We start from the raw sequence: 113,039 nt of genomic DNA, 5'->3' as shown, positions 1-113,039 counted from the left end.
CAGCCACCATAGGGACACGCCGTACCACCTGGCCTTTTCCTGCTATGTCACGGATACGGACGGTCGCGTGCTGATCACTCAGCGCGCTCTCGGGAAGCGGACGTTCCCCGGCGTCTGGACGGGCAGCTGCTGCGGCCATCCGGGGCCCGGCGAGAAGCTCCGCGACGCCGTGCTCCGGCGCTTGCAGGACGAGCTCGGCATCCGGGAGGCGACGCTCACGTCCGTTCTGCCCCGGTTCCAGTACCGCGCCGTCGCCGACGACGGGACGGTCGAGCACGAGCGCTGCCCCGTCGTGCGCGCCGTCGTCCCGGCGGGCACGGCCGTCCGGGTCAACCCCGAGGAGGTCGAGCACGCGGAGTGGTGGACGTGGGAGCGCTGCCTGGAGCTGACCCGGCGCCCCGAGTCCTCGCTCTGGTACCGGCTCCAGCTGGCCGAGCTGGCACCGCTCGGCGCGCCGCTCGACTGGCCCGACGCCGGCCTCGCCGGCCTGCCGCCCGCCCTCGGCTGGTAGCCGCGCGCACCCGTGCCCGCCGCGGCCGCGGGCCGCCGCATCACCGAAAGATCACTATTCGGCGTCCGGTGTTGACCGTCCGTCCGTCCAAGCAGACGCTTGTTTTTCGGGGTAACCGAAGGGACGGACGATGCGAGTACGTGCTCCCGGGCGGCGCCTGAAGGCGGTCGCCGCCGTGACGATGACCGCCGCCCTCGCCGTGTCGGGCTGCGGCGGCAGCGACGACAAGGGCTCCGACGACAAATCCCAGGTCGAGGTCTTCTCCTGGTGGACCGGGCCCGGTGAGGCGGACGGGCTCGCCGCGATGCAGGCCGACTTCGAGAAGAAGAACCCCGGCACCAAGTTCGTCAACGCGGCCATCGCCGGCGGGTCGGGCACCCAGGCCCAGGCCGTCCTGGCGAGCCGGCTCCAGAACCGCAAGCCCCCGGACTCCTTCCAGGGCCACGCGGGCGCCGAGCTTCTCGACTACATCAAGGCCGGGCAGATCGAGCCGCTGGACTCCTTCTACGAGGAGAACAACCTGAAGGCGGCCTACCCGCAGCAGCTCCTCGACCAGATCAGCTACAAGGGGAAGATCTACTCGGTTCCGGTGAACATCCACCGGTCGAACATGCTCTGGTACAACCCGGGCATCCTGAAGGACGCCGGGATCTCCGGGCCGCCCGCGACGATCGCCGATTTCATCACCGCGCTGAAGGCCGTCAAGGACAGGACGAAGAAGGTCCCGCTGTCGCTCGGAGCGCAGTGGACGGCCGACCACCTGCTGGAGAACGTCCTGCTGGGCGACCTCGGCACCGACGCCTACAACGCGCTGTGGAAGCCGGGCGCCGACTGGAGCAGCCCGGCGGTGACCAAGGCGCTGACCGACTACGCCGAGATCATGAAGTACACGACGCTGGAGGCCGCGTCCACCGACTGGCAGGGCGCCGCCAAGGCCGTCGTGGACGGCAAGGCCGCGTTCAACATCATGGGCGACTGGGCGTACGGGTACTTCGTCGGCAGCGCGCCGAACGGCCTCGGCAAGAAGCTCGACACCGACTTCAAGTACGCGGCCTCCCCCGGCACGGACGGCACCTACCTGTGGCTGTCGGACAGCTTCACCCTCCCCAAGGGAGCGCCCCACCGCGGCGGCGCCCTCGCATGGCTGAAGGAGGTGTCCAGCAAGGAGGGGCAGGACCTGTTCAACCCGAAGAAGGGATCCGTCCCCGCCCGCAAGGACGCCGACAAGAGCCTCTACAAGGGCTACCTCCAGTACGCGTTCGAGCAGTGGAACAAGCCCGGCGTCAAGCTGGCGGGCTCGTTCTGGCACGGCGTCAACGCCAGTAAGAAGCAGCACACCGACATCGACACCGCGGTGGGCCTCTTCCTGCAGAACAAGGACGTCGCCAAACTCCAGCAGGGGCTGGTGAGCGCGGCCAAGAACAGCGGCCAGTGAGCTCCACCGGTTCCAGGTGGGCCCGTAGCCGCCGGTGGCTGCCCGGACTGCTGCTGGTCTCGCCGTCCATCGCGGCGATCGGCCTGTTCGTCTACGGGCTCATCTTCTGGAACACGCGGGTCGCGGTGAGCGGCAAGCACGACGAGGTCACCGAGTACGGGTTCGACAAGGGCAGGAACTTCGTCGACCTTTGGGACCAGCCCAGCTGGCCCGGCGCGGTGAAGCACGCGCTGCTGTTCACCGCGGTCTTCGTCGTCGGCGCCCTGGTGCTCGGCGCGTTCCTGGCGTTCCTGATGGACAAGGGCATCAGGGGCGAGGCGTCCTTCCGCGTCGTCTACCTGTTCCCCATGGCGGTGTCGTTCATCGCCAGCGGCGTCGTGTGGCGCTGGCTGATGAACCCGGCGCCGCCGGAGCGCGCGGTCGGCTTCAACCAGCTGTTCGACAAGTTGCACCTCGGCGCGCTGGCGAACAGCTGGTGGCAGGACCCGGACTGGGGCATGGCCGCCATGGCCCTGCCCGCGATCTGGCAGATGTCCGGCTACGTGATGGCGCTGTACCTCGCGGGGTTCCGCAGCGTCCCCGGAGAGCTGCGCGAGGCGGCGCGGGTGGACGGCGCGTCCGAGTGGAAGGTGTACCGGTACGTGGTCCTGCCCCAGCTCCGCCCGGTCACGCTGTCCGCGCTGATCATCCTCGGGCACATCTCGCTGAAGGTGTTCGACCTGATCATGGCGATCGCGGGCAAGCAGATCATCACCTATGTCCCGGCCGTCGCCACCTACGTCGAGATCTTCGACCGGCACGACCCGGCGAACGGCGCCACGATCGCCACCTACCTGCTGTTCGCGGTGGCCCTGCTGGTGATCCCCTATCTGGTCTGGTCGGTACGTTCGGAGCGGACGCGATGACGCACGTGGAGCCGGGCGGGTCGTCGCGCGCGTGGCAGGCCGCCAAGCTGGTCGTCCTGCTGGCGTTCGTCCTGCTCTTCCTGATCCCCGTCTACGTGCTGGTGGTCACGAGCTTCAAGCCGCTGGACGAGGCCGACCCGAGCAGCGCCTGGAACCTGCCGGCCAGCTGGAGCATGTCCGGCTGGAGCTCGGCGTGGGACGCGCTGCGGCCCGGCCTGGAGAACAGCGTCAAGATCGCCGTCTCCGGGTCGCTGATCTCGGCGGTGCTCGGCTCGCTGAACGGCTACGTGCTGTCCAAGTGGCGGTTCCCGGGCGCGGACGTGGTCTTCACGCTGTTCCTGTTCGGCATGTTCATCCCCTACCAGGCGGTGATGATCCCGCTGGCCGGCCTGCTCACCGACATGGAGCTGGTGGGGACGATCCGCGGCCTCGTCCTGGCCCACGTCGTGTACGGCATCCCGATCTGCACGCTGATCTTCCGGAACTACTACGTGACGATCCCGGACGAGCTGATCGAGGCGGCCCGGGTCGACGGCGCGGGGATGCTCCGCACCTACTGGTCGGTCGTCCTGCCGGTGTCGGCGCCCGCGTTCGCGGTGACGCTGATCTGGCAGTTCACCTCGATGTGGAACGACTTCCTGTTCGCGGTGTTCCTCGGCGCCCCCGACAGCTGGCCGGTCACGGTGATGCTGAACAACACGGCCGGTTCGGGCGCGGTGGCCGTCCAGTACAACCAGCAGATGGCCGAGGCGCTGCTCGCCTCCCTGCCGACATTGCTGGTCTACCTGCTGCTCGGACGGTTCTTCATGCGCGGCCTCATGGCGGGCGCGCTGAAGGGCTGAGAATCGCGCGGACGCGTCAACCACATTTCACCCTCAGGCGTCACATGTGTGATCAAACACCTCATGGGTTCGAACAACCCATGACGGACAACGACCCGTTCGCCTCGTACGTTGGCAATTCCTCCGGGATGCGCCTAGCCTCTCGGGCATCGTCGCGCGACCCCCGGCGTCCCGCCGCCGGGCGTCCCGCCGATACCCGGGGGCGCACGAACCGGGCGAATACTGGAGGTGACCGCGTGCAGGCGATGAGTGTTCAGCAGCCCTGGGCGTTCGCGATCGCGCGTGGTGGCAAGGCCGTGTCCAACCAGAGCTTCCCGACCGCCTACCGCGGTCCGCTGCTCATCCACGCCTCGATGCGCGTCGACCTGAAGGCGTGCGACTCCCCGCTGATCCAGGCGGCCGGGTGGGACCCCCGCGACCCGCTCGCCACGATCGGCGCGGTCATCGCGGTCGCCGAACTCGACGACGTCTGTTCGGCCGCCGTCCGCGGCGCCGCCTGCGACTGCGGCCCCTGGGCCGGCCCCGCCGCCCACCACTGGCGCCTTGCGGACATCCGCGCCCTCCCCCGCCCCATCGTCGCCCTGGGCCGCACCGACCTGTGGCAGCCGACCCCCACCCTGGTCAAAGAGGTCGAGACGATGTTCGCCACCGCCGCCCTCAACAACGCCAACTGAGCGTAAAGAACTCACTACTCTAGGTCGCGACAGTCGGGCGGGGTAACGTAGTGCCTGCATGGATTCGGCATGCCACCAGCGGGAGCGGAAACGTGAGCGTCGCGCACGATCATGGCGGGTTCGGCCCGTACACGGCGGAGGATCTGCACGCCCGAGAGGACGAAGGCCGCGGCCTTGAACTCGAAGACGGGTGGCTGGTCGAGTTGTCCCCGAGCGCGCCTCACAATTGGGCCGCGAGGCAAGTCCAGGACATCCTCCAAGAGGCGGCGACGGACGTGAAGGCCTCCGTCTTCATCGCCGGTGGAGGCGAATGGGAGATCAGCACTCCGGCGGGCATTCGCAAGCCCGACGTGTTCGTGGTGCCGAGGAATGTGGCCCGCGCCTCGATCGTCGACCGCAACCCTGTCGTGATTCCGGGCATCGAGGTCCTGCTCGTCGTCGAGGTCGTGTCTCCGGGCAGTGGCAGCGAACGCACCGACCGCGTGCGCAAGCTCAAGGAGTACGCGACGCTCGGTATTCCTCAGTACTGGCTCGCCGAGTTCGCTCCCAGCCCCAGCATCCAGATCTTCGCTCTGGACGACGTCGCTGCCACCTACCGTCGAGTCCGAACGGTCAGCGCGGGGAACCTGGCGGAGGCGACGGTGGAGGCGGACACCACCATCACCGTGCGGTTCGACCCGCGGGTTCTCACGGAGTTCTGAGGGCTTCGGCGGCCTCGCGGAGGCGGGCGAACTCGGCGGCGATGCGGTCGAGGGGCCAGCTCGCGTTGAGGCCGCTCGGGTTCGGCAGGACCCAGAGGCGTGCGGGGCCGAAGTCCTCGTCCTGCGGTCCGATCTGCGTCTTGGGGCGGCCGAAGGCCGTGCGGTAGGCGGTGACGCCCGCGACGGCCAGGTAGGCGGGGCGGTGGCGTTCGACGAGGGCGGCCAGGCGCCGTCCGCCCTCGCGGAGTTCGGCGTCGGTCAGCTCGTCGGCGCGGGCGGTGGTGCGCGGCGCCAGGTTGGTGATGCCGAGGCCGTACCCGGGCAGCAGGTCCTGCTCGGACGGGTGCAGCCTCCGGTCGGTGAAGCCGGACAGGTGCAGCGCGGGCCAGAAGCGGTTGCCGGGACGGGCGAAGTGGCGGCCGGTCGCGCCCGAGTACAGGCCCGGGTTGATGCCGCAGAACAGGACGCGGAGCGTCCCCGGGCCCTCGGGCAGGATGTCGGGGATGACGCGATCGCGAGCGGCCTCCAGATCGGCCTTGGTGGGACGCATCAGAACAGGCTAGGGGCGATCAGCACCACCGCGGACGGCTTCCAGCCGGGCTTCCTGGTGGGGCGCGTCAGAACAGGCTGCGGACGATCAGCACCGCCGCGGACGTCCCGACGACGGCGAGGAGCGCGGCCCGCAGGCGCCCGCCGTCAAGGTAGCGGCGCAGCGGGCCCGCCAGGAGGAAACCGGCGAACACGAACGGGACCAGCTCGGCGCCCGCGACGACCTGCCGGGCCGGGAGGCGCCCGGCGGCGGCGAGGGTGAGCAGCGACAGCAGGGCGCCGGCGATGAAGAACACCGCCAGGGTCGCGCGGACGCGGGGGCCGCTCTCGCGCTGGTAGAGCAGCGCGAGCGGCGGGCCGCCGATGCCGGACGCGGTGCCGGTCGTGCCGGAGATGACCCCGGCGGTGGCGAGCGTGCGGCGGTTGCGCGGCACGTCCGCCGCCCAGACCGTCGCGGCGAGCGCGGCGAGGACGACCACGCCGATCACGACGCCGAGGACGCGGTCCGGGGCGGCGGCCACCAGCCACACGCCGATCGGCGTGCCTGCGAGGCGGCCGACGAACGCCCAGCCGAGCCCGCGCAGGTCGGCGTGCCGCAGCTCCTGGGCGAGTGTCGCGAAGGGCAGGACGAGCGCGATGACGAGGATCGCTCCCGGCATCAGGGACGGGAACAGCATCGTGACGATCGGCGTCGCGACCAGCCCGACGCCGAGGCCGACGCTGCCCTGCACGATCGCGCCGGCGAGCGCGGCCAGGCCCCCGATGAGGACGAACTCGACAGGCGGCACGACACGCGATCTTAAGGCCCGCTCAGGACGACGCTTCGTCCAGGCGCCGGAGCTGATCGGGGGTCAGGGGCGTGTGGGCCGCTTCCACGAGGGGTGGGAGCTGGGCGAGGGTCCGGGCGCTCGCGATGGGCGCGGCGACGGTCGGCTGGGCGGCGAGCCAGGCGAGCGCGACGGTCGCGACCGGCACGTCCTGCTCCTCTGCAACGATGTCGAGCGCGGCCAGGACGGCGCGCCCGCGCTCGCTCTCCAGGTGCCGCGCCGCGCTCCCGGCGCGCGCGCTGTCCACCGTGGAGCCGGGACGGTACTTGCCGGTGAGGAAGCCGGCCGCGAGGCCGTAGTAGGGGACGGCGGCCAGCCCGTACCGTTCGGCGAGGTCGCGGCGGGGGCCCTCGTAGGAGTCGCGGGAGACGAGGTTGTACTGCGGCTGGACGGCCACGTAGCGGGCCGTCCCCTCGCGCTCGCTGAACTCCAGGGACGCCTGGAGCCGGTCGAGTTCGATGTTGGACACCCCGATCTGCCGGATCTTGCCGGAGGCGACCAGCCCGTCCAGCGTCGTCATGATCTCCTCGACGGGCACCGAGGGGTCGTCGAAGTGGGTGAAGTACAGGTCGATGCGGTCGGTGCGCAGCCGCCGCAGCGAGTCGTCCACGGCCGCCCTCATCGTCGCGGCGGCCAGGCCCTGGTGCTCGGGGTGGCGGCCGCCCTTGGTCGCGATCACGAGGTCGTCGCGGTTGCCGCGCGCCTCCGCCCACTCCCCGATGATCGACTCGGACTCGCCGCCGCGGTTGCCCTCCACCCAGGCCGAGTAGGAGTCGGCGGTGTCGAGGAAGTTGCCGCCCGCCGCGGCGTAGGCGTCCAGGATCTGGAAGGAGCGGTCCCGGTCCGCGGTCCAGCCGAAGACGTTGCCGCCCAGGCAGAGCGGGAAGACGTCGAGTTCACCGATCTTGTGCATGGTGATATCCAGCTTTCTCCTAGTTCGTGATGCCGTTTTCGGGGGATGATTTACCCCGTGTTAGCCGCATGTCTCGCATTTGCCGCCGTGGCCGCCCTGCTGACCATCACGCCCGGCGTGGACACGATGCTCGTCGTGCGCAACACGGTGGCCGGGGGCCGCCGGACGGGCCTGCTGTCGTCGTCGGGGGTGGTGACCGGCGTGCTGTGCTGGGCCCTGATGAGCGCGATCGGGCTGACCGCGGTGCTGGCGGCGTCCCGTGTCGCGTTCGACGCGGTGCGCCTCGCGGGCGCCTGCTACCTGCTGTGGCTCGGCGCCCGGGCCCTCTGGACGGCGCGCCGCCGCACGCCCAGCGCCCCCGACGAGGCGCCGCCGTCCCCCGCGTCCGGCCGCACGGCCTTCCGCACCGGGCTCACGACGAACCTGCTCAACCCCAAGGTCGGCGTCTTCTACATGAGCCTGCTCCCCCAGTTCGTCCCGGACGGCGCCTCGGTGTTCTGGACGAGCATGCTGTTCGCCGCCATCCACGCCGCCGAGGGCCTGCTGTGGCTGGCCGTCATCGTCATCGCCGCCGGCGCCGCCCGCCGCGCCCTCACCCGTCCCGCGGTGAAGCGCCGCCTCCAGCAGGTCACGGGGCTGGCGTTCATCGGCTTCGGCGTCCGGCTGGCCGTCGAGCGCTAGCCGCGGGCCTGGCCGGCGAGCGCGCGGGCCAGCGCTTCCGCGGTGTCGCCGGAGAGCGGCGCGTGCCCGTTGAGGATGCGGTACCAGAGCACCCCGTACGCCTGGTCGACGACGAGGTCGAGATCGGTTCCGGGTGAGACCTCGCCGCGGTCGCGGGCCCGCTCCAGCAGCCCGCGCAGCACCCCGCGCCGCCCGTCGACGAAGGCGCGCATGTGCTCGCGGGCGTGCGGGTCGCGCTGCGCCTCGGCCATCGCGAGCCGCAGGACGGCCACGGTCCGCTCGTGGCCGGCGGCCCGGAACGTCGCGCGCAGGAAGGCCTCGAGGTCGCCGTGCAGCGAGCCGGTGTCCGGGACGGGGATGTGCTCGCCGGCGCGCTCGGCCACCGCCTCCAGCAGCACGGCGCCCTTGGACGGCCACCAGCGGTAGATCGTCTGCTTCCCCACACCGGCCGCCGCGGCGATCGTGTCGATCGTGACGGGGGTGTCGCTCGTCCCGCCGAGGAGCTCGACGGCGACGTCCAGGATCGCCTGGCGCGCGGCCTCGTTGCGTCGCCGGCCCGTGTGCGGTCGGCGGGTCTCACCGGTCATGGGCCGAGCATATCCGTTTGACGAGACCGCCCGTCTCGGCAAACAATTGTCGAGACGGCAAGTCTCGACAACGAAAGGCCACGCATCATGACGCTCAACGGGCAGCGGGTCCTCGTCTGCGGCGGCACCTCCGGGATCGGCGCGGCCACCGCCCGGCTCTTCGCCGGCCAGGGCGCCGACACCGTCGTCACCGGACGCGACGCGGAGCGCCTCGCCAAGGCCGCCGCCGACGGCCTCACCGCACGGCGGCTGGACGCCGCCTCGGCGGAGGAGGTCGCCGCGTTCTTCGCCGAGGACACGGTCTACGACCACCTCGTCCTCACGCTGAGCGGCGGGGCGGGCGCGGGCCCCATCGCCACCCTCGACCTGGACGACCTGCGCTCCGGTTTCGAGGCCAAGTTCTGGCTCCACCTGCGGCTCGTCCAGGCCGCGCTCCCCCGGCTGGCGGAGGGCGGCTCGATCACGTTCGTCACCGCGTCCTCGGCGCGGGCCGCCCTGCCCGGCACGGCCGGCCTCGCGGCGATCAACGGCGCGCTGGAGGCGGTGGTGCCGCCCCTGGCCACGGAGCTGGCTCCGCTGCGGGTGAACGCCGTGTCCCCGGGCGTCATCGAGACGCCGTGGTGGGACGGCATGCCCGGCGAGCAGCGCGCCGCCATGTTCGCCGAGCACGCCGCGGCCCTGCCGGTCGGCCGCGTCGGGCGTCCCGAGGACGTGGCGCAGGCGATCCTGCTGACCGCGACGAACGGCTTCATGACCGGCAGCGTCGTGGAGTGCAACGGGGGCCTGAGCCTGCCCACCGGCCGCTGACCGAACGGGAACGGGCCGCCCCCCGCTGAGGGGAGGCGGCCCGTTTCGGCGCGCTGCCTACTTGCGCAGCAGGTTGCGCAGGACGTACTGGAGGATGCCGCCGTTGCGGTAGTAGTCGGCCTCGCCCGGGGTGTCGATGCGGACGACGGCGGAGAACTCCTTGCCGTCGGCCTTGACGGTGACCTCCTCCGGGATGCCGCCCTCGTTGAGGGCGGTGACGCCGGTGATGTCGAACGTCTCGGTGCCGGTGAGGCCGAGGGACTCGGCGGACTCGCCCTCCCTGAACTGCAGCGGCAGGACGCCGAGGCCGATCAGGTTGGAGCGGTGGATGCGCTCGTAGGACTGCGCGATGACGGCGCGGACGCCGAGCAGCGCGGTGCCCTTGGCCGCCCAGTCGCGCGAGGAGCCGGAGCCGTACTCCTTGCCCGCGATGACCACGAGCGGGGTGCCCTGCGAGGCGTAGTTCTGCGCGGCGTCGTAGATGAACGCCTGCGGCGCGCCGTCCTCTGTGAAGTCGCGGGTGTAGCCGCCCTCGACGCCGTCCAGGAGCTGGTTGCGCAGCCGGATGTTGGCGAACGTCCCGCGGATCATGACCTCGTGGTTGCCGCGGCGCGAGCCGTAGGAGTTGAAGTCCTTGACCGCGACGCCGTGGTCCTGCAGGTACTGCGCGGCGGGCGTGCCGGCCTTGATGGACCCGGCCGGGGAGATGTGGTCGGTGGTGACCGAGTCGCCGAGCTTGGCGAGGACGCGGGCGCCGTGGATGTCGGCGACCGGCTCCGGCTCGGCGCCCATGCCGTCGAAGTACGGCGCCTTGCGGACGTAGGTGGACTGCTCGTCCCACTCGAACAGGTCGCCGGTCGGGATGTCGAGGCCGCGCCAGCGGTCGTCGCCCTTGAAGACGTCCGCGTAGCTCTCGGTGAACATCTCCTGCCCGATGGACGACTCGACGATCGAGGCGACCTCCTCCGGCGCGGGCCAGATGTCGGCCAGGCGGACCGGGCCGTCCGCGCCCTCGGCGATCGGGTCGTTCAGGATGTCGATGTCCATCGTCCCGGCGAGCGCGTAGGCGATGACCAGCGGCGGCGAGGCCAGGTAGTTCATCTTCACGTCGGGGCTGATGCGGCCCTCGAAGTTGCGGTTGCCGGACAGCACCGCGGTGACCGCGAGGTCGTTGTCGTTGACGGCCTTGGAGATCTCCGGCTGGAGCGGGCCGGTGTTGCCGATGCAGGTGGTGCAGCCGTACCCGACGAGGTTGAAGCCGATCTTGTCGAGGTAGGGGGTGAGGCCGGCGCGCTCGAGGTAGTCGGTGACGACCTGGGAGCCCGGCGCGAGGGAGGTCTTCACCCACGGCTTGCGGGTCAGGCCCTTCTCCACCGCGTTCTTCGCCAGCAGCGCCGCGCCGATCATCACGTACGGGTTGGACGTGTTGGTGCAGGAGGTGATCGCGGCGACGGCGACGTGCCCGTGGTCGAGCTCGAACTCCGTCCCGTCCTCCAGGGTGACCGGGACGGGGTTGTTCGGGCGCCCGGAGCCGTCGGTGCCGTGCCGGCGCGGCTTGTCGCCGTTGGAGTCGTGGCTGATCGCCGGAGCGTCCGACGCCGGGAACGACTCGCTGGAGGCCTCGTCCGCCGCGCCCTGGATGCTCTCGACGTAGTTCTGCACGTCGCGCCGCCAGGTCGGCTTGGCGTCGGCCAGGGAGATGCGGTCCTGCGGACGCTTCGGGCCGGCGAGCGACGGGACGACCGTCGCGAGGTCGAGCTCCATGTACTCGGAGAAGTCCGGCTCGACCGACGGGTCGAGCCAGAGGCCCTGCTCCTTGGCGTAGGCCTCGACGAGCGCGATCTGCTCCTCGTCCCGGCCGGTGAGGCGCAGGTACTTCAGCGTCTCGTCGTCGATCGGGAAGATGGCGCAGGTGGAGCCGAACTCGGGGCTCATGTTGCCGATCGTGGCGCGGTTCGCCAGCGGCAGCGCGTGCACGCCCTCGCCGTAGAACTCCACGAACTTGCCGACGACGCCGTGCTCGCGCAGCATCTCGGTGATGGTGAGCACGAGGTCGGTCGCGGTCGTCCCGGCGGGCAGCTCACCGGTCAGCTTGAAGCCGACGACGCGCGGGATGAGCATCGAGATCGGCTGGCCGAGCATCGCGGCCTCCGCCTCGATGCCGCCGACGCCCCAGCCGAGCACGCCGATGCCGTTCTCCATCGTCGTGTGCGAGTCGGTGCCGACGCACGTGTCGGGGTAGGCGACGCCGTTCCGGTCGAACACCACGCGGGCCAGGTGCTCGATGTTCACCTGGTGGACGATGCCGGTGCCGGGCGGGACGACCTTGAACTCGTCGAACGCCGTCTGCCCCCACCGCAGGAACTGGTAGCGCTCCTTGTTGCGCTCGTACTCGCGCTGCACGTTGCGCTCGAACGCGTCGGGCGAGCCGAAGTAGTCGACGATCACCGAGTGGTCGATCACCATCTCGGCCGGCGCCAGCGGGTTGATCCGGGTCGGGTCACCGCCGAGGTCGCGCACCGCCTCGCGCATCGTGGCGAGGTCCACCACGCACGGCACACCGGTGAAGTCCTGCATGATCACCCGCGCGGGTGTGAACTGGATCTCCTTGCTCGGCTTGGCCTTCGCGTCCCACTGCGCGAGCGCGCGGATGTGCTCGGCGGTGACGTTCGCGCCGTCCTCGGTGCGCAGCAGGTTCTCCAGCAGCACCTTCAGGCTGTACGGGAGACGGGCCGCGCCCTCGACGGCGTCCAGCCGATAGATGTCGTACGACTTGTCGCCAACCTGCAGCTTGTCAAGGCTGCCGAAGCTGTTCGCGGACACGGACTCCTCCTCCGTCGCCACCGCGCGTCGGGTCCGGGACATGAGCGCGCGGCGCTGGTGTTGATCTTCAGTAGGCCCGTCCCCGAGGCCGACGCGGGACGGCGCGCGGCGGGACGGGAGCTTCGTCTCCCTTGATCCTGCCTTAGTCGGACTCCTGACCCACAATCAGGGGCGCCTAACTTCTGCCACTTTTCTCTCGACGTCAAGCTATCTTCAATTTATCTCGACATCAAGCTACTTGCACCCCGCCGCGCGCCAGGGCTCGACGAGCCTTCCGGTCGGGCAGGTGCGAGCCGGTCGTTCGCGGCCGATGAGTTCCGCCGCTCCGCGCGGTCTCATTCACCACCCGTCAGCATGGGTGATACGAGGCCCGGAGAGGACGCACCATGACCGCGCAGACGAAGAGCACACCGCTCGACAAGAAGTTCACCGAGACCCTGCGGAAGAGCCCCGCCAAGGGCGGCTGGACCTACGTCGTCTGGCCGGAGTCGGCGGACTTCTTCGGCACCCGCGGCCTGGTGAAGGTCAAGGGAACCGTCGACGGGCACCCGTTCCGGGGCTCCTTCATGGCGCTGGGCGACGGCAACCACAAACTCGCCGTGAAGGCGGAACTCCTCAAGGCTCTCGACAAAGAGGCGGGCGACACCGTGACCGTCAACCTCACTGAGCGCCTCGGTTAGGTCGGCATGTGCCCAGCGACAGGGCCGGTGGCGGCCGGAGCTCCCACCGACCGCACCCGTCCCGGACTCCCGCAGGCCGAGCTCGCCGACCGGGTCAACTGCTAGCCGACACTCCACCCGTCCGAGATCGGCGTCGACCGCGGGCCGCTCGGCGATCCGTGTCCCTGATCTCCGGCGCCGAGACAGGCCAGGTCCCGGCGCCGGACCAGTTCGCGGAGGCGTGAAGCCCCGCCGCTTCCCCAGCGGGTTCGCCGAGTACCTGGTGGTCGAGCGGAAGACCAGCATGATCCGCTGGGGCGGGGGCTGCGGATCCCCGGCACCCGCCCGCGCGCTCGGTGGGGCATCGAGGACGAACGTGTGGGCTCCTGGAGGGAAGCGCGGCGGTGGACACAGGCGGCGCACTCCTGGGGGCGCTCGACTTCGAGGGCGCCTTCCGGGTCTCCTCAGCTCAGCTGTCCGCGCTGGCTATGCGTTCTCTGCGGTGAAGGGGTAGCCGATGGTGTCGAGCGTTTCGGTCAGGGAGGTGAGATCGGTTCGCGGGTTGAGTCGCCGGACGAGGTCGCCGGTCACAGGCCGGTGTTCGAAGATCTCCCTGACGGCGGCGGGGTCGAGGGAGACCTCGAAGTAGTCGGTGGCGTAGGCGCGGTAGGCCTCGGGAGTGCCCTTGGCCAGGAGGTCGAAAAGCCAGTCCGATCCGTCGGGGTCCAGGCTCTGCTCCGGTGGCGGGAACTCGATGTCGCCGGTCCTCCAGGCCGGATCGCCGTCCAGGCGCCAGAGGCAGACGGTCGCCGTCAGAAACGGTCCTGCGCCCCCTTCATGGCAGAAAGCCGGTTCGGTGACTTGGGCGGCGAACTGCTCCGGGATCGACTCGACCAGGCCAGGCCAGAGCGCGTAGTCGTCGTCGGCGTACGGGCTCATCGGGGACTCGTGGTCGAACCCGCGGATGAAGGCGCCGGCGGGGGTGAAGACGATCGAGTACTCGTCGCCGCTGCCGTTGTCCATCGCAGCGAGCTCCTGGTTCTCGGCCCACCGGCCGTCGAAGGTGTAGGTGGCGTAGCCGTCCGGGCTCAGAATCGCGTCCAAGACGGCGAAGGACTGGCTCAGCGCCCGGACGGTCGCGATGGACGGGAGACGCTGGGCGAGATCAACGGCGGTCATGGCCGCATCCAAACAGTTGCCCCCGACACACGACCTTGGCCCTTCCCATCTTCGTCTGGCCTGGTGGTGAAGGGCGAGGACGGCCCGGACGATGGCGGTTGGGTGAGCAGCGGGCCGTGCGCACCGCACCCCTGAATCGGGTCCGGAGCTGTCTCATCGCTGGGTCGCGGCGGCTTACTGCCGATCGGGGCGGACGATGCGCCAAGCGCCGGAGGGGGTGACCCAGATCAGCAAGCCGGGCCAGATCTGGAACAGCTTCCAGTCGTGACGCTGCTTGAGCCTGTGGTGGCGTCTACAGAGCGGGGCCAGGTTGCAGCGGCAGGTGATGCCGGGCCGCCACGGCACCGTGTGGTCGAGGTCGCAGCGGTGCGACGGCTGGTTGCAGGTGGGGAACACGCAGGTCGCGTGCCGGGCTTCGACCTCTCGACGTATCCCGGCGGGCGGACGGTAACCGGGCCGTCCGTGGGTGGGTTGTTCCCCTTGGCAGGCCATGTCCCGGGCCCCAGCCAGCCGTTGCTGAAGGCGTTGTGCGGCCCTTCCGACAGCGATGTGTCTGTCCCCGGGCCGAGCACGCTCACTTGCATCACCCAGAAGCCCACCGACAACGTCAGCCAGCGACGCGACCTCTGGGTCGACATCCCCGTCATCTAGATGAGCGCCGAGGCCGCGACCGCCGCGACCAGAACCTGGCCAGGCGCCGACGACCGCCGCCCCGCTGACCTCAGAACCGCTGAACTCAACGCCGCTTGTCTCGTCCCCCTCGGGCTCGGCACCGGCGGGCGCGACGCCCGTGACCTCAACGCCAACGTGCTCGAAGCTGGCGAGCTCGGAGCCGGTGGGTCCGCGGCCCGTGGATTGGGAGCCCGTGGACTCACTACCGGGCGCCTCACGGCCGGGCGCCTCACGGCCGGGCGCCTCACGGCCGGGCGCCTCACGGCCGGGCGCCTCACGGCCGGGCGCCTCACGGCCGGGCGCCTCACGGTCAGGCGTCCCAATACCGGGCGGCTCGAAACCGGTAGGGCCCGAGCCAGTGTGACCTGAGCCGGTGGACTCGCGGTCGATGCCTCCCGAGCCAATGCGGCCAGGGCCGGTGAGCTCGGAGCCCGTGCGGCCGGAGTCGGTGCGGCCTGAGCAGGTGGACTCGTGGCCGATGCGCCCCGAGCCAATGCGCCCCGAACCAATGCGCCCCGAACCAATGCGCCCCGAACCAGTGCGGCCGGAGACGGTGGGGCCGGAGACGGCGCGGACCGAAGCCATGGGGCCGGAGGCGGCCGGACCGGAGACGGCGCGGACCGAAGCCATGGGGCCAGAGTCGGTGGGGCCGGAGACGGCGCGGACCGAAGCCATGGGGCCGGAGACGGTGGGGCCGGAGTCGGTGCAGGCTTGAGATAGGACGGCTCGGGTGGCGTCGGGGAGTTCGGTGCCGTGAAGGAGTTGGAGGGCCAGATCGGCGCGGATGGTGCTGACCGGGCGGGTGTCGCCCTCGGCCCTCAGTCCGTGGGCGGCAGCGGTGATCTTGTTGTAGACGGCGTGGGCGTCTTCGACTGCGAGATCGCACAGTGCCAGATCGGCCGTGCCGGACGGGGTCTCCCACAGCTCCATCCGTCGCCTGCGCACTGCCTCTCGCTTGCGCTCCTCGATCGACTCGGGAGCCAGGCGTTGGGCGATGCGCTTGATGCGGCGGCGCAACTGCCCGGTGGTCTGGTCGGACGCCTTCTCCAGCGCGGCGGCTTCGACCAGCGCGGCGGCCTGAACGGGAAGGCCGTCGGTGGTGTCGCAGATGACGCGGGCTCTGGCCAGGTCGATCCGTCCGGCTTCAAGTGCCGCCCCGGTCGCGGCCAAGGGACCAGTGAGGCGTTCTGCCAGGTGCACAAGGGTGGCGGCGGCGTTGCCAGTGACCATCAACGCCACGGCGACTTCTTCGGTGACCGACTCGTGCGCGGACAGGAAGCGTTGGTCAAGCGGCTCGCCATTTTCCGCTACCGTGCGGCGCCGGTGGAGTTCGGCGATGGCGGCCAGTTCCCGCGCCTGTGCCCACGATGCATGGCGCCGAGCGGCCTTGGCGACTTCGAGGAGCTCGTCATCGGCGAGATCCGCCAGCCGCTCTTTCCGGCCGGAGAGCCGGACGACGGGAGTGAAACTCTCCCGCTCGTCCCATTCCCACTCACGATCAACCGTTGCGCTGGACGACAACACGAAGCTCACCCCCCCTCAATCCCAAAGCAATTTTACGCCAAGTCAACGCCAATAGATTGCGGCAACTCGGGCATGGCTCGCCATCGTCACATCTTTTCTTCGATTTTCTTTAAGCAATGACCTGCGCCGCAGTCACCCCCAAAGAGAACGATTCCGCACCCGACAGCGCCGGCGACCACGGCGGCGTCCACGGCCGTCGACCGAGTCAACGGTGAAGATTCTGCACCGCGAACCAGAGTAGAACTCCGCACCAAGTGTCCATGCCGCGCGTAGCGCGGCAAGAACAGAACCATGCACAAGCCGCCACAAAAATCACGACCTCAACCCACCGACCGCAACCAACATGACAGCAACCGGCAGCAAGAGAAACAAACGGGACAGCCTCCGGAAGGCACCTCAGCCGACCACCCACCAGCACCACACCGAACCGATAGAAAAAGAGACCTCAGCCACGCGCCCAGCATGAAGGGCCACGCCACAGAGAGCCCGAGAGAAAAGGACGCACCACACCAAAACCCACAAGCCCTGACTGACCAAGACCAAGTCCAACCAAGATGGGCCGATCAAGAACAGGAAGGATCAGGGTGAAACCCAGCGTCGCGCGCGGCGCCGCCACCCGGCAAAGTGGTCGTCTCCAGAGATCGAGGTGAGACATGGGTGTTGACTGGGTGCGGATGCGGCCACGCCCAGGGATCTCAGCGACATCCCTCGATGCGGCGATCCGCGCACAGGCCGCTGCGTTCCTGGCGTCCGGCCACTGGTTCGCCGACGAGTTCGGCCACCTCCCCCACCCCACGGCTCCCGAACACGGAGCGCAGATCATCAGGATGGTCGAAGTCGCCCCTCCACCCGGCAACTCGCATCGAGTGAACGCACTGGTCCTCACACCGTTGCTGCCGGCCGAATGGCGCTTCGCCATGTACCGGAGCTTCCATCCGGGAGAGCTTGGCCGCCATGTACGGCGGTGGCGGACCCACATCGAAGAGGTGCGGGACGGCGACCACCAGGCGTACCTGAACGCCTGGTACGCCTATGCGGTGAGCCAGCGGATCGCCGAGCCGTGGGCCGTACTCCGGCGACGAGCCGCGGACGCCGGGACACGTACGAACGCCTGGGCCGTCCGTCCAGCATTGGTCGACGTCCGCGAGCGCATCCTGGCACTGGCGGAACCGGCCGTCAGGCCGCCGCCGAGATGGAGCGCCCCGGCACGGGCATCGAGGCCTCCGGCGGCACGCCCTATCGACCCGTCGCCTTTCGTCGAGCTGGCACGCGAATGGAACAGGCGCGTGCCAGCCAACCAGAAGGTGCACGTCGCACAGCCGCTTGCGTTCGAAGCTTTCCTGGAGGAGACCTCACCGGACGAAACGTTGCAGTGGTTGGAAGAGGCGGCCGCGCAAGGGTACGGCCTTCTCCTCGATTGGTGAGCCAACCCGCGGGGAGCCCACGAACCCGAACCGAACCCGCGGGCTCAGCCTCACCGACCGCCACAACCGGGAAAGCCGTTCCCGGCAACAAAACGGGTGCGGCCAGAATGGGCTCCGGCCGCACCCGCCATCATGATGCTTTGCTCTACTTGAGCCAAAGGATCCACGGCGGGTAGCCGAGGTCCTCCGTACACTTGTAGGAGTTGAAACCCTCACGCACGTACTGCTGCCCGGCGTCGATGCACTTCGACTTGCTGGTGTAGCGGCCGTAGGCCTTCCAGTCGGCGGCGTGCGCGGGCACACTCATGCCGCAGACCGCCGCTATGGCGATCCCGACGCCGATCACTGCCCTGCGAAGGCGCATACGCGTCCTCCTCCCTCTGGGGCGCCCCGAAATGATCTTCGGCGCGATAGGTCCAAGATGCGGCCGAGATCCATTCCTTGCAAGAGGTCCAAGGCACCCCGTTGCGGATCATGGTTTCCTGCCGGCAGCCAGCACGCCCCGTGGTCATCTTCTGACAGAACTCCCCGCCTGCGCGCGCTCGGCGGCCGGCGGGGCCGTCCAGGACGTCGGGTCAGACCAGTTCGTTGGAGGCCGTCCGCAACGCGGCCAGCGCGAGCCTGGGTTCCGGGTACTTCACCGCCGGGAAGCGGGGCAAAGCCCGCCGTCGGGCTCGGAAGCCCGATGCAGTCCGCATCCGGCAGCTCACCAGCGCTGGCGGGCCTCCTCCGCCCAGCCGGTGAGGCCGTCGAAGTCGATCCACGCGCCGTCGTCGGTCTGGACGCGTCCGCTGAAGTGCCCGAAGCACTGATGGGTCTCGGTGCCGACGACGCCGAGCTCGGTGCGCGCGACCTTCTCGTGGAAGGGGCGGAACTCGGCCTGGACGCGCGGGCCGCGGATCGTCCAGGGGCGCAGCCAGTCGGAACGGTCGTACGACCACTCCAGCTCCTCGCCGATCTTGTGGAGACGGCCGTCCACGAACACCGCGTTCTCCGTCATGCCGGTGCCGTCGCTCCATTTGCCGCCGAGTTGCAGCGCGAGGCCGGGCCCGCACGCCGCCGCCCAGTTCCACGTCATCCGGTAGGGCCACTTGCCGCGCCCGTGGTCCAGGACGGCGAAGGCGCCCTCCCCGATCTCGTGGTCGCCGGACGGGAGCCGCAGCCGCCCCCGCACGGGGCGCCCGAGGTCCTTGACCGTGTACTGGAACCGCCGGGCGCTCCAGGGGACGACCACGCCGAGCGACTCGTGGCCGTCCGGCAGCGGGATCCGGACGTCGAGGTCCACCTCACCGGGGACCAGCGCCCGCACCCGCGAGCCGGACGGGTCCTGCCGGACCCCGACCGCGAAGCCGGCCCCGTGCACCGACGCCTCCCCCGTGCCGCTGCGGTCGGGGAACATCGCGCCGCGCGCGAACGGGACCACGCCGTCCCTGGAGGTCTCCTCGCCGGTCTCGCGGTCCAGCACGTACACGCCATGGACGGCGGCGTAGTCGAGGGACGACGCGACCACTCCGACGATGTGCCGGGGCGTGACGATGCCCCAGTACTCCCAGCGCTTGGCACGCCCCCAGCCGCGCAGGTTCGCGCGGTGCAGGGGACGGCGGGTCCAGCCGACCGCGGCGGGATCGAGGCGCCCGTCCGGCGTGCACAGGTCGACGGGCTCGGTGATCTCACGCTCGCGGGTCGGCATGCCCCGAGGCTATCCAGCGCCCCGCACGCGACCCCGCCGCCCCGCAAGCCGCCCCGCCACCCCGCCACCTCGCACGCGGCCCCGCCGCCCAACACGAGACCCCGCCGCCCCACACGCAGCCCGCCGCCCCGCACGCAGCCCCCGACCCCGCACGCGGCCCCGCCACCCCGCCGCCCCGCCGCCCCGCCGCCCATGGCCCATGCCCCCGGAACCGTTCTGTCCCGGCCACGCGGCGCTTAAATAAGTCCATACCTCGGCCGGAGTTTCTCTCGTGCCGGACCTGTCGATCTCCAGTAGGTGATCACTGAACCGCCCTGGAGCGCCGAGGAGCACGACCGCGCGCTGGATCGGCTCGCCGCCCGGGAGAACTTCCCGGTGGCGGCGCGGATCCTGCCCGTGCGGCACCGCGCCGCCCTGCGGGCCGTCTACGGCTTCGCGCGCCTCGTCGACGACATCGGCGACGAGGCGCCGCCCGAGCAGCGGTCCAAGCTGCTCGGCCTCGTGGACGACGACCTGGACCGCGTCTTCGCCGGGCGGACGCCGGCCCTGCCGCAACTGCGGAGGCTGGCGCGGACGGTGCACGCGCACCGGCTCCCGGAGGAGCCGTTCCGCGACCTCGTGCAGGCCAACCGGCAGGACCAGACCGTCCACCGGTACGAGACGTTCGCCGACCTGAAGGGGTACTGCGCCCTGTCCGCCGCGCCGGTGGGACGGATCGTCCTGCACCTGTTCGGCGCGTACACGCCGCGCCTGGCCGCCGCGTCCGACGACGTCTGCGCGGCGCTGCAGGTCATCGAGCACTGCCAGGACGCCGGGGAGGACTTCCGCGCCGGCCGGATCTACCTGCCCGGCGAGGACCTGCGCCGGTTCGGCTGCACCGAGGACGACCTCGCCCGCCCGTTGACGCCGACCCGGCTGCGCGGCGTCGTGGCACTGCAGGCGGACCGCGCCCGCGAACTGCTGGACGGCGGCACGGCGCCGCTGATGGCGGGCCTGACGGGATGGTCGCGCATCGCCGTGGCGGGCTACGTGGCCGGCGGGCGCGCGGCGCTGTCGGCTCTGGAACGCGGGCGGTACGACGTGCTCGCGCATGCGCTGCGTCCACGGCGGGCCGTGCTGGCGGCCGGCTGGGCGCGCGCCCTTGGAAGGAGGGGGCGATGACGGTTTCGGAGGCGTGCGAGCGTTCCGAGCAGGTTGTCGAGGCGTACCGGCACTGCGAGCGGGTGGTGCGCGAGGAGGCCCGCAACTTCTCCTACGGGATCCGGCTGATGCCGGCCCCGAAGCGGCGGGCGATGAGCGCGGTCTACGCGTTCGCGCGCGGCATCGACGACATCGGCGACGGCCCCGAGCCGGCGTGCGTCCGGCTCGACCTGCTGGACCGGTCTCGGCAGCGGCTGACGACCGTCCAGGAGGTGCTGCGGGGCCGCGTGGACGTCCGGGCGCTGGAGGGGCATCCGGTGCTGACCGCCCTGGCGGACGCGGCGAGCCGCTTCCCGATCCCCCTGGAGGCGTTCGAGGAGCTGATCGACGGCTGCGAGGACGACGTGCGCGGCGCCGACTACGAGACCTTCGACGACCTGCTGCGCTACTGCCAGCGGGTCGCGGGCTCGGTCGGGCGGCTGTCGCTCGGGGTGTTCGGGTCCGACGGGCGGCAGCGGGCCGAGGGCCTCGCCGACTCGCTCGGCGTCGCGCTGCAGCTCACCAACATCCTGCGCGACCTGCGCGAGGACCGGCTCGCAGGGCGGATCTACATCCCGGCCGAGGACCTCGCCCAGTTCGGCTGCACGCTGAAGCTGGACGAGTCGGGCGCGTTCGTCGACCCGCCGTGGCGGCTGGGCGAGCTGATCGGCTTCCAGGCGGAGCGGGCGCGGGCCTGGTACGCCGAGGGGATGCGGCTGCTGCCGCTGCTGGACCGGCGCAGCGCGGCGTGCACGGCGGCGATGGCCGGCATCTACCGGCGCCTCCTGGAGAGCATCGCCGCGCGCCCGCAGATCGCGCTCAACGCGCGGATGTCGCTGCCGACCTGGCAGAAGGCCGTGGTGGCGGCGCGCGCGCTGTCGGGGGTGGAGCGGTGAGCGTCGTGGTCGTGGGCGGCGGGCTCGCGGGCATCAGCGCGGCGATCGCGCTCCAGGAGGCGGGCGTTCCGGTCACGCTCCTGGAGTCCCGGCCGTGGCTCGGCGGCGCCACCCACTCGTTCGGACGGGGCGAGCTGAGCGTCGACAACGGCCAGCACGTCTTCCTGCGGTGCTGCACCGCCTACCAGGGGCTGCTGCACCGGCTGCGCGCCGACCACCTCGTCGACGTCCAGGACCGGTTCGACGTCCCCGTCCTGCGCGCGGACGCGCCGCCGGCGCGGCTGCGCAGATCGGGCCTGCCGAGCCCGCTGCACCTGCTGCCGGCGCTGGCCCGGTACGCGCCGCTGTCGGCCGCCGACCGGCTGAGGGCCGTGCGCGCCGCGGCCGGCCTGCGGCGCCTCGACCCCGACGACCCGGCGCTCGACCAGGTCTCCGCCGGGGCGTGGCTGGCGCTGCGCGGGCAGCGGCCGTGGGCGCGCGAGGCGCTGTGGGGGCTGTTCCTCACGTCGGCTCTGAACGCCGAGGTGGACGACGCCGCGCTCGGCCTGTCGGCGATGGTGTGCCGCCGGGCCCTGTTCGGACGTCCCGACGCGGCCGACATCGGGTTGCCGCTCGTCCCGCTGGAGGAGCTGCACGGCGGCCCGGCTCTGCGGCGCATCGCCGAGATGGGCGGGACCGTCCGGCTGAAGGCCCGGGTGGAGGCCGTCACCGCCGACCCGAAGGTGGTCGTGGACGGGGCGCCGATCGCCGCGGACGCGGTGATCATGGCGGTGCCGCACGAGGCGGCGGCGCGGCTGCTGCCGATCGAGGCGCTGCCCGACCCGCTGCGCTGGCCCGAACTGGACGCCAGCCCGATCGTGAACGTGCACGTCGTCTACGACCGCAGGGTCATGGACGCGCCGTTCGCCGCCGCCGTCGGCTCGCCCGTCCAGTGGGTGTTCGACCGGACTGCGGTCAGCGGGCTGCGCGGCGGCCAGTACCTCGCGGTCTCGCTGTCGGCCGCCGACCGGTGGATCGACATGCCGACCGCCGAGCTGCGCTCCCGGTTCGTCCCGGAGCTGCGGCGGCTGCTGCCGGCCGCGTGGGGGGCGCAGGTCCGCGAGGTGTTCGTGACGCGGGAGCGGCGCGCGACGTTCCGGCAGCGCCCCGGCAGCGGGGCCGCCCGCCCGGGCGCGGCGACGCGCGCGCCGGGCCTCTACCTGGCCGGCGCGTGGACCGACACGGGCTGGCCCGACACCATGGAGGGAGCAGTGCGCAGCGGTCTCACCGCCGCCCGCCTGGTCCGCCGCCACCTGGAGAAGGTGAAGGACCGATGACGGCCGTGCCCGTTTCGCTGACCGATGTCCGTGAGCTGGTCGACGGGGCGCTGCGCGCCGCGGTCGGGCGGCTCGACCCGCGCACCTACCGGGTCGCGGCCTACCACCTCGGCTGGACGGACGAGGAGGGCCGCCCGCGCAAGGCGCCGGCCGGCAAGGCGCTGCGCCCGGCGCTGGCGCTGCTGTCCGCGCGGGCCGCCCTGGCCCCCGCCGAGAGCGGGCTGCCGGGCGCCGTCGCCGTCGAGCTGGCCCACGCGTTCTCGCTCCTGCACGACGACATCATGGACCGCGACCGGACGCGCAGGCACCGCCCGGCGGCGTGGACCGTCTTCGGGGAGCCGTCCGCGATCCTCGCGGGCGACGCGCTCCTCACGCTCGCGGGCGAGATCCTGCTGGAGGCGCCGGGCCAGGGCTCGGCCCGCGCCGCCCGCTCGCTGGCGGCCGCCGTCCGGCGCCTGGTCGCCGGCCAGTCCCTCGACATGGACTTCGAGACGCGCAGGCAGATCAGCGTGGACGAGTGCGTGACGATGGCGTCCGGCAAGACCGCCGCGCTGCTCGCGTGCTCCTGCTCGATCGGGGCCGTCCTGGACGGGGCGTCGGAGCGGCTGTGCACCGCGCTGGAGGCGTTCGGCGAGGACCTCGGCCTCGCGTTCCAGCTCGTGGACGACCTGCTGGGGATCTGGGGCGACCCGGCGACCACCGGCAAGCCCGCCCTGTCGGACCTGCGGTCCCGCAAGATGTCGCTGCCGGTCGTCGCCGCGCTGAACTCCGGGACGCCGGAGGCGTCGCGGCTCGCCGAGCTGTACGCGCGGCCCCTTCCCGCCGAGGAGGAGGCCGCCGAGGAGGAGCTGGCCGAGGCCGCGGCGCTGGTGGAGGAGTCGGGCGGGCGCGCCTGGGCCGAGATGGAGGCCGAGAGCCGCATCCAGCGCGCCGCCGAGCACCTGCTCACCGCGCGGCTGCCGGAGCCCGTCCGCGCCGAGTTCCTGCACATCGCCGACTTCGTCACCTGCCGGGACCACTGATGACCACCACGGAACCCACCACGGAACCGGCGCCCACCACGGAACCGGTGCCCGCCGCGAAGAACCCGCCCGCAGCGGACGCGATGCCCGCCGTCCAGGCGGTGCCCGCCGTCGAGCCGGTGCCCGCCGTCGAGGAGATGCTTGCCGCAGAGCCCGTGGCCGCGACGGAACCGCCGCTCGCCGCGGAGCCCGCGCTCGCGCCCGAGCCGCCGCCCGTCTCGGAGCAGGCCGCCGTCACCGGGCCGGTCCGGATCAGGACGGCCGCCGAGGCCCTCGCGGCCGCGCGCGACCACCTGCTCCTGCTCCAGTCGCCGGAGGGCTGGTGGAAGGGGGAGCTGCAGACCAACGTGACGATGGACGCCGAGGACCTGCTGCTGCGCGAGTTCCTCGGCATCCGCGGCGAGGAGGACACCCGCGAGACCGCCCGCTGGATCAGGTCCCAGCAGGCCGCCGACGGGACCTGGGCGAACTTCCACGGCGGCCCGCCGGACCTGTCCACGACCGTCGAGGCCTACGTCGCGCTCCGGCTCGCGGGAGACCGGCCCGAGGAAGGCCACATGGTCCGCGCCGCCGCCTTCGTACGGAGCGGGGGCGGTGTCCCGGCGACGCGCGTCTTCACGCGGTTCTGGCTGGCGATGTTCGGCCGCTGGCCGTGGGAGAAGCTGCCGGTGGTCCCGCCGGAGATGGTGCTCCTGCCGCACTGGTTCCCGCTGAACGTCTACGACTGGGCGTGCTGGGCGCGGCAGACGATCGTCCCGCTGACGGTGGTGGCGGCGCTGCGCCCCGTCCGGCCGCTGCCGTTCGCGCTGGACGAGCTGTACCCCGACTACGACGTCTCCCCCGCCGGCGAGCGGGGCGTCTCCGGGTGGGACGCGGCCTTCGGGGCGCTCGACAGGGCCCTGCACGTGTACGAGCGGCGCCCGGTGAAGGGGCTGCGGAGGGCCGCCCTGCGCCGCGCCGCCGAGTGGATCATCGCGCGGCAGGAGCGGGACGGCTCCTGGGGCGGGATCCAGCCGCCCTGGGTGTACTCGCTGCTCGCGCTGCACCTGCTGGGCTACGGCCTCGACCACCCGATCGTCCGGCGGGGTCTGGACGGGCTGGAGCGGTTCACGATCCGGGACGGCGAGGGGCGGCGCCTGGAGGCCTGCCAGTCCCCCGTCTGGGACACCGCGCTCGCGATGAACGCCCTGGCCGACGCGGGGCTGCCCGCCGGGCACCCGGCCCTGGAGCGGGCCGCCGAATGGCTGGTCGGCGAGGAGGTCAGGGGGCCCGGCGACTGGTCGGTGCGGCGTCCCGACCTGCCCCCGGGCGGCTGGGCGTTCGAGTTCGACAACGACTGCTACCCCGACACCGACGACACCGCCGAGGTGATCCTCGCGCTCGGCCGCGTCCGGCACCTGGAGGCCGGGCCGGCGATCGAGCGGGGACTGCGCTGGATGGCGGGGATGGCCTCGCGGGACGGCGGGTTCGGCGCGTTCGACGCCGACAACACCCGCGACCTGTGCCGCAGGCTGCCGTTCTGCGACTTCGGCGAGGTCATCGACCCTCCGTCCGCCGACGTCACCGCGCACGTCGTGGAGGCGATGTCGCACCGCGGCATGGCCGACTCGCCGGTGGTCAAGCGGGCCGTCGTGTGGCTGCTGAAGGCGCAGGAGCCGGACGGGTCGTGGTTCGGCCGCTGGGGCGCCAACCACGTGTACGGGACGGGCTGCGTCGTGCCCGCCCTCGTCGCGGCGGGCGTCCGGCCGGGCAAGCGGGTGATCCGCGACGCGGTCGGCTGGCTGGAGCGCCACCAGCGCGACGACGGCGGCTGGGGCGAGGACCTGCGCTCCTACCGGGACCGGACGTGGATCGGGCACGGCGTCTCCACGCCGTCGCAGACCGCGTGGGCGCTGATCGCCCTGCTAGCCGCCGGGGAGCGCGGACCGGCCGTCGAGCGCGGGATCCGCTGGCTCGTGGAGCACCAGCGCCCGGACGGGACGTGGGACGAGGACCACTTCACCGGCACCGGCTTCCCGGGCGACTTCTACATCAACTACCACCTGTACCGGATCGTGTTCCCGCTCTCGGCGCTCGGCCGGTACCTGAAGGAGATCTCCTAAATGGCGATGCCACTGCGCCAGAGCCTGCGCGTCGGCGGCTACGTGCTGCGCAACCGGCTCGCGGGGCGGACGAAGTATCCCCTGATCATGGAGCTGGAGCCGCTGTTCGCGTGCAACCTGGCGTGCGCGGGATGCGGGAAGATCCAGCATCCGGCGGACGTGCTCAAGCAGCGGATGCCGGTCGAGCAGGCGGTCGCGGCGGTCCGCGAGTGCGGCGCGCCGATGGTGTCGATCGCGGGCGGCGAGCCGCTGATGCACCCGCGGATCGGCGAACTGGTCGCCGAGCTGGTCCGGATGAAGCGGTACGTGTTCCTGTGCACGAACGCCGCGCTGATCCCGAAGAAGATCGACCAGTTCGAGCCGTCCCGCTTCTTCGCCTGGGCGGTGCACGTCGACGGGCTCCGCGAGCGGCACGACGCGTCGGTCTGCAAGGAGGGCGTGTTCGACCAGGCGGTGGACGCGATCAGAATGTGCCAGGAGCGCGGGTTCCGGGTCACCACGAACACGACGGTGTTCAACACCGACACCCCGCAGACCGTCATCGAGGTGCTCGACTACCTCAACGACGAGCTGCGCGTCGACCAGATGATGATCTCGCCCGCGTACGCCTACGAGAAGGCGCCCGACCAGGAGCACTTCCTCGGCGTTCAGGAGACCCGGAACCTGTTCCGCAAGGCGTTCGCGGACGGCCGGCGCAAGCGGTGGCGGTTCAACCACTCGCCGCTGTTCCTGGACTTCCTCGAAGGGAAGGTCGACTTCCCGTGCACGGCGTGGGCCATCCCGTCGTACTCGCTTAAGGGCTGGCAACGGCCCTGCTACCTGATGGACGACGGCTACACCGCGACCTACCAGGAGCTCCTCGACACCACCGACTGGGACGCCTACGGGCGTGGGCGCGACGACCGGTGCGCGAACTGCATGGCGCACTGCGGCTACGAGCCGACCGCCGTGTTCGCGACGATGGGCTCGCTCAAGGAGTCGCTGCGCGCCGTGCGGAGCGTGTGACCGACCGGGCCTTGGATCACGCGGACGCCTGATCAGGCGTCCTCTCGCAGTTCCTCTATGACGTCGTGGACGGCGTCCATCAGCGCGTCGGCGTCGTCCGCGAGGCCGGGGTCGACCGACAGGCCGAAGCACAGCTCGGTGTGGACGCCGAGCCCGGCGATCGCGAGGGCGGTGCCGGGCGCGAGCGGGACGATCGGGTACACGGCGGTGAGCGGAGCCCCGCAGAGCCGCAGCCGGCTGTCCGGCCCGGGAAGGCTGGACACGGTCCCCTGGAGGAACCGGCCGCTGTAGGACATGCGCGCGAAGCGGGCGTGCAGGGGGGGCGGCATCAGCCGTCCGGCCTGCCACATCACGAACCACGCCGCCTGGGCGCGGGTCCCGGAGCGCAGCACCCGGCCGCGCTTGGCGATGAGGGCGAGCCGCTCGGTCTCGGTCATCTTCCCGATCGGCAGGTCGACCATCACGGCGGTGGTGTGGTTGCCCACCATCGCGCTGCCCGGCGGCCGCATCATCAGCGGGACCGCGACGCGGCACGTTCCGGGCCGGCCGTCCTCCTCGCTGACCGTGCGGTTCAGGGCGCCCGCGACCGCGCACAGCACGACGTCGGTGACCCGGGTGCCGTGCCGGCGGGCCACGTCCCGCACGGTGGCGAGCGGCAGGTCCATGGTGCCGAACCGGCGCTCGCGCGTCCCGGAGGCGGGCAGCGGCTCCGGCCTGCCGACGGCGGTGGCGAGCTGGGCGAGCCCGACCACGGTGGCGAGCGCCTTGCGGAACGGCGCCCGGGGAGGTGCGGGCACCGGCTCGGGCGGCGGCTCCATGAGGTGGACGGCCTGCGCCACGATGCCGACGCCGTCGGCGACCACGTGATGCATCATGTAGACGACCGCCGTGCGGCCGGGCTCGGCGCCCTTCAGCACGACCATCCGCCAGGGCGGGCGGTCGAGCGGCAGCCCCTCGGACTGGAGCCGCGCCACCTCGGCGCGCAGCCCGCCCATGCCGTCGACCTGCTTCTCCGCGACGTGCCACTCCCAGTCGACGCGGTCCTGGTCGTGCCAGACGGGGCGGCGCCAGCGGCCCCGCCGGACGAGCCGCTGCCGGAAGCGGGGAAGCCCGTCGAGGCGCTCCCCGATCACCCGGACGAGGTCGGCACGGCCGACACCGGTCTTCGAGGTGTCGAGCATGATGACGCCGCCGGCCTGCTGCGGCGCCTCGGGGGTCTCCACCGCGAGGAAGAACGCGTCCGGCCCCTGGACGCGCGGCGGGCGCGGGCCCGCGAGGCGCTCGGCGAGGTAGACGGGCACGACGACGAACGGGACGGCGGCCAGGGCGTCCAGGAGGTAGTGGTTGGCGGTCGCCAGGATGACGTAGAGGGTGACCAGGATGTGCACGGTGTTGAGGCCCTGCACCCAGCGTTTGGCGTTCACGCGTGCGAGCTCGACGCCGACCCACAGCGTCCAGGCCATGTGCAGGGACGGGACGGCCGCGAACTCGTCGGCGTGCTTCACCATCGGGGACCCCCACGACCCCCAGGTGCGGCCGTTGGCGACGGTGTCGACGAAACCGAGCTCGGTGGGCATCAGCCTGGGCGGCATCACGGGGTACAGCGCGAAGCACGCCAGGCCGGCGAGGTTGAGCATGACGAAGGCGTTGCGGGCCGTGCGGTACCGCTCGGGGTGGCGCAGGAACAGCCAGACCAGCAGGGCGAGGGCGCTGGCGACGTAGGTGATGGCGTACTCGTAGTTCGCGAGGACGCGCAGGACCGGCTGGCCGGCCAGCCAGCCGTTGAGAGCGGGCTCCACATCGAGGTGGAGGGCCCGCTCCAGCGCGTAGAGCGACTCTCCGTGCCTGTGCGCCGCCGCCGCCCTCGGCTGCTCGGGAAGCATCGCCACCACCGCGTACACCGCGAAGAGCGCCAGGCCGAGCACGAGCTCGTTCCTGGCGCGGAGCCTGGTGCCCGTGGCGCCCGGGGCTAGGACCGCGTCCTGCGCGGCGACCGCTTCCTGTGTGCCCATCGTCCCCCTCGCCTCGGTGGTACCCACAGAGGCGCGCGATCAGACGGCGTTGACCGCATTCGGAGACGATGCCCGGTTTATCCCCTGACCCCGTCCGCGCCCGGATTCCGGATGCGGGGAACCATCTGGCCGATCCGTACGTCTTCGATATATCGTTGGCGTATCGCGAGGGGTCATAGAGAGCTCTCAGAAGGTGGTGTAGAACATGGGGCACATGCACGGTCGCGGTCCCTGGGGCCGCGGCGACCTCCCGAACCTCGGCGCGCTGTTCGGCGGACCCGGCCCCTGGGGTCCGCCCGGCGGGTTCGGCCACGGGCCGGGGCCGCGCCCGCCGTGGGCGCGGGGGCGCGGCGGGCCGTGGGGCCGGGGCGCCAAGGCGCGCAAGGGGAACGTCCGGGCGGCGATCCTCGTGCTGCTGGCCGAGGAGCCGCGCAACGGCTACCAGATCATCCAGGAGATCAACGAGCGCAGCGACGGGGCCTGGAAGCCGAGCCCCGGCGCCGTCTACCCGGCGCTCCAGCAGCTCGCGGACGAGGGCCTGATCGTCGGCGACGAAGCGGGCGGCCGCCGCACCTTCCACCTCACCGACGAGGGCCGCGCCCACGTCGAGGAGAACGCCGACCGGCTGGCCGAGCCGTGGGCGGAGATGGCGCCCGAGTTCGGCGAGGGCGTCCCGGAGCTGTTCAGGCAGGCCGCGCAGACGGGGGCCGCGGTGATGCAGATCGTCCATTCCGGCTCGCCGGAGCAGGTCGCCCAAGCCGGGGACGTCCTGTCGGAGGCCCGCCGCAGCCTGTACCGCATCCTGGCCGACGACCTCGGGGACCCGGGGCCGACGGCCGACGAAACCGAGGAGTGACCATGCCCCGGCACGACGAGACGGCCCGCCACGAGGGGACGGCCCCGCACGACCAGATCCGCATCGGCGACGCCGAGCGGGACGCCGTCATGGTCGCCCTGCACGACCACTTCGCCGAGGGCCGGCTGGACCGCGCCGAGCTCGACGAGCGGCTGGAGGCCGTGCTGAGCTCCAAGACCCGCGGGGAGCTGCGCGCCCTGGTCCGGGACCTGCCGTCCCCGACGGGGCTGCCCGACCCCCCGAGGGAAGCCCGGCCCGAGGCCCCGTTCGGCGAGGCGTGGGGGCCCGGTATGGCGGTCATGTTCGGCGGGCCGGGCCACCCCGCCTGGCACCGCCATCAGCGGCACATGGCCCGCCACCACCGGCACATGGCCCACCGCCGCCGGCCCGGGCCGCTCTTCCCCGCGTTCCCGGTCCTGTTCGCGGTGTTCATGGTGCTCGCCTTCACGGCCGGGCCCGGCACGGGGCTCCTCGTCGCCCTGCAGCTCGCGCTGGCCGTCTGGATCGTCCGCGCGGTCCTGCTGGCCTTCGGCGTCCGCCGCGCCCGCCGCCACGCCCCCGGCGCCTGACCCCGGCGGGGTCAGGCGGCCGCCGGGAGGCAGGGGGTGGGGACGGCTTCGCGGAGGGCCCGCAGGCCGCGTGCGATCAGAGGATGGGCGCGGCCGCCGCGCCGCACGCAGGTCAGCACGCGCCGCTTCGGGATGCCGTCCCCGCCCAGCGGCACCCGCACGACCTGCTGGCCCGCCGGATCGCCGGCCAGCCGCGGCACCAGGGACACCCCGAGCCCGTTGGCGACCAGCGCCCAGATGACCGACCAGGTGGTCGCGTGGTGGGCGATCCGCGGCGTGAAGCCGGCGGCGCCGCAGTAGGCCATGACCTGCTGGTGGTGGGCGCAGCCGTGGACGCTGATCCACGGCTCGCCCGCCGCGTCCTCCATCTGGACGCCGGTGCGGAGCGCGAGCGGGTGCCCCGCCGGGACGATGAGGTCGAGCGCCTCCTCGAGGAGCGGCTCCCGGTCGAAGCGCGGATCGCCGGGCGGCGGCGCGTCGGGCGTCGGCTCGATCACCGCGATGTCGGTCTCCCCCGCCGCGAGCAGCCCCACCGCCTCGTCGGTGTCGCACTCGCGGACCTCGATCGCGAGGTCCGGGTCATCGCGCAGCAGGGCGCCCGCGGCGGGCGCGACGAGCCCGGAGACCGCCGTGGTGAACCCGCACATGCGCAGCGGCCCGACCTCTCCGGCGCGGTGCGACGCCAGGTCGGCGAGGGCCTCCTCCCAGCGGGCGAGGAGGCCGTCGGCGTGCCCGATGAGCAGGTGCGCCGCCGGGGTGAGCCGCACCTTGCGGCCCTGCGGCTCCAGCAGCGGGACCCTCAGCTCCCGCGCCAGCTCGCGCAGGTGGTGGGAGACCGCCGACGGCGTGAGGTGCATCGCCTCCGCCGCGGCCGTGACCGTCCCGTACTGGTGGACGAGCCTCAGCATGTGCAGCCTGCGCAGGTCGATCATGCAACTATATTGCACGATCCACTGAGGAAATCTGAAATAGACGGCAACGTTGGATCGGTCGCAGACTGCCGGTATGAGCGAACACACCACTCTCGTGTCCCGGCACCTCACCAGCGACGGAGTCGTCACGTGGACGCGCTGCGCCTGCGGGCGGCTGCGGATGGACCTCGTCCCGAGCGGCGGCGGCCAGGGGCTCGCCGCCGGGCCGTGCCCGCATCGCGCCGTCAGTCCCCGTCGAGCGTGAGTTCGTAGTGCAGCGTCCGGTACCGCTTCAGCTTGTGGGCCAGCGGCACCGCGAACCCCTGGAGCAGCGGGTACTTGCGGGCCAGCAGCCTGCGGATGGGCCGCGCCTCCTCCTCGGTGAGCAGCCGGACGCGGCCGCGGGCCTCCGGCCCGGTGGCCTCGCCCCGGAAGGTGCTCGGCGCGATCCTCACCTCGGGGTTGCGCGCCAGCCGCTTCGCCTTGAACGCCTTGTCATAGGTGCGGAAGTAGGCGCGGTCGCCTCGCACGACCACGCTCACGGGCGTCCCGACCGGCGTCCCGTCCTTGCGGTAGCTCGTCAGCTGGACGGTTCGCTGCTTCTTCAGGCTCTCGAGCGTCGATGTGGTGTCCATACCCGGGAGACGTGAGACCCGGTCCGGGATGTGACATCGCGCCCGGCGGCGTCACCGCGAGCGGAGGGCCGCCGCCTCGGAGGCGAGCTTGCGGACGCGGTCCCAGTCCCCGTCCCGGACGGCGTCCTTCGGGGTGAGCCAGGTGCCGCCGACGCAGCCGACGTTGCCGAGCGCGAGGTAGTCGGGGGCGTTCCCCAGGGTGACCCCGCCCGTCGGGCAGAACCGGATCCGCGGCAGCGGCCCGCCGAGCGCCTTCAGGTACGCGGCGCCGCCCGCGGCCTCGGCCGGGAAGAACTTCATCGCCGTGACCCCGGCCTCCAGCAGCGCGATCGCCTCGGAGGCGGTCGCGACGCCCGGCAGGAACGGCAGCCCGGTCGCGACCATCGCCGCCCGGAGGCGGGACGTGCAGCCGGGGCTGACCAGGAACCTCGCCCCGGCCGCGGCCGAGCGCTCGGCGTCCTCGGGAAGCACGACCGTCCCCGCGCCCACCACCGCGTCCGGGACCTCGGCGGCGATCCGCTCGATCGCGTCCAGCGCGGACGGGGTGCGCAGCGTCACCTCGATCACCGGGAGGCCGCCCTCCACCAGGGCGCGGGCCAGCGGGACGGCGGCCTCGGCGTCGTCCAGCACCACGACGGGGATGACGGGCGCGAGGTCGAACAGGTCTTCGGCGATCATGCGGGCTCCAGGTGGGGCAGGCTCTGCGCGAGCCGGACTGCGGCGCCGACCAGGGCCGGGCCGGGGTGGACGATGAGGGCGGTCGGGATGGCGCGCATGTACTCCTCGACCGGGGGCTTCCGCTCGAAACGGGCGCGGAAGGCGCTGCCCTGGAGCACGTCCACTATCCGCGGCAGGATCCCCCCGCCGAGATAGACGCCGCCGCGGGCGCCGAGCGTGAGGGCGACGTTGCCCGCGAGCGACCCGAGCAGCGCGCAGAACATCTCCACGGCCTCGCGGGACAGGGGGTCGCCCAGGTCCTCGCAGACCTGCCGGGGGGTCAGGTCCCGCGCGGGCCCGCCGTCGAGCATGGCGAGGTAGCGGCGGATGCGGGCGAGGCCCGCGCCCGACAGCAGGAACTCCGCGGTGGCCGCGCCCGTCTCGGCGCGCAGCAGCCGCGCCACCTCGACCTCCCGGTCGGTGGCGGCGGGGATGTCGACCTGACCGCCCTCACCCGGCAGCGGCACCCAGCCCGACGGCGTCGCGACGAGTCCGGCGACGCCGAGGCCCGTGCCCGGCCCGACCACCGCCAGCGGGGCGCCGGGGTCCGCGCGCCCCGCCCCGACGGAGACCAGGTCGTCGTCGCCGAGGCGCGGCAGGGCCAGGGCGAGCGCCTCGAAGTCGTTGAGGACCTCCAGGTGCGCCAGGCCGAGATGGTCGCGCACCGCTTCCGGGGTGCCCTTGGGCCAGCCCGCGTTCGTCAGGTGGAAGGTGCCGTCCGTGACGGGCCCCGCCACCGCGAGGCACGCGGCCGCCGGGCGCGCGCCCACCATGCCGAGGTAGGCGGCCGCGGCCTCCGCCAGGCCCGGATACTCGCGGGTCGGCAGCGACCTGACCTCGGACGGGACGCCGTTCGGACCGTCCACCAGCGCGAACCGCGCATTGGTCCCGCCCACGTCCGCGACCAGCCACACCCCCCGCTTCGCTTCGCTCTCTGTTTCCTGTGGGGAGACGACCCCCCACTCCCCCCGCTTCGCTTCGCTCTCTGTTTCCTGTGGGGAGACGACCCCCCACTCCCCCCGCTTCGCTTCGCTCTCTGTTTCCTGTGAGGGGACGACCCCCCACTCCCCCCGCTTCGCTTCGCTCTCTGTTTCCTGTGAGGGGACGACCCCCCACTCCCCCCGCTTCGCTTCGCTCTCTGTTTCCTGTGAGGGGACGACCCCCCACTCCCCCCGCTTCGCTTCGCTCGTCATGTGAGCACCCCTGCGCCACGCTCAGTCGGCCCCACGGCCTGGCGGAACACCTGGAACAGCTCCCGTCCGGTGCCGTACGCCTGGTCAGGCGGCCCCTCGGCGGGCTCGCGGGCCGCGAACTCCTCCCCGTCGACGAGGACCTCCAGCACGCCCGCGTCGGCGTCGAGCCGGACGAGGTCGCCGTCGCGGACACGGGCGAGCGGCCCGCCCGCCGCGGCCTCCGGCGACACGTGGATCGCGGCGGGCACCGCGCCGGAGGCACCCGACATGCGTCCGTCGGTCACCAGCGCGACGCGGTGCCCCCGGTCCTGGAGGACCGAGAGCGGCGGGGTGAGCCGGTGCAGTTCCGGCATCCCGTTGGCGCGCGGCCCCTGGTTGCGGACGACCGCCACCACGTCCCGGTCCAGCTCGCCGGCGGCGAACGCCTCCTGGAGGCCCTCCTGCGAGTCGAAGACGCGGGCGGGTGCCTCGATCGTCCGGTGCTCCGGCCGGACCGCCGACACCTTGACGACCGCCCGGCCCAGGTTGCCGCGCACGGTGTGCAGGCCGCCGTGCGAGTCGAACGGCTCGGCCACCGGCCGCAGCACCCCGGTGTCACCGGACTCGCCGGGCGCCGGGCGCCATTCGACCTTGCCGCCGGCGAGCTCCGGAACGTTCCGGTACGCCGCGAGCGTGTCGCCGCCGACCGTCCGCGCGTCCTCGTGCAGGAGCCCGGCGTCGATCAGCTCCCCGATGAGGAACGCGGTGCCGCCCGCCGCGTGGAAGTGGTTCACGTCGGCGGTCCCGTTGGGGTAGAGGCTGGTGAGCAGCGGCGTGGCCTTGGACAGCTCGTCGAAGTCGTCCCAGGTCAGCTCGATGCCCGCCGCCGCGGCCATCGCCACCAGGTGCAGCGTGTGGTTGGTCGAGCCGCCGGTCGCCAGCAGCGCCACGACCCCGTTGACGAACGCGCGCTCGTCGAGCAGCTCCCCGATCGGGGTGTAGCCGTCACCGAGGTCCGTGAGCTTCAGGACGCGCCTGGCCGCCGCCTCTGTGAGGCCGTCGCGCAGCTTCGTGCCGGGCGGGACGAAGCTGGCCCCCGGCAGGTGCAGCCCCATGACCTCCATGAGCAGCTGGTTGGAGTTGGCCGTCCCGTAGAAGGTGCAGGTTCCGGGCGAGTGGTAGGACGCGGCCTCGGCGGCGAGCAGCTGCTCGCGCCCGATCTCCCCCGCCGCGAACCGCTTGCGGACCTTCGCCTTCTCGCCGTTGGGCAGCCCCGATGCCATCGGCCCGGCCGGCACCAGGATCGCCGGCAGGTGCCCGAACGACAGCGCCCCGATCACCAGGCCGGGGACGATCTTGTCGCACACGCCGAGCAGCAGCGCGCCGTCGAACATGTCGTGCGACAGCGCCACGGCCGTCGCCATCGCCACCACGTCCCGGCTGAACAGGGAGAGCTCCATGCCGGCGCGGCCCTGGGTGATGCCGTCGCACATGGCGGGGACGCCTCCGGCGAACTGCGCCGTCCCGCCCCCCGCGCGGATCGCGGCCTTCAGGATGTCGGGGTAGTCCTGCAGCGGCTGGTGCGCGGACAGCATGTCGTTGTAGGCCGACACGATCGCGATGTTGGGCGTCACGTCGCCGCGCAGCCACAGCTTGTCCTGGACGCCGCAGGCGGCGAAGCCGTGCGCGAGGTTCGCGCACCCCATCCCGCCGCGCGCCGGGCCCTGCGACCGGGCCGCCCGGATCCGGTCCAGGTAGGCGCCGCGGGATGCGGCGCTCCGCTCGACGACGCGCCGGGTCACTGCCGCCAGCACGGGATGCACAGCCATCAGACGCTCCAAGCCCAGGGGTATCGCCAGGGCAACAAGCTACCGAGACATTGGTCATTCGTTCAACACCCCTTATGAACTTTGGATGACAAAAGTCTGGATGTTCTTCCAACTGGACGTACCGAAGCCCCGGCTGCTTGACTGGCCGGATGCCCCGCCCCGTCACCCGTCCGGCCACCGGCGGCGACATGCTGCGCCTGATCCGCGAGGAGGGCGTCGCCACCCGCGCGGAGCTGGGCCGCCTCACCGGGCTGTCGCGTCCCGCCGTGGCCTCGCGCCTGGCGGCGCTGATCTCGCGCGGGCTGGTGGTCGAGCGCGCGGACGGGCCGTCCACCGGCGGGCGCCCCCCGGCCAGGCTGGAGTTCAACGCCGCGGGCGGCGCCGTCCTCGTCGCGAACCTCGGCCAGTCCCGCGGGCAGCTCGCCGTGTGCGACCTCGCCGGCAAGGTGCTGGCGCGCGCCGACGGCCCCCCGGCGGAGGTGAGCCCGGGCAAGACGCTGCCGCGCCTGTTCGACCAGTGGGCGTCCCTCCTCGACGTGTCCGGCACCGACCCGTCGACCGTCCGCGGCGTCGGCCTCGGCGTCCCCGACGCCGTCGAGCACGTCGCGGGGCGCTGGGACGCGGTCGAGATCGGCGGCCCGGTCGCCGAGCGCTTCGGCGTCCCCGCCCACCTCGACAACGAGGTCAACGCCGCCGCGGTCGGCGAGCACCAGGCCCACCCCGGCGTCGGCGACCTGCTGTTCGTCAAGGTCTCGACCGGGATCGGCGCGGGCATCATCGCGGGCGGCCGGATCCAGCGCGGCGCGCTCGGCGCGGCCGGGGAGATCGGGCACGTGCCCGTCCCCTTCCCCGGCGAGGCGCCCTGCCGCTGCGGCAACGTGAACTGCGTCGAGGCCGTCGCCGGCGGGACGGCCCTGCTGGCCCGCTCCCCCGCGGACGACCTGCCCGCCCTCGCCGCCCTCGCCCGCGCCGGCGACCCCGCGACCGTCGCCCTGCTGCGCGACGCCGGCCGCCGCATCGGCGAGGTCGTGGCCACCGCGGTCAACCTGCTCAACCCCGCGGTCGTCGTCCTCGGCGGCGACCTCGCGGGCGCCGACGAGCCGCTGATCGCCGGCCTGCGCGAGATCGTCTACCGGCGCTCCACGGCGCTGGCGACCCGCGACCTGCGGATCGAGCCGAGCCGCCTCGGCGAGAGCGCGGGCCTGGCCGGCTGCGCCGCGATGGTCCTGGACAACATCCTGTCCCCCGGCGCCGTCGACGCGGCCGCCGCCGGCGCCTGAAAGCCGGCGCCTGAGAGCCCGGGCCTGAGAAGGCCCGGTCCGAAAGCCGGCGGCTGAGAAGCCGCAGCTCGGGAAGCCGCGGTCCGAGAAGCCGGAGCCGTGGGCGCGGGAAGCCCGCCGTTTCGCGCGCGATGCGCTGTTAGCACAACCGCGCCGCGGGTCGCCACCGGCCGCGGTGGCAGTCATCGGCCATGATGCGGTCGCGAACCGGGCCGCAACTCAATGGGAAAACGCGATCATCAATCCCGGTGATGACAAACTCGACATTTCCCCCCATTGCGGAAACGTCGCCGCCCCAGATCGTCACTCTCTGCACACGTGGCACGAGACATATCCCCTGTCAGGTAAGTCTTTTCTACCGACAGGGTGGATGCCGGACAGAACTCACGGACTAGCGTTTCCGGATGATTCGTGGTTACCGTGTCCTTGCTCAGCGAAAGTGACATCCCAGCCGCTTTCCTGACTTTTGAACCCAAAAGATAAAATGATCAATACCAAGCGCCGGCGACCTTGGCGGTCGAGCGGAAAAGGAGAGGACGAGCGGAGATGGCGGACTTCCATTTCAGTGTCTTGTCCGGGGCGGTCGCCGCGGACGGCGGCGACACCCGCCTGCTCGACGTCCTCGACCGGGCGCTCACCGCTGCGGACGGCCCGGCCCGCTGGACGACGGCCCGCAGCGGCATGTGGGCCCAGGTGCGCCCGGAGGGCGGCGAGTGCCCCGCGCAGGGCTGGAAGCTGCACGTCTCCGCCACGCCGGCGTCGGCCGAGCAGGTGCTCGCCCGCTCGCTGCCGGTGCTGCTGGCGGGCCGCTCCCTGTTCAAGTTCGCCGCCACCCGCGACCACGTCGCGGCGATGAACGCGCGCAACACCTCGCGCGGCCATTCCGGGAAGTTCATCACCGTCTATCCGGTCAACGACGACGAAGCCGTCCGGCTCGCGGCGGAACTGCACGTGGCGACCGCCGGCCTCCCCGGCCCGCGCATCCTGTCCGACCGCCCCTACGGGCCCGGCAGCCTCGTGCACTACCGCTATGGGGCGTTCGTCGAGGTGCGCCGGATCACCAACGACGGGTTCTACGCCTGGGTCATTCTCGACCCCGACGGCAATCCCGTGGAAGACCGCCGCGGCGCGACTTACACGCCCCCTTCCTGGGCCGTCTGCCCATTTCCCAAGGACGTCCCGCCGGCGGAGGCCGAGAACGGCGCGGACGCTTCGGGCGGGACCGAAAACGGGCAAAAGATCGCACCCGCCCAGAATGGCGCGGAGAACCGGAAAGGGGTCCTGATCGGATCGCGGTTCACCGTGCACGAGGCGATCCGCCACACCAACAAGGGCGGCGTGTACCGGGCGACGGACACCAGGACCGGCGAGGCGATCGTCATCAAGGAGGCGCGCCCGCACGTGGACGTCGACGCGAGCGGCAGGGACACCCGCGACCGGCTGCGGACCGAGGCCCGCGTGCTCGGTGCGGTCGAGACCCTGGGGTTCGCGCCGCGCCCCGTCGAGCTCTTCACCCAGAGCGGGCACCTCTTCCTGGCGCAGGAGATGATCCCGGGCACCTCGCTGCGGCAGTGGATCGCCGACCAGATCGGCGACGCGGGCTGGGGTCCGCACGTGGGCCCGGCCCTGGAGATGGGCCGGCGCCTGGCCGAGCTGATGGCGAAGGCGCACGAGGCCGGGCTCATCGTGCGCGACTTCAACCCGAGCAACATCATGGTCCGCCCGGACGGCGGCCCGGTGATGATCGACCTGGAGCTGGCCCTCACCGCGGAGGACACCGAGGCCGAGGGCATGCGGGTGGGCACCCCCGGATACAGCGCGCCGGAGCAGATGGCCGGTGCGGCACCGGACCGGACGGCCGACCACTTCGCCCTCGGCGCGACCCTGTGCCACGTCCTCACCGGCGGGCCCCCCTACTTCCTGGACGAGAGCCCGCCTGCCAGGTCCCTGAGCGAGCGCCTTGCGGAGTGGCTCGCCGCCCGCACCCCGGACCTCGACCTGCCCGAGTCGCTGACCCCGCTGCTGCTCGGCCTGATGGCCGACGACCCGGGCCACCGCTGGACCCCGCGAAGGGCACTGGTGGAACTGGCCCGGATGAGGCCGGGGCGCGGAGCCGGTGGCGGCAAGACTGGCGGAGCCGGTGGCGACAGGGCCGGTGGCGCCGCGGCGGGCCGGCGCGGGGACGCGCCGCGGACTGTCCGGACCCCTGCGCTTCAAAGGCAGCTCGGGCTGTCGGTCGCCGGGATCGTCGACCAGCTCGTCGCCACCATGACCCCGGAGTCGGCCGAGACGCTGTGGCCCGCGTCGTGCGTCCACGGCGCCCCCGACCCGTGCAGCCTCCAGCACGGCGCGGCGGGAGGCCTGGGCGCCCTGACCCGGTGCTACGAGGTCGACGCCGACCCGCGACTGGCCGAGGCCGTCAGCGACGCGGGCCACTGGATCCTGCGGCGGCTGGACAGGGAGAGCGACCGGCCTCCCGGGCTGTACTTCGGCACGGCGGGCGCCGCGTGGGCGGTGCTGGACGCCGGGCTGGCCCTGGACGACGGCGAGCTGGTCGACGGCGCGCTCGCCGTCGCGGAGCGGCTCCCGGAGGCGGTCCCCAGCCCGGACGTGACGCACGGGACGGCCGGCCTCGGCTTCGCGGCCCTGCACCTGTGGGCCCGGACGGGACGCGCGGAGTTCGCCGAGCGCGCCGTCGCGGCCGCCGACGCGCTCGCCGGGACCGTCGAGGAGGAGGACGGCGGGGTCGACTGGAGCACGCCCGCCGAGATCGAGTCCAAGCTCGCCGGGCGGCGCTACTACGGCTTCGCGCACGGCGTCTCGGGCGTCGGCGGGTTCCTGCTCGCCTGCGCGGAGTCGGTCGGCGGCGACGCCCACCGGGCGCTCGCGACCCGCGTCGGGGAGACGCTGCTAGACACGATGATCGACACGGGGCGGTCGGCGATGTGGCCGGCGAACTCGGGCGACATCGCCACCGCGCCATACTGGTGCCACGGCTCGGCCGGCATCGGCGGCTTCCTCGGGCGCCTCGGCCGCGCCACCGGCGAGCGGCGCTTCCGGCGGGCCGCCGAGATGGCCGCCCGCGCGGTGATGGACAACCGCTGGCGCGCGACGCTCGGGCAGTGCCACGGCCTGTCCGGCAACGGCGACTTCCTGCTCGACCTGGCGGACCTCACCGGCGACGAGCGCTTCCGGGCGGACGCGTGGCGCCTGGCTCACATGATCCTCGCCAACCGGGCGCACCGCGGCGGGCGGATGGTCTTCCCGGACGAGCAGGGCAACGTCTCGGCCACCTGGGGGGACGGCCTCAGCGGTGTCCTCGGCTTCCTGGTGCGCCTCCAGCACGGCACGCCGCGCCAGTGGACGGCCGACGAGGCCACCGACGGCGCCGCCCCCGAGCCGACGACCGCCGGGAGCGCGTCATGACCGGCGCCCTTCCGGACCTCCCGCCCGTGCCGAGCCGCTTCGGCTTCGCCTTCTCGGCCGACGGCCGCTGGGCCGCCTGCCTGCGGTCCGTGCAGGACAGCGTCGTCCTGGAGCGCTGGGACCTGACGTGGCCGCAGCCGTCCCTGCGGACGCTCGACGGCGCCCTCCCGGGCGAGCCCGAGGACCGGATCATCGACCGGCGCAGCGGGGCGCTGCCACTGAACGACGGCCGCGTGCTGGTCGTCCGGCCGGCGGCCGGCGAGGACGGCGGACCGGCGGGCCACGGGACGCTCGTCGCCGCCGAGCCGACCCCCACCGGGCTGAAGGCCGCCCGGTCGTGGCCGGTGCCGGAGATGCTCGCCGGGTTCCTGCTGGCCGCTCCGGGGCAGGCGCAGACCGTGGTCCTCGTGGCCGTCGAGAACGAACGGCACTCGCGCATCTGGCGGGTGTCCCCCTCCTCGGCCACGCTGGAGCCGGTCGTGCGGATCCCCGGCGTGCTGTCGGGCGGCGTCTGGGTGGACGAGGGCCGCACCCTCGCCCTCGACCACGACGAGGCCGGGCACCGCACCGACGGGATCCTTGTCGACCTGCGGGAACGCAGCTGGCAGCGCTTCTGGTCGGTCTCCGACACCACCAGCGACCGGATCGCGGCCTACAGCCCGCGCTCGGGCGCCCTCGCGGTGACCACCACCTCGCCGGGCGTCCAGCAGCGCGGCGCGCCGCAGATCGGGCTGCGCCTGCCCGGCGGCGGCCCCGTCCGGTTCCCCGAGAACCTCAACCGGTCGGCCGCGCACCGGACCCCGCTGGCCTTCGACGCCTCCGGCGAGCGGCTGCTCGTCCGGGAGATCGCCGGCGCCGCCGCGCGCCTGGCCGTCTACGCCACCGGGGAGGACCGGATCACCCGGGTCCCCGGCCCGGAGGGCATGCTCTGGCCGCCCGCCCTCTGGGGCGGGGACGGACGGATCCACGTCCGCTTCGCGGCCCCGCACCAGCCGCCGACCCTCGCGACGGTGCGGCCTCCCGCGCGCACCGGCTGGGACCTGGCCGCGCACCCCTCGGGCGGCGCGTCGGCCTGGCGGCGCGCCGAACTCGTCGAGCTCGCCGGCCCGGCGGGGCCCATCGAGGCGATCGTCTACGGCGGCGCCGGCTGGCGCGCCCGGCCCCGGCTCGTCCTCGCCCTGCACGGCGGTCCGCTGTCGGCGTGGCGGTACGAGTTCGAACCGCTCTTCCAGTACCTGGCCGCCGCCGGCGCCTCCGTCGTGGCCCCCAACTACCGGGGCAGCACCGGGTACGGCGACGCGCACCTGCGGCCGGTCATCGGCGACTGGGGAGGCCCGGACCTGGACGACGTCGTCCACATCGCCGACGCGATCACGCAGAGCCGCGGCACCGCGCTGCCGCGCCCCGTCGTGCTCGGCGGCAGCTACGGCGCCTTCCTGGCCCTGCTCGCGGCCTGCCACCGGCCCGACCTGTGGTCCGGATGCGTCGCGCTCGCGCCCTTCACCTCGGCGGCCGGGCTGCACCGCACGGCGAACGGCGCGGTCCGGGACCGCGTGTCGCGGCTCAGCCGCCTGGACGCCCGCGACGGGCAGGACCCCCGGCGCGACGCCCTGCGGGTGTGCGACGCGCTGGCGGCGCCCCTGCTGGTGGCGCACGGCGTCCGGGACGAGGCCGTCCCGGTCGAGCAGTCCAGGGCGCTGCGGCGCCGCCTCCTAGAACTCGGCAGGACCGAAGGAGTCGACTTCGACTACCTGGAGACCGCCGGCGACCATCACGAGGTCGTCCAGGCCTGGTCCCCGGTCCTGCGCAAAGCGGTGGTCCGCTTCTGCCTCACGGCGGGGCGGGCCTTGGCCCTCGACAAGGAAGGGAGGTGAATCGCATGAACACGTTCGACGGCGACCTCGTGGCCGCTCTGCAGGAGCTGCCCGAGACCGACCCCGTGGAGATCGACGGCATCCAGCTCGGCGGCACCTGCGCGTGTGTCGGCCTGCTGACGCTGCTCAACACGATCTGCATCGGCATCTCCTGCGCCTGATCAGCGCAGGCCCATGCGGAACCCGGGACCCCTGAATGAACCCCGGCCCGCAGAACCCCGGTCACGGACCGGCCACGAGCCGGTCCGTGACCGGACCCACTTACGAGTGTAGAAGGCATCCCCCGAATGTGAACGGAGTCGTGGCACGTGGTCCTCACCGGTGCACCGGGCGACTCCGCGGTGCTGCGCGCCGGCGGCAGGCGGCTGCTGCGCGGCGCCATGGCCCGCTTCCGGCCCGCCATGGGCGGGCTGGCCCTCCTCGTGATCGTCCGCGTCGCCGCGACGCTGGCGACCCCGGTCATGCTGGCCCGTGCGGTCGACGCGGCCCGCGCCCAGCACGACGTCGGCACCTCCACGGCATGGCTCGCGCTCGTCCTGGCGGCGGCGGCCGTCGCCACCACCGGCGAGGACGTGCTCGGCTCCTACTGCGGCAGCGACATCACCGCCTGGCTCCGGCACCGGCTGCTCGGGCACGTGCTCGCGCTCGGGCCGCAGGGGCGGCGGCGCTTCCCCGCCGGGGACGTGCTGTCCCGGCTCACCGAGTCCGCGTCGGGACCGGCGGCGTTCCCCGTCCTGCTGCTGTCGGCCGCCGCCGCGCTCGCCACCACCCTGGGCGCGCTGGCCGGCCTCGCGCTGATCGACTGGTGGCTCGCCGCCGCGTTCGCGGCCGGCGTGCCGCCGCTGCTGGTCGCGCTGCGCGTGTTCGTCGTCCGGGCCACCGAGCCGTTCGCCCGGTACCAGGCGTGCCAGGCGGCGATCGCGACGCGGCTGCTCGACGCCCGGCAGGGCATCCGGACCATCCGGGCGAGCGGCACCGCCGCCGCCGAGGCGCGGCGGATCCTCGCGCCGCTTCCCGGCCTCGGCCGTGCGGGCCGGGAGACATGGACGGTGCAGGGCGCGGTCGGCCGGCGGCTCGCGCTGCTGGCCCCGCTCACCCAGGTCCTGGTGGTCGGCGTCGCGGGCGTGCGCCTGGCCACCGGCGACATCACCACCGGGCAGCTCGTGGGCGCCATGTCCTACGCGGCCCTGGCCGTCGCGGCGGCGTCGGTGTTCGACACGGTCGTCGCGCTGCTGAACTGCCAGGTCGGCGCCGGGCGGATCAACGAGATCCTGTCGGCCGTCCCGGCCGTGCGGGCGCCCGCACGGCCGGTGCGGCTGCCGGACGGGCCCGGCCGGCTGCGGCTGCGCGGCGTCACCGTCCGGCTGGGCGGCCGCGCCGTCCTCGACGGGCTCGACCTCGACGTGCCGCCGGGGACGACCGTCGCGGTGGTCGGCACGTCCGGGACGGGCAAGAGCGTGCTGATGTCGACCATCGGGCGGCTCCTCGACCCGGACGAGGGGGCCGTCGAACTCGACGGCGTCCCCGTCACCGCCGTACCGCTCGCGGAGCTGCGGCGCGCCGTCGCCTACGCCTTCGAACGCCCCGCGCTGCTCGGCGCGACCGTCCGCGACACGATCGCCTACGCCCGCCCCGCCGCGACCCGCGCCGAGGTGCACCGCGCCGCGCGCGACGCCGTCGCCGACGCCTTCATCCGGGCGCTGCCCGACGGATACGACACGCCGCTCGACCGCGCCCCGATGTCCGGCGGCGAGCTGCAGCGGCTCGGGCTGGCCCGCGCCGCGCTCGCCGACGCCCGCATCGTCCTCCTCGACGACGCCACCAGCAGCCTCGACACCGCCACGGAGATGAAGGTGACCCAGGCGCTCCGCCAGATCCTGGCCGGCCGGACCAGCCTGGTCGTGGCGCGCCGCCCGGCGACCGCCGCCCGCGCCGACCTCGTCGCCTGGCTGGACGCGGGGCGCGTGCGGGCCCTCGCCCCCCACTCGGAGTTGTGGGCCGACGCCGACTACCGCGCCGTGTTCTCCACCCGGGCGGCTTCATGACGGCCCCGCCCTCCGCGCGCCTCCTGCACCGCCACCTGCGGGGGCAGTGGCCCGCGGTGCGCCGCCTCGCCGCCTGGTCGGCCGTGGAGTCCCTGCCGATGTTCGCGTCCGGCCTGCTCCTGGCCCGCGCCGTCGACCAGGGGTTCCTCGCGGGGCGCACCCTGACCGGCCTCGGCTGGCTGGCCGTCCTCGCGGCCCTGTACGCGGTCGGCGCGTTCGCGACCGGGCGGGTCTACCCGTGGCTCGCCGCGACCGTCGAGCCGCTGCGCGACTCCCTGGTCACCGAGGTCGTCGCGGCCGCGCTCCGCCGGATGTCCGACCGGGCGCCGGACGCGGCGGGCGCGGGGGTCTCCCAGGTCACCGAGCAGGCCGAGGCCGTCCGGGCGCTGATGGGGACCGCGCTGCGCAACGTCCGCCAGCTGCTGTCGGCGGGGGCCGCCGCGCTCGTCGGCCTGGCTCTGCTGTCCCCGCCGCTGGCCCTCGTCATCTGCCTGTCGGTGGCGCTGTCCCTGGCGGTGTACGCGGCGTTCGTGGGTGTGCAAATCCGCCGGTACCGGGCGGTCATCCGCCAGGCCGAGCGGATCGGCGAGGCCGCCGCCACGGTCGTGCACGGCGTCCGGGACGTCGCCGCCTGCGCCGCCGAGGACCGCGCCGCCACCGCGGTCGGCGAGGTCGTGGACGCGCAGGCCGAGGCCCTGCGCGCCTACGCCCGCACCCGCTGGGTCCGCCTTCCCGTCCTGGCCCTCGGGGTGCACCTGCCGCTGCTCGCCCTGCTCGTCCTGTCGCCCTACCTGACCGCGCACCACGGGCTCACCGCCGGGCAGATCGCAGGCGGCGCGGGATACCTGGTGACGGGACTCCAGCCGGGAATCACCGTCCTGGTAGACGCGGGCGGCACCCTCCTGCTCAGCCTCGCGGTGGTCCTGGGCCGCCTCGCCGAGGTCTGCGCCGTCCCCGGGGCACCCCCGCCGGGCACGGCGACGTCCGAATCGTCCGGGATCGAAGCCGACCACGTGACCTTCGCCTACTCCCCGCACGCGGCGCCCGTCGTGGAGGACCTCTCACTGCACGTCCCCGAGGGGACCCACCTGGCGGTCGTCGGCCCCAGCGGCACCGGCAAGTCCACCCTGGCGAACCTGCTCACCGGCCTCCTGGAACCCCAGAAGGGCAAGATCACCCTGGGCAAGGTCCCCCTCCCCCGCCTGGCCCCGGCACACCTGCGCTCAAAGATCACGCTGATCCCGCAGGAGAGCTACGTCTTCGCAGGCACCCTCCGCGACAACCTCACCTACCTGCGCCCCGACGCCTCCACCCCGTCCCTGGACGAGGCGGTGAAGGCCGTGGGCCTCCTCGAAACGGTCGAGCGCCTGGGCGGCTACGAGGCCGAGATCCCGCCCGGCGGCGGGGGCCTCTCCCAGGGCGAACGCCAGCTCATCACCCTGGCCCGCGCCTACCTGTCCCCGGCGTCGGTCATCGTCCTGGACGAGGCGACCAGCCACCTGGACCCGGCGACGGAGGCCCGCGCCGAACTGGCCCTGGCGTCCCGCGGCGGCACCCTGATCGTCATAGCCCACCGCATAACGTCCGCCGAACGAGCCCACCAGGTCCTACTGATGGACGGCCCGGTCCCCACCCTGGGCACCCACGAAACCCTCCTGACCCGCAACCAGACCTACGCAGAACTCGTAGGCCACTGGCTGACCTGAGAGGGATGTCTCCGTCATGCCATATCGTTCGGCGGATGAGCGCGGAAACTGCGATCCGGTCAGGCCTGGCCATGTTGTCCGATCAAGCCACCGGCGTCGTGGATCCCGAAACCGTGCTGCCGCCCGGCCGCCTGATCAAGGCCGACGAGGGTGAGGGGGAGGCGAGCCTCTGGCTGTCCTCGACCACGCCCTCGGCGGAGCTGTGGACGAGCCTCTACCGGCTCCGCGATCGAACGGGGCTGTGGCCGCTGCTGCTGGAACCTCTCGCGCGTGACAGCGGCTTCCGGCCCTGGGAATCGGGTGAGCTCTTCCCGGGAAATTCAGCTCTCCCGACCGTCATGACCACGAGAATCTGCTGAAAGAGTGGTGGCGGGACTACACCGAGACGAGCTCGGACGACGATGTGCTGTCCGAGGAGGAACGGATCGCTGTGACCGCGCCATACGGCCGGCAGTGGCCCGGCCTGGCGCCGAGCATGGAGTCCCAAGGAGAGCCGGACTCCTTCGCCGCCGGGTACGCGGAGCACCTGCTCGACCGGCTTTCGTCCCTGCGGCTCGGCCTGGCCGCCGCCGAGCGTGGCTCGGACGCGCTTGTCTCCATGGGGTGGAGCGGGCCGCTTAACTACACCAACGACACCGGAGAGATCGCGTCGGTAGTCCGCAGCTGGGAGGATCGCTTCGGCGCCCGGGTCGTCGGCGCCGGCTTCTCGGAGCTCTACCTGAGCGTCGCGGCTCCACCGTCGACCCACGAGGAAGCGCTCCGAGTCGCCGCCGAGCATTTCGCGTTCTGCCCGGACAACATCTGGCAGAACACCACCCCCGCCACACTCGCCTCATACGCCGAGCACCTCGTCGACCTCAACGCATGGGTGTTCTGGTGGGACTGAACCCCACCCGTCGTCAGTGAGCGCGTCCCCAGCGCGCGGACAGCGCCTTACGAAGCCCCTGTACGCAGACCCCTGACCGGCACCGCGCTCCAACCGGCCCCACGAAAGATCAGGGCTAAAGATCCAGTTCCCCGCGCCGGATCCGGGCGACCAAACCGCCAAAGTCCTGCGGACTGAGGTCGAGACGCGGACCTGCCGGATCCTTCGAATCCCGCACGCCGACCCGATCAGCGAGCCTGGCCAGCTCAACGCAGGCGTTGTCGTTGACCCCACCACTCCGGGAGCTCTTGCGCCATTCGATCACAGGTAACTCTCCCGCACCTTCTCGATCAACTTGCGCGAATCGTCACGAGACAGGGCCAATGCCCCAAGTTGGTCGAAGTGTATCGCGAGAGAGGCAACTTCGTCACCGGCCTCAATGAGGCGTCCTGCGAGTTGTGCACCGGCGTAAGAGATCTGCCGCCCTCCCAAGTCGAGGATCTGGAAGGCGCCATCCAAACCTGGATGCGCCCCAGCCGACCTCAGAATGCACCGCACGGACACATGCGGCAGCTCGTCCACCTGCAATAGATATCCTAGCTGCGCCTCCATGGTCGACCGCGTTCCCACCGGACGCTCTAGCACGTCCTCATCGAGGATGATCCAAATATAGGGCGGGTCGCGCTTCGTCAGGATCTCCTGGCGCCTTTGACGCACTCCCACTTCCCGGTCACTCTCTCGGGCTTGTCCTCCCGACAGCAGTAGCGCCTTTCCATACTCGGGCGTCTGCACAGGAACCGGAACCGATTTGCCATGGTAGATCTTGAGAACCTTCGCGGACGATTCATACTGAATGTACTGCGCAAACCAGTCAGGGTCGTGTCCACTGCGAGCATAATGCAAAAGCCGCTGAAAATGCCCTCCAGTATCCCACGCCTTGTCCAAAATAGCCATATACGGGTCACTTGGGCGAAGTCGGCCCGCCTCCCAGTTCGAGACAGTGCCGCGCGCCACCCGGACGATTTGGGCGGTCTGCGCCAGCGAGAGACTCCGTCGGGTCCGGTAGAACCACAGGTCGAAGGCCAGCCAGGACCACAGTGAGGAGTCCGGGTCGATGCTCTCACGAACACTCATGTCGACCTCCGGTGTATTTCCTGGATTCCAATCCATCACACGTTAATCCTTCGCCGCCGACCATGTAGCCAAATCCAGGGAAGACAAGGTGGCGGGTATGAACGACCAGAGACCGGTCCTGCAGATTCCCGAACCGGGAGAAATCCAGATGACCGTCCAGGGAGAGGAGGCTTCGGTCAGGCTCGTCCGGGAACTCGTCCGTTACGCGCTGATTAATTGGAGTTACGGCCGCGTTCTGGTCGACGATTCAGCCGTCGTCATGAGCGAGATCATCACTAATGCCGTCAACGCGGCGAAAGGACACGAACTCAGCATCCGGATCGCCGTCCACGAGGGGGCGCCGCTGCTGGAGTGCTGGGACCCGTCGCCCGAACTCCCCCGCGCCTGCGAAGCGGGCCTGGACGCCCTGAGCGGCCGCGGTATGGCGATCATCGCCGCCTACGCCAAGGACACCGGCGTCCGCCCCTCCCCCACGGGCCAGGGCAAGGTCGTCTGGGCCCTCATGCCCACCAACGACCCGGGTCCGGCCGAGCCGTCCCAGCACCCCACCCCGCCCTGACTCCGGGCCCGAATGGCCGAAAGAGGACGGACATTGCGGAGAGACCTTCCTACAACGGCCGAAACCAACGGCCGGCGAGAGCCAAGTTGTCCGGGCCGTCGTGCCAGCACAGGGCGGTGGTCTCAACCGCGTGACATCAGATGCCTCGCCACCCGATTCTTCCCTCAAAGCTCTTTGGTCCTCACCGAATGGACGATTTGGACAATGCTTGGCGCGACTGGGCAGCGGTGAGAGAATTCGTTCTATCACCGGCTACCGGAAGCGAGTGGGCATCATGACCAGGCCATGGGAAGCCGACCACGGCGCGGGGTTCCAGCGAAGGTTAGGCAAGACGGCCGCAGACGTGGGCGACAGCCGTACGACGCAGGACTGCCCCGAGATCTGGGAACTGGACAACGGCGACATCGCCGTCATCGGCCGTGACGCCACCGCCGCTTACCGCGACCGCCTGCCGCCGGGCGTGAGCATCGGTTCCGACGAGCGCCTTGTGATCATCTCCGGTCGCCTGCTGTCCGCCGCCAAACCGGACATCCGAGATGCTTGAGCGCATCGCCCGCTTCGAGGGGAAGTTGCTCGACCACTCCGCCTACCACCGGGACTTCGCCCGGCAGGTCGAAGACCTGCGCGGGACCATCTGGAAACTCGAACGGTCCCAGGTGTTCCGCGAGCTGGACGACCCCAGTTGGCTGGCGTTCAGTTCCGGAGACTGGCGTCGCTCCCTCGAACTACTGGAGGAGGATCGCAAGGCCGTCCGGGCGGAGGCCGACGGCAACCGGCGCCAAGGGCTGAAGATCAAGCGTGTTCGCGTGGTCGAGCGTCCACTGAGCCCGTACGTCCAATGGGAACTCCACGCGCTCAGGATGCTGGCGGAGGAAGGCTTCGAACTGAGCGTTCTCCCCGCCGAACACCTCTCCGAGCTGGAGGACCAGGGCCAACTGCCCGAAGTGGTCGTCGTCGGCTCGCGCGTCCTCTATGAAGTCCGATATCAGCCGGATTGGACTCCATGCGGCGCCCGGCGCATCGAAACGCCGGAGGTTATCCGCACCGCCGCGTCCGAGATCGGCCGTCTGCACCGCAAAGGCGAGCCCCTGCTTCGGTTCTTCGAGCGGGAAGTGGCCCGGTTACCAGCACCGGCGGTCTGATCTATCGTTTCGTAGATGCCGTCCGCTCGCCTGCGCCGAGGCAGGGTGAGAACGTTCTCCCTCTGCCTCATCACGCTTGTCGTCATCGCCCTTATCGGCGCCTCGCCATGGGCCTTACGCGCATTCGGCGGCCCGACCGGCCGGTGGGAGCGGCTGAGCTTCATCGGTCAGACCTACGGCGCCGCGTCGGCGCTCCTGGCCGCCCTCGCGCTGATCGGCATCGCGGCCACCCTCATCTTCCAGGCGCACGACACGAGGATCGCCCGCGAGGAGGCCAGGCGCATCGCGATCGCGGATCTGCTCAAGATGGCGATGGATGACCCCGCCCTCGACGAGGCGTGGGGGCCGGTGCCGGCGGACGCGGACCGCAGGGCCAGGCGGCAGCTCATGTACATCAACATGATCATCTCCGAGTGGCAGATGTCCTTCGAGACCAAGGCCCTTCCCGAGAAGCGGCTGCGCGCCGTCTCGAGAGAGATGTTCTCGGGGCGTCCTGGGCGAGCATTCTGGGAAGAGGCGCGCCAGGTTCGCATGGGCACGGCCGGGAGCAAGCGGGGGCGACGCTTCCACGAGATTCTGGACGAGGAGTACAGGCTGGCGCCCGTTCCGCCGGTCGAGCCGAGGCGGACACGGCGGCGCTGGGTGGTGCTTGGAGGCTCGGTGGCGGGGGTTGCGGCGATGGGCCCTCTCCTGCGCTGGGTCCTCGCGCGTCGTCGGTCCGCTCGGCAGGGGAATCGCCGAAGACGTTCCCGATGATCGCGGGAGTGGGAAAGGTTCTGAGAATCCGTCGCCGCGGGTGTCGAGAACGTCGGGGTGGCTCCGTCCCAGGGGTGCGGGTGGTCGAGAACGGCCGCTCGGCTACTGGAGACGGGAGCGTCGAGCATGGAACAGCGTGAGATCAACGAGGTCCTCGACCGGCCTTACAGCAGGGAGCTGCTGGCTCGGGATCTGACCCGGCTGGCCTACGTCGCCGAGGACGGGACGCCGCGCAACGTGCCGATCGCGTTCACCTGGAACGGCTCCGAGGTCGTCATGTGCACCAGCAAGAACGCGCCGAAGCTGCGGTACCTGCGGCAGCGTCCCGAGGTGGCGCTGACGATCGACACGGAGGTGCATCCGCCGAAGATCCTGCTCATCCGGGGGCGCGCCGAACTCGATGTCGTCGACGGCATCCCGGAGGAGTACCTCCAGATGAACGGCAGTTACGAGATGACGGCCGAGCAGCGCGTCGAGTGGGAGGCCGAGGTCCGCTCGCTGTACGACGGCATGGTCCGGATCGTCGTCACCCCGACCTGGGTGAAGCTCATCGACTTCGAGACCACGCTGCCCACCGCCGTCGAGGAACTGGTCCGGCAGCGGGCCGAGCGCCAGGACGTCTGAGAGCCGCGCGCCAGAATGGGGCCTAGCAGTCCAGGGAGAAGATGATGGCCAAGTATCTGCTGCTCAAGCACTATCGGGGCGGGCCCGCGCCGGTCAACGACGTGCCGATGGACCAGTGGACGCCGGAGGAGTTCACGGCCCACATCCAGTACATGGAGGACTTTGCCGAGCGTCTCAAGGCCACCGGCGAGTTCGTCGAGCATCAGGCGCTCTCGTCGCAGGGGACGTTCGTCCGCTCGGACGGCGAGGGCCGCCCGCCGGTCACCGACGGGCCGTTCGCCGAGACCAAGGACCTGATCGCCGGCTGGATGGTGATCGACGTCGAGTCCTACGAGCGCGCGCTCGAGCTGGCCGCCGAGCTGTCCGCGGCGCCCGGCGCGGGCGGGAGGCCGATCCAGGAGTGGCTGGAGCTGCGGCCGTTCTTCGCCGCGCTGCCCACGATGGCGGAATGAACGAGGCGCTGCTGCGGGAGCTCGTGCCCGCGGTGATCGGTGTCATGGTGCGCCGCGGCGCGGACTTCGCGGCGGCCGAGGACGCCGTGCAGGAGGCGCTGATCCGCGCGTTGCAGACATGGCCGGACGACCCGCCGCGCGACCCGAAGGCCTGGCTCGTCGCGGCGGCGTGGCGCAAGTTCCTCGACGCCGCCCGGGCCGAGGCCTCGCGGTCGGGGAGGGAGCTGGCCGTCGAGGTCGAGCCGCCGGCGGGCCCGGTGCCCGGCGCGGACGACTCGCTGTGGCTCTACTTCCTGTGCGCGCACCCGTCCCTGTCCCCCGGTTCGGCCGTCGCGTTGACGCTGCGCGCGGTCGGCGGCCTGACGACGCGGCAGATCGCGACGGCGTACCTCGTCCCCGAGGCGACCATGGCGCAGCGGATCAGCCGGGCCAAGCGGCGCATCGCGGGACTGCCGCTCGACCGGCCCGGGGATCTGGCGACGGTCCTGCGGGTCCTCTACCTCGTCTTCAACGAGGGCTACGGCGGGGACGTCGATCTGGCGGCCGAGGCGATCCGCCTGACCCGCCAGCTCGCCGCCTCCACCGGCGATCCCGAGGTCGCGGGCCTGCTGGCGCTCATGCTGCTGCACCACGCCCGGCGCGCCTCCCGCCTGGTGGACGGGCGGCTGGTGCCGCTCGCCCGGCAGGACCGGTCCCGCTGGGACACCGGCCTCATCTCCGAAGGAGTCGCGATCCTGCAGGCGGCGCTGGCTCACGACCGGCTGGGCGAGTACCAGGCGCAGGCCGCGATCGCCGCCTTGCACGCGGACGCCCCCAGCACCGCCGAGACCGACTGGGTGCAGATCGTGGAGTGGTACGACGAACTGCTGGAACTCACGGGCAACCCGGTGGTCCGGCTCAACCGCGCGGTCGCGGTCGGGGAGGCCGACGGACCGCAGGCCGGCCTGGCGGAGCTGAGCAAGGTCGATCCCGATCTCCCCCGGTTCGCCGCGGTCCGCGCCTATCTCCTCGAACGCGCCGGAGACCTCGATCAAGCCGCCGAGCTCTACGCCGAGGCGGCCCACGCGGCCACCAGCCTCCCGGAGCACGAACATCTCACCCGCGAGGCGGCCAGGGTCCGGCAGCTACCGCGCCCGTAGCCGGGCCCCGCAAAATCAGGGCGGGTCGGTCAGGGGGTGGGGGGTGGTGGCGTGGTCGCCGAGGCTTAGTAGGAGGGTGCGGAGGGTTGTGGCCAGGGCGTCCTGTTGGGGGTGGTCCAGGGCGGCCAGTAGGCGGCGTTCGTTTTCCAGGTGGGCGGTTACGGCGCGGTCGATGAGGTCTCGGCCGGCGGGGGTGAGGGCTACGAGGACGGCGCGGCGGTTGGCGGGGTCGACGTCGCGCGTGACGTAGCCCTTGGCGACCAGGCGGTCGAGGCGGTTGGTGACGGCGCCCGAGGTCACCATGGACGAGCGGGCCAGCATGCCCGCGGTGATGCCGTCGGGTGAGTCGGCGCGGCGGAGGGTCGCGAGGACGTCGAACTCGCCCCGTTCCAGCCCGAACTCGGCGAAGAGCGCCTTGAGCTCGCGCTCGGCGATCCTCGTCAGCCGGGAGAGGCGGCCGAGGATCCGCATGGGGGACGGATCGAGGTCGGGCCGGGCACGGGTCCACTGCTCCACGACGAGGTCTACGGCGTCACGCTCCAACGAGCACCTCTCAACGTTGAACTGTTTGACATCAAGCTAGCAGCAGATCTACGGTCTTCAGCGTTGAACATTTCAGCGTTGAAAGGTTGGTCTCATGCGACGTCGAACGTTCTCCCTCGTCCTGGTGTTCGGGCTGGCCGCCGCTACGAGCGCGCCGGCGCAGGCTGCCGGGCACGGCGGCGGTGCCGCGGTGTACCCGAGCACGATCCGGCTGCCGAACGGGTTCCAGCCCGAGGGCATCGCGATCGGGCCCGGACCGGTCGCCTATGTCGGTTCCATGGCGGATGGGTCGGTCTATCGCGCCGACCTGCGCACCGGGGCCGGCGCGGTCCTCAGCCGGGGGCCCGGCACGCCCGCCCTCGGGTTGAAGAGCGACGCGCGCGGGCGGCTGTTCGTGGCCGGGGGCCCGGGCGGCGACGCCCGCGTCCTCGATGCCCGTTCGGGGCGGGTTCTGGCCACCTACCGGCTGGCCACCGGGGCGTCTTTCGTCAACGACGTCATCCTCACGCAGGGCGCCGCGTGGTTCACCGACTCGACCAAGCCGGTGCTCTACAAACTGCCGCTCACCGGCGGAAGGCTGCCCGCCGAGGCGGTCCGGGTGCCGCTCACCGGCGATCTCGTCTACCAGGGCGGTCCTGACAGCCCCGGCAGCGGCGGGTTCAACGCCAACGGCATCACGCCGACACCGGACGGACGGGGTCTGATCGTCGTCCAGTCGAACACCGGCGGCCTGTTCCGCGTCGACCCGGCGTCCGGCGAGACCCGCCGCGTGGACCTGCACGGCGAGTCGCTGCCGGAGGGCGACGGCCTGCTGCTGCGAGGCCGGACGCTGTACGCGGTGCAGAACCGGCTCGACACCGTGGCCGTCCTGCGGCTGAACGCGGCGGGAACCGAGGGCCGGGTCGTCCGGCGGGTGACGGATGCCCGGTTCGCCCTGCCGACGACCGTGGCCGCGTTCGGCTCCCGGTTGTACCTCCCCAACATCCGGTTCTTCGCCACAGGCCCGACACCGGACATCTCGTACAACGCCGTCGCCATCCCCCGCCCCTAGGCGGGAGGGATTGGAATCAGGCGGACAATTCTTGAACAACACCGCACGCGGCATCCGACATGGCGGCGCGTGACCAGGGCAGATCGAGCGGGGTCGGGCGGCCGATTCCGGGGCGTCTGATTAGTCCATTTTTCTTGATCTGATGGGATACCTGGTTAATGCCGCGAATAACTTGGGCGGTGGTGGCCGCGTTGGGACTGCTCGTCGTCGCTTTGTCCGGGTTCGCGCAGTCTGCTCCGGGCCCGTCCGCGCCGCCCTCGCCGCCGGGGGTGGGGAAGAACGGCGAGGCGTGGGCCTGGACGCAGTTGGTGAACGGTACGAGCCACACGACCGAGGTCCGGTTCGCCAGCACCGAGAAACCCGCCGGGCACTGTCCCACCGTGCAGTACAGCCTGGCGGGCAAGGTGCAGACGGCCGTCCTGCGGAAGGTCAGCGACCCCTATATCACCGGTGGCGGGCTCCAGCAGTTCCCGACGACCTTCTGCCTGGCTCCGGTCCCCGACGGGGCGAAGAACGCGCTGATCGAGCCGACCACGACCAACGCGGCCACCGTGTATCCGGGGAACCTCCAGCTTCCGCTGCCGGAGTGGCCGGTGAACGGGCGTCCGAAGAGCGTCGCCGTCATCGGGGACGCGGGGTGCGAGGTCACCTCGCCCACGGTCGGCGCTCCGCAGAACCAGGACTGCCAGAAGGAGTGGCCGCTGGAGCCGCTCTCCGCGCACGCGGCCGCGCAGTCCCGGCCGGACCTCGTCGTCCATGTCGGCGACTACGTGTACCGGGAGGCGCCGGCAGGGGCGAACGACGCCACCCCGGGCTGCGGCGCGCAGGGGCAGGCGGCCGACTGGGGGTGCCTCATCAAGGACTTCCTCCGGCCGGCCCAGGCCCTGCTCGCCGAGGCGCCCTTCATCTTCGCGCGGGGCAACCACGAGGTATGCACGCCGCCGAAGGTGGGACGGGGCGCCGAGTGGTTCCGCTATTTCGCGACGGTGCCCCAGAAGAACAACGAATGCTTCTCCCTGCCGCAGGCCCAGGTCGAACCGGTCCAGATCAATGCGGGAAGGCTGCATTTCATCCTGTTCGACTCCAGTTCGGCGAGCGAGAGCAGCCAGCCGAACAAGTCGCAGGCCGCCCAGTACGCGAAATGGTTCGACGAAGTGAACGCCCTGGCCGCCAACCACCCGACGCACGACTACTTCCTCATCACCCACAAGCCGCTGTGGATGGTCAAGCAGGCCTCGTCCACGGCCGTGACCTGGATCAACCCGACCCTTGCGAGCGCGGTCAAGCAGACGGCCAACGGGGCCCTGGCCGACAACATCGACCTGGTGCTGTCGGGGCACGTGCACCTCTATCAGATGCTCGACTTCCTCAACAGTTCGCGTCCCCCGCAGGTGACCGTGGGCTCGTCCGGGACGACGCTCGACACCCCGCCGGACGACTCGAAGGTGGTCGGCAAGACCGTGGACGGTGAGACCGTCCAGCACTCGGTCTCACGGGGCGTCCACGGCTACGCGCTCCTGAACGACACGGGCGGCCAGTGGAATCTCACCTTCCACGGGGTCTCCGGGCAGGCGTGGCCGCTGGACTGCCTTCTGAGCACCGGCGCCATCAAGGAGTTCAGCTGCAAGTGACCCTCAGGGGTGCAGGGCCGCGTCGGGCGGGGTCTCGGCGACGCGGGTGAAGCGGACGGTGAGGCCGTCGCGTTCGGGCGCGCAGCAGTAGGGGCCCGCGGCGGCGGTGACGCCTGGCGGGAAGGGCGCCAGGCGGATCATCTGCCACGGGTCCTCGCCCGCGCGGGCGCGGATCGTCACCGCGTCGCCCGAGCGGCTGGCGCGGACGGTCACCTCGCGGCCGTGCCACGGGACGGGGGCCGAGGACCAGTCCGAGGCTCCGTGGGTGACGACCGCGCCCAGTTGGAGGGCACCGTCGCAGTACTCGGCGCCGGCCTTGATCCAGGTGGACTCGGAGAGGCGGACGAGCAGGCCGGCCTGGTCGAACTGGTGGTCGTAGTCGGCGACGAAGGAGACCTCGATCGCGGCCTCGGGGTCGAAGGGCGACAGCAGGGCGTGGCCGCTGTCGCGGTCGTAGCCGTAGGAGGTCGTCCGCCAGAAGTCGCTGCCCTTGGCCGCGGTGACGAGGAGGGCCTGGCCGTCGGGGGTCGCGGACGGGGGCGGGTTGAGCCATTCGCCGGTGGTCATAAGCCGGAATCTACGCCAGGGGTGGAGTTGACCCCACCACCTGGGATGGGTTTTACCTCCCATGATCGGGTAGCTGAACCCAGTGTCTCCGGAAATGTCAGACGCAAGGGTTGTCATTGGACGGGGACGACCGGGGCTGGGAGGGCACGATGGTGAGCGGTGCGGCAGTGGGCGGGGCGGTGGGGAGCCGGATGCGGCCGCTGCTCACCGAGGTGGGGCTGCTGGCGGTCCTGTTCGCCTTCTACAAGTGGGGGCGGACGCTGATCGAGGCGGGCCCGGGGCAGGCGATGGCGAACGCGCACCTGCTGTGGCGGTTCGAGCGGGAATGGCTGCCGAGCGAGGTCGGATTCCAGCATTGGGCCCTCGGCTGGGACCACATGGCGTTCCTCGCCAATGTCTATTACGTGAGCGTCCATTTCCCGGGAACGGCACTGCTGCTGATCTGGCTTTATGTGCGGCACAGGGAGTCCTACGCGCGGGTGCGCAACGAGCTGGTGGCGCTGACCGCGGCCGGTCTCGTGGTGCACACGATGTTCCCGCTGGCGCCGCCCCGGCTCGCGGGGATCGGGGCCGTGGACACGATGCTGACCGTGGGGCCGTCGGCCTACCCGGCGGCGGCCGACGGGATCGCCAACCAGTACGCGGCCATGCCGTCCCTCCACATCGGCTGGGCGATCCTGGTGGCCGTCGCGGTGCTGCGGGTGTCGCGGAGCCCGTGGCGGTGGGTCGTCGCGCTGCACGCGCCGCTGACGGTCCTCGTGGTGGTCGTGACGGCCAACCACTACTGGACCGACGGGATCGTCGCCGCGCTCCTGCTGGCGGGCGCCATGGCGCTGGTTTCGCTGGCGGGGCGGATGCGGCAGGCTGGGGGACATGCTTCCAACGCACACGAGCTCCGAGGTCCCGGACGTCCCGGTCGCGGTCCTGCCGATCGGGAGCCACGAGCAGCACGGCCCGTACCTGCCGCTCGCGACGGACACGGTGATCGCGTGCACGATCGCGGCGGAGATCGCGAAGGCGCACCCGGTGCGCCTGCTCCCGCCGGTGACGATCTCGTGCTCGCATGAGCACGCCGACTGGCCCGGGACGGTGAGCATCTCGGCGACGACCCTCTACGCGGTGGTGAGGGACGTCGCCGAGTCCCTGCGCCGGGCGGGGGTCCCGAAGCTCGTCCTGGTCAACGGGCACGGCGGCAACTACGTGCTCGGCAACGTCGTCCAGGAGGCGCACGGCGACATGGCGCTGTTCCCCACCCTGGAGCACTGGGAGGCGGCGGAGAGGGCGTCCGGCGCCGAGACGCCCGCCGTCAGCGACATGCACGCCGGGGAGCTGGAGACGTCCATCCTGCTGCACGCCCACCCGGAGCTGGTGCGCGACGGCTACGAGGGCGCCGACCACCTCGCCGACGACCGGCGGCACCTCCTGACCACCGGGATGGCCGCCTACACCGGGTCCGGCGTCGTCGGGCGGCCGTCACTGGCCCGCGCCGACAAGGGCCGGGAGACGCTGCGGAGCCTCGTCGCGGCGTTCGGGGACGTCCTCGCGGTGCTTCAGCAGCAGGGCGGCCGCGCCGGGCAGGGACGCGACGAAGGTCAGCACCCCGTACACGACGGAGACGGTCAGGCCCTGCGCTGAGCCGAGCCCCGCCGCGCCGAACGCCAGCGCGAGGACGGCTTCGCGCGGCCCCCAGCCGCCGACGTTCACCGGCAGCACCATCACCAGCAGCGCCAGCAGGAGCAGCGGCAGGAGCGTGCGCAGCGGCGCCGTCGCGCCGACGAGGCGGGCCGCGACGACGAACAGGGCCAGGTGCCCGGCCAGGGCCGCGACCGACAGCCCCGCGATCGCGGGCCAGGCGCGCAGGGCGGCGCGCACGTCCGCGAGCGCCGGGGCCAGCGCGCGGCGCCGCCACCGGGCGAGGACCAGCACCACCGCGACGACCCCGGCCGCCGGGACCAGCGCGGGCGCCATCGCCGACACCAGCGCGGGATGCGCGAGCAGCGCGGCGACGCCCGCGACGATCGCGACGCCCTGGCCCGCGACGCGTTCGAGGAAGACGGCCCGCACCCCGCGCGCCACGTCGCCCGACCGGTGCCCGTGGCTCACCGCGCGGTGGACGTCCCCGAGCACGCCCGCCGGGAGGACCGCGTTGAGGAACTGGGCCCGGTAGTAGTCCGCCACGGCTCCGCCCAGGGGCAGGTGCAGGCCGAGGCGCCGGGCGACCAGCTGCCAGCGGGCGGCGCTGAGCACGGTCGTCAGCAGGCCCAGGGCGAGTGCGGTGGCGACGGCCCCCGCGTCGACGGCGTGGAGCGCGTCCACGAACGCGTCGGTGCTGTGCCACCACAGCAGCGCGGTGAGGATGCCGAGCCCGGCGAGCAGGCGCAGCCAGGGCCAGATCTTCGTCACGATGCGCTCCCGGGGAGGACGAGGAGGTCGACGTGGTGGACCTCGGCGGTGAGGCGCCCGGCGGCGCACTCGGCGAGGCGGCGGCCGAGGTAGTCCTCGGCGAAGGGGGCGAGGCCCGGGTCGTGCTCGACGGCGGCGGCGACCCAGCCGCGCAGCCACTCGGCGGTCAGCGCGGCCTGGCCGGGGCCGAGCCGCCACGGGCTCGGGCGCGCCTGGACGGACGCGCCGCGCCGCCCGAACGCCTCGGTGGCGGCGGCGACGGCGTCCGGGCCGAGGAGCCCGCCGCGCCGCTGGTGGGCGTCGAAGGCGGCGGCGAAACCGGCGTCGAGCGGCTCGGACGGGGAGAGCCGGACGCGGCCGACGACCGACAGCGTGAGCAGCACGGGGCACGCGGCCGCGGCGGCGATCGCCTCGACCTCGGCGGCGGTGAGCACGTCCAGCAGCGCGGACGCGGAGACGAGCGACGCGCCCACCAGGTCGGACGCGCGGAGCTCGGCGATGCCGCCCGCGCGCGTCTCGACCGTCGCGGGCGTGCCGTCGGCGGTGGTGTAGGAGCTCGCGCGTGCCCGGTCGAGCAGGCGCGGGTCCTCGTCGTGCAGGATCCAGTGCTGGGGGCCCCGCAACCGCCCCGCCAGCCAGCGTCCCTGGGAACCGGTGCCGCAGCCGAGGTCCCAGATGACCAGCGGCCCGTCGGGCGGGAGCGCGGCCCGGAGCGGGTCGAGCAGCTCCGCGGCGCGCGCCGTGGCGTCCGCGCCCTCGCGCAGCTCCAGCCAGGAGGGGTCGAACCCCGTCACGGCGTCGTCCGGCGGCGGGCCGTCCTGCGGCCGACCTCCGGCATCGCGTGCGTCAGCCCCGGTCATTCGTGCCTCCTTGAGGGGGCGCCCCCGCGCCCGCCGGAAATGCCTGGTCCCGCCGAAGCCGGGACAGGACGGTGGCCATGCGGCGGGCCGTGTCGTCCCAGCCGGGCAGCGCGCCGCGCCGCAGCCGCGCCGAGGCGCGCAGGCGGTCGCGCAGCTCCGGTTCGACGAGCCACCGCCGCAGCGCGGCCCCGAGCGCGGCCGGGTCGTCCGGCGGGACGAGCATGCCGGGCACGGCGCCGGAGGAGTCCCAGCCGAGCGCGTCGGGCACCCCGTCCACCGAGGTCGCGAGCACCGGGACGCCGCGCGCCAGCGCCTCGGTCACGACCATCCCGTACGTCTCCGCGCGGGACGCCAGGACGAGCAGGTCGGCGCCGGCGTAGGCGTCCTCCAGGCGCTTGCCGGTGAGCGGCCCGACCAGCTCGACCCGCCCTTGGAGGCCGTGCTCGCCGATCAGGCCGCGCAGCCGCTCGACGTGGCGGGCGTCGCGCCCCAGCGGCCCGGCGCACTCGCAGCGCCAGGACAGGTGCGCGACGGTCGCGAGCGCCTCGACGAGGACGTCGTGCCCCTTGCGCGGGGTCACCGACGCCACGCACAGCAGGCGGGTCGACCCGTCGCCGCCTGACGCGAGGGGCGCGGGGTCGGTGCCCGGGGTGACGGCGTGGACGCGGGACGCCTCCAGGCCGTGGTGGGCGATCAGGTGGTCCCTCGCCCACGGGCTGGTCGCGATGACGGCCCCGGCCGCCTCCAGCACCTTGCGTTCGCCCGCGTTCAGATCGGCCTGTCCGGGTTCGTCCGCCAGCGGGAGGTGGACGAGCACGGCGAGCCGCAGCCGCCCCGCCTCCGGGACGACGACCTCGGGCACGCCGCATGCCACCAGGCCGTCGATCAGGACGACCGAGCCGTCCGGCCGCGCGGCGAGGGTGCGGCCGAGCTCGGCCCGCGCCGCCTCGCCGGGGCGCGGCCACGACCCGGGCACCGGCAGCTCCCGGACGGTGCGCCCGGACGCCGCGAGCTCCTCGCAGAGCCGCCGGTCGTAGCGGTTCCCGCCGCTCGGGACGCCGGCGTCGTCGATGTCGCCCGGGACGACCACGCACACCTCGAGGGACGTCACAGGTCACGCTCGTAGCTGGCCCACGCGACGTGCGACTCGTGCAGCGTCACCGTGAGGCCCGAGAGGCCGGCGGCGTTCGCGCCGAGCGCCCCGGCGCGCACCCGGTCCGCGAGCCGGTCGGCGATGACCTTGGCGAGGAACTCCGTCGAGGTGTTGACCCCGGCGAACTCCGGCTCCTCGTCCAGGTTGCGGTAGTTCAGCCCGCCCAGGACCTCGCCCAGCTCGCTGGTGGCGAGGCCGATGTCGACGACGATGCCGTCCGGGTCGAGCTCGGCCCGGCGGAACGTCGCGTCGACCACGTAGGTGGCGCCGTGCAGCCGCTGGGCGGGCCCGAAGACCTCGCCGCTGAAGCTGTGGGCGATCATGACGTGGTCGCGGACGGTGATGGCGAACAACGGAAATCCTCCTCGGTAGGCGGTACGGATCGGCGGGCGACCCGGCTCAGTAGGCGATCCGGTGGCACAGGGCGGGCAGCTCGCCGCCCGCGAGGCGCGGCATCAGCCGCGGCAGCTCGCCGAACGGGCTCTCCCCGGTGATCAGCTCGCCGAAGGCGGGGCTCGCGAGCAGCCGCAGCGCGAGCGAGATCCGGTCGGCGAAGCCGCGGCTCGCCCGGCGGGCCGGCGGGATCGCGCCGACCTGGCTGCCCCGGATGGTCAGCCGCCGCGAGTGGAAGAACTCGCCCAGCGGGACGCTGACCCGGCGGTCGCCGTACCAGCTCAGCTCGACCACCTGCCCGTCGGGCGCGAGCAGCTCCAGCGACCGCGCGAGCCCGGCCTCGGTCGCGCTCGCGTGGACGACCAGGTCGCAGCCGCCCTCGGCCCGGTCGGGATGGGCGAAGCCGACGCCGAGCGCCCGCGCGACGTCCGCGCGGGACGGGTCGGTGTCGACCAGCTGGACGCGGCACCCCGGGAACCCCGCGAGGACGCCCGCGACCGAGCAGCCGACCATCCCGGCGCCGACCACGGCGATGCGGTCCCCGACGAGCGGCGCCGCGTCCCACAGCGCGTTCACGGCCGTCTCGACCGTCCCGGCGAGGATCGCCCGCTCCGGGGGCACCTCGTCCGGGACCACGCTGACCGCGCTCGCGGGGACGACGTAGCGGGTCTGGTGCGGGTAGAGGCAGAAGACCGTGCGCCCGGCCAGCTCGGCGGGTCCGTGCTCGACCACGCCGACGTTCAGGTACCCGTACTTGACCGGCCCGGGGAACGCCCCGTCCTGGAACGGCGCCCGCATGATCGCGTGCTGGTTCGGCGGGACGGCTCCGCGGAAGACGATCGCCTCGGTACCGCGGCTCACCCCCGAGTACAGCGTGCGGACGAGCACCTCCCCCGCGCCCGGCTCCGGCAGGACGACATCGCGGATCTCCCCCTCACCGGGCGATCGGATCCAGAAGGCGCGCGCGTCGCGCTCCATCCGTGCACCTCCCCCGAGTACCCGGCGTCGCCTGCGGCTCCTGCGGCCCTGGCAGCTCCTTCGCGACCTGCGCGTCCTGCACGGCCCGCGCGTCCTTCGGCTCCGGGATCCGCGGTGTCCCGACTCGGGACGCGTGGCGCCGCTTCGCCAGCCACACCACGTCCCGTCCGAAGGACCACACCAGCAGCGCCAGCGCCGCCGCCGCGAGCAGCCCCGGATGCGGGACGGCCCCCGACGCCGCGACGACCAGCGCCACGCCCTGCACGACGGCGACGGCCTTGCGCGCGACGCTCGGCGGCAGGTCCGCGCGCAGCCACGGCGCCGCCCAGGCCGCCGCGCCGAACACGTACCGCATCGCGCCGATCGCCAGGACCCACGCCCCCGCCGACGAGGCGACCTCGATGCTCAGCACCAGCACCAGGGCGGCGTCGGTCTCCATGTCGAACCGCGCCCCGAGCCGGGACACCGTCCCGGTGCGCCGGGCGACCTGCCCGTCCACGCCGTCCAGGACGAGCGCCGCCGAGGCGGCCGCGACGAGCGGCCAGGCGCGGCCGTCACCGGTGAGATGCCCCGCGACCAGCGCCGCGACACCCCCGGTGAGCACGACGCGCGCCAGCGTCACGTGATCGGCCGGCCCCAGCGCCCGGCGGCGGCGGAACGCGGCGGTCAGCAGCGCCCACGACGCCAGCGCGTACCCGATGCCCACGGCCAGGCCCGCGTGGCCGGGGCGGAGCAGCGCCAGCAGTCCGAGTTGGGCGGCGACGGCGGCGGCCAGCTCCGGGCCCCTGGTCAGCCGCGGCCCGCGCGGTGCCGGGAGGCGTACCGGGGCCGGGCGCGTCAGCGTCATCGGCCGCGTCATCGGCGGACCTCGCTCACCGGCGCCTCGCCGAGCGGCCCGGCGGAGCCGTCGAGCTGCGGGAGGTCGTGGCCGAGCCGGTCGCGCTTGGCGGTGAGGTAGCGGACGTTGTCGTCGCTGACCGGGACGAGCAGCGGCACGCGCGCCGCGACGGCGACCCCGTAGGACTCCAGCGAGCTGAGCTTGACCGGGTTGTTCGACATCAACCGCACCGACCGGACACCGAGATACCGCAGGATCCGGGCGGCCGGGCCGTAGTCGCGCACGTCCACCGGCAGGCCGATGGCGGTGGCGGAGTCGACGGTGTCGAGGCCCTGGTCGTCCTGGAGGATGTGGGTGCGGACCTTGGCCACCAGCCCGATCCCGCGCCCCTCGTGGCCGCGCAGGTAGACCAGGACGCCGGCGCCCTCGCGGGCGATGGCGTCCAGGGCGGCGCCGAGCTGGTCCCCGCACTCGCAGCGCGTCGCGGCGAAGATGTCGCCCGTCATGCACTCGGAGTGCATCCGGACGAGGACGTCCTCGCGGTCCCGCACCTCCCCCCGCACCAGCGCCATGTGCTCGTGCCCGTCGACCGGGTCCCGGAACGCGACGGCGCGGAAGACGCCCCGCCGGGTCCTGAGGTCCGCCTCCGCGATGTCCTTCTGGTCGATGCCCTCGTCCATCGCTCCCCTTCCCTGGCTACACAACCACCCCTGAATACGTGGCGAACGTACGAGGTGGTTGTGTCCCAAAACGGTCCGTACAACCGATGGCACGCAGGGGAGGCGCCCGAGGGTTCAGCCCAGTCGCGTCCGGACCGCCGACTCCTGAAGGGCTCGGCGGTCCACGGGGACTTCGCGGAAATCCACCGGGGTCACACGCTCCTGCGCCGGACGGAGACGAGCAGCTCCTCGACCGCGGCGCGGTCGGGTTCGGGCGGCAGCGGGCTGCGGTCCAGGGCCGTCTCCATCGAATCGGTGAGGGCGGCGCGCCACGCGCCGATCTCCTCCCAGCCGACCTCGCCGCGGCGGACGGCGAGGAGCCGCTCGCGCAGGTCTCCGACGTCCACCCTGAGCTCGCCGTGCCGGACGAGGTGCGTGCCGCTCTCCAGCAGCCGCAGCATGTGCATGGCGTGCTTCCAGCGCGGCACGCCGCCGTCGCGCAAGTCGCCTTCCAGTTTGCGGAACTGGGCCTCGGAGTAGCCGAGGAACGTGCGGTGCGCGCGCCGCGACAGGAAAGCCGACCGCACGGCCAGCAGCTCCTCCCCGACCGGCGTGACGCGCTCGACGAGCGGCGACCAGAGGCACTCCAGGACGGTCGGGTTCGCGTCGAGCGCCAGCCCGCAGAAGCGCTCCAGCTCCCAGGAGAACTGCTCGGGCAGCGGGCCGTCCACATGCGTGGGCGGCTTGGTGAATCGCCAGTACAGGGGAGCCGGAGCCGCGTACACACCGCGCCGGTCGACGTCGCTGGCGTCCGTCGCCAGTCCGTAGGCTCGCGACCCGACGACGACGGCCAGGATCGTGTGCTCCCGGACGAGGTCGAGTGCGCCGGAGGGGTCGGGTTTCGTCACGCGGGCAGCGTGGCGCAGGGCCCGCGGGCGTGTCGACCGGTTTGTCTCGTTTGTGCAAGACGGTTACAGATCGGCCACGGACTTGCTGAAAGTTTCTGCAAGAGCTTTACGCGACTGAAACGCGTTGCTAACGTCCCGACCCAGCCACCCCCATCTCTTGACCTGCGGGACGGCGGCCCGGCGAAGGGACGTCCCGCGAAGGAGGACACCATGCGGCGCACCCCCCTGATCGGCGGCACCGTCGTCTGCGCCGCCCTCGCGCTCTCGCTCAGCGCCTGCGGCGGCGATGACGACGGCGGCTCGAAGGGCGGCGCGGGCGCGGCGAGCCTGCAGGGCCGCGGCCCGATCACCTTCGTTACCGGCAAGGACCGCTCGGGCTACCTGCAGAAGCAGATCGACGGCTGGAACTCCGAGCACCCGAAGGAGCAGGTCCGCATCATCGAGCTGCCGGACGAGCCGAACGACCAGCGGCAGCAGATGATCCAGAACGCCACGACCAGGTCCGACGCCTACTCGGTGCTGAACCTCGACGTGGTGTGGACGGCCGAGTTCGCCGCCAACCGGTGGCTGGCGCAGCTGCCCAAGGACCAGATCGACCTGTCCAGGATGCTGCCTGCGACCATCACCACCGGGCAGTACCGCGGCAAGCTGTACGCGGTGCCCTCCACGTCCGACGCCGGGATGCTCTACTACCGCAAGGACCTGCTGGAGAAGGCGGGCGTCTCCGAGCCGCCGAAGACCTACGCCGAGATGTGGGCCGCCTGCGACAAGGTGAAGAAGCTGCCCGAGGCGAAGGACGCCGACTGCTTCTTCACCGAGGTCAACAAGACCGAGAGCATGACGATCAGCGCGGTCGAGGCGATCGAGAGCGCCGGCGGCTCGATCATCGGCCCGGACGGCAAGCCCTCGCTGAGCACCCCGCAGGCCAAGCAGGGCGTCGAGTTCCTCGTCGGCGCCAAGAAGGACCACATGCCGAAGGAGGCCGTCACCCTCGACACCGAGGGCGGGCGCCGCTACTTCCAGTCCGGCAGGCTGGTCTTCCAGCGCCAGTGGCCGTACCAGTACGGGCTGGCGAACTCCAAGGACGGCTCGTCCAAGGTGGCGGGCAAGTTCGCGGTCGCGCCGCTGCCCGGACCGAACGGCCCCGGCGTCGCCAACCTCGGCGGCCACAACCTCGCGATCTCCGAGTTCGCCAAGAACAAGGCGACCTCGCTCGACTTCATCCGGTACCTGACCGGTGAGCAGGCCCAGCGCGCCAACCTCCTCGCGACCTCGCAGGCGCCCACCGTCGCGGCGCTGTACGACGACCCCGAGATGGTGAAGAAGTTCCCGTACCTGCCCGTCCTCAAGCAGGCCATCGCGAACGCCAAGCCGCGCCCGGTCGCGGTGAAGTACGGCGACGTGACCGCCGCCGTCCAGGGCGAGATGTACGACGCGGTGACCGGGAAGAAGCCGGCCGACCAGGCCCTGGCCGACCTGCAGTCCAAGCTCCAGCCGCTGACCGCGCAGTGAGCGGCGTGACCACCACCGAGAGCGCGCCCGCCGCCGGCACCGCCGCGGCGGGCGCGCCCCGCGACCGCGGGAAGGGCGACGTCCAGGGGACGCGGCGCCTCGCGGCGCTGCTGCTGTCGCCCACCCTGCTCGTGCTCGCGCTCGTCATCGGCTACCCGGTCCTCGCCGGGTTCCGCGAGTCGCTGTACGCGCGCGGCGAAGGGCTGGACGCGGACGGGTTCGTCGTGCAGGGCGACCGCTTCGTCGGCCTCGACAACTACACCGCCATCTTCCAGGGCGACCGCGCCGACGCGTTCTGGAACGCCTTCTCCAACACGACGTTCTTCACCCTCACCACGGTCGTGCTGGAGACGGTGATCGGCGTCGCGATGGCGCTGATCATGCAGCAGGCGTTCCGCGGCCGGGCGCTGGTGCGCGCGAGCATCCTCGTCCCGTGGGCGATCCCGACCGCCATCTCCGGGCTGCTGTGGCGGTGGATCTTCCAGGCCGACGGCGCCGCGAACGCGGTGCTGCGCCAGGAGATCCTGTGGACCGCCGACGGCTTCCCCGCCAAGATGGCCGTCGTCATCGCCGAGGTGTGGAAGACCTCCCCGTTCATCGGGCTGCTGGTCCTCGCCGGGCTCCAGATGATCCCCCGGGACGTCTACGAGGCGGCCCGGGTGGACGGCGCCGGCGCGTTCCAGCAGTTCTTCCGCATCACCCTGCCGCTGGTCAAGCCGGCGCTGCTGGTCGCCGTGCTCTTCCGGATGCTGGACGTGCTGCGGATGTTCGACCTGCCCGCCGTGCTGATCGGCGTCAACCAGAAGTCGGTGGAGACGCTGACGATGATCGCCTGGTTCGAGGCGTCCAACCTGCGGTACGGCTCGGCGGCGGCGTACGCGACCGTCCTGTTCCTGTACATCGCGCTGATCGCGTACCTGTTCGTGAAGCTGCTCGGGGCCGACATCATCGGCGAGGCCCGCCAGAAGACCGGCCGCCAGAAGACCCGGCGCCCGCGCGCCGTCCGGCCGGCCCGCGGCGCGAGGAAGGCGGCGGCATGACCGGCTCACCCCTGAAGCGCACCCTGTCCTACCTCGGCTTCGCCCTCGTGGCGGTGTACTGCCTCGCGCCGTTCTACTGGATGGTGGTCTCGGCGTTCCGCCGCCCGCAGGACCAGTTCGACAACTCGGTCCTCCCGGCGCAGTGGTCGTCGGAGAACTTCTCCGCGGTGTTCTCCGGCGACAACGGCTTCGGCCGCGCCCTGCTGAACAGCGTCGTCGTGGCGGGCACCACCACCGTGCTCACCCTGCTGATCGGCACGTTCACCGCCTACGCGCTGGCCCGGCTGGACTTCCGGTTCAAGAACGCGGTACTCGGGCTGATCGTGGCGACCACGATGTTCCCGGGAATCTCGCAGCTGGTCCCGTTGCTGAAGCTCTTCACCGACATCAAGTGGATCAACACCTACCAGGCGATGGTGCTGCCCAGCCTCGGGTTCGCGCTGCCGCTGTCGGTCTGGCTGCTCACCGCGTTCTTCCGGCAGCTGCCGTTCGAGCTGGAGCAGGCGGCGATGGTGGACGGCTGCACCCGCGGCCAGGCGTTCCGCAAGATCATCGTTCCGCTCGCGGCGCCGGGGGTGTTCACCACGGCGATCCTCACCTTCATCGCCGCGTGGAACGAGTTCCTCATCGCGCTGTCCATGGTCAACAAGAAGGAGATGCAGACGGCCACGGTCGCGATCTCCAAGTTCACCGGCGTCTCCGGGTTCGACCAGCCGTTCGGCACCCAGATGGCCGCCGGGGTGATCGTGACCGTCCCGCTCATCGCCGTGGTGCTGGTCTTCCAGCGCCGGATCGTCGCCGGGCTCACCGCCGGCGGCGTCAAGTAGCACCTGAAAGCTCCCCGACAAAAGGATGTTCATGACCCAGGACACCCTGCTCGTCCCCGCCTCCGGCGACCCCGCCTCCGGTGACGGCGGAGGCGCCCGCTGGTGGCGCGACGCCGTCATCTACCAGGTGTACGTGCGCAGCTTCGCCGACTCCGACGGCGACGGCGTCGGCGACCTGCCGGGCATCCGCTCCCGGCTGCCGTACCTGGCCGGCCTCGGCGTCGACGCGCTGTGGCTGACCCCGTTCTACGTCTCCCCGATGGCCGACTTCGGCTACGACGTGGCGGACTACCGCGACGTCGACCCGCTGTTCGGCACGCTCGCCGACGCCCGCGACCTGATCGCGGACGCGCACGCGCACGGGCTGCGGATCATCGTGGACGTGGTGCCGAACCACACCTCCGACCGGCACGCCTGGTTCCGGGCGGCGCTCGCCGCGGCCCCCGGCTCGGCCGAGCGCGCCCGCTACGTGTTCCGGGACGGGCGGGGCCCCGGCGGCACCGAGCCCCCGAACGACTGGGAGTCGGTGTTCGGCGGCCCCGCCTGGACCCGGGTACCGGACGGCCAGTGGTACCTGCACCTGTTCGCGCCCGAGCAGCCCGACCTGGACTGGGAGAACCCCGAGGTCCACACCGAGTTCGCCGACATCCTGCGGTTCTGGCTCGACCTCGGCGTGGACGGATTCCGGGTGGACGTCGCGCACGGCATGGCCAAGGCGCCCGGCCTCCCCGACGTGGGCCACCCGAACCAGGTGGAGATGCTCGGCACGGCCGTCCTGCCGTACTTCGACCAGGACCCCGTCCACGACATCCACCGCGAGTGGCGCCGCCTGCTCGACTCCTACGACGGGGAGCGGATCGCCGTCGCCGAGGCGTGGGCTCCCACGCCGCAGCGGCTCGCCGACTACACCCGTCCCGACGAGCTGCACCAGGCGTTCAACTTCCACTACCTGACCGCGCCCTGGGAGGCCGACGGGATGCGGGCGGTGATCGAGGAGTCGCTGCGCACCGCCGGGGCGGTCGGCGCGCCCGCGACCTGGGTGCTGTCCAACCACGACGTGAAACGGCACGTCACCCGCTACGGCGACGGCGAGACCGGCCTGCGGCGCGCCCGCGCCGCCGCGCTGCTGACGCTCGCGCTGCCGGGCTCGTCCTACGTCTACCAGGGCGAGGAACTGGGCCTGCCGGAGGTGCTCGACCTGCCGGAGGAGTTCCAGCAGGACCCGCAGCGGCTGCGCGGCGCGGGCGCCGGCCGCGACGGCTGCCGCGTCCCGCTGCCCTGGGAGGGCGAGGAGCCCCCGTTCGGCTTCGGCGCGGGCGCCGCGTCCTGGCTGCCGATGCCCACCGGGTGGCGCGACCTGAGCGTCGCGGCGCAGGACGGCGACCCCGGCTCCATGCTGGCGCTCTACCGCGAGGCGCTGCGGATCCGCCGCGAGCATCCGGCGCTCGGCGACGGTGATTTGTACTGGATCGCGAGCCCACCCGGCACACTGGTGTTCGTGCGGGACGCCGGGGGCGGTGACGGGCGGCTCGCATGCGCGGTCAACATGGGCGGCACCACCGAGCGCGTCAGTGTGCGGGGCACCCCGCTCCTCGCGAGCGGACCGGTCCACACCGGCGGCACCGCGAGCGGCGGAGTCGTCGACCTGCCCCCGGACACCGCGCTGTGGTGGGAAATCGAGGAGGGATAACTTGAAACCCATGACGACACGCCTGGCGGACATCGCGGCACACGCCGGGGTGAGCGAGGCGACGGTGAGCCGAGTGCTCAACGGCAAGCCGGGCGTGTCCCCGACCACGCGCCAGGCGGTGCTGACCGCCCTGGACGTGCTCGGCTACGAGCGCCCGGCCCGGCTGCGCCAGCAGCGTGCCGGGCTGATCGGGCTGATCATCCCCGAGCTGACCAACCCGATCTTCCCGGCGTTCGCCGAGGTCATCGAGAGCGCGCTCGCCCGGCACGGGTACATGGCGGTGCTGTGCTCGCAGGCGCCGGGCGGCGTCGCCGAGGACGACTACATCGAGATGCTGCTGGAGCGCGGCGTCTCGGGGATCATCTTCGTCAACGGCCTGCACGCCAACGCCAACTCCGACCGCGCACGGTACGCGCGGCTGATCGAGCAGGCCCTCCCGGTCGTCCTCATCAACGGCTACCGGCCCGACATCGACGCGCCGTACATCTCCAATGACGACGTGGCCTCCATGGAGGCCGTCGTCGCGCATCTGGCCGCAATGGGCCACCGCCGGATCGGCCTCGCGATCGGCCAGGACGTGTACGTGCCGACGCGGCGCAAGACCGAGGGGTTCCGGCGCGGCATGGCCGCGCACACCGGGCTCTCCGCGGACGAGGTCGACGAGCTGGTCGTCAACACCATGTACACGGTCGAGGGCGGGCAGGCGGCGGCCGCCAGGCTGCTCGACGCGGGCTGCACGGCGATCTGCGGCGGCAACGACATCATGGCGCTCGGGGCGATCCGGGCCGCCCGCGCCCGCGGCCTCCAGGTCCCCGAGGACGTGTCGGTGACCGGCATGGACGACTCGCTCCTCACGGCCTACCTCGACCCCCCGCTGACCACGGTCCGGCAGTCGGTCCGGGAGATGTCGATGGCCGCGGTGAGCACCGTCCTGGACGAGATCCGCGGGGCCCGCGCGCCCCGCACGGAGCTGCTCTACCGGCCGGAACTGGTCGTCCGGCGGTCCACGGCGCCGGCCCCGGCGGCGGCCCGGCTGTCCCCCGTCAAGGAGGGCTGACCGGGGCCTGACCGGGTGTCGGACCAGGCCTGACCGGGGTGCCGCGGGAGACAGCTTCTTGTAACGGTTGTGTTTCGACACATTGACAGTGAGCCGCGTCACGGTCTTTCATCCGTGGGAGCGCTCCCACACGATGTACGACACCTGCACCACGACAACCTGAGAGGGGTCCGCCATGAGGGCCATCATGCGGCGCGGACTGAGTACGGCGATGGCGGCCGTGCTCGTCGGCGGCCTCGCCGTCGCGTGCGGCGGCGACGGCGACGACGACAAGGGAGGCTCCGACAGCGGGCCGGTCGAACTCACCGTCGACGTCTTCGGCGAGCCGGGCTACGACGCGCTCTACAAGCAGTACGAGCAGTCCCACCCCAACGTGAAGATCAAGCAGCGCAAGGTCTCCACGCTGGACGAGTACAAGCCGCGCATCCAGCAGTGGATGGCGACCGGCAGCGGTGCCGGCGACGTCGTCATGCTGGAGGAGGGCATCCTGCCGCTCTACATGCAGCAGAAGGCCAAGTTCCTCAACCTGTTCGACTACGGCGGCAAGGACCTGGAGAAGAACTTCCTGCCGTGGAAGTGGCAGATGGGCCTCAGCCCGGACGGCAAGCAGCTCGTCGGCCTCGGCACCGACGTCGGCCCCCTCGCCATGTGCTACCGCTCGGACCTGTTCAAGAAGGCGGGCCTGCCCACCGATCGCGCCGAGGTCGGCAAGCTCTGGCCGACGTGGGACGCCTTCCTGTCCACGGGACAGAAGTTCCAGGAGAAGGTGCCCGGCACCAAGTGGCTGGACGGCCCCACCGCCGTGTTCCGCGCCACCGTCCTGCAGAACGCCGGGGCGGGCCCTGGCTACAGCTTCTTCGACAAGAGCAACAACCTCGTCTTCGACAGCAACCCGGCGGTCAAGCAGGCCTTCGACACGTCGCTGAAGTTCGAGCAGAGCAAGCTCACCTCGGACATGTCGATCTTCACGCCGCCGTGGCAGACCGCCCTCAAGCGGGACACCTTCGCGACCCTGCCGTGCCCCTCCTGGATGCTCGGCGGCATCGAGGAGTTCGCAGGCAAGGCGGGTAAGGGCAAGTGGGACGTGGCCACCACGCCCGGCGGCGCCGGCTACTGGGGCGGGTCGTGGCTCGCGGTGCCCAAGCAGACCAAGCACGGCAAGGCCGCGGCCGAGCTCGCCAAGTTCCTGACCTCCCCCGAGGGCCAGGTCGGCGCGTACAAGGCCTCGAACGTGTTCCCGTCCTCGCCGCAGGCCGCGCAGGACCCGGCGGTCGCGGGCGCCAAGAGCGCCTACTTCAACGACGCCCCCGTCGGGCAGATCTTCGGCCAGCTCGTGGCCGGGGTGAAGCCGGTCTACCTCGGACCGAAGCACGAGGACGTCCGGGCCGCGGTGGAGAACGTCCTGGTCTCCGTGGGCCAGGGCAGGCAGAAGCCCGACCAGGCCTGGACCAAGTCCGTCGACGAGGCGAAGAAGGCCGCCCGCTAGCCGGCGGTCCCCGACCACGGCGGCGGCGCCGGGCGTCACCTCCCCGCCGGCGCCGCCGCCGTTCCCAACTTCCCGCTCCGTCCGTCCTCGGAAAGGAGGCGCACGGCATGACCACCGAACTGCGCCCCAGCCGGAACGGCCCGCCGCCGGCCTCACCGGCCCCGGCGCGGCCGGGCCCGCCAAGCACCTGGCGGGCCCGGCTGGCCCGGCTCGACGTGAAGGGGGCGCCCTACGCCTTCATCTCGCCGTTCTATCTCGTCTTCCTGGTCTTCGGCGCCTTCCCGCTCGTCTACACGCTCTGGGTCTCCCTGCACGACTGGGAGCTGGCGTCCGGGACGCGCAAGTTCGTCGGCCTCGACAACTACGACTACCTGCTGGGCGACGCCGACTTCTGGCACGCCACGGTCAACACTCTCGGCATCTTCGTCCTGTCGACCATCCCGCAGCTGCTGATCGCGCTGCTCATCGCCAACACCCTGAACCGGCGGATGCGGCTGCCGACCCTGTTCCGGATCGGGATGGTCGCCCCGCTGGTCACCTCGACCGCCGCCGTCGCGATCGTGTTCACCCAGATGTTCGACCGGGACTGGGGCATGGTCAACTGGGCGATCGGGCTGGTCGGCATCGACCCGATCAGCTGGTCGAGCAGCCGCGGCTGGTCCTGGGCCGCCATCGCGATGATGGTCGACTGGCGCTGGACCGGCTACAACGCGCTCATCTACCTCGCCGCCATGCAGGCGATCCCGAAGGACCTCTACGAGGCCGCCGCGATCGACGGGGCGTCCCGGATCCGGCAGTTCTGGCAGATCACGGTCCCGATGCTGCGCCCGACCATCATCTTCACAGTGATCATCTCGACGATCGGCGGGCTCCAGCTGTTCACCGAGCCCGTCCTGTTCAGCGTCGGCACGCCCAACAAGATGGACGGCGGCCCGAGCCACCAGTTCCAGACGATCACGATGTACATGTACGACAACGCGTTCGGCCATGACCGGTACGGCTACGGCGCGACCGTCGCCTGGGCGCTGTTCGTGATGATCATCGTGTTCTCCCTGATCAACTTCCTGGCCGTGCGGCGCACGGGAGGCACCAAGTGACCACGCTCCTCGCCGGCCCCGACGGCCGGCCCCAGGGCGGCCGTCGCGCCGCCGCGCACCCCGGCCGCCACCGCGGCCTGTGGAACGCCAGCCCGCTGACCTACCTCACGCTGATCGTGGCGCTGGCACTGTCGATCTTCCCGATCTACTGGATGATCATCGTGGCGACCCGCACGAACAGCGTGGTCGCCGACGTCCCGCCGCCGCTGCTGCCGGGCGGCCAGGGCGGCGACAACGTCGGCCGGCTGTTCGACAACCCCGAGGCCTACTTCGCCAAGGGCCTGCTGAACTCGGCCATCGCCTCCGCCGCGGTGACGGTCTCCACGGTCTTCTTCGCCTCGCTGGCCGGGTTCGCGTTCGCCAAGCTGCGCTTCCGCGGCAAGAACGGCCTGCTGCTCACCATCATCGCGACGATGATGATCCCGGTGCAGATGGGCATCATCCCGCTCTACATGATCATGGTGAAGCTGGGCTGGCAGAACCACCTGCAGGCGGTCATCGTCCCGTTCCTGGTCACCGGGTTCGGGGTGTTCATGATGCGGCAGTACGCCGACCAGGCCGTCCCGGACGAGCTGATCGAGGCGGCCCGCGTCGACGGGTGCACCACGTTCGGCATCTACTGGCGGGTCGTGCTCCCCGCGCTGCGCCCCGCCGCGGGCGTTCTCGGCCTGTTCACGTTCATGCAGACCTGGAACGAGTTCATGTGGCCGCTCGCGGTGCTGAGCCCGGACAACCCGACGGTGCAGTTGTCCATCAACAACCTGGCGAACGCCTACTTCAAGGACTACACGCTCATGTTCGCCGGCACCAGCGTGGCGATCCTGCCGCTGCTCATCGTGTTCATCATTTTCGGCCGCCAGATCATCGGCGGGATCATGGAAGGTGCTGTGAAGGCGTGACCTCCCTCAAGGACGACACCAGCGCGGCTCCCGCCGCACCTTTCCCGACCGGGTTCCGCTGGGGGGCCGCCACCGCGGCCTACCAGATCGAGGGCGCGGCGGGCGAGGGCGGGCGCGGGCCGTCCATCTGGGACACCTTCTCCCGCACGCCGGGCAAGGTCCTCGGCGGCGACACCGGCGACGTCGCGGTGGACCACTACCACCGGTTCCCCGAGGACGTGGCGCTCATGGCCGACCTCGGCCTCACCGCGTACCGGTTCTCCATCTCCTGGCCCCGCGTGCAGCCGGCCGGGGCGGGGGCCTTCAACCCCGAGGGCCTCGACTTCTACCGGCGGCTGGTCGACACGCTGCTGGAGGCGGGCATCGAGCCGTGGCCGACGCTCTACCACTGGGACCTCCCGCAGCCGCTGGAGGACGGGGGCGGGTGGCCCGAGCGGGAGACCGCCCACCGGTTCGCCGAGTACGCCGACCACGTGCACGCGGCGCTCGGCGACCGCGTCGCGCACTGGATGACGGTGAACGAGCCGTGGTGCGCGGCCTTCCTGGGCTACGCCTCGGGCGACCACGCGCCCGGACGCGTCGACCCCTCGGCGTCCCTGCTGGCCGCGCACCACCTCCTGCTCGGCCACGGCCTGGCCGTCGACGCGATGCGCGCCCGCCGCCCGGACAACCTCTTCGGCGCGGCCGTCAACCTCTACGCGGTCTCCCCCGCGACCGACGACCCCGACGACCTGGACGCGGCGCGCCGCATCGACGGGCTGCAGAACCGGCTGTTCCTCGACCCGCTGCTGCTGGGGCGCTACCCCGAGGACGTCCTCAACGACACCTCCCGCTACGGGTTCACCCCCTCGGACGCGGACCTGGCGGTCATCAGCCGGCCGATCGACCAGCTCGGCATCAACTACTACTCGCGGCACACCGTCGCCGGCACGCCCGGCGAGGCGGCGCAGACCGCGTCGTCGCCGTTCGCGACGAACTCCCCCTGGCCCGGCAGCGCCCACGTCCGGTTCGTCTCGGCCGGCCGCCCCGTCACCGGGATGGGCTGGGAGATCGACGAGAGCGGCCTGCACGAGGTGCTGACCCGGCTGCACCGCGAGTACCCGTCCGTCCCGCTGTACATCACCGAGAACGGGGCCGGCTACGACGAGGTCCCGGACGGCAATGGCACGGTCCAAGACGCGGGCCGCATCGCCTACCTCGACGCGCACCTGCGGGCGTGCCACGACGCCATCTCCGAGGGCGTCCCGCTGCAGGGCTATTTCACGTGGTCGCTGCTGGATAATTTCGAATGGGCTTGGGGCTACTCCAAGCGCTTCGGGCTGGTCCACGTCGATTACGCCTCGCAGCGCCGGGTGCCCAAGGACAGCGCACGGTGGTACGCCGGGGTGATCCGGCGGGGCGGGCTCCCCGAGCGGGGCTGACCCGAGGGGGCGACGGTACGGACGAAGGGGGCCAGATGACGGGCAGGAGCACGCGCCCGACCCTGGAGGAGGTCGCGGCGCGGGCCGGCGTGGGGCGCGGCACGGTCTCCCGGGTGGTCAACGGCTCGCCGCGGGTCAGCCCGCAGGCCCGCGAGGCGGTGATGAAGGCGATCGACGAGCTCGGGTACGTGCCGAACCGGGCGGCCCGCACGCTCGTCACCCGCCGCACCGACACCGTGGCGCTCGTCGTCGCCGAGTCGGACCAGCGCCTGTTCGGAGAGCCGTACTTCGCCGGGATCATCCGCGGCATCAGCAACGGCCTCGGCGACACCGGCCTGCAGCTCCTGCTCGCCCTCGCCCGCTCCCCCGCCGAGTACGGCCGGCTGGAGGAGTACCTCACCACCCAGCACGTGGACGGGGTGCTCCTCACCTCCCTGCACGCCGAGGACCCGCTGCCCGCCAAGCTGGAGGCCAACGGCGTGCCGACCGTCCTCGGCGGGCGCCCGCCCGGTGTGCACCCGGTCAGCTACGTCGACGTCGACAACCGCAGCGGCGCCCGCGAGGCCGTCGGCCACCTCATCGCGGGCGGCCGGCGGCGCATCGCGACCATCGCCGGCCCCCAGGACATGGGGGTCGGCATCGACCGCCTGGCCGGCTACCGGGAGGCGCTCGCCGAGGCCGGGCTGCCCGAGTACGTCGAGTACGGCGACTTCGGCGAGGCCAGCGGCATCACCGCGACCGAGCGGCTGCTGGAGGCCGAGCCGTCCCTGGACGCGGTGTTCGCCGCCGACGACCCGATGGCCCTCGGCGCGCTGCGCGTCCTGCACCGCAGCGGGCGCCGCGTCCCGGGCGACGTGGCCGTGATCGGCTTCGACGACTCCTCCGCCGCGCCGCTGGCCGACCCGCCGCTCAGCTCCGTCCACCAGTCGCCGGAGGACATGGGCCGGGAGATGGCCCGGCTGCTGATCTCGCGGATCAGCGGCGAGCCCCTCGCCGACCCGGTGGTCATCCTGCGCCCCCACCTGGTGCTGCGCGACTCCGCGTAGCGGCGGGTCCGGGCCCCGCTCCGGCACCTATGATCATTTGGGTCGTTGCGTGGCGAAGGAGCTGTGGCATGGCCTACGAACCGACCCCTGACGAGCGCGCGGCAGCGCACGGGTGGGTCGGGCTCGGCCGGATCGTCTACATCATGTCGTCCCGGCAGCTGGTCGCCCTGCGCACCGAGCTGGGCGCCCCGGCCGCGCCGGTCAGCGCGATCCCGGTCCAGGACGTGGCGCCGGGCGTCCCGGTGGACGGCCCGGTCGCCGCCCTCGAGGCGACGGTGCGCGAGCTGCACGCGCGCGCCTGCGCCTGAGGGCGGCGACTCGCGGGCTCACCGCCCGGTCAGCGCCTCCAGCCGCTCGACGGCGGCACGCCAGTCGGACGGCAGCAGGCACCGGGTCGCCCGGTGCCCGCGGTAGGCGAGCGTGTAGGTGAAGTGGTCGGCCACCTGGCAGCCCTGCGACGAGGACCCGGTGGTGACGACGCGGCCGAGCGCGTCCCGCAGGCCGCGCATCTCCTCCGCGCCGAGCGCGACCTTCTCGTCATTGACGAGCGCCGTTCCCGACATGTCGACGCTTACCTTCCGGTGAATTCCGGCGAAACCCCCGGAACGCTCGTAGGTGACCAGCACATCCGGCCCGGTGAAAGCCAGCATGGGCATCTCCTTTTTCTGGCGCGGGCCGCCGGACAGCAGCACCCCGCTCCCCATTCCGGCGGCCCGCAGATCATGGGTTACTCGCCGAAAAGGATTCCACCGGTGGCGCGCACCGCCAGGCACCGGTTCGGATACGTCGCGGTGAAATACCGCGGGACGCCGCGCCAGACGCCGTTGGCGACCACCGTGACGGGCGCGTACTCCAGCGTGCACGGCTCTCGCCGCGCCGGTACGCGCCCGACGTCGCCGCCGGCGGCCTCGAGCTGGTCACAGGCCCGGGAGGCGGCGCCGAGCGTCCCTCCGTCGGGGTCGCACCACAGGGTCCGCGTGGTGGCGGGGCCGTCCTGCGGCACGACCGAGAGCAGGTAGGCGCCGGCCGGTCCGTCCGCCCGCGCCGGCACCGCCGGGGCGAGCATCGCCACCCCGGCCAGGACGGCCGCCCACCGGAATCGGGCACGCGACATGTGCATGTCTTCCTCCCTGGATTGCCCGCCGCGATCTGCGGCAATGGCCGGCGGGACATCGAATTGTGGTGGATGCCCCGCCGCATCCAGACATTAGGTGCCACAAACTACGCCGAACAAGGCCATTCTCCGGCCCAACCTGGCCACCCGTTCACTCTTAAATCAAGTCTGCCCGAATGTGCAATGGCGATGGGCGGAGAATTGCCCGCCGGCTGTGATATTCGCGCCCGCGGCGCGTCACCAGGGATAGGTGCCGCCGTTCTCGTTGAGGAAGACCCCGGTCGCGTCCTCCATGAGCTGCCTGGCGATGTGGGCTCCGCCCTCGTCCGCGCTCAGCACGCCCGTGTGTCCGTTGAGATCGGTGGCGCAGAAGCCGGGCGACAGCGCGTTCACCCTGATGCCGGAGTCGCGGAGGGCGGTGGCGTAGATGAGCGTGACGGCGTTGAGCGCCGCCTTGGACGAGTTGTAGCCCAGCATCGTCGCGTACTGGGCGAACCCCTCGTCCGGATCGCTCAGGAAGGCGAAGGTCCCGAGCCCGCTGGAGACGTTCCCGATGCGGCCGGACGGCGACCTGCGCAGCAGCGGCAGCATGGCGTTGGTCACCGCGACGGCGCCGAACACGTTGGTCTCGTAGACCCGCCGCAGATCGGCGAGGGGCATCTCCTCCGGCGGGCGCCGCCCGCCCTGGGGGATGGCCGCGTTGTTCACCAGCACGTCGAGCCGCCCGTGCTCGGCGTCGACCAGCTCGGCGGCGGCCGTGATCGTCGCCTGGTCGGTCACGTCCAGCCTGACGAACCGGACGTCCAGCCCCTGCTCGGCCAGGCCCGCGGCGGCGGCCTTCCCGCGGCCCTCGTCCCTCGCGCCGAGCAGCACCGTGTGCCCGGCCCGCGCCATCGCTCCCGCGGTCGCGAGACCGATGCCCTTGTTGGCCCCCGTGATGAGGACGATCAGCTTCGTTGTCATGGGACGGAACTCTGGCCGCGCGGCCGTCCCGGCGGGAGAGCACCGCCGATGCTGGTACCGGCGGTCCCATGGTGGCGGCGCGGCGGGGCGGCCACACTGGAGCCATGCAGCACGGGGACCGGGCGGAGCTCGCCGCCTTCCTGCGGCGGTGGCGGGCGCGGGTGCAGCCGTCCGAGGTCGGCCTGGAGCGGGGGCGCCGCCGCACGCCCGGCCTCCGCAGGCAGGAGGTGGCGAGCCTCGCCGGGATGTCGGTGGACTACTACGTCCGGCTGGAGCAGGGCCGGGGACCGCGGCCGTCGAGGCAGACGCTCGCCGCGCTCGGGCGGGCGCTGCGGCTGACCGACGACGAGCGCTCCCACCTCCACTACCTGGCCGGGGAGGTGCCCGCGCCGCCCCCGGCGCCGGTGCGCGAGGTGCGGCCGGGCCTCCTGCACCTGCTGGAGCGGCTCGTCGGCACTCCCGCGCTCGTCTGCGACGCCAAGCACGACGTCCTCGCCTGGAACCCCATGGCCGCCGCCCTCTTCGGGGACTTCTCCACCGTCCCGGAGGACGAGCGCAACGTCGTCTGGCGCTTCTTCGTCCGGCCGGGGTCGAGGGAGGGGCTCGACCCCGGCGACGCGCACCGGTTCGCCCGGGAGTCCGTGGCCGACCTGCGCGCGGTGGCCGCCCGCTATCCGCGCGACCCCGGCGTCCGCTCCCTGATCGAGCGGCTGCTGGCCGCGAGCCCCGAGTTCCGGACGCTGTGGGCCGAGGGCGACGTCCGCCTCCGCCGCTCGACGCGCAAGCTCATCCGGCACCCGGTGGCGGGCCCGCTCGACCTCCAGTGCGAGGCCCTGCACGACCCGGCCCGCGACCAGTGGACCGTCTTCTACACCGCGGCCCCGGGCTCCCCCACCTCCAACGCCCTCCGAACACTGAGGAGCGCAAACCTCCAGGGCCGCGCCCCTCAGTGTCCGGAAGAGGAGGTCAGCGGGTCAGGGTGAAGGTGCTCAGGCGGGTCTCGCCCTTGAAGAGCAGGTAGACGTCGCGGGTTCCGCGGGCTCCGGTCAGGGGGGCGGTGATCTCCTTGTAGGTGTAGTCGCCGCCGGTGGAGGGGACGCTGAGGGTGCCGGCGCGGGGGCCGTCCGGGCGGTCCAGGCGCACCTCGACGGTGGTCGCGGACGTGCCCGCGACGCGTGCGGTGATCCTGCCGGTGGACGAGCCGAGGGCGGCGCCGGAGAACGCGATCCAGGAGCCTGCCGGGCCCGTGACCGCGTCACCGGACGTCTTCGTCTCGTCGACCAGGCGCGCGCCGTTCTGGTCGTCGAAGTCGGCCGCGCGGGTCGGCTTGGTGAGGTCGCGGGCGGGGATCGTCTCGCCGCGCACGTCCAGGACGGCGCGACCGCGGATGTCGGTGGACGAGGAGCCGATGAGCAGGTCGTGCCCCGACTTCTCGACCGTCCACTTGTTGCGGGTGACGTCCCAGACGGCGAGGTCCGACGCGTTGAGCCGGAGCTTCGCCGTCACCGTCCGTCCAGGGGCCACGTGGACCTTGTCGAACGCGCGCAGCCTCTTCACCGGCTGCTTCACCCGCGACCGCTGCTGGTGCGTGTAGAGCTGGACGACCTCGTCCCCGGCCTTCTTGCCGGTGTTGGTCACCGGCACCGTGACGGTCACCGTGCCGTCGCGGCCGATGGAGCGGCTGCTGAGGCGCGGCTTGCCGTACCGGAAGGTCGTGTAGGAGAGGCCGTAGCCGAACGGGTAGAGCGGCTTGCCCTTGAAGTACTGGTACGTCCGGTCCGACTTGATGATGTCGTAGTCGAGGATGTCGGGCAGGTCGCCGTCGGAGCGGTACCAGGTCTGCGGGAGCTTGCCCGAGGGGCTCTCGTCGCCGAACAGGACGGACGCCAGGGCGTTCCCGGTCTCGGCCCCGGCGTGGCTCGTCCACAGGATCGCCGGGACGTTGGCCTGCTCCCAGTCGAGCGTCGTCGGGTAGCTGTTCTCCACCACGACGACCGTGTTCGGGTTCGCCTTGCGGACGGCCCTGATGAGCTCCGACTGCCCCTCGGCGAGCGCCATCGTGGTGCGGTCGTGGTCCTCGCGGCCGTTGATGAACGGCATGCTGCCGACCACGACGACCGCGGCGCCCGCGCCCTGCACGGCCTTGACCGCCGAGTCGACGCCGCTGCTGACGACGTCCTTGGCGAAGCCGGACGCCTCGGCCTTGGTCGTGAGGACGAGAGTCCCGTCGTCCTGCGCCTTGACGTAGGTCTTCGCCGGGTCGGCCCAGTCGTAGGCCTTCTCGTAGCCGGCGTAGCGGAGCAGGTAGTCGCCGCCGTCCTGCTTCTCCAGCTTGAACATCTGCTGGACGAACCAGCCGTTCGGCTGGTCCTGGTCGTTGGCGAAGGTGTCGCCCCAGTTGTAGCGGCCGACCGTCTTGCCGTTGGCGGCGCTGCGCAGGGTCACGACGCCCTGGCCCCAGTCGAACACGTCGAACTGGGTCGTGGCGTCGGAGGACGAGGCGGGCCCGGTCTTCAGGACCGCGCCGGAGCCCGTCCCGCCGGCGATGTACTTGCCGGTCCTGACGTCCTTGAGGGCGATGCGGTCGACGCCCTCGCTGGAGGCCACCGCTCCGGCGCGCTTCCTGATGCCGTCCAGCGGGGTGACCCTGTAGGGCAGCGAGCCGGAGTACCAGTCGGTGTAGAGCGTGTCGGACAGCGGCCCCACGACCGCGACCTTCTTCGACGACAGCGGCAGGGCCTTGCCCTGGTTCTTCAGCAGCACCATCTGCTCGGTCGCGGCGGTGCGGGCCAGGGCGCGGTGGGCGGGGCCGTCCACCACGTCCTTGGTGATCTTGCCGTAGCGGCCGCCGCCCGGGTCGAACTCGCCGAGCCGCACCCGGACGCTCAGGATGTGACCGGCCGCCCGGTCGATGTCGGACGCGGCGAGCAGCCCCCGCGACAGCGCCTCCTTGACCGCGTTCACGGTGATGGAGGAGTTGGTGTCGTCGGTGGTGAAGCTGTCCACGCCGGCCTTGAGGATCGCCGCGTCGCCGGAGGGAAGGTCGGGGTAGTACTTCTGCGAGCCGACGAGGTTGTTCGGGGCGCCCGCGTCGGTGACGTTGAACAGCGGCCGCTTCGACCAGGAGCGCACGAGCCCGGCGGCGTCGGGGGTGACCGTGGCGGGGCGTCCGTTGACCAGGTTGTAGGCCGTCATGATCCCGGTCGCGGCGTCGCGGATCAGCGGGATCTCGAACGGGACCTCGTCGTACTCCTTGCGCACCCGGGGCCGCAGGCTGGAGGACGTCTGGTCGCGGCGGACCTCGTTGTTGTTGGCCATGTAGTGCTTGAGGACCGGCGCCGCCTTGAGGTGGTCCGGGTCGTCGCCCTGCATGCCGCGGCCGTAGGCGGTGGCGAGCAGGCCGGTGAGCAGCGGGTCCTCGGAGTAGCCCTCCTCGTTGCGGCCCCAGCGGGGGTCGCGGAGCAGGTTCACGACCGGCGCCCACAGTTGCAGGCCCCACACGTCGGGGTTCTCGCTGTTGTAGCCGCGGGCCTCGTCGCCGACGGCCGAGCCGATCGTCTTCAGCAGCGCCGGGTCCCAAGTCGCCCCGAGCCCGACTGACTGCGGGAACACGGTGCCCTTGGCGGTCACGACGGCGCCGTTGTTGTGGACGTCGGTCGACCACGCCACCCCGTGCAGCGCCTCGGTGCCGGTCTTGAACCGGTTGATCCCGAGCCGCGGGATCGCGGGCTGGTACTGGTGCAGCAGGGAGATCTTCTCGTCGAGCGTGAGCCGTCCGACCAGGTCGTCCACCCGGGCCTGGACGGACAGCCGCGGGTCGCGGAAGGGGTAGGTCTCGCGGGCCGCGGCGGGCGCCGCCCACGCGAGGGGGGCGGCCAGCGCGGCGGCAAGGACCAGGGTCAGCGACCGGCTCCGCCGGCCTGGGGAACGGGGTTCTCGATGGGTTCTGTGCACCGGTTCTCCTTCTGGAAAGTCCCCCGAGCAATGGCGAGTCGAAGCGCTTCGAAAACGGGCCGGGAAAGGCCCCTTCCCTCCTTTGCCGGTCGCGGACGCGCCCGCTGTCAGCGGGGCGCGGGCGCGCTGCTGGCGCGCCTGGTCAGGGTGGGCGGGAGCAGGGTCGCGGCGGGCACGTGCGCGCCGTCGAGCTTGGACATCAGCAGTTCCACGGCGCGCCCGCCGACCTCCTCGGCGGGGATCGCCACCGACGACAGCGGCGGCTCGGCGTGCTCGGCCAGCTCGTCCGGGCACAGCGCGACGACGGAGACGTCCTCGGGGACGCGCCGGCCCGCCGCGCGCAGCGCCCGCACGACCGGCCCGACGACCGGCTCGTTGTGGACGAGGACGCCGGTGAGGCCGGGCCGCTCGGCGAGCAGCCGGGCGACGAGCTCGCGGGCCGCGTCGGCGGTCGACTCGCACGGGTGGACCTCCCCGGCCAGCCCGTGCTCGCGGACCGCGGCGGCGAACCCGTCGGCGACCCGCTGGGCGTAGCCGGTCTGCCGCGCGTACACCTCGGGCGGCGAGCCGATCAGCGCGATCTCGCGGTGGCCGAGCTCCGCGAGGTGCTCGACGCAGACCGCGCCGGCGGCGTGGAAGTCGAGGTCGATGCAGGTGAGGTCGCCCGCGTCGGCGGGGAAGCCGATCAGCACGCTCGGCCGGTCCAGGGAGCGCAGCAGCGGCAGCCGCGGGTCCTCCATCTGGACGTCCATGACGATCAGCGCGTCGACCAGGGCGCTGTCGGCGACGCGGCGCAGGCCGTCCTCGCCCTCCTGCTGGGTGAGCAGCAGGACGTCGTGGTCGTGGCGGCGCGCGGCGGTGACGACCGAGACGGCGAACTGCATGACGACGGGCACGGCGATGCCGGAGCGAAGCGGGATCATCAGCGCCAGCACGTTGGAGCGGCTGCTGGCGAGCGCGCGGGCACCCGCGTGCGGCCGGTAGCCGAGCTCGCGGATGCTCTCGCGGACGCGCCGCCGGGTCTCCTCGGAGATCGAGCGCTTCCCGCTCAGCACGTAGGAGACCGTGCTCGGCGACACTCCCGCGTGCCGCGCCACGTCAGTGATCTTGACCACGGACCGTCCCGTCGTCCTCGTAGCGGTTCAGAGTGCGAATGATGGTAACCCCGCCCGAACCGGTCGGAGCGCGGACGCGCGCGGGCCGGTCGGCCGCGATCACAGCGAGCGCCGTCCCGGCGACCGCGGCGCCCGCGAGGGCCGTGCCGCGAACGCCGGTCACCGGCAGCAGGACGCCGCCGAACAGGGCGCCGCCGGCGATGCCGACGTTGAACGCGGCCGACGTCCAGGCCGAGGCCACGTCGGTGTCGCCCGGCGCCGACTCCATCACCCGGGCCTGGAAGGCGGTCGCGGCGCACGGCAGCCCGATCCCCAGCAGGACGAGCATGAGGACCGCGGGCACGGCCGCCGTGCCGAAGGCGAAGAGTCCGAGCAGGGCGGCCGCCAGCACCGCGGCGGACCCGGCGAGCAGGGCGCGCGGGCCACGGTCCACCACGATGCCGGCGACGACCACTCCCGCGATGTCGGCGGCGCCGTTCGCGAGCAGGAGGGGGCTGACGGCCGAGTCCGGGAAGCCGCTGACGCGGGTCAGGAACTCGGTGACGTAGGTGAAGGCGGTGAAGACGCCGCCGACCACCAGCATGATCGTGACGACCAGCAGCCGGAAGCGCCGCGCGTCCGGCGCGGACGCGGGGACGGGGTCGCGGCCGCCCGCCTCCCCCCGGGGCAGCAGGGCGGCGAGCGCGGCGAAGGACACCAGGCAGAGGACGGCGAGCGCCGCGAAGGACATCCGCCATCCGGCGGCCCGTCCGAGCCAGGCGCCGGCGGGGACGCCGAGGACGATGGCCAGGGACCCGCCGCCGAACACGTAGGCGGCGGCCCGGCCCCGCGCCGCGGGCGGCAGCAGCCCGGCCGCGGCGACGACGGCGACCGGCCAGAACACCGCCTGCGCGAGCGCGGTCACCAGGCGCGCGGCGAACAGGAACCTGTAACCGGGAGCGGCCGCCGACGCGAGCGTCATGACCAGGAAGACCGCCATGACGCCGGTCAGCAGCGGGCGGCGCCCCACCCGGACCGTGAGCCGGACGAGCGGGACGGACACGACCGCGACCACCACCCCGTAGCCGGTGACGAGCAGCCCGACCGCGGACGTGGAGACCTCCAGGTCGTCCGCGATGACCGTGAGCAGCCCGATCGGCAGGTTCTCGGTCGTGGCGAAGGCGAAGGCCGCCAGGGCCAGCGCCGCCACCGCCGCGCCCGCGCGCCGGGAGCACACCGCGCGCCCGGAGTTCATGAGGGGCCGCGGGCGACGGCGTCGCGGTACCAGGAGGCGCTGTCCTTCCAGGTGCGGTGGCCGGTGGCGTAGTCGACGTGGACGAGGCCGAATCGCTTGGAATAGCCGTAGGCCCATTCGAAGTTGTCCAGCAGCGACCAGGCGAAGTACCCGCGGACGTCGGCTCCGGCCGCGCACGCCCGCTCCACCGCGGCGATGTGGTCGCGCAGGTAGGCGATGCGGCGGTGGTCGCGCACGCGGCCGTCGACGTCCACCACGTCGTCGAACGCGGCGCCGTTCTCGGTGACCATCAACGGCGTGCCCGGGTACTCGCGGTGCAGCCGCAGGAGGAGCTCCTCCATGCCGGTCGCGTCGATCGGCCACCCCATCGCGGTGAAGGGGCCGGGCTGCTCGGCGAACTCGACGGCGTCGCAGCCGACGAACGGGGTGGCCGCGCCCCTGCGGTGGCCGTCCGCGTGGGCGCGCGGCGCGGCGCCGTCCCAGTCCTTGACGAGGGTGGGCGAGTAGTAGTTGACGCCGAGGACGTCGAGCGGCGCGGCGATGATGTCCCCGTCCCCGTCGCGCAGGAAGCCCCAGTCGGTCAGGGACGCCGTGTCCTCCAGCAGGTCGGCGGGGTATCCCCTGCCGAGGATCGGGTCGAGGAACACGCGGTTGGAGACGGCGTCCACGCGCCGGACCGCCTCCGCGTCGCCGCGCAGGTGGTGCAGGTTGAGCGTGACCGAGTGCCGCGCGTGCGGCGACACCACGCCGCGCAGCGCCCGGACCGCCAGGCCGTGCGCCAGGTTCAGGTGGTGCGCGGCGGCGAGCGAGTCCGCCGGGTCGGTGCGGCCGGGCGCGTGCACGCCGGACGCGTAGCCGAGGAACGCCGAGCACCACGGCTCGTTCAGCGTCGTCCAGGTGTGGACGCGGTCGCCGAGGACGCGCCCGACGCGCTCGGCGTAGTCGGCGAACCGGCGGGGCGTGTCACGGTCCGGCCAGCCGCCGGCGTCCTCCAGGGCCTGCGGCAGGTCCCAGTGGTAGAGGGTCGCGACCGGGGCGATGCCGTGCTCCAGCAGCCCGTCGACCAGGCGGGAGTAGAAGTCCATCCCCTGGGGACTCGGCGTCCCGTCCGGCAGGACCCGCGACCAGGAGATGGAGAACCGGTACGCGCCGATGCCGAGCTCGGCCATCGTCGCGACGTCCTCCTCCCAGCGGTGGTAGTGGTCCGTGGCGACGTCGCCGGTGTCGCCGTTCAGGACCTTGCCGGGGGTGTGGCTGAACGTGTCCCAGATGGACGGCGCCCGCCCGTCCTCCCGGGCCGCGCCTTCGATCTGGTAGGCGGCGGTGGCCGCCCCCCACAGGAACCCTTCCGGGAACCCCATCAGCTCTCCTCTTTCAGGGTGATGACCAGTTCGCCACCGGCCGCCTTGATGAGAACGCCGTGCGGATGCTCTGAGGGTTCACCCCCCTCGACCCCTGCCACGCGCGCGTTGACGAGAAGAACGTTCCAGGCTCCCTCACCTGTCACGCGCACGTTTTCACCGTTTCTCACCGTCGTGAAAGCGGTGTCGCCCACCCGGGTGACGACGGTGGCCCCGTCTGCGGGCTCGTACACGCGCAGGGTGACGCCGTCCGCGTGGTCGTAGTCGGGACGGTCGTCCACGGCGCCCTCGGGAACGACCGCACCCGGCCTGACCAGCAGCGGCACGCTGCCGAACCCGTGCCGTTCGCGGACCCAGCGGCCGCCCTCGACGCGCTCGCCGGTGAGGTAGTGCGTCCACACGCCTTCGGGCACGTAGTAGGCCACCTGCCCGTCGGACGAGAACACCGGCGCGACGAGCAGGTCGTCGCCGAGCATGTACTGGCGTTCCAGGTGCGTGCAGGCGGGGTCGTCCGGGAACTCGACCACCATCGCGCGCATCATCGGCAGCCCCTCCCCGTAGGCCTGGCGGGCGGCGCCGGCCAGGTAGGGCATGAGCCGCATCTTCAGGCGGGTGAAGTGCCGCAGGACGTCCACCGACTCCTCGTCGAACAGCCAGGGCACCCGGTAGGAGTGGCTGCCGTGCAGGCGGCTGTGCGAGGACAGCAGCCCGAACGCGATCCACCTCTTGAACAGCGCCGGGTCGGGCGTCCCCTCGAAGCCGCCGATGTCGTGGCTCCAGTAGCCGAACCCCGACATCCCGAGCGACAGGCCGCCGCGCAGGTTCTCCCCCATCGCCTCGAAGGTCGATTCGCAGTCGCCGCCCCAGTGCACGGGGAAGCGCTGGGCTCCGGTCGTGGCGGACCTCGCGAACACCACTGCCTCCCCCTCACCGCGCTTCTTGCGCAGCAGGTCGAAGACGGTCTGGTTGTAGAGGTAGGTGTAGTAGTTGTGCGCCCGCTCCGGGTCGGAGCCGTCGTGGTAGACGACGTCGGTGGGGATGCGCTCGCCGAAGTCGGTCTTGAAGCAGTCCACGCCCATGTCGATCAGCGCTTCGAGCTTGCCGGCGTACCATTCCCGCGCCTCGGGGTTGGTGAAGTCGACGACGGCCAGGCCGGGCTGCCACTTGTCCCACTGCCACACGTCGCCGTCCGGCCGGGTCAGCAGGTAGCCGCGCGAGCGCCCCTCCTCGAACAGCGGCGAGCGCTGCCCGATGTAGGGGTTGATCCAGACGCAGATCCGCAGGCCGCGGTCGCGCAGCCGGCGCAGCATCCCCTCCGGGTCGGGGAACACCCGCGGGTCCCATTCGAAGTCGCACCACTGGAACTCGCGCATCCAGAAGCAGTCGAAGTGGAAGACGCTGAGCGGCAGGTCGCGCGACGCCATCCCCTCGATGAAGGAGGTGACGGTCTCCTCGTCGTAGGACGTCGTGAACGAGGTGGACAGCCAGAGCCCGAACGACCAGTCGGGCAGCCGCGCGGGCCGTCCGGTGAGGGCCGTGTACTTGCGGAGGATCTCCTTCGGCGAAGGCCCGTAGATGAGGAAGTACCGCATCGACTGGCCCTCGACGCTGAACTGCGTCCTGGCGACGGCCTCCGACGCCACCTCGAACGAGACCCGCCCGGGGTGGTCGACGAAGACGCCGTAGCCCGCGTTGGTCAGGTAGAACGGCACGTTCTTGTACGCCTGCTCGCTGGCCGTCCCGCCGTCGGCGTTCCAGACGTCCACGGCCTGGCCGTTCTTCACCAGCGGTCCGAAGCGCTCACCGAGCCCGTAGACGAAGTGGTCGACGCCGAGGTCGAGCTGCTCGCGCACGTAGTGGCGGCCGTCGTCGGTGTCGATGATCGCCTGCGCCTTGGGCGCGCTGCCGGTCAGGCGGCGCCCCCCGGCGAGGAAGTCGACGCCCCACTGCTCGCCGCGCCCGACCCGGACCGACAGGGCGCCCGAGGTCAGCGTCGCCGCCTCGTCGTCGACCGACACCTCCCCGGTCGGGTCGGCGGCCAGCTCGAAATCGGGTCCGCGGCGCCGCCCACCCGCGAAGTGGGTGAGGGTGACGCCGACGACGTCCGGCATCGGCGACTCGCACGTCACCGTCACCACCGGCCCCTTGAGCAGGTCGCCCCGGTGCCGGATCCGCTGCACCGGCGCGTGCACCGTGAACGTCCCGGGTCCGGTGTCCACGTCGAGGACCTCCACCGGATGCGAGGCGCGCACACCCTCGCGCAGCATCCAGTAGCCGTCACTGAACTTCACTTGATGGCCCCCGCAGTGAGTCCGCGCGAAAGAGTTCGCTGGAAGATGAGGAAGAACGCGACGGTCGGGAGAAGGCCGAGGAGCGACGCGGCGCTGGACATCGTGGCGTCCATGAGGCGCTGGCCCTGAAGCACGCCCAGCGCGACCGAGACCGTCTGGTTCTCGTTGGAGATGAGGAAGACCATGGGGATCAGGAACTCGTTCCAGGTCCACACGAAGAAGAAGACGAGCAGCACCGACATCGTCGGCCGGACGACCGGGACGACGACCCGCCACAGCACCTGCCACCGGCCGGCGCCGTCGATCCGCGCGGCCTCCAGCAGCGGGCGCGGGAACGCCGACATCACCGACGCCAGCAGGTAGGTGCCGAACGCGCTCTGGATCACCGTGAACACGATGATCACGCTGAGCCTGGTGTCGTACAGGCCGATCTTCTTCGACATGTAGTACAGCGGGTAGACGAGCGCCTCCTGCGGCAGCGTGTTCGCCAGCAGCAGCAGGGCGAGCACCCACATCCGCCCCCTGATCCGGCCGATGCCGAGCGCGTAGGCGTTCAGCACCGACAGCAGCACGGCGAGGACGGCGACCGAGCCGCTGATGAACACGCTGTTCAGCAGGACGTGCCCGAAGTCGACGCGCTCCCAGAACTGCCGGACGCCGTCCAGCGAGATGCCGTCCGGCGGCGACAGCGGACCCGCCGAGGAGTACTCCTCGGGCGTCTTCAGCGCGTTGGAGACCACCACGACGAACGGGATCAGCATCACGCCGGCGAGCGCGACCAGCGCCACCAGCACCGCGTACGCGGACGGACCGCGGCGGCGGGCCCGCCCGGCCGTGCCCCTGCGGTCGCGCGGAGGCGCGCCGGTCTTCCTCGCGAGCGTGGCGGTCATCGCTCCTCCCCGAGCTCGCGTCCCTGCATGCGCAGGAAGACGACGGTCAGCGCCACGATGATCAGCGTCAGCACGGTCGCGATCGCCGAGCCGTAGCCGACGTCGGACTTCTCGAAGAAGTTGACCCAGGAGTAGTAGGACGGCACGTTCGTCGCCCCGCCCGGGCCGCCCTTGGTGAGCACGAAGATCTGCGGGAACGCCTTCAGCGCGGCGATCGTGGTCCAGAGCAGCACGACGAAGATCTCCGGCCGGATCTGCGGGACGGTGATGTGCCAGAAGCGGCGGCCCCAGGCGGCGCCGTCGATCTCGGCCGCCTCGTACAGCGACGGGTCCACCCGCTGGAGGCCCGACATGAAGATCACCAGCGGGAAGCCGATCTGCATCCAGACCATGACGCCGACGACGCTCCACAGCGCGGTGGCCGGGTCGCCGAGCCAGTCGTGCGCGAGCGAGCCGAGGCCCACCGCGTCCAGGAGCGCGTTGACCGCGCCGTTCTCCGGGGCCAGCAGCCAGCTCCACACCACGCCCGCGATGACGACCGGCAGCACCTGCGGCAGGTAGATGCAGGCGCGCAGGACGCTCGCGGTGCGCGGCCCGAAGTGCCGGCCGACCAGGTCGGTCAGGGCCGAGGCCAGCACCAGCCCGATCACCGTCGGGACGATCGCCATCCCGACGATGATCAGGACGTTGTGCCGGAACGAGGCCCAGAACTCCCCGTCCTCCACGAGCTCGCGGTAGTTGGCGAGCCCGATCCACTTCGGGGACCCGACGCCCGACCACTCGGTGAGGCTCGTCCCGATGTTCATCAGGAACGGCACGCCGATGACGGCGGTGAAGAGGAGCAGGCCGGGGAGCAGGTAGGGCAGGTAGCCCCACTGCTCCCGCGGCCGGCCGCGGCCCGGTACCGTCACTTCGGCAGGCCGCCGTCGTAGGTCTTCTGGATGCCGCTCAGGACCTCGCCCGGCGCGGTGCCGTTCATCAGCTTCTGCGTCTGCGCCACCCAGGCGTCGTAGAAGCCGGCGACCGGCCAGTCCGGGTAGTAGGCGAGGCCGTCCGAAGCCGACAGCCGGTCGAAGTCGGCGATGAGCTTCTTGGCCTTGGCGTCGGTGATGGCGGACGGGTCCGCCGCGACCGGGACGCCGCCCGCGTTGGCGAGCGTGTTCTGCGCCTGCTTCTTCATCGTGATGTCGATGAAGTCGTAGGCGAGCTGCTTGTTCTTCGAGCCCTTCGGGACCACCCACAGGTTCCCGCCCGAGCCGAGCGTCATCTTCGCGCCGGGCCAGACGGCGGTCTCCCAGTCGAACTTCGCCTCCGCGGCGACCCGGCCGAACCACCAGCTCCCGGAGAACATCATCGGGTACTTGCCGCTCATGAAGGCGACCCCGGCGTCCTCCGCCTTGAGGCTGACGGACTTCTTGGCGATGTAGCCCTTCTTCACCCAGTCGGCGAAGGTGGTCGCCCCGTAGGTCCAGGCGGCGTCGTTGAAGTCGGCCTTGCCGGTGTAGCGCTGGAAGGCGTCCACCCAGGGGCGGTCGGCCTTGTCGAGGGCGAGCTGGTAGACGAACTGGTGCGCCATGTACTCGGCGCCCGCGTTGGTCAGCGGCGTGACGCCCTTCGCGACGAACTTGTCCATCGCCGCGGTCAGCTCGGCGAACGTCGTCGGGATCTCGACGCCGTTCTTCTTGAACAGGTCCTTGTTGTAGTAGACCTGCACGTACTCCGCATAGTCAGGGACGCCGTACCATTTGTCACCGCCCATGGTGCCCTTGGCGTCGTACTTGGCGGTGACCTGGACGTTCGGCTTGATCAGCTTGTCCCAGCCGCGCTTGGTGACCTCGGGGGTGAGATCGGTGAGCAGGCCCTGCCTGGAGAGCATGCCCGCGGTCGCGTTGCCCTTGTTGTACTCCATGACGTCGGGTGCGTCCTTGGAGTTCAGCACCATGGGCGCGGTCTTCTGGATCTGCTCGAAGCCCTTCTCCTCGAACTTCACCTTCACGCCTGGATGCGTGGACTCGAACTCCTTGATCGCCTCGGCCCACGCCTTGCCCATGGCGCTGTCGGGGGCCTCGTAGTGCCAGAGCTTCAGCTCCTTGCCGCCGGAGCCGCCGCCGTCGCCGTCGCCGCACGCCGTGAGCGACAGCGCCGCCGCGGCAAGGGCGGCGAGCAGCGCCGCACTCCTGCCTGCCTTGATCATGGGTCTTCCTCCGGGGTGGGACCGAGCGCCTGTCGAAGCGCTTCGATTGCCGGGATGTTAAGCCTTCGATCAGCCGCGACACAATAGGGCGAACTGCATCAATTCATTTCGGACCGGGCTGACCTGCGACGATCGATTGGGAGCGCTCCCAGAAGCGGCGTCAGCCGCGGCACTCCGCGCCGTTCAGCGTGAACCGCGAGGGCGCCCCGTTCGAACCGTCCTGGCTCCCGAGGAACCCGAACTCGGCCGTCCCGTGCGGCGGGATCGAGCGGTTCCACTCGGCCGCCGTCACCGTGACGGACGCCCCGTCCTGCGACCGGCTGCCGTTCCACAGCTGCGTGATCGCCTGGCCGTCCGGGAACGCGAAGGCCAGCGTCCAGCCGTCGATCGCGCCGCCGCCGAGGTTGGTGATCCGGACGGTCGCCTGGAAGCCGCGCGGCCACGTCCCGTCGACCCGGTACGACACCGAGCACGCGGTCGCCGCGGCCGACGTCCGGCCCGGCGACGCGGGCGGGGAGGCGGGCGGGGAGGCGGCCGGCGGTTTCGCGCCGGCCCGGTCGGAGGAGTCGGGCGCGAGCGCCGCCAGGAGCGCGGCCACCGCGCACAGCGCCCCGCCCGCGACCCCGGCGATCAGCAGTGGCCGCCGCCCGGGCCCGGGCCCGCGCCCGGCCGGGGCGGGGTCGTCCAGGACGCGGGTCGCCTCCCGGGGCCGGTCGGCGGGCGCGGTCCCGGCGGACGCGACGGCGCCGCCCGGCACGTGGAGCCGGATGCCGGCGGCGCCGGCCAGCACGCGGGCCGCGTCGGCGGCGGTCGGGCGTGCGCCGGGGTCCGGTGAGAGGCAGTCGCGGCAGAGGGTGGAGACCTCCTCCGGGGTGCCCTTCCGGAAGGAGGAGGAGGGCGTGGGCGGGGAGCCGGTCAGGCACTCGTGCAGGACGACGCCCAGGGAGTAGATGTCGGCGGCCGGAGTCGGGGGCGTGCCGGACAGCAGTTCGGGCGCGATGTAGGCCGGCGTGCCCACCACCGGCCCGCCGAGCGTGCCGGTGAAGGCGATGCCGAAGTCGAGGACCTTCACCTCGAGCGGGGTGAGGAACACGTTCCCGGGCTTGATGTCGCGGTGCACGATGCCGGCCTCGTGGGCGGCGGCCAGCGCGTCGGCGACCCGGGCGCAGATGACGGCCGCCTCCCGCCACGGCAGCGGGCCGCGCGACAGGCGGACGGCGAGGCTCTCGCCGTCCAGCAGCTCCATGACCACGTACGGGACCGGGGTGCTCTCGCGCCACCGGGCCCCGTCCGCGCCGATCCGGTGCTCGCCGTAGTCGTACACGCCGGTGATGCTCGGGTGGGTGAGGGCGGCGGCGGCCTGCGCCTCCTGGCGGAGCCGCCGCGTGAACTCCTCGGGCCCGCCCTCCTTGGGGACCTTGACCGCGACGGCGCGGTCGAGGACGGTGTCGACCGCGCGCCAGACGGTCGCCATGCCGCCGGCGCCGATGGGCCGCTCGATGAGGTAGCGCCCGCCGAGGCGTTCGCCCGCGGCGATGATCTCGGGCATGGGAGGAAGCCTATGCCGGACTCAGGGCACGAGGTAGGTGGTGTCGCGGACGTCCGTGATCGCCATGTGGCCGGGCGCGTGGCCGATGGCGAGCTTCGGGCGGGAGGCCATCACCGCCGCCTGCGGGGTCACGCCGCAGGCCCAGAAGACGGGGATCTCGTCGACGCGGATCTCGACCGGGTCGCCGAAGTCCGGTGCGGCCAGGTCCTCGATGCCGAGCTCGACGGGGTCGCCGACGTGCACGGGCGCGCCGTGCACCGAGGGGTACCGGGCCGTCACGCGCACGGCGTCGGCCACCTGCGCGGCCGGGACGGGGCGCATCGAGACGACGAGCGGGCCGCCGAACTCGCCCGCGCGGCGGCACATCCGGTTCGTCCGGTACATCGGGACGTTGCGGTTCTGCTCGATGTGCCGGACGGGGACGCCGGCCTCGCGGAGCGCGTCCTCGAACGTGAAGCTGCACCCGATGAGGAACGACACGAGGTCGTCGCGCCAGTGGGCGGTCACGTCGGACACCTCCGCGACCGGCTCCCCGTGCTCGTAGACGACGTAGCCGGGCAGGTCGGTGCGCAGGTCCCCGGCGAACAGGCGGGCCGAGGTCTCGCCCGGCTCGGTCACGTCCAGGACAGGGCACGGCTTGGGGTTGCGCTGCGCGAACAGGAGCAGGTCGTAGGCGTACTCGCGCGGCACGGCGATGAGGTTCGCCTGCGTCCAGCCCGCGCACCAGCCGGACGTGGGGACGCGCAGCCCGGCCCGGAACAGGGCCCTGGCCTGGTCCGGCGTCAGCGCGCCCGGGTCGAGGGGTCGGGTCATCGTCTGTCCTCCCGGAGGTTCGGTGCGGGGTGCGGGCGGAACCGGAGCCGCTGCCCGGGGCGGGCCTGGGCGGCGCGTCCGATGTCCGCGGAGGCGACCACCGCGATCACGGGGTAGCCGCCGGTGAGCGGGTGGTCGGCGAGGAACAGCACCGGCCGCCCGGACGGCGGGACCTGCAGCGCCCCGGTGACCGTCCCCTCGCTGGGCAGCTCGCCGCGCCCGGCGTGCTCCAGGCGGGGGCCGTCCAGGCGCATGCCGACCCGGTCGGCCTCACTGGTCACCGTGTAGGCGGCGGAGAAGAGGGCGTCCAGCGCGCCGGGGGCGAACCAGTCGTGGCGGGGGCCGGGCATCGCGCGCAGTTCCAGTTCCCCGCCGTGCGGCGGGCGGACGGGGGCGGCGTCCAGCAGCGGCGGGGCGGCGGGCGGCTCGCCGACGGGGAGCAGGTCACCGGGCTTGAGCGGGGCGGGGCCGATGCCGGAGAGCGTGTCGGTGGAGCGGGATCCGAGGACGGGCGGGACGGCGACGCCTCCGCGGACGGCCAGGTAGCTGCGCAGGCCCGCGGGCGGGGCGCCCATCCGGAGCTCGGCGCCGTCCGGCACGTGCACGACCGAGTAGGGGGCCTCGGCGCGGCCGTCCACCAGCAGCGGGGCGGGCGCGCCGGTCACCGCGGCGAACACTCCGCCCCGGCAGCGTACGTGCAGGCCGCCGAAGACGACCTCGATCGCGGCCTCCCCCTCGGGGTTGCCGAGCAGCCGGTTGGCGAGCCGGAGGGAGCCCGGGTCCGCGGCGCCCGACACCCCCACGCCGAGCGCCGCGTGACCCGAGCGGCCGAGGTCCTGGACAGTGGCCAGGAGCCCTGTGCGGAGAACGTCCAGCGCCCGCTTCATGGTTCCCGCCGGACGAAGCGGACCCGCGTTCCCGGGCGCAGGAGGGCGGGCGGGTCGCGTTCGAGATCCCATAGGACGGCCTCCGTGCGTCCGATGAGCAGCCAGCCGCCCGGGGACTCGACCGGGTAGACGCCGCTGAAGCGCCCGGCGAGGCCGACCGCGCCCGCCGGGACGCGGACGCGGGGCGTCGCGCGGCGCGGGACGTCCAGCCGCGGGTCGCCGCCCTCCAGGTAGCCGAATCCGGGCGCGAACCCGGTGAACGCGACCCGCCACGGAGTCCCGGTGTGCGCGGCGGCGACCTCGTCCGGGGCGAGCCCGGTGAGGCGGGCGACCTCGCCGAGGTCCTCGCCGTCGTAGACGACGGGGATCTCCACGTCGCCGGCGGCGCCGTCCGCCGTGCCCGGCCGGGTGGCGCGCACCGCGGCGGCCACCGCGGCCGGGTCGGCGGAGGGGTCGAGCAGCAGGGTCAGGGTGCGGGCCGCCGGGACGAGGTCGGCGACGCCGGGAGGCGGGGACGCCGCGAGCGCCGCGTACAGGCCGAGCATCGCCGGCAGGTCCGGCAGTTCGACCAGCAGCGCCGCGTCGCCGCTCGGGAGGATCCGCACCCCGCCCTCACCTCCACAGGTCGTCGAGCCCGGAAAGGCTGTTCCAGCCCAGGTAGAGCGACAGCAGCCAGGCCGCCACGCCGATGGCGAGGAGCCAGACCGGGTACCGGTGGCCGCCGAGCAGGTCGCGGCGGCGGGCGGCCGCCCAGAGCAGCACGGCGAGCCCGAACGGCAGGATCAGCCCGTTCAGCGCGCCCGCGAGGACGAGCAGCTTCGCCGGGGTGGTGCCGACCGCGAGGTAGATGGCGGCGGAGACGAGGATGAACGCGACCACCAGCCGGTTGCGGTGCCGCTCGACGAACGAGGAGAACGACACGAGGAACGACACCGAGGTGTAGGAGGCGCCGATCACCGAGGTGATCGCCGCCGACCACATGATCAGGCCGAAGACGCGCAGCCCCGCCTCGCCCGCCGCGTGCTCGAAGGCCGAGGCGGGGGCGTTCTCCTTGGCGAGGGTCACCCCGCCCGCGACGACGCCGAGGACGGCGAGGAACAGCAGCACGCGCATCAGGGCGGTGACGAGGACGCCGGTGACGGCGCTGCGGTTGATCTCCCGGACGTTCTCCGGCCCGGTGAGCCCGGACTCGATCATGCGGTGGGCGCCCGCGTAGGTGATGTAGCCGCCGACCGTCCCGCCGATCAGCGTGGTGATGACCAGGAAGTCGACGGTCTCGGGCGCGACGGTCTGCCGGAGCGCCTCCCCGAGGGGCGGCTCGGACACGAAGGCCACGTACAGGGTCAGCAGGATCATCACGCCGCCGAGCACGACGACGATCCGGTCCATCGCGACGCCGGCCCGCCGGACCAGGAAGATCGCGATGGCGGCCAGCGCGGAGACCGCGCCGCCGATCTTGACGTCCATACCGAGCAGCGCGTTCAGGCCGAGCGCGGTGCCGGCGATGTTGCCGATGTTGAAGACGAGGCCGCCGAACACGTCGAGCGCGGCGAGGCCGTACCCGGCGCCGGGCAGGACGCGGTTGCCGAGTTCCTGGGCGCGCATCCCGGAGACGCCGACGACGCGCCACACGTTCAGCTGGATCGCGATGTCCACCAGCACGGACACGAGGATCGCGAACGCGAACGCGGCGCCGAGCTCGGCGGTGAAGACGGTGGTCTGGGTGATGAAGCCGGGTCCGATGGCGCTGGTGGCCATCAGGAACATGGCGCCGGCGAGCGCGGCGCGGCGGGAGCGGACGGCCTGTTCGGGAGTCGTGTCGAGGGTCGCTGGGTCCGTCATGGGCGGGGCCCTTCCAGGGGGTTCGACTTTCCGCAAGCGTAGGGATTGTTCAACAATCCATCAAGAGACCTGTTGATGCATTTTCCGGTCGCCGAGGATAGGCTGGCCTCCCCGGATCTTCGCGCGGCATCCCGCGCCCGCCCCCCGGAAGGTGGTCGATGCCCGTGCCGGCGCAGGGTTCGTGGCTGACCGACATCGCGGCCGCCCGGCACGATCTCGACCGGACCAGCACCGCCGCGCGGATCGCCGACCTGCTGCGCGAGCAGATCACCGAGGGGCGGCTCGCCCCCGGCGAGCGCGTCCGCGAGGAGGAGCTGGCCGAGGCCCTGAAGGTCTCGCGCAACACCGTGCGCGAGGCGTTCCGGCTGCTGGTCAAGGAGCGGCTGCTCGTCCACGAGTTCAACCGGGGCGTGTTCGTGGGCCGGGTCACCGCCGACGGCCTCGCCGACCTCTACCGGGTGCGGCGGATCCTTGAGTGCGAGGGCGTGCGGTGCGCGCCGCAGGCCCCGCCCGAGGCGTTCGACCTGGTGGAGGCGGCGGTCCTGGACGGCGAGCGCGCCGCCGCCGCCGGGAGCTGGCCGGACGTCGGCACCGCCGACATCCGCTTCCACAAGGCCATCGCCGCGCTGGTGGGCAGCCCGCGGGTGGACGAGATGATCCGGCACCTGCTGGCCGAGATGCGGCTGGTCTTCCACGAGATGGGCTCACCGCGCGAGTTCCACGAGCCCTATCTCGCCCGCAACCGGCGGATCCACGACCTGATGGCGCGGGGCGACTTCGCCGCGGCCGAGCTGGAGCTGCGCTCCTACCTCGACGACGCGGAGGCCCAGCTCACGCGCGCCTACCGCGAGAAGCCGCGCTAGGGGCGCGCTCTCCCCAGGGGGCCTTCCGCGCGTTCTAGGGGGCGTAGTTCATGACGTGGTCGTGCAGGAGCTGCGGCGCGGCCGGGTCGGCGCGGCGGAACGCCTCGATCAGCTCGGCGTGCTCGGCCGACTTGGAGTAGATCTCCGTGTGGTGCAGGCGCAGGGACAGCGTCGTCCACAGCTCGATGCCGAGGCCCTCCCACACCGAGACGAGCAGCCGGTTCCCGGCCGTCTCGACGATCTCACGGTGGAAGGCGATGCTGAGCCGCATCTGCTCGTGCAGGTCGCCCTCCCGCGCGGCCTCGCCGAGCCGGCGGTTGTGCTCCTCCAGCGCGTCCAGGCAGCCGGCGAGCCGGGGCAGCGCCAGCTCCACGGCGGTCCGCTCCAGGCCGGCGCGGACGGGGAAGATCTCGGCCAGGTCCTGCTCGGTGAAGTCGCGGACCCGGGCGCCGCGGTTCGGCAGCGTCTCGATCAGCCGCTGCGCCTCCAGCTGGCGGAGCGCCTCCCGGACGGGCCCCTGGCTCACGCCCAGCTCTGTGGCGATGCGGCGCTCGACGATGCGCTCACCGGGCTCCCACCGGCCGGAGCTGATGCCCTCCACGATGAACTCGCGGATCTGGTCGGCGAGCCCGGTGCGGAGCAGCTGGGCGGAGGTCTTCACGAAACTGGATGGTAGCGCCACGGCCGGTAAGTGCCTCTTGACAGGGGGGTGGGTTCCGGCGGGTAGAATATGATCGATCATAGATCAATGATGATCGGGAGCGCCGTGGTGATCCTACGGCGCTGCCCCGGACAGAGGGAAGGTCGCCGATGGCTGAGACCGTCCAGTCGGTTGACAGAGCGGCCCCGGCGCGGAGCCGTCGGACGCGCGGCACGAAGGCCCCCCGGCCGCGGACCGGCGCGGCGCCGGAGGCGGCGCCCCCGGACGCCGACGCCGCCACGCTCGTCGGCTACTACCGGCAGATGCTGCTGATCAGGCGCTTCGAGGAGCGGGCCGCCCGCGCCTACACCGAGGCCAAGATCGGCGGGTACTGCCATCTGAACCTCGGCGAGGAGGCCACCGTCGTCGGGCTGATGGCCGCGCTGCGACCCACCGACTACCTGTTCACGAACTACCGCGAACACGGCTATGCCCTATCCAAGGGCATCGGCGCGGAGCGCGTCATGGCCGAGCTGTACGGGCGGTCGACGGGCGTGTCCAAGGGCTGGGGCGGGTCGATGCACCTGTTCGACGCCGAGGCCCGGCTGCTCGGCGGGTACGGGATCGTCGGCGGGCAGGTGCCCCTCGCGGCCGGCGCGGCGCTCGCCGTCTCCTACAAGGGCGGCGACGAGGTCGTGATGTGCCACATGGGCGACGGGACGACCGCGATCGGGGCGTTCCACGAGTCGCTGAACATCGCCTCCCTCTGGAACCTCCCCGTCGTCTTCGTCGTGATCAACAACGGCCTCGGCATGGGCACCACCGTCGAGAACTCCGCGGCCGAGCCGGAGCTGTACCGGCGCGGCGCCGCGTACCGGATGGAGAGCCTGCGGGTGGACGGCACCGACGTGCTCGCGGTGCGCGACGCCGCGCGCACCGCCGTCGAGCGCGCCCGCGCCGAGAGCAGGCCCTACCTGCTGGAGACCGTCAGCCCCCGGCTGAAGGGCCACTCGGTCGTCGACCCGGCCCGCTACCGGTCCAAGGAGGAGAAGGAGGCCCTGAAGGCCGCCGACCCCCTGGCCCGGATGGCGCTGGAGCTCGAGGAGGCCGGGGTCCTGTCCGCCGACGACCGCGACCGGCTCGACGCCGAGGTGACCGCCGAGGTCGACGCCGCCGCCGCGTTCGCCGACGAGAGCCCCGCCCCCGAGGTGTCCACGCTGTTCGACTACACCTACGCCACCCCGGTCCCGGGCGAGCTTCGCCGGCTCCCCGCCGACCCCGTATTCGGTTCCTGAGAGGCATCCATGGCAACCGCGACCTACCGCCAGGCCCTCCGGGACACGCTCCGCGCCGAGATGCTCCGCGACGAGAACGTCTTCCTGATGGGTGAGGAGATCGGGCTCTTCGAGGGCTCCTACAAGATCACCGAAGGGCTGCTGAAGGAGTTCGGGCCGCGCCGCGTCCGCGACACCCCGATCGCCGAGGAGGGCTTCGTCGGCGCCGCGATCGGCGCCGCGATGCTCGGCCTGCGCCCCGTCGTGGAGATCATGACGATCAACTTCTCGCTGCTGGCGCTGGACCAGATCGTCAACCACGCCGCGAAGATCTACGGCATGTTCGGCGGGCAGGCCAGCGTGCCGATGGTGATCCGCACGCCGGGCGGCGGCGGGCAGCAGCTCGGCGCCACCCACTCGCAGAACGTCGAGCTGTTCTACTCCTTCATCCCCGGCCTGAAGGTGGTCGCGCCGAGCACGCCCGCCGAGGCGTCGGCCATGCTGAAGGCCGCGATCCGGGACGACGACCCGGTGCTGTTCCTGGAGAACCTCGCCCTCTACAACACCAAGGGCGAGCTGCCCGCCGCGATCGAGGACATCGAGCCCGCCGAGATCGGCCGCGCCGCCGTGACCCGTCCGGGCACCGACATCACGATCATCGGCTACTCCCGGATGGCCCGCGTCGCCTCGGAGGTCGCCGAGACCCTCGCCGCCGAGGGCGTGTCCGCCGAGGTGGTCGACCTGCGCAGCCTGCGCCCGCTCGACCGGCAGACGGTCGTGGACTCCGTCCGCAGGACCGGCTGCGCCGTCGTGGCCGAGGACGACTGGCTCACCTACGGCATCGGCGCCGAGATCGCCGCGACGATCCAGGAGGGCGCGTTCGACTGGCTCGACGCCCCCGTCCGGCGCGTCGCGATGGCCGAGGTGCCCCTCCCCTACGCCAAGTCCCTGGAGTCGGCGGCGCTGCCGTCCGCCGAGTCCCTGCTGACCGCCGTGCGCGCCACGCTCCGCGCGACCGGCCGCACCGCGCCGGGGGCGGACGCCACGTCCCCGCGACCCGCTCTGGAGCCCGTGCGATGACCGAGATCCTCATGCCCCGCCTCTCCGACACGATGGAGGAGGGCGTCATCAGCTCCTGGCAGAAGCAGCCGGGTGACGAGGTCGCGGTCGGCGACGTCATCGTCGACATCGAGACCGACAAGGCGGTCATGGAGTACGAGGCCTACGAGGCCGGCGTGCTGGAGAAGATCCTGGTCGGCGAGGGCGAGTCCGCCGCGATCGGGGCCCCGATCGCGGTGATCGCCCCCGCGGGCGGCGCCCGCCCCGAGCCCGCGCCCGCGGCGGAGCCCGCCGCCGAGCCGGCGCCGGCTCCCGCCGCCGAGGCCGTGCCCGCGCCCGCTCCGGAGGCCGCCCCCGAACCGGCGCCGGTCGCCACGGCCGCCCCGGAGCGGGCCACCGGACGCCCTGGCGGCTCCCGCCCGCCGTCGTCGCCGCTGGCGCGCCGGCTGGCCCGCGACCACGGCATCGACCTGTCCGCGCTGAGCGGCTCCGGCCCCGGCGGGCGCATCGTCCGCGCCGACATCGAGGCCGCCGTCCGCGCCGGCGCCCCGGCCGCGCAGGCTCCGGCCGCACCGGCACCGGCCGCCGCTCAGGCTCCCGCGCCCGCACCGTCGGCGCCCGCCGTCCAGGCCCAGGCCGACGACCCGGACGTGGAGGCCGTCCCGCTGAACCGCTTCCGCAAGGTGGCGGCGCGGCGGCTGACCGAGAGCAAGCGCGAGGCGCCGCACTTCTACCTGAACCGCGAGGTGGACGCCGACGCCCTGCTGGCGTTCCGCGCGACCCTCAACGAGGCGCTCGCCCCGGCGAAGGTCAGCGTGAACGACCTGGTCGTGAAGGCGGTGGCGACCGCGCTGCGCGAGCACCCGGCGGTGAACGTCTCCTACACCGAGGAGAACCTGCTCTTCCACAAGCGGGTGCACGTAGGCGTGGCCGTCGCGGTCGAGGACGGCCTGGTCGTCCCGGTCGTCCGGGACGCCGACCACAAGAGCGTCTCGGAGATCGGCCGGGAGACGCGCGAGCTCGCGGGGAAGGCGCGCGACGGCAAGCTGTCCGCCCGGGAGATGAGCGGCGGCACGTTCAGCGTCAGCAACCTCGGGATGTTCGGGGTGGACTCGTTCTCCGCGGTGATCAACCCGCCGGAGGCCGCCATCCTCGCCGTGGGCGCGGTGCGCGACGAGCCCGTCGTCCGCGACGGCCAGGTCGTGCCCGGCAAGCGCATGGCGGTCACCCTCTCGGTCGACCACCGCGCCACCGACGGCGCGACGGCCGCGAGGTTCCTGGCCCGCCTCGCCGAACTCCTCCAGAACCCGCTGCTCATCGTCGCGTAGCACCTGACGCAGCACGAAGGCCCCGCCGGCCTCGGCGGGGCCTTCCGCGTTCGGGCGGTCGGAGTCCGGACGACCGCTCACCCGCCGCCCGCGACGGTGGTTCAGCGGTGGCCGTATCCGGCCAGGAGGCGGGACGGACCAATCAGATCCGGCGGGGGGTGCGAAGTATCCGCGGGCATGGCGAAGAGACCGGTCGATCCGGCGTCGCGGCAATGTGGCCCAGCGCCTCGGAAAGGCGCCGCCGCGGCGGGCACCCGGAGACCGGCGAGGGTTCACGATGCCGACACTCCATCCAGCCGGGGGAACGTCAATGGCGCGGGTCGTCGCGATGGTGGCCGCCGGAGGCATGCTGGTCGCGGGCGGGTTCGCCGGGCTCGCGCCGAAGCGGGGCACCGCGTCCAGCCACCGCGAGGCGCCGCTCATCTCCGGGCAGCCGCAGTACGACAACACCGACGTCTACGCGTTCGTCAGTCCGGACAAGCCGGACACCACCACACTGATCGCGAACTTCATCCCGTTCCAGGATCCGGCGGGCGGACCGAACTTCTACAAGTTCGCGCGGGACGCCAGGTACGACCTGAACGTCGACAACGACGGCGACTCGCTGCCCGACCTCACCTACCGGTTCCGCTTCCACGACCGGCTGAAGAACGGGAACACCTTCCTCTACAACACCGGGCCGGTGACGAGCCTGGACGATCCCGATCTCAACTTCACGCAGACCTACGACCTGACGCTGCTCCGGCGGGCGGGCGGCCGGGTGCGCAGCGCGCACACGCTCGCCGAGAACGCCCCCGTCGCGCCGTCCAACGTGGGCAAGGCTTCCATGCCCGACTACGCGAAGCTGCGCGGCCAGGCGGTCAAGCCGCTCGCGGACGGGGCGGCGACCTTCGCCGGGCAGGCCGACGACTCGTTCTTCCTCGACCTGCGGGTGTTCGACCTGCTCTACGGCGCGAACCTGAAGGAGGTCGGGAACGACACGCTGAGCGGCTACAACGTCAACACGGTCGCGCTGCAGATCCCGACGCGGCACCTCGTGAAGGGCCAGGACCCGGTGATCGGGGTGAACTCGACCGTGTCGCGGCTCTCCGCGTCCGGCGAGTACGCGCAGGTGTCGCGGCTCGGGAGCCCGCTGGTGAACGAGGTGGTCATCCCGCGCGGCAAGAAGGACACCTTCAACGCGTCCACCCCGTGGCAGGACGCGCAGTTCGCCGGGTTCGTCACCGATCCCGAGCTGCCGAAGCTCATCGAGAAGATCTACAAGATCCCGGCGCCGCCCGGGCCGCGCAACGACCTCGTCCAGGCGTTCCTCACCGGCGTGCCGGGGCTGAACCAGCCGGCGCACGTGCGGCCGGCGGAGCTGCTGCGGCTGAACACCTCGGTCAAGCCGGCCGCGAAGCCGGACCGCCTCGGCGTGCTCGGCGGCGACAAGGCGGGCTTCCCCAACGGGCGGCGGCTCACCGACGACGTGATCGACATCTCGCTCCAGGCCGTCGAGGGCGAGCTGCTCGGCAAGAAGAACGACCTCGGCGACGCGGTCGACGCCAACGACGCCGCCTTCGGCAAGAGCTTCCCGTACGTCGCGCAGCCGCACTCGGGCTCGGACGTGCGCGGCGCGCGCAAGCCCGGGACGAAGGCGGCGGGCGCGGGGAAGAAGGGCGACGGCGGGCCCGTGAACTTCCTCAACGCGGGTGCGTCCGAGAGCACCGCGGGCGAGGAGGACGGGACGGTCTCGCTGCTGCCGGCGGCGGCGGCGGCCGGCGCGGGCGCGTTCGTGCTGACCGGCGGGGCGCTGTGGCTGCTGCGGCGCCGCCGCCCCGCGGCGGGGCGGCACGAGAGCTGATGCGTCCCCTTCTCACCGGGGCCTCGGTGGCGGGGCTCGTCGCGGCGCTCACCCTCGGATCGGCGGTCGCGTTCGGCCGCCCGTCCGGGGAGCGCGCCGCGGCCGCCCCCGCCGGGGCCCCGGCCCCGGGCATCGCCGGCCTTCAGAAGCGGCTGCGCGAGCAGCCGCGCGACGCCGCGGGCTGGGCGGCCCTCGGCCTCGCGTACGTGGAGCAGGCCCGGGTGACCGCCGACCCGACGTACTACCCGAAGGCCGACGAGGTGCTGCGCCGCTCCCTCCGCGAGGCCCCCGGCAACGACGGCGCTCTGGCCGGGCTCGGCGCGCTCGCGGCGGCGCGCCACGACTTCCACGGCGCGCTGGAATACGCGGACGGGTCGCTCAAAGCGAACGCCTACGGGCAGCGGGCCGCCGCCGTCCGGGTGGACGCGCTGGTGGAGCTCGGCCGCTACGACGACGCCCTGGCCGCCGCGCGGCGGGCGGACGCCGTCCGGCCGGGGATCCCGGTCTTCACCCGGCTCGCGTACGTGCGGGAGCTGCGCGGGGAGGTCGCGGAGGCGCGCCGGGTGCTGGGGCTCGCGCGGGCCTCCGCGACCGACCGCGGCGACCTGGCCTACATCGCGGTCCAGTTCGGGGAACTGGCCTGGAACGACGGCGACCTCGGCCGCGCGCGGCGCGAGTACACCGAGGCGCTGCGCCTCTCCCCCGGCGACCTGCCCGCCATGGACGGCGAGGCCCGCGTCAGGGCCGCGCAGGGGGACACGGCCGGGGCGCTCGCCGAACGGGCCGAGATCGTCCGGCGGCTCCCGCTGCCGCAGTACCTCACCGAGTACGGGGAGCTGCTGGAGTCGGCCGGACGCCGCGACGAGGCCCGGCGGCAGTACGCGGTCGCGACGGCGTGGGCGCGGATCGCCGAGGCCAACGGCGTGGACGCCGACCTGGAGACCGCGCTGTCCGGGAGCGACCACGGCGACGCCGGGGACGCGCTGCGGGCGGCGCGGGCCGAGTACCGGCGGCGCTGCCCGGACCCGGACGCGAAGCAGTGCAGCGTGCACGCGGCCGACGCGCTCGCCTGGGCGCTGCACGTCAACGGGCGGGACGGCGAAGCCCTCCGCTACGCCCGCCAGGCGACGGCCACCGGGTACCGCCGCGCCTCGTTCCGGTTCCATCTCGGCGTCATCGAGAAGGCCGCCGGCGAGCGCGGCGCCGCGCGGCGCGACCTGGCCGAGGCGCTGCGCCGCAACCCGCGCTTCTCGCCGCTGTGGGCGCCGCGCGCCAGGGCGGCCCTGGACGATCTGGAGGGGGCGTCGTGATCGTTCTCGCGCTCGCCGCGGGGCTGCTCGCAGCGCATCCCCTGGGCAACTTCACCGTCAACCACTACGACGGCCTGGTCGCGGCGCCGCACGAGCTGCGGATCGACCACGTCGAGGACCTCGCCGAGATCCCCGCCGCGCAGGCGATGCCGGCGGTCGACACCGACCGCGACGGGCACCCGTCGAGCGGCGAGCTGTCCTCCTGGGCGGGCGGGGCCTGCGCGCGGGCGGCCTCGTCCATGCGCGTCACCGTGGACGGGCGCGCCGTCGCCGCGAGGGTCGCCTCCGCCGCCGCGTCGGCGCCGGACGGGCAGGCGGGGCTGCCGACGCTGCGGCTCGAATGCCGGATCACCGCGCCCGCCGGGCCGGGGAGGATCGTCTTCCGCGCGGGCGGCGCCGACGGGCGGATCGGCTGGCGGGAGGTCACCGCGCGGGGCGACCGGACGACGCTCGCCGCGTCCGACGTGCCGGGGTCCTCGCGCAGCCGGCGGCTCACCGCCTACCCGCGGGACATGCTCGCCTCCCCGCTCGACCAGCGGTCGGCGGCGCTCGACGTGCGCGCGGGCGGGCCGCCGCTCGCGGCCGCGCCCGGCGGCGGGCCCGGCCGGCTGCTGCCGCGCGGGGCCGACGGGCTGACGGGGCGGTTCACCTCCCTGGTCGCGCGGCACGACCTCACCCCCGGGTTCGCCGCCCTGGCGTTCCTGATCGCGCTGCTGCTCGGCGCCCTGCACGCGCTCGCGCCCGGCCACGGCAAGACGATCATGGCCGCGCACGCGATCGGGGACGGGCGGCGCAGGACGCGGGACGTCCTCGCGCTGGGCGCGACGGTCACGCTCACCCACACGGCGGGCGTGCTGGCCCTCGGCCTGCTCGTGACGACCGGGACGCTGCTGGCGCCCGAGGCGCTGTTCCCGTGGCTCGGCGCGGCGGGCGGCGTCCTCGTGACGGCGGCGGGGGCGCTGCTTCTGCGGCGCGCCCTGCGCAACCGCCACCACACCCACGGACATGGACACGGACACGGGCATGGGCACGGGCATGGACACGGACACGGGCATGGGCACCCGGACGTGCGTTCACGGCGCGGCGGGGTCGTGCTGATGGGGCTGGCCGGCGGCATGGTGCCGAGCCCGTCGGCGGTGGTGGTGCTGGTCGGCGGCGCGGCGATCGGACGGGCCTGGTTCGGGGTCGTCCTCGTGCTGGCCTACGGGCTCGGCCTCGCCGCCGCGCTCATGGCGGTCGGCCTCCTCGTCACCGGTTCGGCGCGCGCCCTGGCGCGTCGCATTCCGGCCATGCGGCCGCGGCTTCCTGGCGCGATGATGCCGATAGGGACGTCCGCGACGGTCGTCGTCCTCGGGCTCGGGCTCACGCTGCGGAGCCTCGTCCTGTGACGTCCGACCCGGGGCGGCCGCGGATGCGTAGTGCCGGGTGGACGGTCCACGGAGGGGAGCGCGGCATGCCGGCAGAGACGAGACCGCCGGACGGCGGCACGGTGTCCGGGTATGACGCGGACGCGCTGCTCGCCCGGACGGCGCGCGGCGACGAGCGCGCGTTCGAGCTGCTGTACGACGTGTCCGCGCCGCCCGTGCACGGGCTGGTGCGGCGGGTCGTCCGCGATCCGGCGATGGCCGAGGAGGTGACGCAGGAGGTGATGATCGAGGTGTGGCGCTCCGCCGCCCGGTTCGACCCGGACCGCGGCGGCGCGATGGCGTGGATCCTCACGATCGCACACCGCCGGGCCGTGGACCGCGTGCGCCGCGAGCAGGCCGCGGGCGAGCGCGAGGCGCGGACCGTCCACCCCGGGGCGGGCGCCGCGCACGACCCGGTCGGCGAGCGGGTGGAGGCCCGGCTGGAGCACGAGCGGGTCCGGCGCTGCCTGGGGGCGCTCACGCACCTGCAGCGCGAGTCGGTGACGCTCGCCTACTACGGCGGGCACTCCTATCGTGAGGTCGCCGCGCTCGTGGGCGCGCCGCCCAACACGGTGCGGACCCGGATGCGCGACGGCATCATCCGGCTGCGCGACTGCCTGGGGGTGGAACGGTGACGGAGGATCTGCACGCCCTCGCCGGCGCGTACGCGCTGGACGCGATCGACGACGCCCGGGAGCGGCGCTCGTTCGAGGAGCACCTCGCCGGGTGCGAGACGTGCGCGACCGAGCTGCGCGAGTTCCGGGCGACGACGGCCCGGCTGGGCATGGCGGCCGCCGAGGCCCCGCCGCCGCGGCTGCGCGCCCGGGTGCTGGCGGACGTCCGGAACGTCCGGCAGCTGCCGCCCGCCTCCCCCCGCCGGCCGGCCGACGTGCGGCCCCTGCGGCCGCGCCGGTGGCGGCGCGCCGCCGCGGCCGGGCTGGCCGCCGCCGCGTGCCTGGTCACGGCCGCCTCCGTCGGGGCCGCGGTCCACGAGCGGCAGCGCGTGGAGCGGGCGGAGACGGCCTACCGGGACGTGGCGTCGGTCCTGTCGGCGCCGGACGCGCGCTCGGCGACGGGCCGCGCCGCCGGCGGCGGGACGGTGACGATCGTCGCGTCCGCGTCGCGCGGCGGGGTGGTCGTGGCCTCGTCCGGGCTGCGGGCGCTGCCGTCCTCGAAGGCGTACCAGCTGTGGCTGATCGGCGCGGACGGCCCGCGCTCGGCGGGCCTGCTGCGCGACCCGGGGCGCCCCGTCGTCGCCGGATCGTGGAGTCCGCGGGACAAGCTCGGCGTCACCGTGGAGCCCGCCGGCGGGTCCCCGAGGCCGACGACGGAGCCGCTCGTCCTGCTGAGCGTCACATAACCCCTTGTCGTCTTATTGACGATATGTGATCATTGCGGGCATGTCGGTGAACGTCCCGCTCGGTCCGCTGCTCGACCCCGCCTTCCACCTCGGGTCGGTCCCCACCACGTGGGCGGAGCTGCTGGGCTTCGCGACCGGCACGGTCAACGTGTGGCTCGTCGTCCGGCAGAACATCCTCAACTGGCCGATCGGCATCGCCAACGTGATCCTGCTCGGCCTGGTGTTCCTGGACGGCGGCCTGTACGCCGACGCCGGGCTCCAGGTCGTCTACGTCGTGCTCCAGCTCTACGGCTGGTGGGTGTGGCTGTACGGCGGGGACGGCCGCGACCGGCTCCCGGTCCGGCGGACGCGGGGCCCAGAGTGGGCGGCCCTGATCGCCGCGGGCGCCGCGGGCACCGCGCTCCTCACCTGGGTGCTGTCCACCTGGACGGACTCGACCGTGCCGTTCTGGGACGCCCTCACCACCGCGCTCTCCCTCATGGCGACCTACGGGCAGTCGCGCAAACTGCTGGAGTCGTGGTGGCTGTGGATCACGGCCGACCTCGTCTACATCCCGCTGTACTTCTACAAGGACCTGAAGCTCACCGGCGTCCTCTACGTCGTCTTCCTGGCGCTGTGCGTGTCCGGGCTGCTGGCCTGGCGCCGCGACCTGCTCGCCCGGCCCCCCGCCTCCGCGGCGGCCGCATGAGACACGAGCACGGCCTCGTCATCGGCAAGTTCTACCCGCCGCACGCCGGGCACCACCACCTGATCGACACCGCCGCCGCCTCCTGCGCGCGGGTGAGCGTGGTCGTCGCGGCGTCCACCGTGGAGAGCATCCCGCTCGCGCTGCGGACGGCGTGGCTGCGCGAGGCGCACGGGCAGCCGCACGTGGAGATCGTCCCGGTGGTGGACGACGCGGAGATCGACTACGGGTCCGACGAGGCCTGGTCGGCGCACGTCGCGGCGTTCCGCGCGGGCCTGGCGATGCGGTCCGGGCTCGGCGCGTCCGTCCCGCCGGTGGACGCGGTGTTCAGCTCGGAGGCGTACGGGCCGGAACTGGCGGCCCGCTTCTCGGCCGTCCACGTCCCGGTCGACCCGCCGCGCGAGCGCTTCCCGGTGAGCGGCACCGCCGTGCGGGACGACCCCGTGGGGCACTGGGAGTTCCTGTCGCCGCCGGTCAGGGCGTACCTGGCCCGGCGGGTCGTGGTGGTCGGCGCCGAGTCGACCGGGACGACCACGCTGGCCCGCGCGCTCGCGGCCCACTACGCCGCCCGGGGCGGCGTGTGGGAGGCGACCCGGTGGGTGCCGGAGTACGGCCGGACGTTCACCGAGGAGAAGCTCGCCGCCGCACGCCGGCGGGCGGGCGACCCGTCCCTGTGGCTGGACGACCTGGTCTGGGAGTCGGCGGAGTTCACCGAGATCGCCGAGCGCCACGCGGCGATGGAGGACGCGGCGGCGCGGTCGGGCTCGCCGCTGCTGGTCTGCGACACCGACGCGTTCGCGACGGCCGTCTGGCACGAGCGCTACCTCGGCGCCCCGGCCCCCGAGGTCGAGGCCGTCCACGCGCGGACCCCGCACCACCTGTGGATCCTCACCGATCCGGAGGGCGTCCCCTTCGAGCAGGACGGCTGGCGCGACGGCGAGCTGATCAGGTCGTGGATGTCGGTCCGCTTCCGGGAGGAGCTGGAGAAGCAGGGCCTCGCGCACATCACCGTGACGGGCCCCCACGAGCGCCGCCTGGCCGCCGCCGTCGAGGCGACCGACGCCCTGCTCGCCGGCGGCTGGCGCTTCAGCGCCCCGCTGACCCCCTAGCCCCCGGCCCCGGGTCACCCGAGCCAGATCATGTTCGTGACGCGGAACTCCTTGATGTCGGCGAGGACGAGGTAGTCGAAGAACATCGAGGAGCCGTCGACCACCATTCTGAACTCCAGATCGGCCTCGTCCAACGGCCTTCCGGGCGGACGGCCCCCGGTGTCGACGGCCAGGCCGCCCGCCACGGCGAAGTGGCAGAAGAACCGGATCACCGAGTCCTTCAGCGCGGGGGGCATGGCCTCGATGGCGTCGGAGGCCTCCTTCTCGCAGAAGACCGTCCAGCCGCTGCGGCCGGCGGTCACCTCCCCGGGTCTTCCTCCGACAGGAACCGGCGTTTGAGCTCCTCCAGCGAGACGAGGTCGCTCCGGTCCGCCCTGCGCGCCCTGGCGCGGCGCTCCGCGCGGTCGGGGATCTGGGCCAGATGGGCCTCGGCCCACCAGTCGTCCATGACGCGCTGGTAGTCGTCCTCCTCCGTGGCGGCCATGACCTCCGTGAGGAACCTGGCGCGCTTCTCCTCCGTCAGCCAGTCGGCGATGCCCCTGACCGTCCGCGGGACCCGGTGGACCTGCCCCGGGAGGAACGGCTCCACCGGTTGTGCGCTCATGTCGCTCCCGTCCGTCCGGTGCGGTCCCCTCACCGTGCACCCGAGACCCTACCGAGCCCCGCCGACAGAACGGCGGGGCATTCGCGGTCCGCGGCGCGTCCTCGCGGGCAGGCCCCCGGCACCGGAACCCGATCGGCTCCCTCTGGGACGCTAGGTGCGCGATGCGCGGCGGTCAACGCGACGCTCCGGCGGCCTCATGCCGGGGCGGTCGCTTCGGCGGGGCGGTCGAGACGGAAGAGGTCCTCGTCGATCCGGTCGAGGGCGAGGCGGACGGCGCCGAGGCCCACCGACTCGTCGCCGAGCTCTGATCCCTCGATCCGGACGGGGCTCAGGCACAGCGGCCCGACCCGGCTCCGCAGCGCGGTGACCAGCGGGGACCCGTTCCCGGCCAGCGGGCCGCCGACCACGATCGTCTCCGGGTCGATGGCGAGGGCCATCGCCGCGACGCCGCGCGCCATCCGGGCGGCGAGCCGCTCCACGCGCTCCTTCGCCTCGGCGGACCCGCGCCGGGCCGCGGCGAGGACGCCCTCCGCCTCCTCGAATCCGGCGCCGGGGCCGGCGTCCGGGACCAGGGAGGCGGTCGTGTCCCGCAGGCCCAGCTCGTCGAGCATGCCGATCTCGCCCGCGGCCCCTCGGCGCCCCCGGTGCAGCCGTCCGCCGATGATCGCTCCCATGCCGGTGTGCAGGGCGGCGTAGACGCACACGACGTCGTCGGCGTCCCGGGCGGCGCCGCGCCAGCGCTCGGCCATCGCGGCGAGGTTGGCGTCGTTCTCGACGAGGACGGGGCAGGGGAACGAGCGGCCCAGCTCGCGTGCCAGGTGGACGCCCTGCCACCCGGGCACGACCGTGCAGCACGTGACCGTCCCGTCCGGGGCGACGACGCCGGGGGTGCCGACGGCGACCGCCCGGAGCGACCGCCGGTCGATCCCCGCCTCCGCGAGGCACTCCCTGACCGCGGCGCGCACCGCCGCGATCCGCTCGCCCGGCGGGGCGCCGGCCTCCAGGCACGCGCGGTGCCCCGCGACGACCTCGCCCGCCAGGTCGGCGACGAGCAGCCGGACCCGGCGCGCGTCGACGTCGATGCCGAGGGCGTGGCCGGCCTCCGCCCGGAAGCGGTAGCGGCGGGCGGGGCGGCCGAGCCCGCTGCCCGGCCGCGGCGCGTCCTCGGCGGCCAGGCCGCGGTCGATCAGCTCGCCCAGCACGCCCTCGGTGGTGGGCCGGGAGAGCTCGACGCGCCGGGCCAGCTCCGACAGCGTCGCCTCGCCACCGTCGCGCAGCGCCCGCAGGGTCGCGGCCGAGTTGAGCCGGCGGAGCACCGAGGGGTCGCCTCCGTGGAGAGAGTGTTGCGGCACGGGCACCTCTTGACAGGGATCGTCGGACGGACGACATTATTGCCAATCTACTTATGAAAGCTTCTTACATAAGTAGACCGGCGGTGCGGACGACCAGGCCTGGAGGGCGCGGGATGCAGCAGACGGGGCCCGCGATCGCCGTGGCCGGGGCCGGGCTGCGCGGCCGCGGCTACGCCGCGCGGATCCGGGCGACCGGGGCCGCCCGGATCGTCGCGGTCGCCGAGCCCGACCCGGTGCGGCGCGCCCGCTTCGCTGCCGAGCACGGCATCCCGCCGGAGCGGGCCTTCCCCGGCTGGCGCGAGATGGCCGCGGCGGGCCGCCCCGCCGACGGCGTGATCGTCGCGACGCAGGACGCCGAGCACGCCGAGCCCGCGATCCGCTTCGCCGGTCTCGGCTGCCACATCCTGCTGGAGAAGCCGATGGCGACGTCCGAGGAGGACGCGCTGCGGATCGTGGACGCCGTGGAGCGCGCCGGGGTGATGCTCGCCGTCTGCCACGTCCTGCGCTACACCGGGTACACCCGTGCCCTCAGGAGGCTGATCGCGGACGGCCGGATCGGCACGCCGGTCAGCGTCCAGCATCTCGAACCGGTCGGCTGGTGGCATCACGCCCATTCCTACGTGCGCGGCAACTGGCGGCGCTCGGACGAGTCCGGGCCGATGCTGATGACGAAGTCCTGCCACGACATCGACTGGCTGATCCACGTGATGGGCGAGGTCCCCGCGCGAGTGTCCTCGTTCGGGCGGCTGTCGCACTTCCGCCCGGAGCACCGGCCGCCCGGCGCCGCCGCCCGCTGCGTCGACTGCGCCGTGGAGGCGCGCTGCCCGTACTCCGCGCGCCGCCTCTACCTGTCGTGCCTCGGCGATCCCGCCCGCGAGGCGTGGCCGCTCGGCGCCGTCACCGACGAGCGGACGGAGGCGGGCGTCCTGCGGGCGCTGCGCGAGGGCCCGTACGGGCGCTGCGTCTACGGCTGCGACAACGACGTCGTCGACCACCAGGTCGTGAACATGGAGTTCCCCTCCGGCGCGACCGGCGTGTTCACCATGACCGCGTTCTCCCCGGCCGCCCCGCGCCAGACGCGCGTCTTCGGGACGTCCGGCTGCCTGGAGGGCGACGGCGTCCGCATCACGGTCCGCGACTTCGTGACCGGCACCGCCGAGATCGTCGACCCCGGCGCGGGCTCCCCCGGCCCCGCGGCCTCCGGCGCGCCCGCGTTCGACGGCCGCCACGACCACGCCGACGACGCGCTGGCCGACGCCTTCGCCGCCGCGCTCGCCGGAGGCGATCGCGCCCCGCTCAGCTCCGGCCCCCGGG

General features: G+C 72.7%; 107 protein-coding genes and 2 pseudogenes (2 of these 109 running past the window's edge). 62 read left to right on the top strand and 47 right to left on the bottom strand.

The window, feature by feature from the left end:
• The 6 genes from idi to FKD65_RS37355 all read left to right on the top strand — a co-directional run.
• Positions 1-511, top strand: the 3' portion of a protein-coding gene (gene idi / locus FKD65_RS37380; protein ID WP_141583796.1) for an isopentenyl-diphosphate Delta-isomerase. The gene continues 68 nt to the left of window position 1, outside the view; only the last 511 of its 579 coding nucleotides appear in the window; the start codon falls outside the window, past its left edge; the stop codon is at positions 509-511.
• Positions 512-641: 130 nt separating this feature from the next.
• Positions 642-1,946, top strand: a complete 1,305-nt coding sequence (locus tag FKD65_RS37375) for an ABC transporter substrate-binding protein (protein ID WP_141583793.1) — start codon at positions 642-644, stop codon at positions 1,944-1,946.
• A complete protein-coding gene (locus tag FKD65_RS37370) occupies positions 1,943-2,851 on the top strand; it encodes a carbohydrate ABC transporter permease (protein ID WP_240809788.1) in 909 nt (302 codons plus the stop codon). Before FKD65_RS37375 ends, FKD65_RS37370 begins: the two co-directional genes overlap by 4 nt.
• On the top strand, positions 2,848-3,693 hold the full coding sequence (locus FKD65_RS37365) for a carbohydrate ABC transporter permease (protein WP_141583791.1): 846 nt from the start codon (positions 2,848-2,850) through the stop codon (positions 3,691-3,693). The genes FKD65_RS37370 and FKD65_RS37365 overlap by 4 nt, the downstream gene beginning before the upstream one ends.
• Before the next feature lie 245 nt (positions 3,694-3,938).
• On the top strand, positions 3,939-4,367 hold the full coding sequence (locus FKD65_RS37360) for a hypothetical protein (protein WP_240809787.1): 429 nt from the start codon (positions 3,939-3,941) through the stop codon (positions 4,365-4,367).
• A gap of 92 nt (positions 4,368-4,459) precedes the next feature.
• On the top strand, positions 4,460-5,068 hold the full coding sequence (locus tag FKD65_RS37355) for a Uma2 family endonuclease (protein WP_168221301.1): 609 nt from the start codon (positions 4,460-4,462) through the stop codon (positions 5,066-5,068).
• On the opposite strand, the gene mug is transcribed toward FKD65_RS37355, so the two are convergent.
• The 3 genes from mug to FKD65_RS37340 form a co-directional block, all read right to left on the bottom strand.
• Positions 5,055-5,618 carry a G/U mismatch-specific DNA glycosylase gene (gene mug / locus FKD65_RS37350; protein WP_205718389.1) on the bottom strand — a complete coding sequence of 188 codons (564 nt, stop codon included), beginning with the start codon at positions 5,616-5,618 and terminating at the stop codon, positions 5,055-5,057. The genes FKD65_RS37355 and mug overlap by 14 nt on opposite strands.
• A 67-nt stretch (positions 5,619-5,685) precedes the next feature.
• On the bottom strand, positions 5,686-6,405 hold the full coding sequence (locus FKD65_RS37345; RefSeq protein WP_141583783.1) for a sulfite exporter TauE/SafE family protein: 720 nt from the start codon (positions 6,403-6,405) through the stop codon (positions 5,686-5,688).
• Positions 6,406-6,427: 22 nt separating this feature from the next.
• The gene (locus tag FKD65_RS37340) at positions 6,428-7,357 is read right to left on the bottom strand and encodes an aldo/keto reductase (RefSeq protein ID WP_141583781.1); all 930 of its coding nucleotides are present in this window, start codon (positions 7,355-7,357) and stop codon (positions 6,428-6,430) included.
• Positions 7,358-7,444: 87 nt separating this feature from the next.
• On the opposite strand from FKD65_RS37340, the gene FKD65_RS37335 reads away from it, so the two are divergent.
• On the top strand, positions 7,445-8,038 hold the full coding sequence (locus tag FKD65_RS37335; protein ID WP_240809786.1) for a LysE family translocator: 594 nt from the start codon (positions 7,445-7,447) through the stop codon (positions 8,036-8,038).
• Here the strand turns inward: FKD65_RS37335 and FKD65_RS37330 are convergent.
• Positions 8,035-8,625 carry a TetR/AcrR family transcriptional regulator gene (locus FKD65_RS37330; RefSeq protein WP_141583776.1) on the bottom strand — a complete coding sequence of 197 codons (591 nt, stop codon included), beginning with the start codon at positions 8,623-8,625 and terminating at the stop codon, positions 8,035-8,037. The two genes, FKD65_RS37335 and FKD65_RS37330, sit on opposite strands and share 4 nt — an antisense overlap.
• 87 nt (positions 8,626-8,712) lie before the next feature.
• Here FKD65_RS37330 and FKD65_RS37325 point away from each other — a divergent pair, with 87 nt between their 5' ends.
• Positions 8,713-9,432, top strand: coding sequence for an SDR family oxidoreductase (locus tag FKD65_RS37325; RefSeq protein WP_141583774.1), 720 nt, complete (start codon positions 8,713-8,715; stop codon positions 9,430-9,432).
• 57 nt (positions 9,433-9,489) lie between these two features.
• Here the strand turns inward: FKD65_RS37325 and acnA are convergent, their stop codons facing one another.
• Positions 9,490-12,255: an aconitate hydratase AcnA gene (gene acnA, locus FKD65_RS37320; RefSeq protein ID WP_141583772.1), complete on the bottom strand. Its 2,766-nt coding sequence runs from the start codon at positions 12,253-12,255 to the stop codon at positions 9,490-9,492.
• Positions 12,256-12,641: 386 nt separating this feature from the next.
• Here acnA and FKD65_RS37315 point away from each other — a divergent pair, with 386 nt between their 5' ends.
• Positions 12,642-12,935: a DUF1905 domain-containing protein gene (locus tag FKD65_RS37315; protein WP_141583770.1), complete on the top strand. Its 294-nt coding sequence runs from the start codon at positions 12,642-12,644 to the stop codon at positions 12,933-12,935.
• A 465-nt stretch (positions 12,936-13,400) separates the two neighbouring features.
• On the opposite strand, the gene FKD65_RS37310 is transcribed toward FKD65_RS37315, so the two are convergent.
• Both FKD65_RS37310 and FKD65_RS37305 read right to left on the bottom strand, forming a co-directional pair.
• On the bottom strand, positions 13,401-14,093 hold the full coding sequence (locus FKD65_RS37310; protein WP_141583768.1) for a hypothetical protein: 693 nt from the start codon (positions 14,091-14,093) through the stop codon (positions 13,401-13,403).
• A 174-nt stretch (positions 14,094-14,267) separates the two neighbouring features.
• Positions 14,268-16,298, bottom strand: a complete 2,031-nt coding sequence (locus FKD65_RS37305; RefSeq protein WP_141583766.1) for a DUF222 domain-containing protein — start codon at positions 16,296-16,298, stop codon at positions 14,268-14,270.
• A 644-nt stretch (positions 16,299-16,942) separates the two neighbouring features.
• Here FKD65_RS37305 and FKD65_RS37300 point away from each other — a divergent pair.
• Positions 16,943-17,713 carry a hypothetical protein gene (locus FKD65_RS37300; protein ID WP_141583764.1) on the top strand — a complete coding sequence of 257 codons (771 nt, stop codon included), beginning with the start codon at positions 16,943-16,945 and terminating at the stop codon, positions 17,711-17,713.
• A 145-nt stretch (positions 17,714-17,858) separates the two neighbouring features.
• On the opposite strand, the gene FKD65_RS37295 is transcribed toward FKD65_RS37300, so the two are convergent.
• Both FKD65_RS37295 and FKD65_RS37290 read right to left on the bottom strand, forming a co-directional pair.
• Positions 17,859-18,077 carry a hypothetical protein gene (locus FKD65_RS37295; protein WP_141583761.1) on the bottom strand — a complete coding sequence of 73 codons (219 nt, stop codon included), beginning with the start codon at positions 18,075-18,077 and terminating at the stop codon, positions 17,859-17,861.
• A 342-nt stretch (positions 18,078-18,419) separates the two neighbouring features.
• Entirely contained in the window at positions 18,420-19,403 is a 984-nt protein-coding gene (locus FKD65_RS37290; RefSeq protein WP_141583759.1) for a DUF2804 domain-containing protein, read from the bottom strand.
• 297 nt (positions 19,404-19,700) lie between these two features.
• Between FKD65_RS37290 and hpnC the strand changes: the two genes are divergently transcribed.
• The 6 genes from hpnC to hpnH are packed head-to-tail and all read left to right on the top strand — an operon-like array spanning position 19,701 to position 26,923.
• Positions 19,701-20,564: a squalene synthase HpnC gene (gene hpnC, locus FKD65_RS37285; protein ID WP_141583756.1), complete on the top strand. Its 864-nt coding sequence runs from the start codon at positions 19,701-19,703 to the stop codon at positions 20,562-20,564.
• A complete protein-coding gene (gene hpnD / locus FKD65_RS37280) occupies positions 20,561-21,478 on the top strand; it encodes a presqualene diphosphate synthase HpnD (RefSeq protein WP_141583754.1) in 918 nt (305 codons plus the stop codon). Before hpnC ends, hpnD begins: the two co-directional genes overlap by 4 nt.
• Positions 21,475-22,794 carry a hydroxysqualene dehydroxylase HpnE gene (hpnE, locus tag FKD65_RS37275; RefSeq protein WP_240809785.1) on the top strand — a complete coding sequence of 440 codons (1,320 nt, stop codon included), beginning with the start codon at positions 21,475-21,477 and terminating at the stop codon, positions 22,792-22,794. Before hpnD ends, hpnE begins: the two co-directional genes overlap by 4 nt.
• On the top strand, positions 22,791-23,816 hold the full coding sequence (locus tag FKD65_RS37270; protein WP_141583752.1) for a polyprenyl synthetase family protein: 1,026 nt from the start codon (positions 22,791-22,793) through the stop codon (positions 23,814-23,816). The genes hpnE and FKD65_RS37270 overlap by 4 nt, the downstream gene beginning before the upstream one ends.
• Positions 23,816-25,918: a squalene--hopene cyclase gene (gene shc, locus FKD65_RS37265; RefSeq protein ID WP_141583749.1), complete on the top strand. Its 2,103-nt coding sequence runs from the start codon at positions 23,816-23,818 to the stop codon at positions 25,916-25,918. Before FKD65_RS37270 ends, shc begins: the two co-directional genes overlap by 1 nt.
• Positions 25,919-26,923, top strand: coding sequence for an adenosyl-hopene transferase HpnH (gene hpnH, locus FKD65_RS37260; RefSeq protein ID WP_141583747.1), 1,005 nt, complete (start codon positions 25,919-25,921; stop codon positions 26,921-26,923). It begins immediately after the preceding gene.
• 32 nt (positions 26,924-26,955) lie between these two features.
• Here the strand turns inward: hpnH and FKD65_RS37255 are convergent, their stop codons facing one another.
• Positions 26,956-28,935, bottom strand: coding sequence for a phosphatase PAP2 family protein (locus FKD65_RS37255; protein ID WP_141583744.1), 1,980 nt, complete (start codon positions 28,933-28,935; stop codon positions 26,956-26,958).
• Between the two features lie 214 nt (positions 28,936-29,149).
• Between FKD65_RS37255 and FKD65_RS37250 the strand changes: the two genes are divergently transcribed.
• On the top strand, positions 29,150-29,791 hold the full coding sequence (locus FKD65_RS37250; RefSeq protein WP_240809784.1) for a PadR family transcriptional regulator: 642 nt from the start codon (positions 29,150-29,152) through the stop codon (positions 29,789-29,791).
• A 2-nt stretch (positions 29,792-29,793) separates the two neighbouring features.
• The gene (locus FKD65_RS37245) at positions 29,794-30,360 is read left to right on the top strand and encodes a DUF1707 domain-containing protein (RefSeq protein WP_141583740.1); all 567 of its coding nucleotides are present in this window, start codon (positions 29,794-29,796) and stop codon (positions 30,358-30,360) included.
• Between the two features lie 11 nt (positions 30,361-30,371).
• On the opposite strand, the gene FKD65_RS37240 is transcribed toward FKD65_RS37245, so the two are convergent.
• The gene (locus FKD65_RS37240) at positions 30,372-31,292 is read right to left on the bottom strand and encodes a LysR family transcriptional regulator (RefSeq protein WP_205718386.1); all 921 of its coding nucleotides are present in this window, start codon (positions 31,290-31,292) and stop codon (positions 30,372-30,374) included.
• A 73-nt stretch (positions 31,293-31,365) separates the two neighbouring features.
• On the opposite strand from FKD65_RS37240, the gene FKD65_RS44605 reads away from it, so the two are divergent.
• Entirely contained in the window at positions 31,366-31,536 is a 171-nt protein-coding gene (locus FKD65_RS44605) for a hypothetical protein (protein ID WP_168221300.1), read from the top strand.
• On the opposite strand, the gene FKD65_RS37235 is transcribed toward FKD65_RS44605, so the two are convergent.
• The 4 genes from FKD65_RS37235 to edd all read right to left on the bottom strand — a co-directional run bounded on the left by FKD65_RS37235 (position 31,517) and on the right by edd (position 35,624).
• Positions 31,517-31,906: a PPOX class F420-dependent oxidoreductase gene (locus tag FKD65_RS37235; protein ID WP_141583738.1), complete on the bottom strand. Its 390-nt coding sequence runs from the start codon at positions 31,904-31,906 to the stop codon at positions 31,517-31,519. The two genes, FKD65_RS44605 and FKD65_RS37235, sit on opposite strands and share 20 nt — an antisense overlap.
• 51 nt (positions 31,907-31,957) lie before the next feature.
• Positions 31,958-32,584: a bifunctional 4-hydroxy-2-oxoglutarate aldolase/2-dehydro-3-deoxy-phosphogluconate aldolase gene (eda, locus tag FKD65_RS37230; protein ID WP_141583736.1), complete on the bottom strand. Its 627-nt coding sequence runs from the start codon at positions 32,582-32,584 to the stop codon at positions 31,958-31,960.
• Positions 32,581-33,537 carry a glucokinase gene (gene glk, locus FKD65_RS37225; protein ID WP_240809783.1) on the bottom strand — a complete coding sequence of 319 codons (957 nt, stop codon included), beginning with the start codon at positions 33,535-33,537 and terminating at the stop codon, positions 32,581-32,583. The genes eda and glk overlap by 4 nt, the downstream gene beginning before the upstream one ends.
• Before the next feature lie 275 nt (positions 33,538-33,812).
• Positions 33,813-35,624, bottom strand: a complete 1,812-nt coding sequence (gene edd, locus FKD65_RS37220; protein WP_141583731.1) for a phosphogluconate dehydratase — start codon at positions 35,622-35,624, stop codon at positions 33,813-33,815.
• 149 nt (positions 35,625-35,773) lie between these two features.
• Between edd and FKD65_RS37215 the strand changes: the two genes are divergently transcribed.
• The 8 genes from FKD65_RS37215 to FKD65_RS45150 all read left to right on the top strand — a co-directional run bounded on the left by FKD65_RS37215 (position 35,774) and on the right by FKD65_RS45150 (position 46,841).
• Positions 35,774-36,904: an ROK family transcriptional regulator gene (locus tag FKD65_RS37215; protein ID WP_141583727.1), complete on the top strand. Its 1,131-nt coding sequence runs from the start codon at positions 35,774-35,776 to the stop codon at positions 36,902-36,904.
• Between the two features lie 546 nt (positions 36,905-37,450).
• Complete coding sequence (gene lanL / locus FKD65_RS37210) at positions 37,451-40,330, top strand: class IV lanthionine synthetase LanL (protein ID WP_141583725.1); 2,880 nt, start codon at positions 37,451-37,453, stop codon at positions 40,328-40,330.
• Positions 40,327-42,204: a S9 family peptidase gene (locus FKD65_RS37205; RefSeq protein ID WP_141583723.1), complete on the top strand. Its 1,878-nt coding sequence runs from the start codon at positions 40,327-40,329 to the stop codon at positions 42,202-42,204. The genes lanL and FKD65_RS37205 overlap by 4 nt, the downstream gene beginning before the upstream one ends.
• Positions 42,205-42,209: 5 nt before the next feature.
• Positions 42,210-42,365, top strand: coding sequence for a VenA family class IV lanthipeptide (locus tag FKD65_RS44600; protein ID WP_168221299.1), 156 nt, complete (start codon positions 42,210-42,212; stop codon positions 42,363-42,365).
• A gap of 147 nt (positions 42,366-42,512) precedes the next feature.
• Complete coding sequence (locus tag FKD65_RS37200) at positions 42,513-44,249, top strand: ABC transporter ATP-binding protein (protein ID WP_141583721.1); 1,737 nt, start codon at positions 42,513-42,515, stop codon at positions 44,247-44,249.
• The gene (locus FKD65_RS37195; protein WP_141583719.1) at positions 44,246-45,955 is read left to right on the top strand and encodes an ABC transporter ATP-binding protein; all 1,710 of its coding nucleotides are present in this window, start codon (positions 44,246-44,248) and stop codon (positions 45,953-45,955) included. The genes FKD65_RS37200 and FKD65_RS37195 overlap by 4 nt, the downstream gene beginning before the upstream one ends.
• A gap of 35 nt (positions 45,956-45,990) precedes the next feature.
• Positions 45,991-46,314: a hypothetical protein gene (locus tag FKD65_RS45155; RefSeq protein ID WP_205718385.1), complete on the top strand. Its 324-nt coding sequence runs from the start codon at positions 45,991-45,993 to the stop codon at positions 46,312-46,314.
• Positions 46,315-46,385: 71 nt separating this feature from the next.
• Positions 46,386-46,841 carry a DUF4253 domain-containing protein gene (locus FKD65_RS45150; protein ID WP_205718384.1) on the top strand — a complete coding sequence of 152 codons (456 nt, stop codon included), beginning with the start codon at positions 46,386-46,388 and terminating at the stop codon, positions 46,839-46,841.
• Positions 46,842-46,956: 115 nt separating this feature from the next.
• Here FKD65_RS45150 and FKD65_RS37185 read toward each other — a convergent pair whose 3' ends face one another.
• Both FKD65_RS37185 and FKD65_RS37180 read right to left on the bottom strand, forming a co-directional pair.
• Positions 46,957-47,145 carry a DUF397 domain-containing protein gene (locus tag FKD65_RS37185; RefSeq protein WP_141583716.1) on the bottom strand — a complete coding sequence of 63 codons (189 nt, stop codon included), beginning with the start codon at positions 47,143-47,145 and terminating at the stop codon, positions 46,957-46,959.
• The gene (locus FKD65_RS37180) at positions 47,142-47,990 is read right to left on the bottom strand and encodes a helix-turn-helix transcriptional regulator (RefSeq protein ID WP_141583714.1); all 849 of its coding nucleotides are present in this window, start codon (positions 47,988-47,990) and stop codon (positions 47,142-47,144) included. Before FKD65_RS37180 ends, FKD65_RS37185 begins: the two co-directional genes overlap by 4 nt.
• A gap of 61 nt (positions 47,991-48,051) precedes the next feature.
• On the opposite strand from FKD65_RS37180, the gene FKD65_RS37175 reads away from it, so the two are divergent.
• From FKD65_RS37175 to FKD65_RS37145, 7 genes are all read left to right on the top strand, one after another.
• Entirely contained in the window at positions 48,052-48,513 is a 462-nt protein-coding gene (locus FKD65_RS37175) for an ATP-binding protein (RefSeq protein ID WP_141583712.1), read from the top strand.
• Between the two features lie 274 nt (positions 48,514-48,787).
• The gene (locus FKD65_RS37170; protein ID WP_141587320.1) at positions 48,788-49,057 is read left to right on the top strand and encodes a hypothetical protein; all 270 of its coding nucleotides are present in this window, start codon (positions 48,788-48,790) and stop codon (positions 49,055-49,057) included.
• Positions 49,050-49,655, top strand: coding sequence for a DUF6879 family protein (locus FKD65_RS37165; RefSeq protein ID WP_141583710.1), 606 nt, complete (start codon positions 49,050-49,052; stop codon positions 49,653-49,655). The genes FKD65_RS37170 and FKD65_RS37165 overlap by 8 nt, the downstream gene beginning before the upstream one ends.
• 15 nt (positions 49,656-49,670) lie before the next feature.
• Positions 49,671-50,411, top strand: coding sequence for a DUF6082 family protein (locus FKD65_RS37160; RefSeq protein ID WP_141583708.1), 741 nt, complete (start codon positions 49,671-49,673; stop codon positions 50,409-50,411).
• A gap of 126 nt (positions 50,412-50,537) precedes the next feature.
• Positions 50,538-51,035 carry a pyridoxamine 5'-phosphate oxidase family protein gene (locus FKD65_RS37155; protein ID WP_141583705.1) on the top strand — a complete coding sequence of 166 codons (498 nt, stop codon included), beginning with the start codon at positions 50,538-50,540 and terminating at the stop codon, positions 51,033-51,035.
• Between the two features lie 44 nt (positions 51,036-51,079).
• The gene (locus FKD65_RS37150; protein ID WP_141583703.1) at positions 51,080-51,487 is read left to right on the top strand and encodes a YciI family protein; all 408 of its coding nucleotides are present in this window, start codon (positions 51,080-51,082) and stop codon (positions 51,485-51,487) included.
• Complete coding sequence (locus FKD65_RS37145; protein WP_141583701.1) at positions 51,484-52,626, top strand: RNA polymerase sigma factor; 1,143 nt, start codon at positions 51,484-51,486, stop codon at positions 52,624-52,626. Before FKD65_RS37150 ends, FKD65_RS37145 begins: the two co-directional genes overlap by 4 nt.
• A gap of 15 nt (positions 52,627-52,641) precedes the next feature.
• On the opposite strand, the gene FKD65_RS37140 is transcribed toward FKD65_RS37145, so the two are convergent.
• The gene (locus FKD65_RS37140; RefSeq protein WP_240809782.1) at positions 52,642-53,169 is read right to left on the bottom strand and encodes a MarR family winged helix-turn-helix transcriptional regulator; all 528 of its coding nucleotides are present in this window, start codon (positions 53,167-53,169) and stop codon (positions 52,642-52,644) included.
• Between the two features lie 94 nt (positions 53,170-53,263).
• Between FKD65_RS37140 and FKD65_RS37135 the strand changes: the two genes are divergently transcribed.
• Together FKD65_RS37135 and FKD65_RS37130 are read left to right on the top strand one after the other, a co-directional pair.
• The gene (locus tag FKD65_RS37135; RefSeq protein ID WP_141583698.1) at positions 53,264-54,220 is read left to right on the top strand and encodes a superoxide dismutase; all 957 of its coding nucleotides are present in this window, start codon (positions 53,264-53,266) and stop codon (positions 54,218-54,220) included.
• A gap of 182 nt (positions 54,221-54,402) precedes the next feature.
• Complete coding sequence (locus tag FKD65_RS37130; protein ID WP_168221298.1) at positions 54,403-55,851, top strand: metallophosphoesterase; 1,449 nt, start codon at positions 54,403-54,405, stop codon at positions 55,849-55,851.
• Between the two features lie 3 nt (positions 55,852-55,854).
• Here the strand turns inward: FKD65_RS37130 and FKD65_RS37125 are convergent, their stop codons facing one another.
• Positions 55,855-56,418: a DUF1349 domain-containing protein gene (locus FKD65_RS37125; protein ID WP_141583694.1), complete on the bottom strand. Its 564-nt coding sequence runs from the start codon at positions 56,416-56,418 to the stop codon at positions 55,855-55,857.
• A 149-nt stretch (positions 56,419-56,567) separates the two neighbouring features.
• Here FKD65_RS37125 and FKD65_RS45905 point away from each other — a divergent pair.
• Together FKD65_RS45905 and FKD65_RS37115 are read left to right on the top strand one after the other, a co-directional pair.
• A pseudogene (locus FKD65_RS45905) lies at positions 56,568-57,242 on the top strand (phosphatase PAP2 family protein); the annotation flags it as partial.
• A gap of 49 nt (positions 57,243-57,291) precedes the next feature.
• Positions 57,292-58,053, top strand: a complete 762-nt coding sequence (locus tag FKD65_RS37115; RefSeq protein ID WP_205718383.1) for a creatininase family protein — start codon at positions 57,292-57,294, stop codon at positions 58,051-58,053.
• On the opposite strand, the pseudogene FKD65_RS37110 reads toward FKD65_RS37115, so the two are convergent.
• From FKD65_RS37110 to FKD65_RS37075, 8 genes and pseudogenes are all read right to left on the bottom strand, one after another.
• Positions 58,048-58,734: pseudogene (locus tag FKD65_RS37110) on the bottom strand (lysylphosphatidylglycerol synthase domain-containing protein); the annotation flags it as partial. The gene FKD65_RS37115 and the pseudogene FKD65_RS37110 sit on opposite strands and share 6 nt — an antisense overlap.
• 83 nt (positions 58,735-58,817) lie before the next feature.
• Positions 58,818-59,681, bottom strand: coding sequence for an SAM-dependent methyltransferase (locus FKD65_RS37105; protein ID WP_240809781.1), 864 nt, complete (start codon positions 59,679-59,681; stop codon positions 58,818-58,820).
• Complete coding sequence (locus FKD65_RS37100; protein ID WP_141583688.1) at positions 59,668-60,792, bottom strand: glycosyltransferase family 4 protein; 1,125 nt, start codon at positions 60,790-60,792, stop codon at positions 59,668-59,670. Before FKD65_RS37100 ends, FKD65_RS37105 begins: the two co-directional genes overlap by 14 nt.
• The gene (locus tag FKD65_RS37095) at positions 60,789-61,187 is read right to left on the bottom strand and encodes a 6-carboxytetrahydropterin synthase (protein ID WP_141583686.1); all 399 of its coding nucleotides are present in this window, start codon (positions 61,185-61,187) and stop codon (positions 60,789-60,791) included. The genes FKD65_RS37100 and FKD65_RS37095 overlap by 4 nt, the downstream gene beginning before the upstream one ends.
• A gap of 46 nt (positions 61,188-61,233) precedes the next feature.
• Complete coding sequence (locus FKD65_RS37090; protein ID WP_141583683.1) at positions 61,234-62,205, bottom strand: zinc-binding alcohol dehydrogenase; 972 nt, start codon at positions 62,203-62,205, stop codon at positions 61,234-61,236.
• Positions 62,162-63,064, bottom strand: a complete 903-nt coding sequence (locus FKD65_RS37085) for a CDP-alcohol phosphatidyltransferase family protein (protein ID WP_368367166.1) — start codon at positions 63,062-63,064, stop codon at positions 62,162-62,164. Before FKD65_RS37085 ends, FKD65_RS37090 begins: the two co-directional genes overlap by 44 nt.
• On the bottom strand, positions 63,061-63,723 hold the full coding sequence (gene ribA, locus FKD65_RS37080; protein ID WP_141583681.1) for a GTP cyclohydrolase II: 663 nt from the start codon (positions 63,721-63,723) through the stop codon (positions 63,061-63,063). The genes FKD65_RS37085 and ribA overlap by 4 nt, the downstream gene beginning before the upstream one ends.
• Positions 63,724-63,914: 191 nt before the next feature.
• The gene (locus FKD65_RS37075; protein WP_141583679.1) at positions 63,915-64,610 is read right to left on the bottom strand and encodes a nucleotidyltransferase domain-containing protein; all 696 of its coding nucleotides are present in this window, start codon (positions 64,608-64,610) and stop codon (positions 63,915-63,917) included.
• Positions 64,611-64,820: 210 nt separating this feature from the next.
• Here FKD65_RS37075 and FKD65_RS37070 point away from each other — a divergent pair, with 210 nt between their 5' ends.
• The 11 genes from FKD65_RS37070 to FKD65_RS37020 all read left to right on the top strand — a co-directional run bounded on the left by FKD65_RS37070 (position 64,821) and on the right by FKD65_RS37020 (position 76,993).
• A complete protein-coding gene (locus tag FKD65_RS37070) occupies positions 64,821-66,122 on the top strand; it encodes an ABC transporter substrate-binding protein (RefSeq protein WP_141583676.1) in 1,302 nt (433 codons plus the stop codon).
• Between the two features lie 5 nt (positions 66,123-66,127).
• Positions 66,128-67,162: a carbohydrate ABC transporter permease gene (locus FKD65_RS37065; protein ID WP_141583674.1), complete on the top strand. Its 1,035-nt coding sequence runs from the start codon at positions 66,128-66,130 to the stop codon at positions 67,160-67,162.
• Positions 67,159-67,989, top strand: coding sequence for a carbohydrate ABC transporter permease (locus FKD65_RS37060; RefSeq protein ID WP_141583671.1), 831 nt, complete (start codon positions 67,159-67,161; stop codon positions 67,987-67,989). The genes FKD65_RS37065 and FKD65_RS37060 overlap by 4 nt, the downstream gene beginning before the upstream one ends.
• A 31-nt stretch (positions 67,990-68,020) precedes the next feature.
• Entirely contained in the window at positions 68,021-69,679 is a 1,659-nt protein-coding gene (locus FKD65_RS37055) for a glycoside hydrolase family 13 protein (protein ID WP_141583669.1), read from the top strand.
• 10 nt (positions 69,680-69,689) lie between these two features.
• The gene (locus FKD65_RS37050) at positions 69,690-70,736 is read left to right on the top strand and encodes a LacI family DNA-binding transcriptional regulator (RefSeq protein WP_141583667.1); all 1,047 of its coding nucleotides are present in this window, start codon (positions 69,690-69,692) and stop codon (positions 70,734-70,736) included.
• Positions 70,737-70,923: 187 nt separating this feature from the next.
• Positions 70,924-72,222, top strand: a complete 1,299-nt coding sequence (locus FKD65_RS37045; protein WP_240809780.1) for an ABC transporter substrate-binding protein — start codon at positions 70,924-70,926, stop codon at positions 72,220-72,222.
• A 107-nt stretch (positions 72,223-72,329) separates the two neighbouring features.
• Positions 72,330-73,319: a carbohydrate ABC transporter permease gene (locus FKD65_RS37040; RefSeq protein WP_141583664.1), complete on the top strand. Its 990-nt coding sequence runs from the start codon at positions 72,330-72,332 to the stop codon at positions 73,317-73,319.
• A complete protein-coding gene (locus FKD65_RS37035) occupies positions 73,316-74,218 on the top strand; it encodes a carbohydrate ABC transporter permease (RefSeq protein ID WP_141583662.1) in 903 nt (300 codons plus the stop codon). The genes FKD65_RS37040 and FKD65_RS37035 overlap by 4 nt, the downstream gene beginning before the upstream one ends.
• Positions 74,215-75,639 (top strand): GH1 family beta-glucosidase, encoded by a 1,425-nt coding sequence (locus tag FKD65_RS37030; RefSeq protein ID WP_141583660.1) that lies wholly within the window; start codon positions 74,215-74,217, stop codon positions 75,637-75,639. The genes FKD65_RS37035 and FKD65_RS37030 overlap by 4 nt, the downstream gene beginning before the upstream one ends.
• 35 nt (positions 75,640-75,674) lie before the next feature.
• Positions 75,675-76,685: a LacI family DNA-binding transcriptional regulator gene (locus FKD65_RS37025; RefSeq protein WP_141583657.1), complete on the top strand. Its 1,011-nt coding sequence runs from the start codon at positions 75,675-75,677 to the stop codon at positions 76,683-76,685.
• A gap of 68 nt (positions 76,686-76,753) precedes the next feature.
• Positions 76,754-76,993: a hypothetical protein gene (locus FKD65_RS37020; protein WP_205718382.1), complete on the top strand. Its 240-nt coding sequence runs from the start codon at positions 76,754-76,756 to the stop codon at positions 76,991-76,993.
• A gap of 18 nt (positions 76,994-77,011) precedes the next feature.
• Here FKD65_RS37020 and FKD65_RS37015 read toward each other — a convergent pair whose 3' ends face one another.
• The 3 genes from FKD65_RS37015 to FKD65_RS37005 all read right to left on the bottom strand — a co-directional run bounded on the left by FKD65_RS37015 (position 77,012) and on the right by FKD65_RS37005 (position 78,762).
• Entirely contained in the window at positions 77,012-77,335 is a 324-nt protein-coding gene (locus FKD65_RS37015; RefSeq protein ID WP_141583655.1) for a protealysin inhibitor emfourin, read from the bottom strand.
• 77 nt (positions 77,336-77,412) lie between these two features.
• Complete coding sequence (locus tag FKD65_RS37010; RefSeq protein ID WP_141583652.1) at positions 77,413-77,805, bottom strand: SSI family serine proteinase inhibitor; 393 nt, start codon at positions 77,803-77,805, stop codon at positions 77,413-77,415.
• Between the two features lie 231 nt (positions 77,806-78,036).
• Positions 78,037-78,762 carry an SDR family oxidoreductase gene (locus FKD65_RS37005; protein WP_141583650.1) on the bottom strand — a complete coding sequence of 242 codons (726 nt, stop codon included), beginning with the start codon at positions 78,760-78,762 and terminating at the stop codon, positions 78,037-78,039.
• 104 nt (positions 78,763-78,866) lie between these two features.
• Between FKD65_RS37005 and FKD65_RS37000 the strand changes: the two genes are divergently transcribed.
• Entirely contained in the window at positions 78,867-79,745 is an 879-nt protein-coding gene (locus tag FKD65_RS37000) for a helix-turn-helix transcriptional regulator (protein WP_141583648.1), read from the top strand.
• On the opposite strand, the gene FKD65_RS36995 is transcribed toward FKD65_RS37000, so the two are convergent.
• The 13 genes from FKD65_RS36995 to FKD65_RS36935 all read right to left on the bottom strand — a co-directional run bounded on the left by FKD65_RS36995 (position 79,729) and on the right by FKD65_RS36935 (position 96,817).
• Positions 79,729-82,716, bottom strand: coding sequence for a glycoside hydrolase family 3 protein (locus FKD65_RS36995; RefSeq protein WP_205718381.1), 2,988 nt, complete (start codon positions 82,714-82,716; stop codon positions 79,729-79,731). The two genes, FKD65_RS37000 and FKD65_RS36995, sit on opposite strands and share 17 nt — an antisense overlap.
• Before the next feature lie 107 nt (positions 82,717-82,823).
• On the bottom strand, positions 82,824-83,831 hold the full coding sequence (locus FKD65_RS36990) for a LacI family DNA-binding transcriptional regulator (protein WP_141583646.1): 1,008 nt from the start codon (positions 83,829-83,831) through the stop codon (positions 82,824-82,826).
• Positions 83,815-85,065, bottom strand: coding sequence for an MFS transporter (locus tag FKD65_RS36985; RefSeq protein ID WP_141583643.1), 1,251 nt, complete (start codon positions 85,063-85,065; stop codon positions 83,815-83,817). Before FKD65_RS36985 ends, FKD65_RS36990 begins: the two co-directional genes overlap by 17 nt.
• Positions 85,062-86,426, bottom strand: a complete 1,365-nt coding sequence (locus FKD65_RS36980) for a GH1 family beta-glucosidase (protein ID WP_141583641.1) — start codon at positions 86,424-86,426, stop codon at positions 85,062-85,064. The genes FKD65_RS36985 and FKD65_RS36980 overlap by 4 nt, the downstream gene beginning before the upstream one ends.
• Complete coding sequence (gene yicI / locus FKD65_RS36975; RefSeq protein ID WP_141583639.1) at positions 86,426-88,717, bottom strand: alpha-xylosidase; 2,292 nt, start codon at positions 88,715-88,717, stop codon at positions 86,426-86,428. The genes FKD65_RS36980 and yicI overlap by 1 nt, the downstream gene beginning before the upstream one ends.
• Positions 88,714-89,607, bottom strand: a complete 894-nt coding sequence (locus FKD65_RS36970; protein WP_141583636.1) for a carbohydrate ABC transporter permease — start codon at positions 89,605-89,607, stop codon at positions 88,714-88,716. The genes yicI and FKD65_RS36970 overlap by 4 nt, the downstream gene beginning before the upstream one ends.
• Positions 89,604-90,518 carry a carbohydrate ABC transporter permease gene (locus FKD65_RS36965; protein ID WP_141583634.1) on the bottom strand — a complete coding sequence of 305 codons (915 nt, stop codon included), beginning with the start codon at positions 90,516-90,518 and terminating at the stop codon, positions 89,604-89,606. Before FKD65_RS36965 ends, FKD65_RS36970 begins: the two co-directional genes overlap by 4 nt.
• The gene (locus FKD65_RS36960) at positions 90,515-91,801 is read right to left on the bottom strand and encodes an extracellular solute-binding protein (protein WP_141583631.1); all 1,287 of its coding nucleotides are present in this window, start codon (positions 91,799-91,801) and stop codon (positions 90,515-90,517) included. The genes FKD65_RS36965 and FKD65_RS36960 overlap by 4 nt, the downstream gene beginning before the upstream one ends.
• 160 nt (positions 91,802-91,961) lie before the next feature.
• Positions 91,962-93,350 carry a cellulose binding domain-containing protein gene (locus FKD65_RS36955; protein ID WP_141583628.1) on the bottom strand — a complete coding sequence of 463 codons (1,389 nt, stop codon included), beginning with the start codon at positions 93,348-93,350 and terminating at the stop codon, positions 91,962-91,964.
• Between the two features lie 21 nt (positions 93,351-93,371).
• On the bottom strand, positions 93,372-94,163 hold the full coding sequence (locus FKD65_RS36950) for a putative hydro-lyase (RefSeq protein WP_141583626.1): 792 nt from the start codon (positions 94,161-94,163) through the stop codon (positions 93,372-93,374).
• Complete coding sequence (locus FKD65_RS36945) at positions 94,160-95,050, bottom strand: biotin-dependent carboxyltransferase family protein (protein WP_141583624.1); 891 nt, start codon at positions 95,048-95,050, stop codon at positions 94,160-94,162. The genes FKD65_RS36950 and FKD65_RS36945 overlap by 4 nt, the downstream gene beginning before the upstream one ends.
• Complete coding sequence (locus FKD65_RS36940) at positions 95,047-95,655, bottom strand: allophanate hydrolase subunit 1 (protein WP_141583622.1); 609 nt, start codon at positions 95,653-95,655, stop codon at positions 95,047-95,049. Before FKD65_RS36940 ends, FKD65_RS36945 begins: the two co-directional genes overlap by 4 nt.
• A gap of 7 nt (positions 95,656-95,662) precedes the next feature.
• Positions 95,663-96,817: an NRAMP family divalent metal transporter gene (locus tag FKD65_RS36935; protein ID WP_240810396.1), complete on the bottom strand. Its 1,155-nt coding sequence runs from the start codon at positions 96,815-96,817 to the stop codon at positions 95,663-95,665.
• 233 nt (positions 96,818-97,050) lie between these two features.
• Here FKD65_RS36935 and FKD65_RS36930 point away from each other — a divergent pair, with 233 nt between their 5' ends.
• Positions 97,051-97,755, top strand: a complete 705-nt coding sequence (locus FKD65_RS36930) for a GntR family transcriptional regulator (protein ID WP_141583617.1) — start codon at positions 97,051-97,053, stop codon at positions 97,753-97,755.
• 34 nt (positions 97,756-97,789) lie between these two features.
• Here the strand turns inward: FKD65_RS36930 and FKD65_RS36925 are convergent, their stop codons facing one another.
• Positions 97,790-98,416 (bottom strand): GntR family transcriptional regulator, encoded by a 627-nt coding sequence (locus FKD65_RS36925; protein WP_240809779.1) that lies wholly within the window; start codon positions 98,414-98,416, stop codon positions 97,790-97,792.
• 149 nt (positions 98,417-98,565) lie between these two features.
• Here FKD65_RS36925 and pdhA point away from each other — a divergent pair, with 149 nt between their 5' ends.
• From pdhA to FKD65_RS36875, 10 genes are all read left to right on the top strand, one after another.
• On the top strand, positions 98,566-99,690 hold the full coding sequence (gene pdhA, locus FKD65_RS36920) for a pyruvate dehydrogenase (acetyl-transferring) E1 component subunit alpha (RefSeq protein WP_141583612.1): 1,125 nt from the start codon (positions 98,566-98,568) through the stop codon (positions 99,688-99,690).
• 9 nt (positions 99,691-99,699) lie between these two features.
• Positions 99,700-100,749: an alpha-ketoacid dehydrogenase subunit beta gene (locus FKD65_RS36915; protein ID WP_141583610.1), complete on the top strand. Its 1,050-nt coding sequence runs from the start codon at positions 99,700-99,702 to the stop codon at positions 100,747-100,749.
• Positions 100,746-102,056 carry a dihydrolipoamide acetyltransferase family protein gene (locus FKD65_RS36910; RefSeq protein ID WP_141583608.1) on the top strand — a complete coding sequence of 437 codons (1,311 nt, stop codon included), beginning with the start codon at positions 100,746-100,748 and terminating at the stop codon, positions 102,054-102,056. Before FKD65_RS36915 ends, FKD65_RS36910 begins: the two co-directional genes overlap by 4 nt.
• A gap of 310 nt (positions 102,057-102,366) precedes the next feature.
• Complete coding sequence (locus FKD65_RS36905) at positions 102,367-103,899, top strand: DUF4331 domain-containing protein (protein WP_141583606.1); 1,533 nt, start codon at positions 102,367-102,369, stop codon at positions 103,897-103,899.
• Positions 103,899-105,209: a lipopolysaccharide assembly protein LapB gene (locus FKD65_RS36900; RefSeq protein WP_205718380.1), complete on the top strand. Its 1,311-nt coding sequence runs from the start codon at positions 103,899-103,901 to the stop codon at positions 105,207-105,209. Before FKD65_RS36905 ends, FKD65_RS36900 begins: the two co-directional genes overlap by 1 nt.
• A complete protein-coding gene (locus FKD65_RS36895) occupies positions 105,206-106,597 on the top strand; it encodes a High-affinity nickel-transporter (RefSeq protein WP_205718379.1) in 1,392 nt (463 codons plus the stop codon). Before FKD65_RS36900 ends, FKD65_RS36895 begins: the two co-directional genes overlap by 4 nt.
• A 65-nt stretch (positions 106,598-106,662) precedes the next feature.
• A complete protein-coding gene (gene sigK, locus FKD65_RS36890) occupies positions 106,663-107,250 on the top strand; it encodes an ECF RNA polymerase sigma factor SigK (protein ID WP_141583604.1) in 588 nt (195 codons plus the stop codon).
• Complete coding sequence (locus FKD65_RS36885) at positions 107,247-107,975, top strand: anti-sigma factor (RefSeq protein WP_141583602.1); 729 nt, start codon at positions 107,247-107,249, stop codon at positions 107,973-107,975. The genes sigK and FKD65_RS36885 overlap by 4 nt, the downstream gene beginning before the upstream one ends.
• A gap of 40 nt (positions 107,976-108,015) precedes the next feature.
• Complete coding sequence (pnuC, locus tag FKD65_RS36880) at positions 108,016-108,663, top strand: nicotinamide riboside transporter PnuC (RefSeq protein WP_141583599.1); 648 nt, start codon at positions 108,016-108,018, stop codon at positions 108,661-108,663.
• The gene (locus FKD65_RS36875; RefSeq protein ID WP_141583597.1) at positions 108,660-109,769 is read left to right on the top strand and encodes an AAA family ATPase; all 1,110 of its coding nucleotides are present in this window, start codon (positions 108,660-108,662) and stop codon (positions 109,767-109,769) included. Before pnuC ends, FKD65_RS36875 begins: the two co-directional genes overlap by 4 nt.
• Positions 109,770-109,783: 14 nt before the next feature.
• Here FKD65_RS36875 and FKD65_RS36870 read toward each other — a convergent pair whose 3' ends face one another.
• The 3 genes from FKD65_RS36870 to FKD65_RS36860 form a co-directional block, all read right to left on the bottom strand.
• A complete protein-coding gene (locus FKD65_RS36870) occupies positions 109,784-110,071 on the bottom strand; it encodes a hypothetical protein (protein ID WP_141583595.1) in 288 nt (95 codons plus the stop codon).
• On the bottom strand, positions 110,068-110,373 hold the full coding sequence (locus FKD65_RS36865) for a hypothetical protein (protein ID WP_141583593.1): 306 nt from the start codon (positions 110,371-110,373) through the stop codon (positions 110,068-110,070). The genes FKD65_RS36870 and FKD65_RS36865 overlap by 4 nt, the downstream gene beginning before the upstream one ends.
• Positions 110,374-110,567: 194 nt before the next feature.
• Complete coding sequence (locus FKD65_RS36860) at positions 110,568-111,725, bottom strand: ROK family transcriptional regulator (protein ID WP_141583591.1); 1,158 nt, start codon at positions 111,723-111,725, stop codon at positions 110,568-110,570.
• A 113-nt stretch (positions 111,726-111,838) separates the two neighbouring features.
• Between FKD65_RS36860 and FKD65_RS36855 the strand changes: the two genes are divergently transcribed.
• Positions 111,839-113,039: the 5' portion of a Gfo/Idh/MocA family protein gene (locus FKD65_RS36855; RefSeq protein WP_141583588.1), read on the top strand. It continues 113 nt past the right edge of the window; the window shows 1,201 of its 1,314 coding nt (coding positions 1-1,201); its start codon is at positions 111,839-111,841; its stop codon lies off the right edge, out of view.

Origin of the sequence: Actinomadura sp. WMMA1423 (genome assembly GCF_006547145.1) — a bacterium.
Taxonomy (GTDB): domain Bacteria; phylum Actinomycetota; class Actinomycetes; order Streptosporangiales; family Streptosporangiaceae; genus Spirillospora.
Note: the sequence above shows the minus strand (reverse complement) of the source record. Positions and strands in the feature narration are given on the sequence as shown.

Coding starts and splice junctions, on each gene's coding strand:
- FKD65_RS37255 (WP_141583744.1), bottom strand. CDS start 28,935: ATGGGCACACAGGAAGCGGTCGCCGCGCAGGACGCGGTCCTAGCCCCG.
- FKD65_RS37365 (WP_141583791.1), top strand. CDS start 2,848: ATGACGCACGTGGAGCCGGGCGGGTCGTCGCGCGCGTGGCAGGCCGCC.
- lanL (WP_141583725.1), top strand. CDS start 37,451: ATGGCGGACTTCCATTTCAGTGTCTTGTCCGGGGCGGTCGCCGCGGAC.
- FKD65_RS37340 (WP_141583781.1), bottom strand. CDS start 7,357: ATGCACAAGATCGGTGAACTCGACGTCTTCCCGCTCTGCCTGGGCGGC.
- edd (WP_141583731.1), bottom strand. CDS start 35,624: ATGGCTGTGCATCCCGTGCTGGCGGCAGTGACCCGGCGCGTCGTCGAG.
- FKD65_RS36985 (WP_141583643.1), bottom strand. CDS start 85,065: ATGAACTCCGGGCGCGCGGTGTGCTCCCGGCGCGCGGGCGCGGCGGTG.
- FKD65_RS36910 (WP_141583608.1), top strand. CDS start 100,746: ATGACCGAGATCCTCATGCCCCGCCTCTCCGACACGATGGAGGAGGGC.
- FKD65_RS37015 (WP_141583655.1), bottom strand. CDS start 77,335: ATGCTGGCTTTCACCGGGCCGGATGTGCTGGTCACCTACGAGCGTTCC.
- mug (WP_205718389.1), bottom strand. CDS start 5,618: ATGCGTCCCACCAAGGCCGATCTGGAGGCCGCTCGCGATCGCGTCATC.
- FKD65_RS37270 (WP_141583752.1), top strand. CDS start 22,791: ATGACGGCCGTGCCCGTTTCGCTGACCGATGTCCGTGAGCTGGTCGAC.
- FKD65_RS37055 (WP_141583669.1), top strand. CDS start 68,021: ATGACCCAGGACACCCTGCTCGTCCCCGCCTCCGGCGACCCCGCCTCC.
- shc (WP_141583749.1), top strand. CDS start 23,816: ATGACCACCACGGAACCCACCACGGAACCGGCGCCCACCACGGAACCG.
- FKD65_RS37025 (WP_141583657.1), top strand. CDS start 75,675: ATGACGGGCAGGAGCACGCGCCCGACCCTGGAGGAGGTCGCGGCGCGG.
- FKD65_RS45155 (WP_205718385.1), top strand. CDS start 45,991: ATGAGCGCGGAAACTGCGATCCGGTCAGGCCTGGCCATGTTGTCCGAT.
- FKD65_RS36950 (WP_141583626.1), bottom strand. CDS start 94,163: ATGACCCGACCCCTCGACCCGGGCGCGCTGACGCCGGACCAGGCCAGG.
- FKD65_RS36915 (WP_141583610.1), top strand. CDS start 99,700: ATGGCAACCGCGACCTACCGCCAGGCCCTCCGGGACACGCTCCGCGCC.
- FKD65_RS37235 (WP_141583738.1), bottom strand. CDS start 31,906: ATGGACACCACATCGACGCTCGAGAGCCTGAAGAAGCAGCGAACCGTC.
- FKD65_RS37050 (WP_141583667.1), top strand. CDS start 69,690: ATGACGACACGCCTGGCGGACATCGCGGCACACGCCGGGGTGAGCGAG.
- FKD65_RS37175 (WP_141583712.1), top strand. CDS start 48,052: ATGAACGACCAGAGACCGGTCCTGCAGATTCCCGAACCGGGAGAAATC.
- FKD65_RS36955 (WP_141583628.1), bottom strand. CDS start 93,350: ATGCCCGAGATCATCGCCGCGGGCGAACGCCTCGGCGGGCGCTACCTC.
- FKD65_RS37215 (WP_141583727.1), top strand. CDS start 35,774: ATGCCCCGCCCCGTCACCCGTCCGGCCACCGGCGGCGACATGCTGCGC.
- FKD65_RS37310 (WP_141583768.1), bottom strand. CDS start 14,093: ATGACCGCCGTTGATCTCGCCCAGCGTCTCCCGTCCATCGCGACCGTC.
- FKD65_RS36865 (WP_141583593.1), bottom strand. CDS start 110,373: ATGAGCGCACAACCGGTGGAGCCGTTCCTCCCGGGGCAGGTCCACCGG.
- FKD65_RS37240 (WP_205718386.1), bottom strand. CDS start 31,292: ATGATCGACCTGCGCAGGCTGCACATGCTGAGGCTCGTCCACCAGTAC.
- FKD65_RS37360 (WP_240809787.1), top strand. CDS start 3,939: ATGAGTGTTCAGCAGCCCTGGGCGTTCGCGATCGCGCGTGGTGGCAAG.
- FKD65_RS44600 (WP_168221299.1), top strand. CDS start 42,210: ATGAACACGTTCGACGGCGACCTCGTGGCCGCTCTGCAGGAGCTGCCC.
- pdhA (WP_141583612.1), top strand. CDS start 98,566: ATGGCTGAGACCGTCCAGTCGGTTGACAGAGCGGCCCCGGCGCGGAGC.
- FKD65_RS37040 (WP_141583664.1), top strand. CDS start 72,330: ATGACCACCGAACTGCGCCCCAGCCGGAACGGCCCGCCGCCGGCCTCA.
- FKD65_RS36980 (WP_141583641.1), bottom strand. CDS start 86,426: ATGGGGTTCCCGGAAGGGTTCCTGTGGGGGGCGGCCACCGCCGCCTAC.
- FKD65_RS37170 (WP_141587320.1), top strand. CDS start 48,788: ATGACCAGGCCATGGGAAGCCGACCACGGCGCGGGGTTCCAGCGAAGG.
- FKD65_RS36930 (WP_141583617.1), top strand. CDS start 97,051: ATGCCCGTGCCGGCGCAGGGTTCGTGGCTGACCGACATCGCGGCCGCC.
- FKD65_RS36900 (WP_205718380.1), top strand. CDS start 103,899: ATGCGTCCCCTTCTCACCGGGGCCTCGGTGGCGGGGCTCGTCGCGGCG.
- FKD65_RS37115 (WP_205718383.1), top strand. CDS start 57,292: ATGCTTCCAACGCACACGAGCTCCGAGGTCCCGGACGTCCCGGTCGCG.
- FKD65_RS37060 (WP_141583671.1), top strand. CDS start 67,159: ATGACCGGCTCACCCCTGAAGCGCACCCTGTCCTACCTCGGCTTCGCC.
- FKD65_RS37325 (WP_141583774.1), top strand. CDS start 8,713: ATGACGCTCAACGGGCAGCGGGTCCTCGTCTGCGGCGGCACCTCCGGG.
- FKD65_RS36970 (WP_141583636.1), bottom strand. CDS start 89,607: ATGACCGCCACGCTCGCGAGGAAGACCGGCGCGCCTCCGCGCGACCGC.
- FKD65_RS36935 (WP_240810396.1), bottom strand. CDS start 96,817: ATGTTCCTGATGGCCACCAGCGCCATCGGACCCGGCTTCATCACCCAG.
- FKD65_RS37205 (WP_141583723.1), top strand. CDS start 40,327: ATGACCGGCGCCCTTCCGGACCTCCCGCCCGTGCCGAGCCGCTTCGGC.
- FKD65_RS37135 (WP_141583698.1), top strand. CDS start 53,264: ATGCGACGTCGAACGTTCTCCCTCGTCCTGGTGTTCGGGCTGGCCGCC.
- FKD65_RS36960 (WP_141583631.1), bottom strand. CDS start 91,801: ATGATCAAGGCAGGCAGGAGTGCGGCGCTGCTCGCCGCCCTTGCCGCG.
- hpnH (WP_141583747.1), top strand. CDS start 25,919: ATGGCGATGCCACTGCGCCAGAGCCTGCGCGTCGGCGGCTACGTGCTG.
- FKD65_RS37165 (WP_141583710.1), top strand. CDS start 49,050: ATGCTTGAGCGCATCGCCCGCTTCGAGGGGAAGTTGCTCGACCACTCC.
- FKD65_RS37195 (WP_141583719.1), top strand. CDS start 44,246: ATGACGGCCCCGCCCTCCGCGCGCCTCCTGCACCGCCACCTGCGGGGG.
- ribA (WP_141583681.1), bottom strand. CDS start 63,723: ATGGACGAGGGCATCGACCAGAAGGACATCGCGGAGGCGGACCTCAGG.
- FKD65_RS37330 (WP_141583776.1), bottom strand. CDS start 8,625: ATGACCGGTGAGACCCGCCGACCGCACACGGGCCGGCGACGCAACGAG.
- FKD65_RS37145 (WP_141583701.1), top strand. CDS start 51,484: ATGAACGAGGCGCTGCTGCGGGAGCTCGTGCCCGCGGTGATCGGTGTC.
- FKD65_RS36945 (WP_141583624.1), bottom strand. CDS start 95,050: ATGAAGCGGGCGCTGGACGTTCTCCGCACAGGGCTCCTGGCCACTGTC.
- hpnD (WP_141583754.1), top strand. CDS start 20,561: ATGACGGTTTCGGAGGCGTGCGAGCGTTCCGAGCAGGTTGTCGAGGCG.
- FKD65_RS37300 (WP_141583764.1), top strand. CDS start 16,943: ATGGGTGTTGACTGGGTGCGGATGCGGCCACGCCCAGGGATCTCAGCG.
- sigK (WP_141583604.1), top strand. CDS start 106,663: ATGCCGGCAGAGACGAGACCGCCGGACGGCGGCACGGTGTCCGGGTAT.
- FKD65_RS37070 (WP_141583676.1), top strand. CDS start 64,821: ATGCGGCGCACCCCCCTGATCGGCGGCACCGTCGTCTGCGCCGCCCTC.
- FKD65_RS37315 (WP_141583770.1), top strand. CDS start 12,642: ATGACCGCGCAGACGAAGAGCACACCGCTCGACAAGAAGTTCACCGAG.
- FKD65_RS37250 (WP_240809784.1), top strand. CDS start 29,150: ATGCACGGTCGCGGTCCCTGGGGCCGCGGCGACCTCCCGAACCTCGGC.
- FKD65_RS37245 (WP_141583740.1), top strand. CDS start 29,794: ATGCCCCGGCACGACGAGACGGCCCGCCACGAGGGGACGGCCCCGCAC.
- FKD65_RS36875 (WP_141583597.1), top strand. CDS start 108,660: ATGAGACACGAGCACGGCCTCGTCATCGGCAAGTTCTACCCGCCGCAC.
- FKD65_RS37180 (WP_141583714.1), bottom strand. CDS start 47,990: ATGGATTGGAATCCAGGAAATACACCGGAGGTCGACATGAGTGTTCGT.
- FKD65_RS44605 (WP_168221300.1), top strand. CDS start 31,366: ATGAGCGAACACACCACTCTCGTGTCCCGGCACCTCACCAGCGACGGA.
- FKD65_RS36905 (WP_141583606.1), top strand. CDS start 102,367: ATGGCGCGGGTCGTCGCGATGGTGGCCGCCGGAGGCATGCTGGTCGCG.
- eda (WP_141583736.1), bottom strand. CDS start 32,584: ATGATCGCCGAAGACCTGTTCGACCTCGCGCCCGTCATCCCCGTCGTG.
- FKD65_RS37045 (WP_240809780.1), top strand. CDS start 70,924: ATGCGGCGCGGACTGAGTACGGCGATGGCGGCCGTGCTCGTCGGCGGC.
- FKD65_RS37375 (WP_141583793.1), top strand. CDS start 642: ATGCGAGTACGTGCTCCCGGGCGGCGCCTGAAGGCGGTCGCCGCCGTG.
- FKD65_RS37155 (WP_141583705.1), top strand. CDS start 50,538: ATGGAACAGCGTGAGATCAACGAGGTCCTCGACCGGCCTTACAGCAGG.
- FKD65_RS37295 (WP_141583761.1), bottom strand. CDS start 18,077: ATGCGCCTTCGCAGGGCAGTGATCGGCGTCGGGATCGCCATAGCGGCG.
- FKD65_RS37090 (WP_141583683.1), bottom strand. CDS start 62,205: ATGGAGCGCGACGCGCGCGCCTTCTGGATCCGATCGCCCGGTGAGGGG.
- FKD65_RS37290 (WP_141583759.1), bottom strand. CDS start 19,403: ATGCCGACCCGCGAGCGTGAGATCACCGAGCCCGTCGACCTGTGCACG.
- FKD65_RS37105 (WP_240809781.1), bottom strand. CDS start 59,681: ATGACCGGGGCTGACGCACGCGATGCCGGAGGTCGGCCGCAGGACGGC.
- FKD65_RS37085 (WP_368367166.1), bottom strand. CDS start 63,064: ATGACGCGGCCGATGACGCTGACGCGCCCGGCCCCGGTACGCCTCCCG.
- FKD65_RS37125 (WP_141583694.1), bottom strand. CDS start 56,418: ATGACCACCGGCGAATGGCTCAACCCGCCCCCGTCCGCGACCCCCGAC.
- FKD65_RS37005 (WP_141583650.1), bottom strand. CDS start 78,762: ATGACAACGAAGCTGATCGTCCTCATCACGGGGGCCAACAAGGGCATC.
- FKD65_RS37010 (WP_141583652.1), bottom strand. CDS start 77,805: ATGCACATGTCGCGTGCCCGATTCCGGTGGGCGGCCGTCCTGGCCGGG.
- FKD65_RS37000 (WP_141583648.1), top strand. CDS start 78,867: ATGCAGCACGGGGACCGGGCGGAGCTCGCCGCCTTCCTGCGGCGGTGG.
- FKD65_RS37020 (WP_205718382.1), top strand. CDS start 76,754: ATGGCCTACGAACCGACCCCTGACGAGCGCGCGGCAGCGCACGGGTGG.
- FKD65_RS37160 (WP_141583708.1), top strand. CDS start 49,671: ATGCCGTCCGCTCGCCTGCGCCGAGGCAGGGTGAGAACGTTCTCCCTC.
- pnuC (WP_141583599.1), top strand. CDS start 108,016: ATGTCGGTGAACGTCCCGCTCGGTCCGCTGCTCGACCCCGCCTTCCAC.
- FKD65_RS37150 (WP_141583703.1), top strand. CDS start 51,080: ATGGCCAAGTATCTGCTGCTCAAGCACTATCGGGGCGGGCCCGCGCCG.